Source organism: Bradyrhizobium canariense, assembly GCF_900105125.1.
Lineage (GTDB): Bacteria > Pseudomonadota > Alphaproteobacteria > Rhizobiales > Xanthobacteraceae > Bradyrhizobium > Bradyrhizobium canariense_A.
This window is the reverse complement of sequence record NZ_LT629750.1, coordinates 2,433,362-2,548,282: the sequence shown is the minus strand read 5'-3', so window position 1 is coordinate 2,548,282 and position 114,921 is coordinate 2,433,362. Positions and strand designations below refer to the sequence as shown.

105 protein-coding genes and 3 pseudogenes (1 of these 108 running past the window's edge) are annotated in these 114,921 nt (G+C 61.2%); 52 read left to right on the top strand and 56 right to left on the bottom strand.

What is annotated here, in order from left to right; translation table 11 throughout:
* Positions 1-26: 26 nt before the first annotated feature.
* From folK to BLV09_RS12255, 5 genes are all read right to left on the bottom strand, one after another.
* Entirely contained in the window at positions 27-533 is a 507-nt protein-coding gene (folK, locus tag BLV09_RS12275) for a 2-amino-4-hydroxy-6-hydroxymethyldihydropteridine diphosphokinase (protein WP_146687475.1), read from the bottom strand.
* A 1-nt stretch (position 534) separates the two neighbouring features.
* On the bottom strand, positions 535-906 hold the full coding sequence (folB, locus tag BLV09_RS12270) for a dihydroneopterin aldolase (RefSeq protein ID WP_100380799.1): 372 nt from the start codon (positions 904-906) through the stop codon (positions 535-537).
* Complete coding sequence (folP, locus tag BLV09_RS12265; RefSeq protein ID WP_146687474.1) at positions 903-1,760, bottom strand: dihydropteroate synthase; 858 nt, start codon at positions 1,758-1,760, stop codon at positions 903-905. The genes folB and folP overlap by 4 nt, the downstream gene beginning before the upstream one ends.
* A gap of 121 nt (positions 1,761-1,881) precedes the next feature.
* Positions 1,882-2,289, bottom strand: a complete 408-nt coding sequence (locus BLV09_RS12260; RefSeq protein ID WP_100380801.1) for a DUF4332 domain-containing protein — start codon at positions 2,287-2,289, stop codon at positions 1,882-1,884.
* 24 nt (positions 2,290-2,313) lie between these two features.
* Positions 2,314-2,679, bottom strand: a complete 366-nt coding sequence (locus tag BLV09_RS12255; RefSeq protein WP_146687473.1) for a DUF2267 domain-containing protein — start codon at positions 2,677-2,679, stop codon at positions 2,314-2,316.
* A 288-nt stretch (positions 2,680-2,967) separates the two neighbouring features.
* Here BLV09_RS12255 and BLV09_RS12250 point away from each other — a divergent pair, with 288 nt between their 5' ends.
* The 3 genes from BLV09_RS12250 to BLV09_RS12240 are packed head-to-tail and all read left to right on the top strand — an operon-like array spanning position 2,968 to position 7,367.
* Positions 2,968-4,572: a helicase HerA-like domain-containing protein gene (locus tag BLV09_RS12250; protein ID WP_146687472.1), complete on the top strand. Its 1,605-nt coding sequence runs from the start codon at positions 2,968-2,970 to the stop codon at positions 4,570-4,572.
* Between the two features lie 50 nt (positions 4,573-4,622).
* Positions 4,623-5,933 carry a glycosyltransferase family 87 protein gene (locus BLV09_RS12245; RefSeq protein ID WP_244549059.1) on the top strand — a complete coding sequence of 437 codons (1,311 nt, stop codon included), beginning with the start codon at positions 4,623-4,625 and terminating at the stop codon, positions 5,931-5,933.
* A gap of 27 nt (positions 5,934-5,960) precedes the next feature.
* Complete coding sequence (locus BLV09_RS12240) at positions 5,961-7,367, top strand: M20/M25/M40 family metallo-hydrolase (protein ID WP_146687471.1); 1,407 nt, start codon at positions 5,961-5,963, stop codon at positions 7,365-7,367.
* A 121-nt stretch (positions 7,368-7,488) separates the two neighbouring features.
* Here BLV09_RS12240 and BLV09_RS12235 read toward each other — a convergent pair whose 3' ends face one another.
* Both BLV09_RS12235 and BLV09_RS12230 read right to left on the bottom strand, forming a co-directional pair.
* Complete coding sequence (locus tag BLV09_RS12235) at positions 7,489-8,268, bottom strand: class II aldolase/adducin family protein (RefSeq protein ID WP_146687470.1); 780 nt, start codon at positions 8,266-8,268, stop codon at positions 7,489-7,491.
* Positions 8,269-8,383: 115 nt separating this feature from the next.
* A complete protein-coding gene (locus BLV09_RS12230; RefSeq protein WP_146687469.1) occupies positions 8,384-10,033 on the bottom strand; it encodes a glycosyltransferase family 39 protein in 1,650 nt (549 codons plus the stop codon).
* 334 nt (positions 10,034-10,367) lie between these two features.
* On the opposite strand from BLV09_RS12230, the gene BLV09_RS12225 reads away from it, so the two are divergent.
* Both BLV09_RS12225 and BLV09_RS12220 read left to right on the top strand, forming a co-directional pair.
* Entirely contained in the window at positions 10,368-11,264 is an 897-nt protein-coding gene (locus tag BLV09_RS12225; RefSeq protein ID WP_146687468.1) for a hypothetical protein, read from the top strand.
* A 179-nt stretch (positions 11,265-11,443) separates the two neighbouring features.
* Positions 11,444-11,857, top strand: coding sequence for a MucR family transcriptional regulator (locus BLV09_RS12220; protein WP_100380807.1), 414 nt, complete (start codon positions 11,444-11,446; stop codon positions 11,855-11,857).
* A gap of 22 nt (positions 11,858-11,879) precedes the next feature.
* On the opposite strand, the gene BLV09_RS12215 is transcribed toward BLV09_RS12220, so the two are convergent.
* Both BLV09_RS12215 and BLV09_RS12210 read right to left on the bottom strand, forming a co-directional pair.
* A complete protein-coding gene (locus BLV09_RS12215) occupies positions 11,880-12,308 on the bottom strand; it encodes a SufE family protein (RefSeq protein ID WP_146687467.1) in 429 nt (142 codons plus the stop codon).
* A gap of 100 nt (positions 12,309-12,408) precedes the next feature.
* On the bottom strand, positions 12,409-12,801 hold the full coding sequence (locus BLV09_RS12210) for a DUF5330 domain-containing protein (protein ID WP_146687466.1): 393 nt from the start codon (positions 12,799-12,801) through the stop codon (positions 12,409-12,411).
* A 460-nt stretch (positions 12,802-13,261) separates the two neighbouring features.
* On the opposite strand from BLV09_RS12210, the gene BLV09_RS12205 reads away from it, so the two are divergent.
* The 3 genes from BLV09_RS12205 to BLV09_RS12195 all read left to right on the top strand — a co-directional run bounded on the left by BLV09_RS12205 (position 13,262) and on the right by BLV09_RS12195 (position 16,346).
* Positions 13,262-15,085: an ATP-binding protein gene (locus BLV09_RS12205; RefSeq protein ID WP_146691086.1), complete on the top strand. Its 1,824-nt coding sequence runs from the start codon at positions 13,262-13,264 to the stop codon at positions 15,083-15,085.
* Positions 15,078-15,794, top strand: a complete 717-nt coding sequence (locus BLV09_RS12200) for a peptidoglycan-binding domain-containing protein (RefSeq protein WP_167558708.1) — start codon at positions 15,078-15,080, stop codon at positions 15,792-15,794. The genes BLV09_RS12205 and BLV09_RS12200 overlap by 8 nt, the downstream gene beginning before the upstream one ends.
* 207 nt (positions 15,795-16,001) lie before the next feature.
* The gene (locus tag BLV09_RS12195; protein WP_146687465.1) at positions 16,002-16,346 is read left to right on the top strand and encodes a DUF1491 family protein; all 345 of its coding nucleotides are present in this window, start codon (positions 16,002-16,004) and stop codon (positions 16,344-16,346) included.
* Between the two features lie 88 nt (positions 16,347-16,434).
* Here BLV09_RS12195 and BLV09_RS12190 read toward each other — a convergent pair whose 3' ends face one another.
* Entirely contained in the window at positions 16,435-17,415 is a 981-nt protein-coding gene (locus BLV09_RS12190; RefSeq protein WP_244549058.1) for a DUF2336 domain-containing protein, read from the bottom strand.
* A 245-nt stretch (positions 17,416-17,660) separates the two neighbouring features.
* On the opposite strand from BLV09_RS12190, the gene BLV09_RS12185 reads away from it, so the two are divergent.
* Positions 17,661-17,867, top strand: a complete 207-nt coding sequence (locus BLV09_RS12185; protein WP_100380812.1) for a hypothetical protein — start codon at positions 17,661-17,663, stop codon at positions 17,865-17,867.
* Positions 17,868-17,885: 18 nt separating this feature from the next.
* Complete coding sequence (locus BLV09_RS12180) at positions 17,886-18,668, top strand: hypothetical protein (protein WP_146687464.1); 783 nt, start codon at positions 17,886-17,888, stop codon at positions 18,666-18,668.
* Positions 18,669-18,783: 115 nt separating this feature from the next.
* Here the strand turns inward: BLV09_RS12180 and BLV09_RS12175 are convergent, their stop codons facing one another.
* The 3 genes from BLV09_RS12175 to BLV09_RS12165 are packed head-to-tail and all read right to left on the bottom strand — an operon-like array spanning position 18,784 to position 22,236.
* On the bottom strand, positions 18,784-19,374 hold the full coding sequence (locus BLV09_RS12175) for a DUF1254 domain-containing protein (RefSeq protein ID WP_100386743.1): 591 nt from the start codon (positions 19,372-19,374) through the stop codon (positions 18,784-18,786).
* Entirely contained in the window at positions 19,371-19,949 is a 579-nt protein-coding gene (locus BLV09_RS12170) for a DUF1214 domain-containing protein (protein ID WP_100380814.1), read from the bottom strand. The genes BLV09_RS12175 and BLV09_RS12170 overlap by 4 nt, the downstream gene beginning before the upstream one ends.
* A gap of 1 nt (position 19,950) precedes the next feature.
* Positions 19,951-22,236, bottom strand: a complete 2,286-nt coding sequence (locus BLV09_RS12165; RefSeq protein WP_100380815.1) for a transglycosylase domain-containing protein — start codon at positions 22,234-22,236, stop codon at positions 19,951-19,953.
* A 296-nt stretch (positions 22,237-22,532) separates the two neighbouring features.
* Between BLV09_RS12165 and BLV09_RS12160 the strand changes: the two genes are divergently transcribed.
* Together BLV09_RS12160 and BLV09_RS12155 are read left to right on the top strand one after the other, a co-directional pair.
* The gene (locus BLV09_RS12160; RefSeq protein ID WP_100380816.1) at positions 22,533-23,048 is read left to right on the top strand and encodes a YcgN family cysteine cluster protein; all 516 of its coding nucleotides are present in this window, start codon (positions 22,533-22,535) and stop codon (positions 23,046-23,048) included.
* A 160-nt stretch (positions 23,049-23,208) separates the two neighbouring features.
* Complete coding sequence (locus tag BLV09_RS12155; protein WP_146687463.1) at positions 23,209-24,789, top strand: MDR family MFS transporter; 1,581 nt, start codon at positions 23,209-23,211, stop codon at positions 24,787-24,789.
* A 49-nt stretch (positions 24,790-24,838) separates the two neighbouring features.
* Here BLV09_RS12155 and BLV09_RS12150 read toward each other — a convergent pair whose 3' ends face one another.
* Positions 24,839-26,473, bottom strand: a complete 1,635-nt coding sequence (locus tag BLV09_RS12150; protein ID WP_146687462.1) for a thiamine pyrophosphate-requiring protein — start codon at positions 26,471-26,473, stop codon at positions 24,839-24,841.
* A gap of 297 nt (positions 26,474-26,770) precedes the next feature.
* Here BLV09_RS12150 and BLV09_RS12145 point away from each other — a divergent pair, with 297 nt between their 5' ends.
* Positions 26,771-26,935 carry a Flp family type IVb pilin gene (locus BLV09_RS12145; protein ID WP_100386744.1) on the top strand — a complete coding sequence of 55 codons (165 nt, stop codon included), beginning with the start codon at positions 26,771-26,773 and terminating at the stop codon, positions 26,933-26,935.
* Between the two features lie 47 nt (positions 26,936-26,982).
* On the opposite strand, the gene BLV09_RS12140 is transcribed toward BLV09_RS12145, so the two are convergent.
* Complete coding sequence (locus BLV09_RS12140) at positions 26,983-27,213, bottom strand: hypothetical protein (protein ID WP_100380819.1); 231 nt, start codon at positions 27,211-27,213, stop codon at positions 26,983-26,985.
* Positions 27,214-27,646: 433 nt separating this feature from the next.
* Between BLV09_RS12140 and BLV09_RS12135 the strand changes: the two genes are divergently transcribed.
* Positions 27,647-29,407, top strand: coding sequence for an adenylate/guanylate cyclase domain-containing protein (locus BLV09_RS12135; protein WP_244549057.1), 1,761 nt, complete (start codon positions 27,647-27,649; stop codon positions 29,405-29,407).
* A 192-nt stretch (positions 29,408-29,599) separates the two neighbouring features.
* On the opposite strand, the gene BLV09_RS12130 is transcribed toward BLV09_RS12135, so the two are convergent.
* The gene (locus tag BLV09_RS12130; protein ID WP_146687461.1) at positions 29,600-30,559 is read right to left on the bottom strand and encodes a Ku protein; all 960 of its coding nucleotides are present in this window, start codon (positions 30,557-30,559) and stop codon (positions 29,600-29,602) included.
* A 263-nt stretch (positions 30,560-30,822) separates the two neighbouring features.
* Here BLV09_RS12130 and BLV09_RS37220 point away from each other — a divergent pair, with 263 nt between their 5' ends.
* From BLV09_RS37220 to BLV09_RS12070, 13 genes are all read left to right on the top strand, one after another.
* The gene (locus BLV09_RS37220; RefSeq protein ID WP_167558707.1) at positions 30,823-30,975 is read left to right on the top strand and encodes a hypothetical protein; all 153 of its coding nucleotides are present in this window, start codon (positions 30,823-30,825) and stop codon (positions 30,973-30,975) included.
* Positions 30,976-31,294: 319 nt separating this feature from the next.
* Entirely contained in the window at positions 31,295-31,966 is a 672-nt protein-coding gene (locus BLV09_RS12125) for a response regulator transcription factor (RefSeq protein ID WP_100380821.1), read from the top strand.
* A 116-nt stretch (positions 31,967-32,082) separates the two neighbouring features.
* Complete coding sequence (locus BLV09_RS12120; protein WP_146687460.1) at positions 32,083-33,459, top strand: sensor histidine kinase; 1,377 nt, start codon at positions 32,083-32,085, stop codon at positions 33,457-33,459.
* A 126-nt stretch (positions 33,460-33,585) separates the two neighbouring features.
* Positions 33,586-34,983, top strand: coding sequence for a hypothetical protein (locus BLV09_RS12115; RefSeq protein WP_146687459.1), 1,398 nt, complete (start codon positions 33,586-33,588; stop codon positions 34,981-34,983).
* Between the two features lie 68 nt (positions 34,984-35,051).
* Positions 35,052-35,321, top strand: coding sequence for a hypothetical protein (locus tag BLV09_RS12110; protein WP_100380824.1), 270 nt, complete (start codon positions 35,052-35,054; stop codon positions 35,319-35,321).
* A 160-nt stretch (positions 35,322-35,481) separates the two neighbouring features.
* Positions 35,482-36,585 (top strand): c-type cytochrome biogenesis protein CcmI, encoded by a 1,104-nt coding sequence (gene ccmI / locus BLV09_RS12105; RefSeq protein ID WP_146687458.1) that lies wholly within the window; start codon positions 35,482-35,484, stop codon positions 36,583-36,585.
* Between the two features lie 80 nt (positions 36,586-36,665).
* Positions 36,666-37,160 (top strand): cytochrome c maturation protein CcmE, encoded by a 495-nt coding sequence (gene ccmE / locus BLV09_RS12100; protein WP_146687457.1) that lies wholly within the window; start codon positions 36,666-36,668, stop codon positions 37,158-37,160.
* The gene (locus BLV09_RS12095; protein ID WP_146687456.1) at positions 37,157-39,139 is read left to right on the top strand and encodes a heme lyase CcmF/NrfE family subunit; all 1,983 of its coding nucleotides are present in this window, start codon (positions 37,157-37,159) and stop codon (positions 39,137-39,139) included. Before ccmE ends, BLV09_RS12095 begins: the two co-directional genes overlap by 4 nt.
* 43 nt (positions 39,140-39,182) lie before the next feature.
* Positions 39,183-39,644: a cytochrome c-type biogenesis protein gene (locus BLV09_RS12090; protein ID WP_433994418.1), complete on the top strand. Its 462-nt coding sequence runs from the start codon at positions 39,183-39,185 to the stop codon at positions 39,642-39,644.
* A gap of 170 nt (positions 39,645-39,814) precedes the next feature.
* Positions 39,815-41,401, top strand: a complete 1,587-nt coding sequence (locus BLV09_RS12085; protein WP_146687454.1) for a Do family serine endopeptidase — start codon at positions 39,815-39,817, stop codon at positions 41,399-41,401.
* A 267-nt stretch (positions 41,402-41,668) separates the two neighbouring features.
* Positions 41,669-42,349 (top strand): response regulator transcription factor, encoded by a 681-nt coding sequence (locus BLV09_RS12080; RefSeq protein ID WP_100380829.1) that lies wholly within the window; start codon positions 41,669-41,671, stop codon positions 42,347-42,349.
* Positions 42,333-43,799, top strand: coding sequence for a sensor histidine kinase (locus BLV09_RS12075; protein WP_100380830.1), 1,467 nt, complete (start codon positions 42,333-42,335; stop codon positions 43,797-43,799). The genes BLV09_RS12080 and BLV09_RS12075 overlap by 17 nt, the downstream gene beginning before the upstream one ends.
* Before the next feature lie 154 nt (positions 43,800-43,953).
* Entirely contained in the window at positions 43,954-46,926 is a 2,973-nt protein-coding gene (locus BLV09_RS12070; protein WP_146687453.1) for a bifunctional [glutamine synthetase] adenylyltransferase/[glutamine synthetase]-adenylyl-L-tyrosine phosphorylase, read from the top strand.
* A gap of 7 nt (positions 46,927-46,933) precedes the next feature.
* Here the strand turns inward: BLV09_RS12070 and BLV09_RS12065 are convergent, their stop codons facing one another.
* Genes BLV09_RS12065 through BLV09_RS12045 form a run of 5 tightly spaced genes read right to left on the bottom strand, consistent with a single transcriptional unit; the run spans position 46,934 to position 52,897 of the window.
* A complete protein-coding gene (locus tag BLV09_RS12065) occupies positions 46,934-47,155 on the bottom strand; it encodes a formate dehydrogenase subunit delta (RefSeq protein WP_146687452.1) in 222 nt (73 codons plus the stop codon).
* Positions 47,145-47,975 carry a formate dehydrogenase accessory sulfurtransferase FdhD gene (fdhD, locus tag BLV09_RS12060; protein ID WP_100380832.1) on the bottom strand — a complete coding sequence of 277 codons (831 nt, stop codon included), beginning with the start codon at positions 47,973-47,975 and terminating at the stop codon, positions 47,145-47,147. The genes BLV09_RS12065 and fdhD overlap by 11 nt, the downstream gene beginning before the upstream one ends.
* 2 nt (positions 47,976-47,977) lie before the next feature.
* Complete coding sequence (fdhF, locus tag BLV09_RS12055; RefSeq protein WP_146687451.1) at positions 47,978-50,854, bottom strand: formate dehydrogenase subunit alpha; 2,877 nt, start codon at positions 50,852-50,854, stop codon at positions 47,978-47,980.
* Between the two features lie 13 nt (positions 50,855-50,867).
* The gene (locus BLV09_RS12050) at positions 50,868-52,424 is read right to left on the bottom strand and encodes a formate dehydrogenase beta subunit (RefSeq protein ID WP_146687450.1); all 1,557 of its coding nucleotides are present in this window, start codon (positions 52,422-52,424) and stop codon (positions 50,868-50,870) included.
* Entirely contained in the window at positions 52,421-52,897 is a 477-nt protein-coding gene (locus BLV09_RS12045; protein WP_146687449.1) for a formate dehydrogenase subunit gamma, read from the bottom strand. Before BLV09_RS12045 ends, BLV09_RS12050 begins: the two co-directional genes overlap by 4 nt.
* Before the next feature lie 225 nt (positions 52,898-53,122).
* Between BLV09_RS12045 and BLV09_RS12040 the strand changes: the two genes are divergently transcribed.
* Positions 53,123-54,016 carry a LysR family transcriptional regulator gene (locus tag BLV09_RS12040; protein ID WP_100380836.1) on the top strand — a complete coding sequence of 298 codons (894 nt, stop codon included), beginning with the start codon at positions 53,123-53,125 and terminating at the stop codon, positions 54,014-54,016.
* A gap of 38 nt (positions 54,017-54,054) precedes the next feature.
* Here the strand turns inward: BLV09_RS12040 and BLV09_RS12035 are convergent, their stop codons facing one another.
* Both BLV09_RS12035 and BLV09_RS12030 read right to left on the bottom strand, forming a co-directional pair.
* A complete protein-coding gene (locus tag BLV09_RS12035; RefSeq protein ID WP_146687448.1) occupies positions 54,055-56,379 on the bottom strand; it encodes a PAS domain-containing sensor histidine kinase in 2,325 nt (774 codons plus the stop codon).
* Positions 56,380-56,580: 201 nt separating this feature from the next.
* Complete coding sequence (locus BLV09_RS12030; RefSeq protein WP_146687447.1) at positions 56,581-57,969, bottom strand: cation diffusion facilitator family transporter; 1,389 nt, start codon at positions 57,967-57,969, stop codon at positions 56,581-56,583.
* Positions 57,970-57,993: 24 nt separating this feature from the next.
* On the opposite strand from BLV09_RS12030, the gene BLV09_RS12025 reads away from it, so the two are divergent.
* The gene (locus BLV09_RS12025) at positions 57,994-58,206 is read left to right on the top strand and encodes a hypothetical protein (protein ID WP_146687446.1); all 213 of its coding nucleotides are present in this window, start codon (positions 57,994-57,996) and stop codon (positions 58,204-58,206) included.
* Between the two features lie 768 nt (positions 58,207-58,974).
* On the opposite strand, the gene BLV09_RS12020 is transcribed toward BLV09_RS12025, so the two are convergent.
* Complete coding sequence (locus BLV09_RS12020; RefSeq protein WP_146687445.1) at positions 58,975-59,874, bottom strand: S1 family peptidase; 900 nt, start codon at positions 59,872-59,874, stop codon at positions 58,975-58,977.
* Between the two features lie 62 nt (positions 59,875-59,936).
* On the opposite strand from BLV09_RS12020, the pseudogene BLV09_RS12015 reads away from it, so the two are divergent.
* From BLV09_RS12015 to BLV09_RS12005, 3 genes and pseudogenes are all read left to right on the top strand, one after another.
* A pseudogene (locus BLV09_RS12015) lies at positions 59,937-60,535 on the top strand (SOS response-associated peptidase family protein).
* A 33-nt stretch (positions 60,536-60,568) separates the two neighbouring features.
* Entirely contained in the window at positions 60,569-60,880 is a 312-nt protein-coding gene (locus tag BLV09_RS38760) for a PadR family transcriptional regulator (RefSeq protein WP_146687444.1), read from the top strand.
* Positions 60,871-61,800 (top strand): sugar transferase, encoded by a 930-nt coding sequence (locus BLV09_RS12005; RefSeq protein WP_146687443.1) that lies wholly within the window; start codon positions 60,871-60,873, stop codon positions 61,798-61,800. The genes BLV09_RS38760 and BLV09_RS12005 overlap by 10 nt, the downstream gene beginning before the upstream one ends.
* A gap of 161 nt (positions 61,801-61,961) precedes the next feature.
* On the opposite strand, the pseudogene BLV09_RS12000 reads toward BLV09_RS12005, so the two are convergent.
* The 4 genes and pseudogenes from BLV09_RS12000 to BLV09_RS11980 form a co-directional block, all read right to left on the bottom strand.
* Positions 61,962-62,225: pseudogene (locus BLV09_RS12000) on the bottom strand (zinc-binding dehydrogenase); the annotation flags it as partial.
* A gap of 100 nt (positions 62,226-62,325) precedes the next feature.
* Complete coding sequence (locus BLV09_RS11995) at positions 62,326-62,520, bottom strand: hypothetical protein (RefSeq protein WP_244549056.1); 195 nt, start codon at positions 62,518-62,520, stop codon at positions 62,326-62,328.
* A gap of 119 nt (positions 62,521-62,639) precedes the next feature.
* Positions 62,640-63,059, bottom strand: a complete 420-nt coding sequence (locus BLV09_RS11990; protein ID WP_146687441.1) for a hypothetical protein — start codon at positions 63,057-63,059, stop codon at positions 62,640-62,642.
* Between the two features lie 457 nt (positions 63,060-63,516).
* Entirely contained in the window at positions 63,517-63,732 is a 216-nt protein-coding gene (locus BLV09_RS11980) for a hypothetical protein (protein ID WP_244549055.1), read from the bottom strand.
* 164 nt (positions 63,733-63,896) lie between these two features.
* Here BLV09_RS11980 and BLV09_RS11975 point away from each other — a divergent pair, with 164 nt between their 5' ends.
* The gene (locus tag BLV09_RS11975; protein ID WP_146687440.1) at positions 63,897-64,838 is read left to right on the top strand and encodes an aldo/keto reductase; all 942 of its coding nucleotides are present in this window, start codon (positions 63,897-63,899) and stop codon (positions 64,836-64,838) included.
* 180 nt (positions 64,839-65,018) lie between these two features.
* Here the strand turns inward: BLV09_RS11975 and BLV09_RS11970 are convergent, their stop codons facing one another.
* The 9 genes and pseudogenes from BLV09_RS11970 to BLV09_RS37215 form a co-directional block, all read right to left on the bottom strand.
* Positions 65,019-65,615, bottom strand: coding sequence for a redoxin domain-containing protein (locus BLV09_RS11970; protein ID WP_174556537.1), 597 nt, complete (start codon positions 65,613-65,615; stop codon positions 65,019-65,021).
* Between the two features lie 47 nt (positions 65,616-65,662).
* A pseudogene (locus BLV09_RS38025) lies at positions 65,663-65,848 on the bottom strand (sulfurase); the annotation flags it as partial.
* A 186-nt stretch (positions 65,849-66,034) separates the two neighbouring features.
* The gene (locus BLV09_RS11960) at positions 66,035-66,307 is read right to left on the bottom strand and encodes a DUF3551 domain-containing protein (RefSeq protein WP_146687439.1); all 273 of its coding nucleotides are present in this window, start codon (positions 66,305-66,307) and stop codon (positions 66,035-66,037) included.
* Positions 66,308-66,499: 192 nt separating this feature from the next.
* Positions 66,500-67,474: a zinc-binding dehydrogenase gene (locus BLV09_RS11955; protein ID WP_146687438.1), complete on the bottom strand. Its 975-nt coding sequence runs from the start codon at positions 67,472-67,474 to the stop codon at positions 66,500-66,502.
* 36 nt (positions 67,475-67,510) lie between these two features.
* Positions 67,511-68,518: an NAD(P)H-dependent flavin oxidoreductase gene (locus tag BLV09_RS11950; RefSeq protein ID WP_146687437.1), complete on the bottom strand. Its 1,008-nt coding sequence runs from the start codon at positions 68,516-68,518 to the stop codon at positions 67,511-67,513.
* A gap of 125 nt (positions 68,519-68,643) precedes the next feature.
* Positions 68,644-69,660: a 2-dehydropantoate 2-reductase gene (locus tag BLV09_RS11945; protein ID WP_146687436.1), complete on the bottom strand. Its 1,017-nt coding sequence runs from the start codon at positions 69,658-69,660 to the stop codon at positions 68,644-68,646.
* Between the two features lie 108 nt (positions 69,661-69,768).
* Positions 69,769-70,200 (bottom strand): CBS domain-containing protein, encoded by a 432-nt coding sequence (locus tag BLV09_RS11940; RefSeq protein WP_100380846.1) that lies wholly within the window; start codon positions 70,198-70,200, stop codon positions 69,769-69,771.
* Between the two features lie 278 nt (positions 70,201-70,478).
* Complete coding sequence (oxlT, locus tag BLV09_RS11935; RefSeq protein WP_100386750.1) at positions 70,479-71,789, bottom strand: oxalate/formate MFS antiporter; 1,311 nt, start codon at positions 71,787-71,789, stop codon at positions 70,479-70,481.
* A 242-nt stretch (positions 71,790-72,031) separates the two neighbouring features.
* Positions 72,032-72,169, bottom strand: a complete 138-nt coding sequence (locus BLV09_RS37215; protein ID WP_167558706.1) for a hypothetical protein — start codon at positions 72,167-72,169, stop codon at positions 72,032-72,034.
* Between the two features lie 220 nt (positions 72,170-72,389).
* On the opposite strand from BLV09_RS37215, the gene BLV09_RS11930 reads away from it, so the two are divergent.
* Positions 72,390-74,231, top strand: a complete 1,842-nt coding sequence (locus BLV09_RS11930) for a CocE/NonD family hydrolase (protein ID WP_244549054.1) — start codon at positions 72,390-72,392, stop codon at positions 74,229-74,231.
* A 56-nt stretch (positions 74,232-74,287) separates the two neighbouring features.
* Positions 74,288-74,944: a TetR/AcrR family transcriptional regulator gene (locus BLV09_RS11925; protein WP_146687435.1), complete on the top strand. Its 657-nt coding sequence runs from the start codon at positions 74,288-74,290 to the stop codon at positions 74,942-74,944.
* Positions 74,945-75,015: 71 nt separating this feature from the next.
* Here BLV09_RS11925 and frc read toward each other — a convergent pair whose 3' ends face one another.
* From frc to BLV09_RS11910, 3 genes are all read right to left on the bottom strand, one after another.
* Complete coding sequence (gene frc / locus BLV09_RS11920) at positions 75,016-76,293, bottom strand: formyl-CoA transferase (RefSeq protein WP_146687434.1); 1,278 nt, start codon at positions 76,291-76,293, stop codon at positions 75,016-75,018.
* Positions 76,294-76,375: 82 nt separating this feature from the next.
* Positions 76,376-78,115 (bottom strand): oxalyl-CoA decarboxylase, encoded by a 1,740-nt coding sequence (gene oxc / locus BLV09_RS11915; protein WP_146687433.1) that lies wholly within the window; start codon positions 78,113-78,115, stop codon positions 76,376-76,378.
* A gap of 86 nt (positions 78,116-78,201) precedes the next feature.
* Positions 78,202-78,894 carry a GntR family transcriptional regulator gene (locus BLV09_RS11910; RefSeq protein WP_433994417.1) on the bottom strand — a complete coding sequence of 231 codons (693 nt, stop codon included), beginning with the start codon at positions 78,892-78,894 and terminating at the stop codon, positions 78,202-78,204.
* A 259-nt stretch (positions 78,895-79,153) separates the two neighbouring features.
* Here BLV09_RS11910 and BLV09_RS11905 point away from each other — a divergent pair, with 259 nt between their 5' ends.
* Complete coding sequence (locus BLV09_RS11905; protein WP_146687432.1) at positions 79,154-81,283, top strand: acetate--CoA ligase family protein; 2,130 nt, start codon at positions 79,154-79,156, stop codon at positions 81,281-81,283.
* A 232-nt stretch (positions 81,284-81,515) separates the two neighbouring features.
* Here BLV09_RS11905 and BLV09_RS11900 read toward each other — a convergent pair whose 3' ends face one another.
* Positions 81,516-82,856: a FlgO family outer membrane protein gene (locus BLV09_RS11900; RefSeq protein WP_146687431.1), complete on the bottom strand. Its 1,341-nt coding sequence runs from the start codon at positions 82,854-82,856 to the stop codon at positions 81,516-81,518.
* Between the two features lie 731 nt (positions 82,857-83,587).
* On the opposite strand from BLV09_RS11900, the gene BLV09_RS11895 reads away from it, so the two are divergent.
* On the top strand, positions 83,588-85,030 hold the full coding sequence (locus BLV09_RS11895; RefSeq protein WP_244549053.1) for an outer membrane protein: 1,443 nt from the start codon (positions 83,588-83,590) through the stop codon (positions 85,028-85,030).
* 175 nt (positions 85,031-85,205) lie between these two features.
* On the opposite strand, the gene BLV09_RS11890 is transcribed toward BLV09_RS11895, so the two are convergent.
* Genes BLV09_RS11890 through BLV09_RS11880 form a run of 3 tightly spaced genes read right to left on the bottom strand, consistent with a single transcriptional unit; the run spans position 85,206 to position 87,439 of the window.
* Positions 85,206-85,565 (bottom strand): hypothetical protein, encoded by a 360-nt coding sequence (locus tag BLV09_RS11890; protein WP_100380853.1) that lies wholly within the window; start codon positions 85,563-85,565, stop codon positions 85,206-85,208.
* Positions 85,565-85,990: a hypothetical protein gene (locus BLV09_RS11885; RefSeq protein WP_146687429.1), complete on the bottom strand. Its 426-nt coding sequence runs from the start codon at positions 85,988-85,990 to the stop codon at positions 85,565-85,567. The genes BLV09_RS11890 and BLV09_RS11885 overlap by 1 nt, the downstream gene beginning before the upstream one ends.
* Before the next feature lie 57 nt (positions 85,991-86,047).
* The gene (locus BLV09_RS11880) at positions 86,048-87,439 is read right to left on the bottom strand and encodes a metallophosphoesterase family protein (protein WP_244549052.1); all 1,392 of its coding nucleotides are present in this window, start codon (positions 87,437-87,439) and stop codon (positions 86,048-86,050) included.
* A 286-nt stretch (positions 87,440-87,725) separates the two neighbouring features.
* Between BLV09_RS11880 and BLV09_RS11875 the strand changes: the two genes are divergently transcribed.
* A complete protein-coding gene (locus BLV09_RS11875) occupies positions 87,726-88,370 on the top strand; it encodes a glutathione S-transferase family protein (RefSeq protein WP_100380855.1) in 645 nt (214 codons plus the stop codon).
* A 207-nt stretch (positions 88,371-88,577) separates the two neighbouring features.
* On the opposite strand, the gene BLV09_RS11870 is transcribed toward BLV09_RS11875, so the two are convergent.
* The 5 genes from BLV09_RS11870 to BLV09_RS11850 form a co-directional block, all read right to left on the bottom strand.
* The gene (locus BLV09_RS11870) at positions 88,578-90,185 is read right to left on the bottom strand and encodes a DHA2 family efflux MFS transporter permease subunit (RefSeq protein ID WP_146687428.1); all 1,608 of its coding nucleotides are present in this window, start codon (positions 90,183-90,185) and stop codon (positions 88,578-88,580) included.
* Positions 90,182-91,567 (bottom strand): HlyD family secretion protein, encoded by a 1,386-nt coding sequence (locus tag BLV09_RS11865; protein ID WP_146687427.1) that lies wholly within the window; start codon positions 91,565-91,567, stop codon positions 90,182-90,184. Before BLV09_RS11865 ends, BLV09_RS11870 begins: the two co-directional genes overlap by 4 nt.
* Positions 91,568-92,053: 486 nt before the next feature.
* Positions 92,054-92,416: a VanZ family protein gene (locus tag BLV09_RS11860; RefSeq protein ID WP_146691082.1), complete on the bottom strand. Its 363-nt coding sequence runs from the start codon at positions 92,414-92,416 to the stop codon at positions 92,054-92,056.
* A gap of 86 nt (positions 92,417-92,502) precedes the next feature.
* Entirely contained in the window at positions 92,503-93,117 is a 615-nt protein-coding gene (locus BLV09_RS11855; protein ID WP_146687426.1) for a thiamine pyrophosphate-dependent enzyme, read from the bottom strand.
* Positions 93,118-93,125: 8 nt separating this feature from the next.
* Positions 93,126-93,689: a thiamine pyrophosphate-binding protein gene (locus BLV09_RS11850; RefSeq protein ID WP_146687425.1), complete on the bottom strand. Its 564-nt coding sequence runs from the start codon at positions 93,687-93,689 to the stop codon at positions 93,126-93,128.
* Positions 93,690-93,885: 196 nt separating this feature from the next.
* Between BLV09_RS11850 and BLV09_RS11845 the strand changes: the two genes are divergently transcribed.
* From BLV09_RS11845 to BLV09_RS11835, 3 genes are read left to right on the top strand one after another with little or no spacing between them, the layout of a single operon-like run.
* Positions 93,886-94,854, top strand: a complete 969-nt coding sequence (locus tag BLV09_RS11845) for a Bug family tripartite tricarboxylate transporter substrate binding protein (RefSeq protein WP_146687424.1) — start codon at positions 93,886-93,888, stop codon at positions 94,852-94,854.
* The gene (locus tag BLV09_RS11840) at positions 94,854-95,744 is read left to right on the top strand and encodes an amidohydrolase family protein (RefSeq protein ID WP_197685043.1); all 891 of its coding nucleotides are present in this window, start codon (positions 94,854-94,856) and stop codon (positions 95,742-95,744) included. Before BLV09_RS11845 ends, BLV09_RS11840 begins: the two co-directional genes overlap by 1 nt.
* 14 nt (positions 95,745-95,758) lie before the next feature.
* A complete protein-coding gene (locus tag BLV09_RS11835) occupies positions 95,759-96,808 on the top strand; it encodes a hydroxyacid dehydrogenase (RefSeq protein WP_146687422.1) in 1,050 nt (349 codons plus the stop codon).
* A 34-nt stretch (positions 96,809-96,842) separates the two neighbouring features.
* Here BLV09_RS11835 and BLV09_RS11830 read toward each other — a convergent pair whose 3' ends face one another.
* On the bottom strand, positions 96,843-97,781 hold the full coding sequence (locus BLV09_RS11830; protein WP_100380863.1) for an acetamidase/formamidase family protein: 939 nt from the start codon (positions 97,779-97,781) through the stop codon (positions 96,843-96,845).
* Between the two features lie 188 nt (positions 97,782-97,969).
* Between BLV09_RS11830 and BLV09_RS11825 the strand changes: the two genes are divergently transcribed.
* The 5 genes from BLV09_RS11825 (at position 97,970) to BLV09_RS11805 (ending at position 102,389) form a co-directional block, all read left to right on the top strand.
* A complete protein-coding gene (locus tag BLV09_RS11825) occupies positions 97,970-98,365 on the top strand; it encodes a transposase (protein WP_146687421.1) in 396 nt (131 codons plus the stop codon).
* A 339-nt stretch (positions 98,366-98,704) separates the two neighbouring features.
* The gene (locus BLV09_RS11820) at positions 98,705-99,751 is read left to right on the top strand and encodes an ABC transporter substrate-binding protein (RefSeq protein ID WP_146687420.1); all 1,047 of its coding nucleotides are present in this window, start codon (positions 98,705-98,707) and stop codon (positions 99,749-99,751) included.
* Entirely contained in the window at positions 99,748-100,578 is an 831-nt protein-coding gene (locus BLV09_RS11815) for an ABC transporter ATP-binding protein (protein ID WP_146687419.1), read from the top strand. Before BLV09_RS11820 ends, BLV09_RS11815 begins: the two co-directional genes overlap by 4 nt.
* A gap of 20 nt (positions 100,579-100,598) precedes the next feature.
* The gene (locus BLV09_RS11810; protein WP_433994416.1) at positions 100,599-101,426 is read left to right on the top strand and encodes an ABC transporter permease; all 828 of its coding nucleotides are present in this window, start codon (positions 100,599-100,601) and stop codon (positions 101,424-101,426) included.
* Between the two features lie 39 nt (positions 101,427-101,465).
* Positions 101,466-102,389 carry an acetamidase/formamidase family protein gene (locus BLV09_RS11805; RefSeq protein WP_146687417.1) on the top strand — a complete coding sequence of 308 codons (924 nt, stop codon included), beginning with the start codon at positions 101,466-101,468 and terminating at the stop codon, positions 102,387-102,389.
* A 488-nt stretch (positions 102,390-102,877) separates the two neighbouring features.
* Here BLV09_RS11805 and gcvA read toward each other — a convergent pair whose 3' ends face one another.
* Positions 102,878-103,828, bottom strand: coding sequence for a transcriptional regulator GcvA (gene gcvA, locus BLV09_RS11800; RefSeq protein ID WP_167558705.1), 951 nt, complete (start codon positions 103,826-103,828; stop codon positions 102,878-102,880).
* A gap of 168 nt (positions 103,829-103,996) precedes the next feature.
* Between gcvA and BLV09_RS11795 the strand changes: the two genes are divergently transcribed.
* Together BLV09_RS11795 and BLV09_RS11790 are read left to right on the top strand one after the other, a co-directional pair.
* Complete coding sequence (locus BLV09_RS11795) at positions 103,997-105,382, top strand: MFS transporter (protein ID WP_146687415.1); 1,386 nt, start codon at positions 103,997-103,999, stop codon at positions 105,380-105,382.
* Between the two features lie 53 nt (positions 105,383-105,435).
* The gene (locus BLV09_RS11790) at positions 105,436-106,530 is read left to right on the top strand and encodes a CapA family protein (protein WP_146687414.1); all 1,095 of its coding nucleotides are present in this window, start codon (positions 105,436-105,438) and stop codon (positions 106,528-106,530) included.
* A 111-nt stretch (positions 106,531-106,641) separates the two neighbouring features.
* On the opposite strand, the gene BLV09_RS11785 is transcribed toward BLV09_RS11790, so the two are convergent.
* The 3 genes from BLV09_RS11785 to BLV09_RS11775 all read right to left on the bottom strand — a co-directional run bounded on the left by BLV09_RS11785 (position 106,642) and on the right by BLV09_RS11775 (position 109,648).
* Positions 106,642-107,628 (bottom strand): Bug family tripartite tricarboxylate transporter substrate binding protein, encoded by a 987-nt coding sequence (locus tag BLV09_RS11785; RefSeq protein WP_197685042.1) that lies wholly within the window; start codon positions 107,626-107,628, stop codon positions 106,642-106,644.
* Positions 107,621-108,535: an amidohydrolase family protein gene (locus BLV09_RS11780; RefSeq protein ID WP_167558704.1), complete on the bottom strand. Its 915-nt coding sequence runs from the start codon at positions 108,533-108,535 to the stop codon at positions 107,621-107,623. The genes BLV09_RS11785 and BLV09_RS11780 overlap by 8 nt, the downstream gene beginning before the upstream one ends.
* A gap of 180 nt (positions 108,536-108,715) precedes the next feature.
* Entirely contained in the window at positions 108,716-109,648 is a 933-nt protein-coding gene (locus BLV09_RS11775) for a LysR substrate-binding domain-containing protein (RefSeq protein WP_146687412.1), read from the bottom strand.
* A 185-nt stretch (positions 109,649-109,833) separates the two neighbouring features.
* On the opposite strand from BLV09_RS11775, the gene BLV09_RS11770 reads away from it, so the two are divergent.
* From BLV09_RS11770 to BLV09_RS11755, 4 genes are all read left to right on the top strand, one after another.
* Positions 109,834-110,508, top strand: coding sequence for an RraA family protein (locus BLV09_RS11770; protein WP_146687411.1), 675 nt, complete (start codon positions 109,834-109,836; stop codon positions 110,506-110,508).
* 37 nt (positions 110,509-110,545) lie between these two features.
* Complete coding sequence (locus BLV09_RS11765; RefSeq protein ID WP_244549051.1) at positions 110,546-111,733, top strand: amidohydrolase family protein; 1,188 nt, start codon at positions 110,546-110,548, stop codon at positions 111,731-111,733.
* A gap of 92 nt (positions 111,734-111,825) precedes the next feature.
* A complete protein-coding gene (locus BLV09_RS11760) occupies positions 111,826-113,136 on the top strand; it encodes an MFS transporter (protein ID WP_100380876.1) in 1,311 nt (436 codons plus the stop codon).
* 21 nt (positions 113,137-113,157) lie between these two features.
* The gene (locus BLV09_RS11755) at positions 113,158-114,009 is read left to right on the top strand and encodes an amidohydrolase family protein (RefSeq protein WP_146687410.1); all 852 of its coding nucleotides are present in this window, start codon (positions 113,158-113,160) and stop codon (positions 114,007-114,009) included.
* 35 nt (positions 114,010-114,044) lie between these two features.
* On the opposite strand, the gene BLV09_RS11750 is transcribed toward BLV09_RS11755, so the two are convergent.
* Positions 114,045-114,848 (bottom strand): enoyl-CoA hydratase/isomerase family protein, encoded by an 804-nt coding sequence (locus BLV09_RS11750; RefSeq protein ID WP_146687409.1) that lies wholly within the window; start codon positions 114,846-114,848, stop codon positions 114,045-114,047.
* A gap of 17 nt (positions 114,849-114,865) precedes the next feature.
* Positions 114,866-114,921, bottom strand: the 3' portion of a protein-coding gene (locus BLV09_RS11745) for a LacI family DNA-binding transcriptional regulator (protein ID WP_244549050.1). It continues 973 nt past the right edge of the window; 56 of the gene's 1,029 nt are visible here — the last part of the coding sequence; the start codon falls outside the window, past its right edge; the stop codon is at positions 114,866-114,868.

Sequence of the window (114,921 nt, the reverse complement as noted above, 5' to 3'; positions counted from 1 at the left end):
AAGCCAAACGGTTGTTTTGAGCCCGGTTAACCCGAGGCGTTGGTTGCAGGATCCGGCAATCGCTCGATGCCCTCGGTTGATAGCTCCGCCAGCGCCGCTCTCACATGACGGCCGCCGATCAGGCGATCGGGCACGATTTCTGCCAGCGGCACAAGCACGAAGGCGCGTTCGAATAGCCGAGGATGCGGCAGCGTCAGTTCCGGCTTCTCGAGCGAAATGTCGTCATAGGCGATCAGGTCGAGGTCGAGGGTGCGGGGGCCCCAGCGCGTCTCTTTGGCGCGGTCGCGGCCGAATTTCTGTTCGATCTTGTGCAGCGTAAACAGCAGCGCGTGGGGATCGAGGCTGGTTTCGATTTCGATGCAGGCATTGATGAAGCGGGCTTGCTGCTCATCGCCCCATGGCGGCGTGGCATAGTCGGACGAGCGAGCCAGCAGCGCGGCCTGAGCCATGCCGCAGATATTGGCAATTGCCTTTTGAAATGTCGCGCGGACGTCCCCGACATTGCCGCCAAGCGCGATCAGGACGTCCGCCATGTCAGGATGATTGCCGCGTGCGGGTCAGGATCACGCCGACATCGTCGAAAATCGCCGCGATCGGGGCGTGCGGCTTGTGAACGGTGACCTTGACCGTGTTGATGCGGGTAAAGGCGGCCAGGATCGCGTCGGCGACGGCGCCGGCGGCGCGTTCGAGCAGCTTGTAATTGGCGTCCTTGAAGGCTGCCGTCGCGGTTGCCACCACATTGGAATAGGAGACGGTGTCGGCGAGCCGATCGGTGCGCGAGGATTCCGACAGATCGGCCGAAAGTTCGAGATCGATCACGAAGCGCTGCCCAACCTCCGTCTCGTGCTCCATCACGCCATGGCGGGCATGGATGACAACGCCGGTGATGAAGATCGTATCGGTCATCGCTTGTCCTCGATCGCCGCGGTCACGCGCAGCGATTGCACTGTTTCGGCCACATCATGGGTCCGAATCATCCGCGCGCCGCCCTTGGCCGCGATCAGGTGCGCCGCAAGCGAGCCGCCGAGCCGTTGATGCGGCTCCGACGGGGTGATCTGATCGATGAAACGTTTGCGCGAAGCGCCGACCAGAAGCGGCAGGTTGAACACTTTGAGCTCGCTCAGCCGCGCCAGCGCAATCATGCTCTGCTCGTGGGTCTTGCCAAAGCCGATGCCGGGATCGAGCACGATGTGATCGGCCGAAATGCCGGCCTTCGCGGCGATGTCGAGCGAGCGTTCAAAGAACGAGGCGATGTCCTTCATGATGTCGAGGCCGGCGTCGGCGCTGTCGCGATTATGCATGATGATAACAGGTGAATTGCGCGAAGCCACCAGCCCGGCCATGCCTGGATCGCGCTGCAGTCCCCAGATGTCGTTGGCGATTACCGCTCCTGCATCGAGCGCCCAGGCGACCACCGACGATTTCATGCTGTCGATCGATACGGGAATTCCGAGCGTGACGACCTCAGCCAACACCGGTCGCAGGCGTTTCAGTTCTTCTTCGGCCGAGACCGGTTGCGAGCCGTAGGGCCGGGTGGATTCCGCGCCGATATCGATGATATCCGCGCCCTCGGCGACCATCCGCCGAGCCTGTGCCAGGGCGCGCTCTGGTGCGATGAATTGTCCGCCATCGGAAAATGAATCCGGGGTCACGTTCAACACACCCATGACCGCCGGATATGGCCGCGACAGCAGGGTCTGCAGCACCGGATGATCTGCCGGGCTGGCCGGAGGCACGGGTCTGGACGTGGTCGCGATCATATTGTCGCTTTGCGCGGTCCGTGCTTGGGAGTCAAGACGCCACGGCGCGGCTGTAACCGCGCCGGCCAAACCGTTTGAACCGGCCTGATCTACAGGCTGGTCCTGTCCAATAAGTAAACTTTTAATAGGTGATTTTGGGCTGAAGCTTGCGAGCCTGCGCGATCAGTTGCTCGACTGACCTTTCCGAAGGCAAAACGCGCACGAGTTTGCGCTTGGTATTCACTTCTCTCATGTTCTGCGCCAGCCGTGCCGGGTTGCGCAGCGCCAACTCACGAACCGTGGTGACGCCGGCGGCGCGCACCAGTCCGACCTTGGCCTTGCCCATGCCGGGAATCCGCATGTAGTCGGAGACGTTGGCCCATTCGAGCAATTGTTGTTCGCTGATGCCCGTCTTCGCGGCAAGCGCCTTGCGCCCTTTGACGGTACGGGTGGCCTCGAGCAGCGCGTCCGTGGTGCGGATGCCAAGCGATTTCAGCTTCGCAGCGGTAAAGGCGGTCAGGCCGTCAATCTCGGAAATGGAATATGTCATGGTACTCGATATGAAAAAGGTGCTTCAAGCGAATTGGCTAAGGCCCGGCGTCCCCGCGATGATCTTGCCCATCTCATCGGCCCCGATTTTGTCGCGGCCGAACCGGAAAAGTTCACGCGCGATGTTCTGAATGTCGCTCATGCCCAAGCCAAGCCCCATCAGCTTGGTGCCGACCGCCATCAGGCCACCGCCCATCAATCTGCCAAGCCCGCCGCCACTGATCGAGGCCGCGATGGCGGCTTCTGCGCCGGGAATGTTGTCGATCAAGGCCTGAACTTTGTCGGAAGGCCCCTCATTACGAAGGAAACCCAGGATGATGCCGACGGTTTTTTCGGCGACGACGCCATCAATGCCGGCTTTGACAGCCAGCTGTCCTACCAATTCGTCCATATGACCCCGCCCTCAACCGGTTGCTTGCCGGATCCTTGATTGTGTTTTTATCTTGATCTTCTGCACTGCGAATTACAAGCGATCAGCGCCGTCGGAAAGCCGATCGAGTGGCAAGTGTTGCAGCAATGCAAGAGTTGACGCGACGCTAGCGCTATGTTGTCGCACGGCGCACTTCGTTTTGGAGGCGAAGTCACGTTTATATCCGCCGAAAGTTTCAATCCATTTCCAAGTTGCAGTATAGTTATGCCGGCAGCGCGGAAATCGTGAAGCGCGCGTAGAGGCGATGCAATGGTGACGTCCGACAGCAAGATGACCGATACCGACGAGAAGATTTTCATTGGCAAGGGTGAACAGCCGGCCTGGTTGACGTTGGCGCTCGGCAATCGGCATGGCCTTGTCACTGGCGCGACCGGAACCGGCAAGACCGTGTCGTTACAGGTGATGGCTGAAGGATTTGCGCGTGCCGGTGTTCCGGTTTTCGCGGCAGATATAAAGGGTGACCTTTCGGGTATTTCAGAAGTCGGGGAGGCCAAGGATTTTCTGGTCAAGCGCGCCAGCGATATGGGCCTCACATTTCAGCCCGACCAGTTTTCGACGGTGTTTTGGGACGTGTTCGGCGAGCAGGGCCATCCGGTGCGTGCGACGGTGACGGAAATGGGACCGTTGTTGCTGTCGCGGATGCTGGATCTGAACGATGTTCAAGAGGGCGTTTTGAACGTTGCGTTCCGCGTTGCCGACGATAACGGTCTTGCACTGATCGATATGAAGGATCTTCGTGCTCTCCTGGATGCGATCGTTCCGGACGCCGGCAAAAAGGACAACGATCCGCTGGCCGCGATCCGCAAGGCCGCGCAGGGCTTCGGCAATGTTACGCGGGCGACAGTTGGAACCATCCAACGCCAGCTTCTGGTGTTGGAAAACCAGGGCGGAACGAAATTCTTCGGGGAACCGGCACTATCGTTGAAGGATTTCATGCGCACCGACCGCGATGGCCGCGGCATGGTGAACATCCTGGTCGCCGACAAGCTGATGCAGAGCCCGCGGCTATACGCGACCTTCCTGCTGTGGATGCTATCAGAGCTGTTTGAGGAATTGCCGGAGGTCGGCGATCCGCCGAAGCCCAAGCTGGTGTTCTTCTTCGACGAGGCTCATCTGTTGTTCAACGATGCGCCCAAGGCGCTGATGGACAAGATCGAGCAGGTGGTGCGGCTGATACGTTCCAAGGGTGTCGGCGTCTACTTCGTGACCCAGAATCCGGTCGACGTGCCCGACAAGGTGCTCGGCCAATTGGGCAACCGCGTGCAGCACGCGTTGAGGGCCTTTACGCCGCGCGACCAGAAGGCCGTCGCGGCGGCGGCGCAGACGTTCCGGCCCAATCCGAAGCTCAACACCGCCCAGGTCATCATGGAATTGGGCAAGGGCGAAGCGCTGGTATCGTTTCTCGAAGGCAACGGTACACCGGCGATGGTCGAGCGCGTCATGATCCGGCCACCCTCGGCGCGGATCGGGCCGATCACGCCGGAGGAGCGCAAGGCGATTATCGACAATAGCCCGGTGAAGGGTAAATACGACACGGCCATCGACGCCGAGTCCGCCTATGAGATATTGCAAAAGCGCGTCGCCGGAACCGCAACCACAGCGGACGGGTCGGCCGGCGGGGGCGGGATGCTTGGACATCTCGGCGCGATCGTCGGCTCGATCTTCGGCACCAACGTATCACGCGGCAGATTGTCGACCGGTCAGCTCATCGCGCGCAATGTTACGCGCTCTGTTACCAACCAGGTCGTTGGTGGGGCCGTCGCCGGTCTCGGCAAATCGGTCGGCGGTTCGATTGGCGGTTCGGTCGGCCGCGCGCTGGTGCGCGGCGCGCTCGGCGGCCTGCTGCGACGATAGTCATTGTTTTGCCGCAGCGTGATCATCCCCTGTTTTCCGGAAAGTCGAGTGTGCTGAGATATCCCTCGTTGCGAGCGCCGCTCGATATTCTGTTCCTGGTCTGCTGTATCGCGCTGACCGCCGACGTTCTCGCTCCTGAGATCTGGGGGCATGGCAAGACAAAGGATTACCCGCTCTGGTTCTGGGCCGGGCAGCAGGTGTTGCAGGGAAAGAACCTCTATCCCAGCGACCCCAAGGCCTATTTCGAATTCATCTATCCGCCGCTGCCTGCGGTCCTGCTCGCGATACCCAGTTATTTCGGCAAGCTCCCGCTCTACACCTGTCTCTCGTTCGTGAACGCAGTCGCATGGTGGATGACGTCCCAGCTCTCCAATGCGATGACGGGATCGGGGCGGATACCCAGTCCGTGGCTTTTTGCGTTGCCGGGCTTCGTTACGGTGTCCTTTGTCTTCGACATGTTTGATCTCGGCCAGCCCAACCTCATGCTGCTTGCGATGATGTTGTACGGGTTCTGGCTGCTGCAGCATGAGCGTCCCTGGATGGCGGGCGGCATGTTTGCGCTGGCGACCGCGATCAAGGTTTTCCCCGTGGCGGTGTTTCCCTATCTTGTTTGGCGAAGGCACTGGACCGCGGCGGCGAGCATGGTCGTCTTGACCGGAGCGTTTCTGTTCCTGGTTCCGGCTCCCGTACGCGGTTTCCAGCACAATATCTCCGAGCTGAAGACCTGGTATCAGGGCATGGTTGGAACGAGCTCGGAGAAGGGGTTCGGGCAGCGCGATGAGCAGAACTGGTCGTGGGTCAATCAGTCCATCATCGCAATGACGCATCGGCTGACGCGCCCGGTCAACTACAATCAGGATGATCCCGCCAAGCCGCCGCGCTTCATGAACTTCGTCGATCTTGATTTCAAGACCGCAAACTGGATTGTGGTCGCGATATCGCTCCTGATCGGGCTTGGATACATCGCAGTGATGCCGCCTCGGGCGCGCCGGACCGCTCGCTCGGATGCCGAAGAACTCGGGCTTCTGTTCTGCCTGATGACGGTGGCGTCGCCGCTGGCCAGGCAATATTATTTCATGTGGCTGTTCTTTCCGATGACCATCCTGATCCACCGTGCAGCCTACGACACACGGGTTGCGGTCCGGGCAGGGACCTGGGCGGCGCTGGCGGTCGCGGGATTGCTGCTATGCCTGTCGCTTCCCATTTTCCCGGATGACCTGCAGGCGTTCGGGAACAACCTCGCTGCAACTGCAGTGATTGCCGCAGGATTGGTCTGGCACATCCTGCATCCGCCCTCGGACGTCGTGCCGAGCTCTTTGTCTCCGGCATCAGGCGCGCTACAACCAGATATGAAAGCGTAGCTCCGGCTCACCAGGGGAACATCGGAAATGTCCAGCACCGCGCAACTGCAACCGGTCCTCGACCGCATCGATGCTGATTTTGATAACAGCCTGGAGCGGCTTTTCGCGCTGCTGCGGATCAAATCGATCTCGGCCGATCCCGCCTTTGCCGGCGACTGCAAGGCGGCGGCTGATCATCTCGCCAGGGATATCGCAACGCTCGGTTTTGCGACCGAGGTCAGGCCAACGGCCGGTCACCCCGCTATCGTCGCCAAAGCGAATGGCAGCAAGGATGGGCGGCCGCATGTGCTGTTTTATGGGCACTATGATGTGCAGCCGGTCGATCCGCTCAATCTCTGGCATCGTCCGCCGTTCGAGCCCGCCGTCACCACCCACGCCGACGGACGAAAGATCATCGTCGCGCGTGGCGCGGAGGATGACAAAGGGCAGTTGATGACATTCGTCGAGGCCTGCCGGGCCTGGAAGTCGGTTGCGGGTTCGCTGCCGGTCGACGTTACCATCGTGATCGAGGGCGAAGAGGAAGTCGGATCGAAGAACTTCGTGCCGTTTCTTGAGAGCAACAAGGAAGACCTCAAGGCGGACTTCGCATTGGTTTGCGATACCGGGATGTGGGATCCGAACACGCCGGCAATCACCACCTCGCTGCGCGGCCTCGTATACGAAGAGGTGCGGATCAAGGCCGCCAATCGCGATTTGCATTCCGGCATCTTCGGCGGCGGCGCGCAAAATCCGATCCGGGTGCTGACCCGCATTCTCGGCGGCCTGTTTGACGACGACGGCCACATCACCATCCCCGGGTTTTACGACGGGGTGAAGGATTTGCCGCCGGATATTCTGGCGCAATGGAAAAAACTGAATCTGACACCGGAGTCTTTTCTCAAGCCAATCGGTCTTTCGATTCCCGCCGGCGAGAAGGGGCGCTTGCTGATCGAGCAGATCTCCTCGCGCCCGACCTGCGACGTCAATGGCATCATCGGCGGCTATACCGGCGAGGGGTCAAAGACGGTGATTCCGGCAGAGGCTTCCGCGAAGGTCTCGTTCCGCCTGGTCGAAGGGCAAGACCCCGCTAAAATCCGCAAAGCGTTTCGCGACTACGTGACCGCGCGGCTGCCTGGAGATTGCAGCGCCGAATTCGGCGACCATTCCAGCGCACCTGCCATTGCGCTCGACTGGAATATGAAGCCGCTGGCAGCCGCCAGGCGCGCGCTGACCGATGAATGGGGCAAGGAGGCGCTTCTGATCGGCTCGGGCGCATCGATCCCGATCGTGGCGGACTTCAAGCGGACGCTCGGTCTCGACACCGTGCTAGTCGGCTTCGGCCTGGAAGACGACAACATTCATTCGCCGAATGAAAAATACGACCTCAAAAGCTTTCACAAAGGCATTCGTTCATGGGCGCGAATTCTCGCCGCCCTGGCCGAGATGAAGGGATAGTCGAGACCGACCGGTCGATGATCGTCTTCAGAAAGTAAAAACGCCGCCCTGAATTGGGCGGCGTTTGAATTCGAAGTGCAGAGGGTGTTGTAGCCGACACTACACTTGAAATGCGAAAGTTTCAATTCTTGTAGCTGGGGTCGAGGCGATCGAGCTTGCGCAGCAGCGGCGGCCAAACCAGCGTGGTCGAGCGCAGCTCCTGCCGATCGGGGTTCGAGAGCACGCTGGTATTCTTGTCGACGACGGCCTGGTCGACGGGATAGGCGGTCGGCCCCAGCATCCGGGTGCGCACCTGCATGGTGCAGGCCCGTTCCAGATGGAACATGCGCTCGAAGGCGGACGCGACCGAGCGGCCGACAGTCAGCGTGCCGTGATTGCGCAGCAGCATGTGGTTCTTGTTGCCGAGGTCTTTTTGCAGGCGCGGGCGCTCGTCGTGATCGAGCGCGATGCCTTCATAGTCGTGATAGGCGAGATCATACGTGACGAGCTGGGCGGTCTGGTTCAGCGGAAGCAGTCCTTCCATGCAGCTCGAAACCGCGGTGCCGTCGGGCGTGTGCAGATGAAGCACGCAGCCGGCATCCTCGCGCACTTCGTGGATCGCCGAATGGATTGTGAAGCCGGCCGGGTTGATGCTGTATTGGCTCTTGGTGAGCTGATTGCCGTCGAGGTCGACCTTCACCAGGCTCGATGCGGTGATTTCATCAAACATCAGGCCGTAGGGGTTGATCAGGAAGTGATGTTCCGGTCCCGGCACGCGCGCGGAGATGTGGGTGTCGACCAGATCGTCCCAGCCATAATGCGCAATGAGGCGATAGCAGGCTGCGAGATTGATCCGTTGGCCCCATTCGGCCTCCGTCATTTCAGACGGCACTTCCTTCAGGCGTGCTTCCGCTAGCGACATGACCGGTTCTCCCGTGAATGGTTAGCTTTCGCCACAAGACTAGTCCGGTGACGGGTTCCCAGCAAGGCGCAGGGCCGGCGTGGCAGTCATGCTGGTTAAGCGGCGGTGCCTGCGTCTAGGGCGCCGGAATCGCCAGCAGGCTGGAGATGCTGCGCCCGCGGATATCGTAGACGCGCGCGAACACCACGTCGTCGCGCTTGATCTCCACCATGACCGGTGCCGTCAGGCCCTTGCAGTAGAACTCGCCGAGCGTCATCGCGAAGTCGGCGGCGTGGCTGTCCCAGCCGATCGTGAAGTCGGGACCGAGCGCGACCTGGGCGGGCCGCTGCGGGCCGCATACCGCGACCTTCCACTTGCGTCCGCGCGGCGGCACTTCCTGCCGTTCCGCCAGTTCCTCGCGCAGGCTGTCAGAGGCCTGCTTGAACGCAAGGCCCCAGTAGTCGAGCATGAAGAGATCATCGGCAGCGCGAACCGTTCCTGCGATATGGTTGAAGTGGGTGTATTGGTAGGGGTGCAGCCGGATCATTTCGGTGAGCGGTAACATCAGGCCAAACACGAAGACAGCCAGGGCGGCAGGCTGCCAGCCGCGGCGGTTTTCCTTGAGCCAGTTCATTCCCCATGCGAATGCGACACCCGCGAGCGCCGCCATCGGCGGAATGACGAAAATAAAGTGGCGAATGCCGTTGTAGAGTGCGGGGCGCTTCACCATGGCAATCGTGATCGGCAGCGTCGCCGCGAGGGTCAACATCAGGAAAACGGACTTGCGGCGGCCCGTTACATCGTCGCGCGTCAGCGCGACAAATGTGCCGATGACACCGGCAATCGAAAGGCCGAGCAGTACTTCGGGCATCTGCAGCGCGAACAGGGTCGGCAGATACGACCAGGGCATATCCGGCACCGACACCAGCGCGCCGTCGAACATTTCCTTCCAAGGTTTCTCGAAGAAGGTTGAGAAATAGGTCAGCGCCCGGAACGGATTGGCCGGCTCGATCACCGACCACGGCCAGATCAGGCCCATGACCAGGTAGCCAAAGATCAGACTGGGCAGCAGCACATAGGCGACATGAGCAATCCGCCTGCCGGCTTCACGTGCACCTTGGGTGCGAATTTCCCCAGCGAATAGCGGGATGCAACCGATCACCGCATACAGCAACGCCAGTCCGCCCAGAACGCGTGAGCCAAGCGACAGGCCGGCGCCGAGACCGACGAGGAGGACGGTGCGCGGCGAGGGCGCCGGATATTCCTCGACGAGGCGGACAAGGCCCAGCATCAGGACGACCATCGCGACCGCGAATGGCGCATCCTTCGGGTTCATGAACATGTGCCCGTAGAAGGTTGGGCACAGCGCCAGCAGCAGCAAAGCAGCGAGCCCGGCGAGCGGACCGCCGACGCGCCGGCCCAGCCGCCACGTTACCGCCAATCCGATCATGCCGACGACGGCGCCGATCAGGCGGCGGGTTTCAAACAATTCGAGCGGGATGACCTTGTGCAGCAACGCAGCCGCCATGTCGAAGCCGCCGCCATACATATAGAGATTGGCAAAGGACAGTGCGCCGGTATCCCTGAACCCGGAACCGTACATGCGCAGCAGCAGATCGGCGTATTCGGCGTGGGTGTAATCGTCCCAGCCTAATCCGTAATCACGAAACGTAAGGCTCGCGATCAGGCCGACCGCGGCCAGCACAAGAATGGCGAGATCGTCACAAGTCCTCTCAACCGAGCGCCGTGAGGGCGTATCGATGACCGACGTCGTGATGGATGACATAGCTATTGGTGACCCGGCGTCCCTAATGGCCCTGCATTGGCGCTTTTGGGCCTCGTTCCCCGGCATCCATATAGCGCAGTTATCTTTCCAGGTAATTGAGAATTGTGGCGTAATTGCCCTTGTTGCACCGCAGCAATCCGAGGGATTAAGCTTCGTGTCTTCTTGCATTGGACGAAAATATGCGGCGAGAGCGTCACTTAGCCGCCACTTGGGTCGGGTGGATTGAGTTTAGACAGGAACTTCGGCAGCAATTGCCGGTTGGCGATGCACACAATATGACGGTATCGTGGCGTTGGCGGCGACACGCGTTTCGGACGCGGCAAGGGTGATTTCGATGATAATTGTGCTGTTGATCGCCGGGATTGCCTTCTTATTGGCTGGTCTAGCGGGGATCGCCCTCGGAATTCCGGTTAAGGAATTCAGTTTTGGCAATACGCTGATTCTCGCCGGTGTGATTTCGGCTTGCACCGGCATCGTCACGCTTTGCCTGTCGGTGGTCGTCCGGGAACTGCAGGCGATCGGGGTGCGGCTCGGATCCGACGTCACGGCGACACAGCGGGCCATGTTCCCGACGCCGTTACCGGCCGCAAACGCGCTGCGCGACAAGGCCCCCGAAAATGCCGGTTTTCCGTTCAGCCGCGACCAGGCGGGCGCGGCAAGGGCCGGCGATGCGGAACCGACTGCGGCATCGCCGCCTCCCTGGCACGAGGAAACCGCGGTGCGCGACCGTGTGCGCAACGAGGCGCCACCACTGCCGGAGCCGGCGACCGAGGCACTTTCCCTGAGGCAACGGCGTAATCTCTTGTTTTCGTCGACATCGCGAAAGGAACGCGAGCGCGTTGAAGGGCGAATAAACGATCCGGCAGAGGCCGATTCTCATCCTGCATCGGGTGCCGGACCTTCGAAATCGAGCGAGGTTTCGTCCGCCACATTCGAAGACGCCTGGCCGCAATCTGAACGCGGGCGGGCCGCTGATGCGCCACCCCAATGGCGTGGTGGCCGCACACCGTCCACGTTTACCGAGGCAGGCGGTGCACCCGGAACAGGTCGTCAGGCGCCGACCGCGGGAAACGAGGAACAGTCGGGCGTGGCCGTTCTCAAATCGGGCGTCGTCGATGGAATGGCTTATTCGCTGTATTCCGATGGATCGATCGAGGCGCAGATGCCCGAGGGCATGATGCGGTTCGCCTCAATCGACGAACTGCGCGCGCATCTCGACCAGCGTTCGTAAGCGGTTCTACTTCCGGCGACCTTGCCTTAAAAATAAAACATTGTTGTTCTTGTCAGTTGAGCAACAATTCGCTCATATTCGGCAAGTAGTCGACGATTCCACAAGCGTATTGGCGCTGCGGGATACTGTTCGATCCGCAGGTTTCGCCTCGTGCATCAGATCGTCGAAAGGTTCATGCCATGACCGACGCCGCCGGCAAAAGCTTCATCGACCTGACCGCGAATATCGTTTCTGCCTATCTGAGCAACAACCCGACGCCGGCGTCTGAGATTCCGGCGCTCATCAGCCAGATCCACGCAGCGTTGCAGCGGGTCTCGACCGGCCGGACCGAAACACCGCTGGAACCCGCCAAGCCTGCGGTTTCCGTGAAGAAGTCTATGACTCCGGATTATTTGGTGTGTCTGGAGGACGGCAAACGCTTCAAATCGCTGAAGCGCCATCTGCGCACGCAATACAACATGACGCCGGAGCAATACCGGGACAAATGGGGGCTTCCGGCCGATTACCCCATGGTCGCGCCGAATTATGCCGTGGCGCGTTCGCAGCTCGCCAAAAAGATGGGACTGGGCCAGCAGCGGCCGCGGCGGAAATAACCAGGGCTTTCTGCCGCCGTTTTCAGGAGACGGCGGCGAGCGCCTCGCGCGCATCGGAGCGAATGCGCTCGACCATGGCGCGCAGCCCATTGGAGCGCTGCGGCGTCAGGTGCTCGCGAAAACCGAATTCGTCGAACACCGCAATCGCGTCGGTGGCAAGAATCTGCTGCGGCGTGTGGCCGGAATAGAGCGTCAGCAGGATAGCGATCAGTCCACGCACGATATGCGCGTCGCTGTCGCCGAGGTAATTCAGCCTGGGCTTGCCGGTGTCGCTGCGGTCGAGCTGCTTGGAGAGCCAGACCTGGCTGGCGCAGCCCTGCACCTTGTTGGCCGAGGAATGCTCCGCGTCGGGCATTGGATCGAGCGTGCGGCCGAGCTCGATGACGTACCGATAGCGGTCGTCCCAGTCGTCCAGCAGTGCGAAATTGTCCCTGATTTCGTCGATCGTCATCGTGTTCCGCGTCCAATCCTGAAAGCCTTATATAGGATTGCAGGCGGTCGAAAGCGATATTGCGACACCAAAATGAAGGCAGTTCGGACCCGATTCACCCTCATGGGACGGTCGGGGCGCGCCATTCCGCCATCAGGTCGTCCGGCTTCAGTGTGTCGCGCGACGCTGTATTCATGAGCGAAGGATCCGCACCGTCGACGCCGCCGATCGAGCCGGTGCGGTCAGACGGACGCTTGTCGGTGATGATCCGGTACAGCTTGCGTGCGCCGTCCTCGGCGCGGTGGCCGATCACGGTCGCGGCCTGGCCGCCAACTTCGCAGGCCGCCGGTTGGCGCTTGCAAAATTGAGTCATATCCGACACGGCAGCGGTCGCAGCCTGCACGGCTTCCGACGCGCCGATCTGCGGCAGCTTTTCCGTTTCAGGTGTTTTCTCTCTTGGCAGCAGCACGAGCACCAGCCCGAGCCAGAACGCCATGCGGAGCAGAAAAAACATCTCGCGACCCTAGCCGTCTCTGTTTGATCTTGTTGCGATACCTCGCAACTGTTGCGGTTGATTTCGCGCAATCAGTCCCTGACTACCAGCCGTCGATAAATCGCAAGTGTTTGCATTGAACTTAATTCGCCGAAAATCTGCGAAAAACATCACTGATTTGATTCGGTGTAAATTTTCGATTGATGCCGGCTTTCGCGCGAAAAGCATCGCGCTTGGCGCATCCACCATTTCGAAACCATAAGTCACCCGTTCTGGAAACCTGACGTTCACCATCCGGATCGAATGAACGAACTGATGGTGCGCGAAAACGCCGCGAAAATAACCTCTTCGGCCGCCGGCCCGACGCGCCTTAGCGTTCGCTTAATGTCGCTCTGACACGGTGGGGCAACGATAAAGGGGGCGTTCCGGCGCGTCTTTTTGACGAACAAGCCGAAGCGCGAGAGCCGTGAACGTTTTGAATATGATCCGAGATTGTCTCGATGCGCTATTGCACCCCTCGGCGCGCTATGACGTGCTGACACGCGCGCGCCATCGCGCCTTTATCGCGCCGCGGCTGCTCGGAAGCCTTGTGGCCCTTGCGGCGTTTCCGATCTATCTTGCGATGCGCGGCGCGCCTTCCGCGCTCGAGGTCATCGCATTCGCATGGCTGATTGCCCCGATCCTGCTGTCGTGGTTCCTGTCGCGCACCGGCCATTACGAGGGCGCGAATCTGCTGTCCTCGGTGGCGCTGGCAGGTCTCATCATGACTGTCGCCACCAGCACCGGCGGCATTGAATCCTTTGCCGCGATCTGGCTTGTCGTCGTTCCCCTGGAGGCCGCCCTTTCGGCATCGCGCCGCGTGGTCGCGTTCGCATCCGCGCTGGCGCTCTCGTGCGTCGTGCTTCTGATCGTTCTCGGAAATCTCGACATGCTGCCGGCACCGCATTTGAGCGCGAGCCTGCGCGGCATTTGCACGGCGTTCGGAGCCGTGTCGGCGACGCTTTATGCCGCAGGTCTCGCGTTCGGCGCGGAGTCGCTGGCGCGCACCAGCGTGTCACTGCTTTATGTCGAAGAGGATCGATATCGGCTGCTGGCGCGCAACATGAGCGATGTGATTTCGCGCCACCATCGCAACGGTGCGGTGCAGTTCATCTCGCCCGTGGCGGAGACGATGCTGGGAGCACCGGTGCCGCGGCTGTTGGGGCATGGCCTGTTCGACCGCGTCCATGTTGCCGATCGGCCGGCCTATCTTACCGCGCTTTCGGACGCCGCGCGCGGCGGCGAAGAGCGCAGCGTTGAATTTCGTCTCAGGCGGGATGCGCCACGTGGCGGCGAACGGAGCCAGAATCATTCGGCCGATTTCATCTGGGTCGAAATGCGCTGCCGGCCGCTCGAGCGGACGTCTGAAACCACGTCGTCTGAATCCGAAGTTGTGGCCGTGATGCGCGACGTCACCGACCGCAAGATTCAGGAACAGGCGCTCGATCTGGCGCGCACCGCCGCCGAACAGGCTGACGCGTCCAAGAGCCGTTTTCTCGCCACCATGAGCCACGAGCTGCGCACGCCGCTCAATGCCATCATCGGCTTCTCCGAGATGATCGTTCAGGAAGACGCGCTGATGCTGGATGCGGCGCGCCGCAAGGAATATGCCCAGCTGATCAATGATTCCGGCCAGCATCTGCTATCGGTGGTCAACGGCATTCTCGACATGTCCAAGATGGAGTCGGGGAGTTTCGAGATCTCGCCGGAGCCGTTCGCGCCGCGCGCCCCGCTGCTTAATTGCTGCAATCTGCTGGCGCTCAAGGCGCGGGAAAACGGCATCGATCTCGTCACCCGCGCGCCCGAGGATCTGCCGGACATGATCGGCGATCCGCGCGCGTTCAAGCAGATCATTCTGAACCTCGTGTCCAACGCCATCAAGTTCACCGAGCGCGGCGGCAACGTGACCGTTTCCGCTGCCGTCGACGGATCGCGGCTGATGCTTCGCGTCAGCGATACCGGCGTCGGTATCGCCGACGACGACCTCAAGCGGGTTGGCAATCCCTTCTTCCAGGCGGGCAAAACCTACCAGCGGCGTCACGAAGGCACCGGCTTGGGACTTTCGATTGTCAAAAACCTGGTCGGACTGCATGCCGGCGAGATGACCGTGCAGAGCAAGCTCGACGAGGGGACGACCATAACCGTAGCGTTGCCGCTGGTGTTCACGCCACCGGAGCAGCTATTATCGAGCAATATCGCAACGCTCACGCCGGCGTTGCGATCGGTAAAGCCGGACCAACCCCTTCAGGTGAAGAAAAGTGCCTAGACGAATTGCCGATGATGACGAGACACCGCGTCGGCGCCGCCGCCGTAGCGCCGCCGCGATTGCGGCTGAAGCGGAAGCCGAACGCGGCCTCGCGATGCGGATATTGCTGCATAGCCCGAAAGACATGGTTGCTGGCGCGCTTGCTTTCGCCGCGGTCACCGCCATCATCTCCAACGCGCTGTTCCTTCAGGCAGGACCGCATCCGTCGCCGATGTTCGGCTCGGTCGTGGTGATGCCGGCGGCAGCGCCGTCTGTTAGCCCATTGCCACGCCCGCGGCCGGCGGAACTCGCTCCGCCAGAGCCAAAAGCCATTGAGCCCAAACCCTCGGACGTGAAGCCCCAGGACTTCAAGGCCCCGGACATGAAAGCCTCGGATCTGAAGCCTTCAGATCCGTTGGCGAGCCTGGTCAAAGCGACGACGGGTTCAACGCCTGTCTCGGCCCCAAATGTCTTGCGGCCGCCTGCACCGATTCCGGTGTCTCACAGCGAAAGCGGCCTCAGCCCGGGCGGCTCGCGCAAGGTGGCGGCGGTGCAGCGTGCGCTCACGGAATTCGGCTACGGCCAGCTGAAGCCGACTGGTACCATCGGATCGGAGACACAGGCGGCGATTGCGAAATTCGAACGCGAGCGCAAGATTCCGGTGAGCGGGCAGATGTCCGAGCGTCTCGTGCGCGAACTGTCCGCGATGATTGGCCACCCGATAGATTAGTGCCGGCCCAAGATTGGTATCGACCAAGGACTTTCGGGCCCGTCACACCAGAGCCTTTTCGGTTCTGATTGAATCAGGACCGAGGTCTGATCTTTGATTTGACGCGTTCACTCGATTTGGTGTCGACCCCCGCAACAAATGGGAGTGGCGGGCTTTCGCGCGAAAACGCTATAGCCCCGACTCCGGCGCTGGCCTATCGTCAATCCCATGCGTTTAAAATCAGCTATATGGGTGGCCGCCTATCTGCGCCGCTGCCAGATCGAGGGGATCTTCGGTGCCGTGCGCCGGCGCGGTGCGGAAGAGGCCGGTGCGGTGTTCGTCAAGGTCGCGCTGCTCGATGGCAATGCGATGCTGTATGCGCCAGCGCCGCAGACGGTCTATGATGAGAGCCGGCCGGTCGAGCGCATCTTCGCTCCGACATCGCCGCAGCCGGTGCCGGAGGCCTCGATAGAGGAGCGTCTCACCAAGGAAATCCGGTTCGATCCGGACGTCTGGATCGTTGAGACCGAGGATCGGGCAGGGCGGCATTTCCTTGATCTGGCACGGGCTTAAGCTGCAATGCTTGGGCTTTAGTTCGGTGCGTTGTCTTGGCACTTGTCTTGGCATGTTGTTTTGACGCGAACCGGGACCCATCGCGCTTTCAGCGCCCGGATCTTTTCCAGTTGCTGCCGACAATGACATCTGCGCCGGGCGGTTGCGTCACGACGCGCGCTTGGGCGGGCGCCGCGCGCACGCGATGGCGTTCGTCGTCGTAAAGCTGGGGCCGGTACTTGGCGCGGGTGACGGCCATCATCGAGCCGCGCCACGCCGCCAGCATGATCAGCGCCGCCCGCTCGCTCAACCGGTCGTACAGGCGCGACAGACGGTAGACGTCGGTCACTGACGAGCCGAACTCGGGCTTGAGAAACAGCAGCACGCGTTGAAATACCGCGCTCGGCATATCCAGCGCCTTGGCCGCGCAGGCCAGCGGTTCGCCGCCGGGATCGTCGATCACCTGGGCTGCGATCCGCGCCGGCAATATCAGGGCCTCGCCGAGCTCCAGCGTGAAGTTCTCGGTGTCGGCCGCGAATGCCGCCATTTCCAGCGTCTCGATGGCGCGCGCCGCGCGTGCGGCCGGTATCCGGGCCGAAGCCTTCAGCGGTGTCAGCGGAAGGTTGTGCAGGATCAAAGCGCGCTCGCTGGCGCTGGCACCGAAAAACATGTCGCTGATCTCTGCGGCGTCCTTTGGCTGCATCGACAAATTCGACGCTATCCGCAATTGCGCCTCGCTCGGTGGCTTGACGGCTACGGCTGCTGGCGGCTGCTCCGCAATCTCGGAGGCGGCCGGCACGCGCCGATCGGGACCGGCGGGTTTCAACCCCAGTTTCTTCATGACTTCGAGCGGCGTGCCCGGATAGATCGCAAGGCGCGCCCGGACGGCCGCGCGCGTCGCGTCGTCGACCTGATCGATCAGGCGCGAGGTGAGTTCGATGAACTGCCGCGCCTCTTCCTCGCTATGCGCGCGAGCTTGAACATAGAGATCAGTCAGCACCCGCAGCAAAGTCGGGCGAATATCGACGCCCTCCCGGCGCGAAAGCGTCATCAGTCCGTCAAAACCCGGAAACAATGGAGGTGTGGTCATGTCTGAGGTACGCGACTGAGTAATATTCACCTCAAATTATGCCGGTTGCTTTAACAGCTCGTTAAGGAAAACAACCCGTGAAAAGTTACCCAGTGTGCTTTTCATCACTTACGGCCAGTGCTGCGCGTGATCCGATGGTGCAGGCCGGCAACAGCGAATTAAGAAGCCGTTAACCACGTCCTGTTCTTAATGACGACCAGTCGCCGGCCAAATCATGTCACTGCGGCGATCAGAGAGAAATTGAGATGGGCACCATCATTGAATTTCCGGCGGATGCGGCTTTGCGGCGCCAGGGCTCAACCATGGATGGCATTCCACGCAAAGCCTCGGGCACCCTGGGTACCGTCTTGATCCTTCCTGTCATCCGCATCGAACGCGAGCCCGAAGAAACCAGCGGCGGTCGCGGACCCGAACAGGGGACGGCTCCCCGCCGCCGTCGACGTCGGCGCTGAAACAGCGGACATTTGGATATGCCGGAGACGCGTTTTCCGATCCGGACAGGTGGGCGGGCTCAGATCCCGTCGCCGCTGCTGATACTGGCCCTGTTGAGTCTGGCGCTCGGCGGCTGCAGCGGCGGTGATTTCGGCCGCACCCGCGAGGATTTCCGCAACGACGACATGCACCGGTGGATGGGCGGCGAGGTGACGGGAAGCGTCGGCCTGCAATCCTCTCAATTCCAGCTCACCGACGCCGAGCGGCAGCTTCGCGATCTGGCTTACCCGCTGATCGAGCCGCCGCATTCCCGGCCGGCCTGGAAGAGCGTGTTCGGTGACTACAAGCCGATTGCCTCGCCATGGCGGCAGGGCGTGCCGGCATTCGATCGCACCGCCTATGGGCGGGCGCTGATCGACGAGCCGCACCGCTCGGATTCTTCGCGTTATGCGCAACTGATCGACGATGTGCGCGACGACATCACACGCTTCGAGCCATTCTACGCGACCGCAATCCGCGTGCTCGATCTCGATAGGAAGCGTAACGCCAGCCTCGCGCATGTCTCCGAATTGTCACCTCGCGAGCGCGCCGACGCGGTCGCCCGCATGGAAGAGAACACCCTGATCGTGCAATGGGTGCAGCAATGCCTGGAGCGGAGAGTCTCGTCCTACCGCTGGGCACTGGAGCGACTGGTGATTCAGGCGCCCGACAACATAGCGGCCGACGCCGATCGATTGATCAACGAGCTTGCCGCGCAAACCGCAAATCCACCGGTCGCGGTGCAACCGGTGATCGGACATGTCGTGAGCGTGCGCGGTTAGAATCCGGTCCTACCGGGTTAAATCAGATTCCAACGTTATCTTTTTGTTGGAGCGTGATCTTTTCGGAAAACAGGTTGTTTTTTCCGGATCATTCAGAGGCCCGACGACGGATTGATCAGCGCCTGGCCCGGGGCGGATCGGCCTGCTTCGCCACCTGCGGTTCGGTTTGCACCTTGCAGCTCGAGGCGGCGAGGGCTGCCTGCGCCTGCGGCATCAGGCCTGGCTCCGGCGCCAGCGCCTTCAACACGATCAAGCCGGTGGCGCTCGGAGAATCGATGATCAGCCGGTCGGCGGCGGTCACGTCCTCATCTTCAGGTAAATCGGCGTGCTGGGCTTCGGTCATCAGGTCGAGCTCGATCACCTTACGTCCCGCCGACCGGTCGTTGATCGCGTAATAGGCGACATCGCTGCGGGTATAGAACGACACCGACGTATAGGCCTGACTGACGGGAACGGCGAGTTTGATCGGGCCGCCCGACAGATCGTAACGGCAAACCGCGGTCGCGAAGGCCGGATCCAGATATGGCATCAGGAGGTTGCCGGGATCGGCCACTGGCAGGGGAGTGACCGTATTGAGCTTCGTCAACGGCGCAAGACGCGAATAGGCATCCTCGCTGGCGATACGGGGCAATGCCAGCACGCTGACAAGATGGACGACGCCGCCCAGCAGCACGCCGGCAATAATCGTGAACAGCACGCGGATCACGGGCACCCCACGGTCGAAATCTGCGGCATCGGCGCATCGCGCGGCGTCCGTGTCGCTACGCCCACCGGTGTGTCGTAAAGTCGCAACATCAGCGCGTAGCGCTCGATGCCGCCGGTCGGCAGCCAATTTCCGGCACGCGACCTCGACGCTACCCGGATCTCGAAGGTGCCGTCGGCGCCGCGGATGATCTCCTCGCTGGTGAAGCCGTAGCGCTGCAGTGAGTTCGCGACCAGATGTCCTTTCAGGTCATAGATCGTCAGGGTCCAGAACCGCGCAGCCGGCGTCACGCCGCTGACGACCACGTCGCAGCGGCCATCGAGCGGCCGCTTGCGATCGTCCGTCGTCGCGGAAAATGCCACGCCGTCGCCGGTGCCGATCGGCAATTCGCCGCTGCGGGCGATGGTGGCGCGTGAATACGGATCGACGTCGGCGGTGCCGGTCTTGGGACGGGCCGTCCAGGCGCCGATCTTGAGCGTACCGAGATCGGTGCCCCGCGTCGCCGTCATCCAGGTTGCGCCCAGCCCGATGGCCGTGGCGAGGATCAGCGCCAGCAAGGTGATGAAGATCAGCCGCACGTCAGTTCTTACGCGGGAAGGGCGCAGGCCCGCCGTCTGGGGCCGCCGCCGCGAAGCTTTCCGGAACTGCGAGCGAGCTGGACGACACCGGCTTGGCGGATTGCGGTGGATCGCTGGACGTGGTTTTGCCGACAGTCTTGCCGGCATCGTCCAGCATCTTTTCCACCTGCACCAGGATATCCGCACCGCGCTTGGTCAGGACTGGCGGCGGTCCGGGCTTGATGTCCAGAACCTTCGGCGCGCCATTGGCCGCAACGGTCGCTTCGGAGGCAGGCGGAGTCGGCAGTTTCGTGCCCATTCCCACGCCCGCAAGTTCCTTGACCTCGACGCCCTGATGCGCCGCGACCATGATGTCGTGCCAGGTCTGCGCCGGCAGCGCGCCGCCGGTCATGCGGTTGGTGGGCGAATAATCGTCATTGCCGTACCAGACCGCGCAAGTGAAGTTGCCGGTATATCCGACGAACCATGCGTCACGGTAAGCGTTGGTGGTGCCGGTCTTGCCGGCGGTCGGAATGCCATCGAGCGCGGCGCGGCGCGCGGTGCCTTCACTGACAACATGGCTCATCATGCCCGCCATGTCGGCGGCGACCGATGCCGGAATGGCTTGCGTCGGCTTCGGTCCGTCGCGGTCGTAACGCCAGACCAGATCGCCGGAGCCGGTGCGGACTTCCAGCACCGCATGCGGCGTGACCGCTTTGCCCCTGTTGGGGAATGTCGCGTAGGCAACGGCATGTTCGATTACCGTGACCTCGTCGGCGCCGATCGGCAGCGACGGCGTATCCGGCAGCGGCGCCTTGATGCCGAAGCGGCGCGCGACTTCGACGATCTTGGCGCGACCGGCTTTCGGTCCGGCTTTGCCGCCAAGCGCGATCGACAGTTTTACGGGCACGACGTTGATAGAGTGGGTGATCGCCTGCGTCAGCGTCACCGCGCCAGAATAAGAGTGACCGTAATTCTGCGGGCACCAATTGCCGATGCAGACCGGGCCGTCGATTACGATCGAACTCGGTTTGAAGCCGTTCAATAGCGCGGTGGTGTAGACATATGGCTTGAACGACGAGCCTGGCTGGCGATAGGCATCGGTCGCACGATTAAACTGGCTGGCGCCATAGTCGCGTCCGCCGACCATCGCGCGGATGCCGCCGTCGAGGTCAGCCACCACGGTCGCGGCCTGCGTCGCGTGATAATCGCGCCCGAACTGGCGCAGCTCGTTTTCGATGGTCTCTTCCGCGGCGTGCTGCACGTTCATGTCGATCGCGGTGCGGACCACGAACACGCGCTCGTTGTAGGATTTCGGGAAAGTATCGACCAGCTTGCGCATCTCGTCGAACGCGTAGTCGAGATAATAGTTCGGCGAATTTTCTTCGCGGCGGTCGACTGCGGTCGCCGGATTGCGCCGTGCGCCGAACACCTGGCCTTCGGTCATGAAGCCGGCGTCGACCAGATTGTCCAGGACCTGGTTGGCGCGGGCGCGAGCGGCCGGCAGGTTGATGTGGGGGGCGTATTTGGTGGGCGCCTTGAACAGTCCGGCGAGCATCGCGGCTTCCGCCAGAGTGACGTCGCGCACCGACTTGTTGAAATAGAAATGCGCTGCGCCGTCGACCCCGAACGTGCCGCCGCCCATATAGGCGCGGTCGAGATAGAGCTTCAGGATTTCGTTCTTGGTGAGCCGCGTCTCCAGCCAGATCGCGAGAAAGGCCTCGTTGATCTTGCGCTCGATGGTGCGCTCGTTGCTCAGGAATAGGTTCTTGGCAAGCTGCTGGGTGATCGATGAACCGCCCTGACGGACGCCACCGGCCTGCGCATTGGTCACCAGCGCCCGAGCCGTGCCGGCGACGTCGATGCCGAAATGATCGTAAAAGCGGCGGTCTTCGGTCGCGAGCGTCGCCTTGATCAGATTGTCCGGAAAGTCCTCGAGCGGAATCGAGTCGTTGTGCTTGATGCCGCGGCTGCCGATCGGATTGCCGTAGCGATCGAGAAACGTCACCGCGAGATCGGATTTTTTCAGCCAGTCCTCATCGGCGGTCTCGCGAAAGGCCGGCACCGCCAGTGCCAGCAGCAGGATCAGGCCGGCAAGTCCGATGGTGGCCGCTTCCGACAGCGGTTCGATGAACACCCAGCGCTTCCAGCGGCCGACATAAAAGCGGTCCATGAACGTCGAATACCGTTCATAGAGTTCGCGTAAACCTTTGCCCGACGAGAACAGGGTCGAGTCGATGCGCGCATCGAGATCCAGCATCCAATGCTGGATCTTTCTCCTCCATTGCGATGGTACGATCTTGCGCACCGAGGCCCTTGGTCAGTTCGAAAGCGCTCGAGTACCCGGCTGGGCACGGTCGAAACGTCTTGCGTGAAGGTTGCGGCAAACCCAAGGCGCATTTGCACCCTTGGGGACTCAGTCGATTTTGTAGCCGAGCGGCGACCATAAACCAATGGCGCTGCTAGTATATTGATCGGCAGGGCTAACGTAGTGGTTAGCACGGCGCCTGGCCTGTTGCGGGGCGCCAGATCACCCTACTTGCCTGATTACCGCTGCAGCCCCTAGATGGGGACAACCCCTTACAGTCGGAACCTTTGCGCCGCATGACCGCAGCTTTCAAGCCACCCTCGGATCAAGAGGGATTCTTTTGGAAAACCAAGACGTTGGAAGAAATGTCCAACGCCGAATGGGAAAGCCTGTGCGACGGCTGCGCGCGCTGCTGTCTTGAAAAGCTAGAGGACGAGGATACCGGCAAAATCTATTTCACCCATGTTTCCTGCAAGCTTTTGGATGCGGGCCTATGTGCCTGCAAAGATTACACGAACCGGTCGGACCAGGTTCCCGATTGCGTGCGGCTCACCCCGGAAAACGTCCGCACCCTGAACTGGCTGCCGCCGAGCTGCGGCTACAAGCTGGTGGCGGAGGGCCGCGATCTCTATTGGTGGCATCCGCTGGTTTCGGGCGATCCCAATACCGTGCATGAGGCTGGTGTTTCGGTGCGCGGGCGGGTGCAGGGCACCGAGAACGAGATCGCGGACGCCGATCTCGAAGATCACATCGTGCAATGGCCGGCGCTGTTGCCGAAGCGGGCGCGGCTGAAAAAGCGGCCACGCTCCTGAACGGCCCGCGCTGTTCGATCACGCGATTGCGACTGGCTCTTCGCGGGACGCACCCATGCGCGTAACCCGCTGCCGCAGCTGCGTCTTGCAGATTAAATTGCCAGGAGACAGAGCGATTCCAACCGGCCCGCCGTTGCGCATCAGATAAACCCAAATCGATATGAACAAATACGAACGGCAGGGCCCTCAATCGGCCAGCCACCAGACATTGCCTGACGCCGTCGCGCTCGAATTGTCACAAATGCCGACGGAAGTTCTCGATCTCAGCGATGCGCCGCCGCTGGCGCCAAGAGCGCCGCTGACGCAGAGCGAAGTCCGCACCATCCTGATGAGCCTGCTGTTGTCGATGTTCCTGGCCGCTCTCGACCAGACCATCGTGGCAACCGCATTGCCGACCATCGGCCGCCAGTTCCAGGACGTCTCCAACCTGTCATGGGTGATTACGGCCTATCTGTTGGCTTCCACCGCGGTCGCGCCGGTATTCGGCACCCTCAGCGACATCTATGGCCGCCGCGGCATGATCATCGCTGCCCTTGGCCTGTTCGTCTCGGGCTCGATCCTGTGCGCGGTGGCGCCGAACATGACAGTCTTGATCCTGGCGCGCGGGCTGCAGGGGCTCGGTGGCGGCGGCATTATGCCGATCGTGCAGACGGTGATTTCGGACGTCGTGACGCCGCGCGAGCGCGGACAATACCAAGCTTATTTCAGCGGCGTCTGGATGGCCGCGGGAATCGGCGGCCCGGTCCTGGGCGGCTTCTTCGCCGAACATCTGCACTGGTCGATGATTTTCTGGATCAACGTGCCGCTGGGGCTGATCGCGCTGGCGACGCTGCTGCCGAAGATGGGGAAAATCCCCGTATTTCACCGCAAACGCAAGGTCGACTGGCTCGGCGGCGTGCTGTTGATGGCGTCCGCCGTCGTGATCATGCTGGTGCTGACCTGGGGCGGTAACCGTTATCTCTGGCTGTCGCCGACCATCATCGCCATGGTCGGTGCGTCCATTGCGCTGACGTTCGCCTTTGTCTGGCATGCCGGCACTGCCGAAGAGCCTTTTCTGCCGCTGTCGCTGATGGGCGGAACGGTCGCGCCTTACGCGATGGCGGCCGGCGGCTGCGGGTTCGGCGCGATGCTGGGGCTGACCGTGCATCTGCCGCTGTATTACGAGGTGGTCTACCATCTCAGCGCCAGCCAAGCCGGACTGGCGCTGATTCCGCTGGCCGCCGTGTCGACCGGGGGCGCTGCGATCGCCGGCCGGACGATGGCGCGCGCGAAGCATTATAAGCTGGTGGCCATCATCGGCACGTCATGCGCGGCGTTGCTGGGATTGGCGCTGGCGCTGACGACGCTGCAATTGTGGGCTCTGTTGCTGCTACTGTCCGTATTTGCACTTGGCCTCGGCACCGTGTTCCCGGTCAGTGTGGTTGCGTTGCAGAATGCGGTGGTGCGGTCCCAGGTCGGCACCGTGACAGGCGCGATGAATTTCTTCCGTGCGCTGATGGCTTCTTTCATGGTGGCGGCGTTCAGCGCCATCCTGCTGATGGCACTCGGCTCCGACATTTCGCTTGGCGGCGGCGAGCAGCACGGCCCAATCAATTCGATCGCCGCGGCCGACATGATCGCGGCATTCCGTTACGTGTTCGGCGCGGCCGCAGCGCTGCTGGCATGCGCCGCGCTGTGCATGATCGCGATGGAAGAGAAGCCGTTGGCCGGCCCCGTCAAGCCGACGGCGATGGTAGAGTAGGGCGCCGCTGCGGGCTGCGCCCTATTCCCTCACGATCCCGGATCGGGATTCAGGTCCCCGGCCTTGAAACCTCGGTCTCCTTGGATGTGATGAATTCGAGCAGCACCGGGATGCCTTCCTTCGTCTTTTGAATGCCGCGCTGGATCGCCGGGATGATGTCTTCCGGTTTTGTCACCCGTTCGCCGTAGCCGCCGAAGGCGCGCGCCATCGCGGCATAGTCGCCGGAAATGTCGGTCGAACGGTACTTCTCGGTCGATACCGGCATCACCTTCAGCTCGATCGCCATGCTGAAATTATTCAGCAGGATCGACATGATCGGAATCCGCTCGCGCACGGCAGTCTCGAAATCCATGCCGGTGAAGCCGATCGCGGCGTCACCCCAGACATTGATGCAGAGCTTGTCGGGCTTTGCGAGCTTGGCGCCCATCGCCAGGCCAAGTCCGTAACCGAGCTGGGTGGTCTTGCCCCAGCCGATATAGGACAGCGGTTCGACCGCCTTCCAGAATGGCGAGAGCTGGTCGCGGGGGCTGCCGGCGTCGTGGGTGATGATGGTGTTCTTGATGTCGACCGTGTGCTGCAAATCCCAGAGAACGCGATAGGGATTGAGCGGCGCGTCATTGTGGGTCAGCTTCGGCATCCATTTCGCCAGCCATTCCTTGTGCGACGTGGCAATCTCGGCGGCGACGGCGCTGGCATCGCGATCCGCTGTGACGGTCTTGCCGATTTCTTCCAATAGCGCGTCGAGCACCAGTCCGGCGTCGCCGACGAGTCCGATCTTGGCCTCGACATCCTTGTTGAGATGCGCGGGATCGACCGTCGAATGGATAATGGTCTTGCCCTTCGGCATGGCGATGCCGAACGAGGTTTCGGTGAAAGAGCAGCCGATACCGAAAATCACGTCGGCCTCGCCCAGGAATTTCGGCACCGCGCGCGGTACGGCGAGGCCGCCTGATCCAAGCGAAAGCGGATGCGTTTCAGGGAATGAAGATTTGCCGCCAAGGCTCGTCGTCACGGGGATGGCGAGCCGTTCGGCCAGCCGCTTCAGCTGCGGCCAGGCTTTGGCGTAGTGCACGCCCTGGCCGGCATAGATCACCGGCCGTTTGGCGTTGATCAGGAGTGCGGCGGCTTCTTTCACATGCACGGGATCGGCGCCATAGCGCGTGCGCAGCACCGGCGTGTAGTTCAGCGGCTCCGGCACTTCCTCGTTCCACATATCGGACGGGATTTCGACAATGACCGGGCCACCGCGGCCGTTTTTCAGCTTGGTGAAGGCGCGGCGGAAGATATTGCCGACTTCGGCGGCGAGGATGATCGGCTCGGACGACTTCGAAAAGGCCTTCATCGCCTGGCTGGAATTGAAGTTCGGCTCGATATTCGAAATCCGCCTCGCATAGCCCATCGGCAGCACCAGCACCGGCACGGATTCGCCGTAACATTGTGCGACGCCGCCCATCGCGTTTTCGGCACCGGGGCCATGCTGCATGCAGAAGGCGCCGATGGTGCGCCCGGACGTCACCCGGGAGATCGCGTCCGCCATGTGGAGACCGATACGCTCCTGCCGCACCATCACGGGCCGGATATCGGCGCTAGCGGCGTGCTCGATGATATGATTGACCGGATAGCCGCAGAGAATCTCGATCCCCTCGCGTTTCATGATTTCTGCGATGGCGGTGCCGAGTTTCATGCCGATTCCTCCCCTGAACTGGCCGATGTCGAGCCCGGCCTGTGATGGACAGTTGGAACAGGAATCGACCGATGGGTAAAGCGTGCGCGCCTGTCTGCAGGGAAGCTCTGCTATCTCGTTTTGCATCCAGACCCGCCGGATCCGACGTCGCCATCCGCCGTCCGGTCACAAAATTCGACGTCGGCCTTAACCGCCCATTCAGCGTGTTCGTCAACGGGCTGGCAACCAGTCCAACCTAAGTTCAACCCAAAGAAGTGGGAGTAGCGAAGTCCCGTGGAGCGTCAGCAGGAGTTTTGGATGCGCCAATTATTTTCGAGGTTCCTGAGCGATCAATCCGGCGCTACCGCCATCGAATATTGCCTGATCGCGTGCGGCATTGCTTTTGCGATCATCGCCACCGTTCAGGGCATCGGTCCTCAGCTCAACACCAAATTCACATCGATCAATAATTCCCTGAAGTAATTTGGGGCCGGCTATTCACCCCAGGTGGATATCGACCGCGGTCACATTTATTTCCCGTCGCCGTTCAACGCCCGCAGCATTGCAATCCGCGCGAACATCAGCCAGCCGCCGCCGATCTCGGCAGCGTTGATCAGATTCTCGACCGCGATCTGCCAACGCTCCTGCTGCTGAACCGCCTCCGGCAATTTCATGATGTAATCGGCGGCGTGCTGCAGCGTTACAAGCTTGCCGCCGCCGCGCGGGCGTATCGGATCATCGAACGGCGTCGACCACGGCATCTCAGGCCAGGTGCCCTGCCGGCTGCAATTTTGGCAAGTTGTGCTTTTCCGAGACGATCACGACTGTCGCGAGCACTGTTGCACTTATCCCGCCTCCTCATTGCAATTGCCGAAGTTTAGCACTCGCATTTCGTACCACCCCAGCGCTGCACCACCATTAGGGCGAGCGCCTCGTAGCCCGACGCAAGCCATAGCATGTCAGTACCTGCGGCCAAATAGCACGCCGTCGCGACTCTCGCGAGGTTTCAAAGGCAACACAACGCGACCTATCCGATCCTGCCGTGTGGAATGCCGGAAGCCGGGAGAGTAGCTGCGATCGGTGGCATTTGACGCTGAACGGCGCTACCATTTTTTCGCAGAGGTCCCGGAATCCCTCGACTGCGATCGGACCTGCCAAGGTTAAGCGACTTCACGCGTTAGCGGGAGGATACCTTTGACCGGCGAACACTTGGTGCGACGACTTACAGCCATATTCGCCGCCGATGTCGCCGGTTACAGCCGTTTGACGGGCGTGGACGAAGAGGGCACGCACGTCCGGCTGAAGGAACACCTCCGGGTCCTGGTTGATCCAAAGGTCGCCGCCTATCGCGGACGCATCGTCAAGAATACCGGCGATGGGTTTCTCGCCGAGTTCAATAGCGTTGTGGACGCGATGCGCTGTGCGGTCGATGTTCAGCGCGGCATGGCTGAACGCAATTCAGACCTCCGCCCGGATAATCGAATTGAGTTCAGGATAGGCATCAATGTCGGTGATATTATCGAAGATGGCGGGGACATATTCGGCGACGGGGTCAACGTAGCGGCACGCCTCGAAGCTATTGCGGAGCCCGGCGGCATTTGTGTCTCGGATGATGCCTACCGACAACTCCGCGATAAGCTCGATATTGTGTTTGATGATGGCGGCGAGCAGAACCTCAAGAACATCGGACGCGCGGTCCGCGTTTTCAGAGTGAGGGATCATGGTGTGGCCGCAAGCCCAAGACCTGCCTTGGCACTCCCGGACAAACCCTCGATTGCCGTGCTGCCTTTCCAGAACCTCAGCGCCGACCCGGAGCAGGAGTATTTCGCCGATGGCGTCGTGGAGGATATCACGATGGCGCTGTCGCTCTTTCGCTGGCTGTTTGTGATCGCACGTAATTCGAGTTTTACCTACAAAGGCCGGGCCGTGGACGTGAAGCAGGTCGGCCGCGAGCTTGGCGTGCGCTACGTACTCGAAGGCAGCGTGCGGAAGGCCGGAAGCCGTATTCGCATCTCGGGTCAGCTTATCGATGCCGAAACCGGAGCACATCTCTGGGCGGGCCGATTTGATGGTGCGCTCGAAGATATCTTCGATCTACAGGACCATGTAACTTCCAGCGTCGTGGGTGCCATCGCGCCGAAGCTGCAGCGTGAGGAAATCAAGCGGGCCAGGCGCAAACCAACCGAAAATCTGGATGCATATGACTATTACCTGCGTGGACTGGCGAGCGCGCGTCGGTGGACCAAGGATGCGAACGCCGAGGCGCTCCAGCTCTTTTGCAAGGCGATCGAACTCGACCCTGGTCTGGCCTGCGCATATGGCATGGCCGCGTGGTGCTGCGTGCGGAGCAAGGCGCTTGGCTGGACGAACGAGCGCGGTCAGGAAAGCGCGGAGGGTGTGCGGATGGCCCGGAAAGCGGTGCATCTGGGTGGCGAAGACCCTGTTGCGCTGTGTATGGGTGGATATGCACTCGCCTTTGTAGCCCAGGAGTTCGACGACGCCGTTGCTTTCATGGATCGGGGACTGGCGGTCAATCCCAACACAGCGCAAGCTTGGACGCTTAGTGCCTGGTTGAGGGTTTGGAGAGGTGAGCCAGACCTCGCACTTGAGCACGTTACACGTGCCATGCGCTTGAGCCCGCTCGATCCGAACATGTTCGGCATGCAGGGAGGCATGGCGTATGCTCATTTTCTCGCAGGTCGCTATGACATGGCGTCGTCGTGCGCCGAAAAGGCAACCCGCGACAATCCGGCTTTCCTGCTGGCAATATGCATTTCCGCAGCCAGCAATGCGCTCGCCGGGCGGCTAGAGCCAGCACAAAGAGCCATGTCACGGGCGCTCGAATGTGATCCCAATTTGCGCGCCTCCAATCTGAGAGATTTAGCACCATTTCGTCGGGCGGAGGACTTCACCACGTTCGCCGAGGGTCTCCGCAAAGCGGGTCTTCCTGAATGATTGCGAGTTCGCTGGTGTTGGGTTAGCGCAGCGAATCTGCGTAGCACGCCGATCCTCGGCTTGGGTTCATCCGTTCAGTTTAATGACGCCCGCGACTTCCCTAATCCCCTATGGAGGTGCGCGTTGACCGTCTTCTGCCAAGCGGTGCCTGAATGCCAAGCAATGCGCGCCGCACGTCGGTACGGAGCAAACTTAGCCGGCCTTTTTTGATCGGGCGGCCGGCGCGCGCACCGGCTTCTCGGCCTTCTTCGGCTCCGCCTTCGACGTTTCCTTGACGGCGCGTTTGCCGCCACCGCTGATCGGCAGCAGCATCTCGCGCTGGCCGGCGGCGGCCTTCTTCGGCTTCTTGCCCTTGGCCGCAGGAGGCGCCGGTTTCTCGCTGGTCAAGCTGCGCTTGAGCGCGTCCATCAGATTGATGACGTTACCGCCAGTTTTCGGAGCAGGCTTCGCGGTGGCCTTGATGCCGTTGCGCTTTTGGTTGATCAGGTCGATCAGTGCGGATTCGTAGCGATCCTCGAATTCCTCGGGCTCGAATGAGCCGGATTTCTGTTCGACGATATGCTTGGCCAGATCCAGCATATCCTTGGTGACCTTGACGTCCTGGATGTCGTCGAAATATTCCTTTTCGCCGCGCACCTCGTAGGGGTAGCGCAGCAGCGTACCCATCAGACCCTTGTCGAGCGGTTCCAGCGCGATGATGTGCTCGCGGTTGGTCAGCACCACACGGCCGATCGCGACCTTGTTCATGCTGCGAATGGTTTCGCGGATCACGGCAAAGGCGTCATGACCGACCTTGCCGTCGGGCACGAGATAATAGGGGCGGATCAGATAGCGGTTGTCGATATCGGATTTGGGAACGAATTCGTCGATCTCGATGGTGCGGGTCGATTCCAGGGCAATGTCGTCGAGCTCGTCCTTCGACACCTCGATATAGGTGTCGGTATCGATCTTATAGCCCTTCATGATGTCGTCGGCGGCGACTTCCTCGCCGGTGTCGGCATCGACCTTGGCATATTTGATGCGATGGCCGGTCTTGCGGTTGATCTGGTTGAAGCTGACCTTTTCGGTATCCGACGTCGCCGGGTAAAGGGCAACCGGGCAGGTCACAAGCGAAAGGCGCAGGAAGCCTTTCCAATTGGCGCGGGGGGCCATGGGATACTCCAAAACGCAACAGACGACCCTGCATCCTACCACCGGGGAACCCGGTTTTGAACATGCGGGGCAAGGGAATCTCTTAACGGCGTTAACCGCACCGGTGCCCGGTTGGTTGCAAGAGAGGCGTTAATTGACCTCAGCCCCGATCGCCCAGGCCTCCGAGATCGCCCGCCAACAGGGCGGAACATCGTCGGAGATCAGGCGTTGCTTCTACCTCTCGCCGGAAGGCATTCGCGACACTCAGGAAATCGAGGGCAACCATGGCACCCAGACGGCACGATCAGATGGTCGAAACTCCGACCGAAGCGCGTCAGGCCGAACCGGGCCCGTCGGTGCTCTCTCTCCTTGCGGTCTCGACCGGCCTGGCGGTGTTGATCCTCGGCGTGGTCTGGTTCGCGTTCTTTCGTACCTGAGCGGGATTGATGGCCGGCGGCGCACATGCTTCATGATCCGGTGATCGCGCGCGGACCAAAATCGCGCGTGTCATAACGCGTCAAAATTTCCAGGTCACGATTTCCAGGTCATGATGGCCATGCATGTTGGGTGTTTGCGCCGACGCTGAACCCGTGAAGCGATCCGCGCGACAACTGGCTGGAGCGCTGAAGCGGCCGTGCCGAAATTATGGTTGTGAAGAAAAAGTAACATTGCGATATGTATTTGTTCATTGCCTGTTCACGCCAGTGAGCCTTTTCTTGATGGCAGATACTGCTCAATTTACATTCGGAGACCAGCTTGCGCCTGCTCGTCGTTGAAGATGATCCCGATCTCAATCGTCAGCTGACCACGGCACTCAGCGACGCCGGCTACGTGGTCGATCGTGCCTTCGATGGCGAGGAGGGGCATTTTCTCGGCGACAGCGAACCCTACGATGCCGTCGTGCTCGATATCGGCCTGCCCAAGATGGACGGCATCTCGGTGCTGGAGTCCTGGCGCCGCAACGGCCGTGTGATGCCGGTCCTGATCCTCACCGCGCGCGATCGCTGGAGCGACAAGGTGCAGGGCTTTGACGCCGGCGCCGACGATTATGTCGCCAAGCCGTTTCATCTCGAAGAAATCCTGGCCCGGATTCGCGCGCTGCTGCGCCGCTCCACCGGCCACGCCCAGAGTGAATTGACCTGCGGACCGGTCTCGCTGGATACCCGCACCGGCCGGGTCAGCGTGTCCGGCAATCCGATCAAGATGACCTCGCACGAGTATCGGCTATTGGCCTACCTCATGCACCACACCGGGCGCGTGGTGTCGCGCACTGAACTAGTCGAGCACCTTTACGACCAGGACTTCGATCGCGACTCCAACACCATCGAGGTTTTTGTCGGCCGCATCCGTAAAAAGCTCGACGTCGATATCATCCAGACCGTGCGGGGGCTTGGCTATTTGCTGACGCCGCCATCGCCTGGTGTCTGATAAAGGTATTGATCAAGCGCCAAGCTTAAGCTCTTGTTCGAGCTTGATCTTGTCAAAAGCCGGCAGCCATCCAACGGGTCGTGGGCCGAGGACATGCCTTTCGGGATGATGCTCTGATGCGCGGCAGCTCGCTTGCCACCCGGCTGTTCCTGTCGGCAACCGCGTGGGTGGTGGTGATCCTGGTCATCACCGGCTTCATCCTGTCGTCGGTCTATCGCGACGCAACCGAGCGCGCTTTCGACCGCCGCCTCAACCTCTATCTCCGCAATCTGGTCGCCGAAGTCGCCACGCCGGACGAGCCGCCCGACCACCAATTCCAGTCGCTCGGCGAACCCTTGTTCGAGCTGCCGCTGTCCGGCTGGTATTGGCAGATCACCCGCACCGACACCGAAAAGGGCGAAACGCGGGTGTCGCGTTCGCTGTGGGACAAGAAACTGCCAAAGCTCGACGAGCACGGCGCCGATTTGACCGCGGCCGGCGTCCGCCTCGGTTATGTCGACGGTCCCGAGGGCCAGAACCTGCGCTTGGTGGAACGGCCGGTCGATTTAGGGGCTGACGGCAAGTATCTCGTCAGCGTGGCCGGCGACGCCACCGAGATTTTCGACGAGACGCGCAGTTTCGATTATTACCTCGGCGGTACGTTCGTGGCGCTGTCGATCGTGCTGCTGCTGACCACGATCTTCCAGGTCCGCTTCGGACTCGCGCCGCTGAAGCGCATTTCGGACTCGATCGCCGATATTCGCTCCGGCCGCGCCGAGCGGCTGGAGGGCGAATTTCCGGTCGAAATCGCCCCGCTGGCGCGTGAGACCAATGCGCTGATCGATGCCAACCGGGAAATCGTCGAGCGCTCGCGCACCCATGTCGGCAATCTCGCGCACGCCATCAAGACGCCGCTGTCGGTGATCGTCAACGAGGCTTCCGCCCATGGCGCCGATCCGTTCGCGACCAAGGTCCTCGAGCAGGCCGACGTGATGCGCGATCAGGTGGCGCATCATCTGGAGCGGGCGCGGATTGCTGCTCGTGTCACCATCATCGGCACGGTCACCGAGGTAGCGCCCACGATCGAGGCGCTGCGCCGGACCATGGAGAAGATCCATCGCGATCGCGGCGTCGTGATCGAGGTCGAGGGTGATGCGCAGGCGAAGTTTCGCGGCGAGCGGCAAGACCTCGAGGAGATGGTGGGCAACCTCGTCGACAATGCCTGCAAATGGGCGGCCTCGCGGGTGTTCATCGAGGTGCGGGTGGAGCGGCCGGTCGGGCCGGGCGCGGCCCCGATATTGCGGATCACGGTCGACGATGACGGGCGTGGGCTTTCGGCGCCCGAACGCGCGCAGGCCTCGCGTCGCGGCCAGCGGCTGGACGAGTCGAAGCCGGGTTCGGGGCTCGGACTGTCGATCGTCGTCGACCTCGCGGCGCTCTATGGCGGCGGTTTTTCGCTCGGCAACGCCCCGATCGGCGGATTGCGGGCCGAGCTGACGCTGCCGGGGGTATGAGCGCCATTCCGCGATCGCGGAAAGGCATCCGGGCACTGTTCCTAACGACTTCTTAACGCGGCCGCTTTTATGATGATCAGTGGACACGTTCGCCATTCGCGCGACTTTAGACGTACATCCGAGCGCATGAGCCAGACATCGAACGAGCGGCTGAGGGATTATCTCGCGCAGCTTCCGCCGCAGTCGCAGGCGCTGCTGATGCGCGAGTTCGAGCGCGCCATCGAGCGCGGCCAGGACACCGTTGTCGCCACTTTCGTGCTGGAAGAGCTGCGCAAGGTCGTGCGGGGAACCGATGAGGGCGCGCGGCCGCGCACCGACGATCCCGCCCGACTGATGTTTCGCCTGCTCGAGCCGTTTCTTGTCGAAGGCAATTTTCCAAGACGGCCGGGCCAGATCCGGCGCGCCTCCCTGCTGCCGGTTTGGCAATGGCTGATCCGTGACGGTGCGCCCGAGCAGGCGCGCGAATTCGAAGCATCGCTGAACGGGCTGCAGAACGCCGAAACGACGTCGGCGCTCGAAGCGGCGGTCCGTACGTTCCAGCGGGCCGCGGCGGATGCGATCGTCGCGATCGCGACGCCAGGGACCGGCGGCGACAGACGTGCGCTGGCCCGCGTCGGCGGCCCGGACGTACTCGAGGATCTGCTCCCGATCGGCCTGTTGCTGCAGGCCCGCGAGGCGATCGACACCCTCAGCGGCCGGCTCCCGATCCATTTCAGGCTTTTCGCTGAATCGCAGATTTCGACCGTCAGCACCGCGCTCAATGTTCCCCAGCTGCAGACGCCGCAGCTGCTGCCATTCGCGTTGTCCATGGTGATGCAGCGGCTGACGGCGCCGTGGCAGATCATCCGCCTCGCCATCAAGATGGCGGCATCCGACGATGAAATCCGCGTTGCAGCGACGCCCTACGGAGTCGCCGTCACCATTGCGCTGCACGATTTGTCGTTCCTCACCGCTGTGCTGCGAACCGATATCCGGCGCGGTCATTTCGACAACGTCGCCGAGCATCTCAAGACGCTCCATGAAGGAGTGCGCGGCCTGCGAACCGAGCTCGATCTGCGAAACGATTCGACATGGGGCAAACAGCTGACGTCGATCCGCGCGGAAATTTCCAACGCGCTGCAATCGGAAATCGACAGCGTGCCCGGCCGCGTCCGCCGTATTCTGCGTCAGCGCGCCGACAAGGACATTTCCATCGGCGCCAGGGTCGATTCCACCGAGGTCGACGAAGCCGTTGCATTGATCGATTTCGTCGCGGTGTGCCGGACCTATGCCAGCGAGCTCGCGATCAACGAAGTCACGCTGCGGACCTATTCCGATCTTCAGCAATATGTCGAACAGGCCACCGAGGCACTGGTGCAATCGCTGCGCAATGGCGACATCAAGACACGTGCCTATCGGCAGATGCAGGTTCAGGCCGCCATCCGCTTCTGCGAAGTCCTGTTCGGCCACGACTATGCGTCGCTGATGAGCCGCGCGGCCGAGAACGCCGTGACCGGGGAACGCAAGCCTTCGCGTGCCGGCTAAAAGATAGTATAAGTTTCATAATACAATTTCTAGTTGACTGACCTCGGCGAGGGTCGTACCTATTCGCCATGAAGTCGATCATCAACTTTGTCGAACTGGAGAACCGCGTCATCTCGGCGACATATCGCAACCTGATGATCAGGGCGAAGGTGGTGCTGGTCGACAAGGCCAGCGGCGAGCAATTAGCCGATCCCGTTATCACCATCGCTTCTCCCGTGCCCAACGGATCGCTCAGAATCAGGCTTCCGGATTCAATCAAGGCGGGCGTTTATTATTTGATGGCGCTGAACGGGCATGGCGAGGCAGCCGCGCAGAGCGTCGAATTTCAGGTCAGCTGATATCGGGTTTGGCGGCCCGGTTCTGGTATTGGGTTTTGTCGCCGCACGGACGGCTAAAACGCCAAATTCACAGCAATAATTGGCAATTGCCCGGCTTGCCGCCGGTGGTGTAAAGCGGCGCATCGGCGCCGTCGGCGTCGTTCCACCGGAACCCGCTCTGATGACGCTGTGGTTTGTGTTCGCGCTGATGACGGCTGCGGCGATTTTCGCCGTGCTTTGGCCGTTGGGTCGACACAGCCGGCCGCAAAACGACGCCAGTGAGGCGACGGTCTATAAGGATCAAATCGCCGAGATCGACCGCGACCTTGCCGCGGGGCTGATCGGGCCGCCCGAAGCCGAGGCTGCGCGCGTCGAAATCGGCCGCCGCTTGCTGGCCGCGACGGACCAGCAGCGCGAGCCACCGACCGCCTCGAGCCTTAAGCTGCGTCGCATGGCTGCGCTGATAGCCCTGGTGGGCCTGCCGGTCCTGTCGGTGGCTTTTTACCTTCCGCTGGGCTCGCCGCAGCTTGGCGATTTCCCGCTGGCCCAGCGCATGCGCGCGCCCGCTTCCAGCCAATCCCTCGATAATCTCGTCGAGCAGGTCGAAGCGCATCTAGAGAAAAATCCGACCGATGGCCGCGGCTGGAACGTGCTCGCGCCGGTGTTGACGCGACTGGGCCGCTATGACGACGCGGTGCGGGCCTATCACAATTCGATTACCTATAACGGCGACAGTGCCGAGCGCCGGGCCGATCTCGGCGAAGCACTCACCGGGGCTGCCGGCGGTGTTGTCACCGCCGAGGCCAAGGCCGAGTTCGAGCACGCCACGGCGCTCGATGCGGACGAAGTGAAGGCGCATTACTTCCTCGGCCTTGCGGCCGAGCAGGACGGCCGCAAGGCCGAAGCCGCCTCGATCTGGAGCGAGATGCTTGCAAAAGCGCCGCCGGATGCGCCCTGGCGTCCGTTGCTTCAGGCTGCGCTGGCGCGCGTTGGCGGTCCGACCGCGCCGGCACTCTCCGATAGTACGATGGCCGCGGCCAAGGACATGAGCGAGGCTGATCGCAGCGCCATGATCCACAGCATGGTGGATCGTCTCGCGACCCGATTGAAGCAAAATGGTGACGACGTCGAGGGATGGCTGCGGCTGGTGCGGGCCTATATGGTGATGGGCGATCGTGACAAGGCGAAGAGCGCGCTGACGGATGCCCGTCAAGCCGTCGCCAACGACGCGGAGCGGCTGCGGCAGTTGAACGAGGGCCTGAAAAATCTGGGCCTCGACGGATAGATTTCTCGATGGATGGGCTTGGTGCCGAAAAGTATGAAGCGAATTTCGGAAAATATGCCGCACAAGACTAGAGAGTTCGCATGACGCGCAAGCAACGGCGGTTGACCATGATCGGCGGCTCGCTCGCGGTGCTCTGCGTCGCGGCAGCGCTGGTGTTGAACGCCTTGCGCGATTCGATCGTGTTTTTCTCGACGCCGGCGATGGTTGCGGAAAAACATATTCCGCCGGGCAGGCGCTTCCGGCTGGGCGGATTGGTGGAACAGGGATCGCTGGTGCGCGGCGACAATCTTGCCGTCACTTTCAAGGTCGGTGACGGCAGTGTCACATTGCCGGTTTCCTACAAGGGAATTCTGCCCGATTTGTTTCGGGAAGGGCAGGGCGTGGTCGCCGAGGGTGCGCTCGATACGACAGGCGTGTTCAGGGCGGACACCGTGCTCGCCAAGCATGACGAGAATTATATGCCCAAGGACGTCGCGGATGCGCTGAAGAAACAAGGGCACTGGAAAGACGATTACGGCACGAAGGCGCAGGCCACCACGGGGGCTTCGCAAACCGCGCAAGGAGTGCCGCAGTGATCGCGGAAGCCGGACATTATGCGTTGGTGCTCGCGCTCGCCCTGGCGCTGATTCAGTCGACGGTGCCGATTTTGGGCGCGCGTTGGCGTGACCCGGCCCTGATGAATGTGTCGCGCTCGACGGCGCTGGCGCAACTCGTGTTTGTGCTGGGCTCGTTCGCTGCGCTGGTCACGCTGCATGTCACGTCCGATTTTTCGGTCGTCAACGTGTTCGAGAATTCGCATTCGCTGAAACCGATGATCTACAAGATCACCGGTGTCTGGGGCAATCATGAAGGCTCGATGCTGCTATGGGTGTCGATCCTGGCCTTGTTCGGCGGCCTCGTCGCCGCTTTCGGCAATAATCTGCCGCTGTCGCTGCGCGCCCATGTGCTGGCGGTGCAGGCCTGGATTGCCAGCGCGTTTTATCTGTTCATCCTGATTACATCGAATCCGTTTCTGCGCATCGCGAATCCGCCGATCGAGGGCCGCGACCTCAATCCAGTGCTGCAGGACATCGGCCTCGCCGTGCATCCGCCGATGCTCTATCTCGGTTATGTCGGCTTCTCGATCTCGTTTTCGTTCGCGGTCGCGGCCCTGATCGAAGGCCGGATCGACGCGGCGTGGGCGCGCTGGGTGCGGCCGTGGACGTTGCTGGCCTGGATATTCCTGACGCTCGGCATCGCGATGGGCTCGTATTGGGCCTATTACGAACTCGGCTGGGGCGGCTGGTGGTTCTGGGATCCGGTGGAGAACGCCTCGCTGATGCCGTGGCTGGCGGGAACCGCGCTGCTGCACTCCGCGGTGGTGATGGAGAAGCGCAACGCGCTCAAGGTCTGGACCATCCTGCTGTCGATCCTGACCTTCTCGTTGTCGTTGCTCGGCACCTTCCTGGTGCGGTCGGGTGTGCTGACGTCGGTACACGCGTTCGCGACCGATCCGGAGCGCGGCGTGTTCATCCTCTTGATCCTCTGCATCTTCATCGGCGGCAGCCTGTCGCTTTATGTGTGGCGGGCTTCCGCGCTGAAGCAGGGCGGGCTGTTCGCGCCGATCTCGCGCGAAGGCGCGCTGGTGCTCAACAATCTGTTCCTCACCACCGCCTGTGCAACGGTATTCATTGGAACGCTGTACCCGCTAGGGCTGGAAGTTCTGACCGGTGAAAAGATCTCGGTCGGCGCGCCGTTCTTCAATCTCACCTTTGCGCCGTTGTTCGTGCCGTTGATGATCGCGGTGCCGTTCGGTCCGCTGCTGGCGTGGAAACGCGGCGATCTGCTCGGGGCCGCGCAGCGTCTGTTCGCCGCCGGCGTCGCGGCGCTGATTGCGATCGCGGTGTTGTGGGCGTGGACGCGGGGTGGAAGCGCGCTCGCGCCGCTCGCGATCGGGCTGGCTGTCTTTGTCATCGTGGGCGCCTTGACCGATCTCGCCGAGCGCATTGGCTTGTTCCGCGTTCCCTTCGGGACCGCCGCACGGCGCGCCCGGGGATTGCCGCGTTCGACCTGGGGCACGGTGTTCGCCCATGCCGGCGTCGGCGTCGCCTTGATCGGAATTGTCTGCGAGACCACCTGGAATACTGAATATATCGGATCGATGAAGCCCGATGACGTTGCCCATGTTGCGGGCTATGCGTTGAAACTCGATGGCATCACGCAGCGGCAGGGGCCGAACTTCCGCGAAATGGTGGCGCGGTTCGACGTCAGCGTCGGCGGTCAGCAATTGAGCACGATGACGCCGTCGAAGCGCAGCTTCACCACGCGCGGATCGACCACCACGGAGGCGGCATTGCTGACGCGCGGTGTGAGCCAGCTTTATATCTCGCTCGGCGATACCGCTGCCGATGGTGCGATTGCGGTGCGAATCTACCACAAGCCGATGGTGCTGCTGATCTGGTTCGGCCCGGTGCTGATGGCATTCGGCGGCATGCTGTCGCTGTCGGACCGGCGGCTGCGCGTCGGCGCGCCGAAGCCCGCCCGGGTGCCGCGCGGACTGCAGCCTGCGGAGTGAACCCTTGAAGCGGATCCTAGCTTGCTTGTTCGCGGTCTCCGTCATGCTCGGCTCATCGGCGGCCTACGCGGTGCTGCCCGACGAGATCATGTCCGACCCTGTAAAGGAGGCGCGGGCGCGGGATCTGTCGCGCGAGCTGCGCTGCATGGTTTGCCAGAACCAGTCGATCGATGATTCCGAAGCGCCGCTGGCACGCGATCTGCGCCTGCTGGTGCGCGAGCGGATTGCGGCCGGTGACAGTGACGCGCAGGTGCTCGATTTTCTGGTGGCTCGCTATGGCGAGTTCGTGCTGCTCAAGCCAAGGCTGGAACCCCACACCCTGCTGCTATGGTTGTTGTCCCCCCTCGCGCTGGCAGGCGGCGGCTTTGCATTATGGATACACAACCGGCGTCGCGCCAAATCCGCAGGCACGGAGGATTTATCTACCGCCAAATTGACGGCGGAGGAGGAAGCGCGGCTCAAACAGTTGATGTCAGCGGAACCCGTGCCGGAACAGCCGGTTTAGGCCGCGATAAAGCGCTTTTCGCCCTGCGATAAACTGCCGCATCTATTTGGCCCTCCATTACAAAAGTTTAATTCCCTCGCCAGAGCGCGGTAAGGCGGCGGTCCCCATCTTCAGTCCTACATGATGATTGCCCCCTGGCACCGCCGACTCAGGCCCTGGAGACCTTCTAAATGACCGACCGTCCCACCGATCTTTCGTCGCTCCCATCTTTTCAGCCGCCCCGGCGCTCGCTGTTCTCGGCGCGCAAGTTTGCATTAATGGCCTCCGTCGTTGCGGGCCTTGGCGTCGCTGTTTATGGCTTTGGCACGGCGAATGGCCCCGTGGATCTCTTCAGCAGCCCGGCGCATGCGCAGGTCAATAACGAGATCAGCAAAGTTGCTCAGCCCGTCGGCTTTGCCGACATCGTCGAGCACGTGAAGCCCTCGGTGATCTCGGTCAAGGTCAACATCAACGAGAAGGTCGCCAAGGACGATAGCGACGACACGCCGTTCCAGCCGGGCTCGCCGATGGAGCGCTTCTTCCGCCGCTTCGGCGGACCGGACGGCATGCCGCCCGGCCTGCGCGGCATGCCGCGCGGCCGCGGCGTGGTGACCGGTCAAGGCTCCGGCTTCTTCATCTCCGCTGACGGTTATGCGGTCACCAACAATCACGTGGTCGACGGCGCCGACAAGGTCGAAGTGACGACGGATGACGGCAAGACCTACAAGGCAAAGGTCATCGGCACCGACGCGCGCACCGATCTTGCCCTGATCAAGGTCGAAGGCGGCTCCGACTTCCCGTTCGCCAAGCTCTCCGAAGGCAAGCCCCGGATCGGCGATTGGGTGCTCGCGGTGGGTAATCCTTTCGGCCTCGGCGGTACGGTGACGGCCGGCATCGTCTCGGCCAGCGGCCGCGACATCGGCAATGGCCCCTATGATGATTTCATCCAGATCGACGCGCCCGTGAACAAGGGCAACTCCGGTGGCCCGGCGTTCAACACCAATGGCGAAGTGATCGGCGTCAACACCGCGATCTATTCGCCGTCGGGCGGCAGCGTCGGCATCGCGTTCTCGATCCCGGCACCGACCGTGAAGAATGTAGTCGCACAGCTCAAGGACAAGGGTTCGGTCAGCCGCGGCTGGATCGGCGTCCAGATCCAGCCGGTCACGGCCGACATCGCCGACAGCCTCGGCCTGAAGAAAGCCGAAGGCGCGCTTGTCGCAGAACCCCAGGCCAATGGCCCAGCCGCCAAGGCCGGTATCGAATCCGGCGACGTGATCACGGCGGTCAATGGCGAGACGGTCAAGGATGCCCGCGAACTCGCCCGCACCATCGGCGGTCTCGCGCCCGGCAATGCCGTGAAGCTCAACGTGCTGCACAAGGGCCAGGACAAGGTCGTCAATCTGACTCTTGGCCAACTGCCGAATACGGTCGAAGCGAAAGCCGACAACGATAACGACAATGGTGACAATGGCAGCGCCACCCGTGGCACCGATGTACCGAAGCTCGGTATGACGGTTGCGCCGGCCAACAGCGTCGCCGGCGCCGGCAAGGAAGGCGTCGTCGTCACCGAGGTCGATCCGAAGAGCGCGGCGGCCGATCGCGGCTTCAAGGAAGGCGATGTGATTCTCGAAGTCGCGGGAAAGAGCGTCACCAATGCCGGAGACGTGCGCGAAGCGATCAATGCGGCGCGCTCCGACAACAAGAATAGCGTTCTGATGCGGGTCAAGACCGGCGGCATGTCGCGTTTCATCGCGGTGCCGCTCGCGAAGGGCTGACGTATCGACGAGATGGAGGGTGTCGCCGGCATTGTCGCCCCCGCCGACGGCTCTTTCCGGGGGGGCGGGTCACAAGCTCGCTCCCTTCAGCTACCTTTCGGCGGAATAACGCCCCCCTCCGTCGGAAGGGAAAAGGGCGGTGAGGTCCCCCCAGCTTCACCGCCCACTTTTTCGCTTAATCGAGAGGTGTCGGGTCGCCTTGCATGATGAAGCCGCCCGCGCCATGGTGACAGAAGGCTGGCCCACTTGACCGCAACCGACTCCCAAATGCGCCTCTTGATCATAGAAGACGACCGCGAATCCGCCGATTACCTGGTGAAGGCGTTTCGCGAAGTCGGCTACGTTGCCGATCTCGCCAGCGATGGCGAGGAGGGGTTGGCGCTGGCCGAAACCGGCGATTACGACGTGCTGGTGATCGACCGAATGCTGCCGAAGCGCGATGGTCTGTCGCTGATCGGAACGTTGCGCGAGAAGGGCGATCGCACCCCGGCCCTGATCCTCTCGGCGCTTGGACAGGTGGACGACCGCATCAAGGGCCTGCGCGCCGGCGGCGATGACTATCTCCCGAAACCTTACTCATTCGCTGAATTGCTGGCCCGGGTTGAGGTGCTGTCGCGGCGTCACGGCGGCCCCGCCGAGGAAACCACCTATCGCGTCGGCGATCTCGAACTGGACCGTCTTTCGCATCGGGTGGCGCGCGGCAAGGACGAATTGACGCTGCAGCCGCGCGAATTCCGGCTGCTGGAATATCTGATGAAGCATGCAGGCCAGGTGGTGACGCGCACCATGCTCCTGGAAAATGTCTGGGATTACCATTTCGATCCTCAGACCAACGTCATCGACGTGCATATCTCACGACTGCGCTCCAAGATCGACAAGGGTTTTGAACGGCCCTTGCTGCATACGATCCGCGGCGCCGGATACATGATCCGTGACGGCATTCGGTAAACTCATACGCACCACGGCGTTTCGCCTGACGCTGGTCTATCTGTTTTTGTTTGCGTTATTTGCCGCCTCGCTGCTCGGCTATTTCGCCTGGAATACGCGCCGGCTGATCACTGAACAGATCACCAGTACCGTGAATGCGGAAACCGGCGAGATCAGCGACATTTACGCGCGCCGTGGATTACGCGGGCTGGTTTTGACCATCGAGAACCGGGCGTTGCGCCCAGGGGCCAACCTTTATCTCGTGACCACGCCAACAGGGCAGGCGATTGCCGGCAATGTCGGCTCGCTGGCACCTGGCGTCATGGGCTCATCCGGCTGGTCCGAGACCGCCTATCGCCGGCTTGACGACCAGGACACCGCAGATCATCGCGCTCTGGTGCGCGTCACCGAACTGTCCAGCGGCTTTCGGCTGCTGATCGGCCGTGATCTCGAAGAGCGCAGGCGGCTGTTCGGCATCGTGGCGCAAGCTGCGCAGTGGTCGCTATTGATCGTCGTCGTGCTCGGCCTCGGCGGCGGCATCTTCGTGGCGCGACGCGTGTTGCATCGCATCGATGCCATGACCGGCACCACGCAGCGCATCATGGCAGGCGATCTGAGCGGGCGGCTGCCAGTCGGGCGCAGCGGCGACGAACTCGATCGGCTGGCGGAAAATCTCAACGCCATGCTGGAGCGGATCGAGGCCCTGATGATTGGGCTGAAGGAAGTTTCCGACAACATCGCCCACGATCTGAAGACTCCGCTGACGCGGCTGCGCAACCGCGCCGAAGAGGCGCTGGCACGGTCCGGGAATGAAGCCGAATACCGCACGGCGCTGGAACGAACCATCGAGGAGTCGGATGGATTGATCCGGACCTTCAACGCACTGCTGATGATCGCGCGTGCCGAGTCCGGGCAGGCGCGCGACAATATGGGCGACTTCGACGCCGCCGAAGTCGCCAATGGTATTCACGAGCTCTATGAGCCGCTTGCGGAGGACGACGGCATGACGTTGCACGTCAAGACGGCGCCCGCCCGCCTTCATGGCAACCGCGAGCTGATCAGCCAGGCGCTGGCCAATCTTGTCGAGAACGCGATCAAATACGGCAAGCCCGTTCCAGCCATGCAGCCGCTGGGTGCGGATGCGACTGCCGGCTCCAGGGAAATTTTGATCGAAGCGCGGCGCGAAGGCGACCAGGTGCTGTTCAGCGTCACCGATCATGGGCCCGGTATTCCGGAAGCCGACCGCGGGCACGCGGTGCAGCGGTTTGTCCGGCTTGAGGCGAGCCGCACGCAGCCCGGTTCCGGTCTCGGTCTCAGTCTGGCGTCGGCGGTGGCGACGCTGCATGGCGGGGACCTCAGGCTTGGCGACGCTCATCCCGGATTGCGCGCAACGCTTGCGATCCCGGCGCGGGCCAGCGTCAGTGACAGGGTTGCGGCTCAAACGCAGGATGTGCCACAGAAGGTGGCATGAATTTATCCGCGCGCCTGACAACGCGGACCACCATCGATTATTGTCCCGGTCCTGACATTCGTACCCCGTTGCAGCAAGCTCTCTTGCGGGAGTGGGACGCGCAGGGACGCCGGCAAAACATCATTCTCGTGCGGCTTTGGATTTGACATTCGCCATGACGATTCGCGGAAACACGGAAGCGAATGTCAAATCCACCGCACTGGCCGCGCGGTTGGTGGACGGACCGCGTCTGTCCGCTCCGCCTGAAGCCCAACGACGTCTTTCGGGCTGGCTCGCTGATCTCGAGCCCGGGCAGGCAACTGCGATCCGGGAGCTCGCCGGGCACTTTCCTCGCGTCGACGCCATTCTTCTCGGTGTCGCCGAGGCGTCGCCCCATCTGTTCGACCTGATGCGCGCCGACGCCGCGCGCCTGATCCGGCTGCTCAACTGCGATCCGGAGCCGCATCTGGCGCGGCTGATCGAAAACACCTGCCGCGATGTAACGGCCGCCGCCACCGAATCCGACGCCATGCAGGCGCTCCGCCGCATGAAAGCCGAAGCCGCGCTATTGATTGCGCTGTGCGACATCGGCGGAGTCTGGCCGGTGATGCAGGTGACGGCGGCGCTGACCGAGCTTGCGGTCCGTTCGGTGCAATCGGCGCTGCGCTATCTGCTGCGGCAGGAGGCCGTGAAAGCCAAATTATTGCCTGTAGATCCCGATCGCCCCGAGGAAAACAGCGGCCTGGTCGTGCTTGCGATGGGCAAGATGGGCGCGGGCGAATTGAACTACTCCAGCGACATCGATCTGATCGTCTTTTTCGACTCCACTGCGCCGACGCTCGCGCCTGATATCGAGCCACAGCCGTTTTTCGTGCGCGTCACCCAAGGTCTGTCGCGGATGCTGCAACAGCGCACCGGCGAGGGATACGTGTTCCGCGTCGATCTGCGGCTGCGGCCGGATCCCGCGTCGACGCAGGTCGCGATCTCAACCGATGCAGCGCTGCATTATTACGAACGGGAAGGGCGCACCTGGGAACGCGCCGCGATGATCAAGGCGAACCCATGCGCCGGAGATGCCAGAGCCGGCGAGGCGTTGCTTGCAGAAATAGCACCCTTCGTCTGGCGCAAGCATCTGGATTTCGCAGCCCTTGCCGATGTGCACGACATGAAGCGGCAGATGCAGACCTATCGCGGTCAAAGCGACATCGCGGTCGAAGGCCACAACGTCAAGATCGGCCGCGGCGGCATCCGCGAAATCGAATTCTTTGCGCAGACCCAGCAGTTGATCGCCGGTGGCCGGCATCCGGAGTTGCGGGTTCGGCCGACGCTGGAAGCGCTTGACGTGCTGGCGTCAAACAACTGGATCACCTTCGCGGCGCGTGACGAAATGTCGTCGGCGTACAGGTTCTTGCGGCGGGTCGAACACCGCCTGCAAATGGTCGCCGACGAGCAGACCCATACGTTGCCCGACACGGTTGAGGCGGTGGAGCGTTTCGCCCGTTTCCTGGGGTATGACGACCGCGCGACCTTCGCAAAGGAGCTGCTTGGCCACCTCAACGTCGTGCAGGGACATTATGGCAAGCTGTTCGAGGGCGATCCGACCGGCACGGTAAAACTGCCGGCAACCGATTACAGCACCGGTCCGGACGATCCGCGGCTGATCGAGCATCTGGCCGCACTTGGCTTCCGGAAGCCGGTCGCGGTGGCGAAGACCGTGCAGCAATGGATGATCGGCGATTATCGCGTGTTCCGGATGGAAGCGACCCGAAATGCGTTTGTCGAGTTCGTTCCGGCGCTGATCGCAGGGCTCGCGGACGCCGAGGAGGCCGACGACGCCGTCACCGCCTTCGATCGTTTTCTGCAGGCCTTGCAGCGCGGCGGAAGGCTGATTTCCCTGCTCAGTCAGAACCGTGATCTCGTCGCCCTGGTGGCGTTGATCCTTGGCGCCGCGCCGCGCCTCGGTGACATGCTGGCGCGGCAACCGCAGATCATGGATGGGTTGATCGATCCGCGCTTCTTCGGCGCGATGCCGGATCAGCGCGAGTTATCGACGCGTCTCGCGGCGACGTTGGAGGATGCCAATTCCTACGAGGAATTTCTCGACCGGTTGCGCCTGTTCGGCCAGGAAAGCCTGTTTCTGATCGGCGCGCGAATCCTGTCCGGCACGGTGTCGGCCTCGCAGGCGGGCGTGGCCTTCGCCGACGTCGCCGAAGGCATCGTCGATACCGTGCATGGCTTGGTGACCGAACAGTTCGCAACCCAGCACGGCCGCATCAAAGGGCAGGAAACCGCTATTCTTGCGATGGGCAGGCTAGGCAGCCGCGAGATGACCGCCTCGTCCGATCTCGATCTCATCCTGCTCTATGATTTCGACCATGAGCAGCCGGACTCGGACGGCGCGCGATCCCTGCATGGCGCACATTATTTCGCCCGCTTCACCCAGCGGTTGATCAGTGCATTCACGACACGCACCAATTACGGCGTGCTCTACGAGGTGGACATGCGGCTGCGTCCCTCTGGCCGCGCCGGCCCGGTGGCCTCGCGGCTGGATTCCTTCGCGGAGTATCAGGAGCGGGAGGCCTGGACTTGGGAGCATATGGCGCTGACCCGTGCCCGGGTGATTTCGTCCTCACCGGATTTCCGCACTGAAATCGAAAGGATCATCCGCGAGGTACTGACCCGGCCGCGTGACGCCTCGGTGGTCGCCACCGATGTGGCGGACATGCGGCGCGCCGTCGCGCTGGAAAAGGGCGAGGACGATATCTGGGATCTGAAGTACGCCGCCGGCGGAGTGGTGGATATTGATTTCATCGCGCAATATCTCCAGCTTGTTCATGCCGCCGGCAAGCCGGATATCCTCGATGTCGGCACGCTGCATGTGCTCGACAATGCCGCGCGGCTCGGCGTGCTGCCGCAATCATCGGCGGAAATCCTGCGTTCGGCGACGCGCCTCTATCACGACCTCACGCAAATCCTGCGGCTCTGCGTCACCGGCAAGTTCAAACCGGAAATCGCCGGAGAGGATTTGTTGCGGGTGATGGCGCGGGCGGGCGATGCGCCGGACTTTTCGTCGCTGCAGGCGCGGGTCAAGGAAACGCAGACCGAAGTGCGCCGGCTATTTCTGGCATTGATGGACAACGGCAGCTAAGTTTCCGCTACGCGTGTGCGGTCTTCTTCAGCGTCGCAAGGGCCTCGCGGACGTCAGGGTCCAGTCCCGCGCCGCCCGCGTCGAGATGGGCGAAGATTGCCTTGCGCATCCGCGGATCCCAGAATTTGTGGATGTGATCGGCGATACCCGGGATCGCCTTATCGTGGCCCTGGCTCTTGAAGAAGCTGCCAATCTGGTTGGCCATATAGATCAACCGGTCAGGCGACATCGACAACCCCTTGTCCGTGAATGCCCGGCGTAATTCGCCCGGCATGCGTAAACACCTCGAATCCATCGGCGCGCGCGATGGCGGCGAGCGTGATGCCAGCCGCATCCGCCATGCGAACCGCAAGCGCGGTCGGCGCTGATACCGCGACCATCAACGGCACGCCCATCGCCGCGGTTTTCTGCACCATCTCGACCGAGACCCGGCTGGTCAGCAGCACCATGCCCTCTGCGGCCGAAATCTCGTCCCGCGCCAACGCGCCGGCCAGCTTGTCGAGGGCGTTGTGACGCCCGACATCCTCGCGCAACGCGACAATGCCATGTGCCGGCGTCCAGAACGCTGCGGCATGCACGGCGCGGGTTTCGACATTGATCGGCTGCAACGGTGGAATGCTCTGCATCGCAGCCGTAACTTGCTGGGGCGAAAAAGAACGCCCCGGCGCGACGATCGCAGCCGGGCGCACCGCTTCCGTAATTGAATCGATGCCGCATAGTCCGCAGCCGGTAGGTCCGGCGATCTGCCGCCGTCGTTCGTTCAGCCGGTCCGCCCTTGACTGCGCCAGCCACATTCGCAGCTCGATGCCGTCTTCGAGATCCACGATATCAAGCGAATCGATATCGTCGGGGGACTGGACGATTCCCTCGTTGAGGCTGAATCCGACCGCGAAATCGCTCAGATCCTGCGGTGTGGCCATCATCACGGCATAAGTGCCGCCGTTATAGGTCAAGGCAATCGCGGTTTCTTCCGGAATACTGCGCATGCCTTCGCTGAGGCCGCTCTCGCGCCAGACCTTGCGATCGACTGTGCGAACCGGATCACGCACGGCTACTCTGCAGCCTCCACAACGGGCGCGATGCGCCGGGATTGACGGGCTTGCTCGTCATAGGCTTTTTGCCATTCGGACGGCCCGTTCGAGGGCGATATCTGCACCGCCGTAACCTTATACTCCGGACAGTTCGTCGCCCAGTCGGAATAATCCGTGGTGATGACGTTGGCCTGCGTGTCCGGATGGTGGAAGGTGGTGTAGACCACGCCCGGCGCGACCCGGTCGGTTATCAAGGCGCGCAGCGTGGTTTCGCCGGCGCGGCTTGCGAGCCGGACCCAATCGCCGTCACGCACGCCGCGTTGTTCGGCATCGTGCGGATGGATCTCGAGCCGGTCTTCGCTGTGCCAGACCACATTGTCAGTGCGGCGGGTCTGGGCGCCGACATTGTACTGGCTGAGGATGCGCCCGGTGGTCAGCAGCAGCGGGTAGCGGGGGCCCGTGCGCTCGTCGGTCGCGATATATTCGGTAATGACGAACTTGCCCTTGCCGCGCACGAAACCACCGATATGCATCACCGGCGTGCCTTCCGGTGCCTTCTCGTTGCAGGGCCATTGCACCGAGCCGAGTTCGTCGAGCCTGGCATAGGAAACGCCGGCGAAGGTCGGCGTCAGCGCCGCAATCTCGTCCATGATCTGGGACGGATGATCGTAGTGCATGTCGAGGCCCATCGCCTTGGCAAGGCGGATGGTGACTTCCCAGTCCGCCAACCCGTTTCGCGGGGTCATCACCTTGCGAACGCGCTGGATGCGGCGTTCCGCGTTGGTGAATGTGCCGTCCTTCTCGAGGAAGGTCGATCCCGGGAGGAACACGTGCGCGTAGTTCGCGGTCTCGTTAAGGAAGAGATCGTGGACAATGACGCATTCCATCGACGAGAGCGCCGACACCACGTGCTTGGTGTTGGGATCGGACTGCAGGATGTCTTCGCCCTGCACATAGAGGCCCATGAAGGTGCCCTCGATCGCGGCATCGAACATGTTGGGAATCCGCAGGCCTGGTTCGGGATTGAGCTTGACGTTCCACATCGCCTCGAACTGGTCGCGCACGGCATCGCCCGAGATGTGGCGATAGCCCGGGAGCTCATGTGGGAACGAGCCCATGTCGCAGGAGCCCTGCACGTTGTTCTGGCCGCGCAGCGGGTTCACGCCGACACCGGGACGGCCGATATTGCCGGTCGCCATCGCGAGGTTGGCGATCGCGATCACCGTGGTCGAGCCCTGGCTGTGTTCGGTGACGCCGAGGCCGTAATAGATCGCGCCGTTGCCGGCGGTGGCGAACAGCCGCGCGGCCTCGCGCAATTCCTTCGGATCGACGCCGGTCATGATGGCGGTCGCTTCGGGGCCGTTCTTCGGCAGCGCGACGAACGACGCCCAATCCTCGAACTCGCTCCAGTCGCAGCGTTCGCGCACGAAGGCTTCATCGACCAGGCCCTCGGTGACGATCACATGGGCAAGCGCGGTGAGCACCGCGACGTTGGTGCCCGGCATCAGCGGCAGATGCAGCGCCTTGACGTGAGGCGATTCCACCATTTCCGTGCGGCGCGGATCGATCACGATCAACTTGGCGCCCTGGCGCAGCCGCTTCTTGAGACGCGATGCGAACACCGGATGGGCGGACGCGGGGTTGGCGCCAATCACCATCACGACGTCGGTGTGCTCGACCGAGTCGAAGTCCTGCGTGCCGGCCGAGGTGCCGAAGGTGGTCGACAGGCCATAGCCGGTTGGCGAGTGGCAGACCCGGGCGCAGGTGTCGACGTTGTTGTTGCCGAAGCCGGCGCGGATCAATTTTTGCACCAGATAGGTTTCTTCATTGGTGCAGCGTGAGGAGGTGATGCCGCCGATGGAGTCGCGGCCATACTTGGCCTGGATCCTCTTGAACTCCGAAGCAGCGTAGTCGAAAGCTTCGTCCCACGACACTTCGCGCCAGGGATCGCTGATCTTCTCGCGGATCATCGGCTTGAGGATGCGCTCCTTGTGGGTGGTATAGCCCCAGGCGAAGCGGCCCTTGACGCAGGAATGGCCGCGATTGGCCTTGCCGTCCTTGTAGGGCACCATACGCACGACTTCCTCGCCGCGCATTTCCGCCTTGAAAGTGCAGCCGACGCCGCAATAGGCGCAGGTCGTCACCGCCGAGTGTTCGGGCTGGCCGATCTCAATCACGGATTTTTCGGTCAGCGTCGCGGTCGGGCAGGCCTGCACACAGGCGCCGCAGGACACGCATTCCGAGCCCAGGAAACTCTCGCTCATGCCGGGCGAGACGCGGCTGTCGAAACCGCGTCCGGAAATGGTCAGCGCAAAGGTGCCTTGCACTTCCTCGCAGGCGCGGACGCAACGCGAGCAGACGATGCATTTCGACGGATCATAGGTGAAATACGGGTTGGATTCGTCCTTCGGCATCCAGGCCGCATTGGGCGCGCCGTCGGATTTCGCGAAGACGTGGTTCTCGCCTTGATAACCATAGCGCACGTCGCGCAGGCCGACCGCGCCCGCCATGTCCTGCAATTCGCAGTCGCCATTCGCCGCACAGGTCAGGCAGTCCAGCGGGTGATCGGAGATATAAAGCTCCATTACGCCCTTGCGCAGCTTTTTGAGCCGTTCGCTCTGGGTGTGGACCACCAGACCCTGCATCGCGGGCGTGGTGCAGGAAGCCGGCGTGCCGGCCCGGCCTTCGATCTCGATCAGGCAAAGACGGCAGGAGCCAAAGGCGTCTACCATGTCGGTGGCGCAGAGTTTTGGAATCTGCGTACCGGCTTCCATCGCCGCGCGCATGATCGAGGTGCCCTCCGGCACCGTGACGCTTTGACCATCGATGGTCAGCGTGACGAGGTTCTCGGATTTGGAGCGCGGGGTACCGAAATCGGTTTCCTGGATCAGCGACATGGTGAAGTGTCCTTTATTCCGCGGCCTGAAGGCGTGTGGGCGCCGGGCCGAAATCTTCCCGGAAATGCTTCAGCGCGCTCATGACCGGGTAGGGCGTGAAGCCTCCCAATGCGCAGAGCGAACCGAACTTCATGGTGTTGCAGAGGTCTTCGACCACGGCGATATTCTCCGGGACACGCTCACCGCGGCGGATCTTGTCGATGGTCTCGACGCCACGGGTCGAACCAATCCGGCAGGGCGTGCATTTGCCGCAGGATTCGACGGCGCAGAATTCCATCGCAAAGCGCGCTTGCTTTGACATGTCGACGCTGTCGTCGAATACCACGATGCCGCCATGGCCGATCAGGCCGTCGCGTGCGGCAAAGGCTTCATAGTCGAACGGCGTGTCGAACAGTTCGCGCGGAAAATAGGCGCCAAGCGGCCCACCGACCTGCACGGCACGAACCGGACGTCCGGTCAAGGTGCCGCCGCCGATATCCTCGACCAGTTCACCGAGCGTGATACCGAAGGCGATCTCGAACAGGCCGCCATATCGGATGTTGCCGGCGAGCTGGATCGGCATCGTGCCGCGTGAGCGGCCCATGCCGAAATCCGCATAGGCTTTGGCGCCGCCGGCGAGGATGAAGGGGATCGCTGCGAACGACAGCACGTTGTTGATCACCGTGGGCTTCCCGAACAGGCCCTTATGCGCCGGTAGCGGCGGCTTGGCGCGGACGATGCCGCGGCGGCCTTCCAGGCTTTCAAGTAGCGACGTTTCCTCGCCGCAGACATAGGCGCCGGCGCCGACCCGGACTTCGAGATCGAAGCTGTGGGCAGAGCCACAGATGTGCTCGCCGAGATAGCCGGCACGCCTGGCGGTCATGACCGCCGCGTTCATCGCTTCGACCGCGTGGGGATATTCGGAACGGATGTAGATGTAGCCCTTCGTGGCGCCCACCGCGACGCCCGCAATGGTCATGCCCTCGATCACGACGAAGGGATCGCCTTCCATGATCATGCGGTCGGCGAAAGTGCCGCTGTCGCCCTCGTCCGCATTGCAAACGATGTATTTGCGGTCGGCGCTGGCCTGCGCGACGGTTTTCCATTTGATGCCGGTCGGAAATCCGGCGCCGCCGCGGCCGCGCAGTCCGGAGGCGGTGACATCGGCGAGGATGCCGTCGGTGCCCAGCGTCAGCGCGCGCTCGAGGCCCTTGTAGCCTTGATGGGCGCGATAATCTTCGACCGAACGCGGATCGACCACTCCGCAGCGCACGAAGGTCAGCCGGGTCTGTCGCTTCAGCCAGGGAATCTCGTCGGTGACGCCGAGCCGCAGCGCGTGCGGGCCGTCCGCGATCATGGCGTCGAGCACGGCGGCAACATCGGCATCGGTCACGGGGCCGAACGCGACACGCCCTTGCGCGGTTGCGACTTCGACCATCGGCTCCAGCCAGTACAGCCCGCGCGAACCCGTCCGGACGATCTCGATGGCAACACCGCGTTTCGCTGCGGTCTGCTCGAACGCAAGCGCGACTTCATCGGCTCCAACCGCGACCGCGCCGGCATCGCGCGAAATGAAAATGCGGAGCGTCATCGCTGCGCCTCCGCCACCAATGCATCGATGCGGGCTTCATCCAGCCTTCCGACAACGCGGCCATCCAGCATCGCCGAGGGCGCCGTGGCGCACAGGCCGAGGCAATAGATCGGCTCCAGCGTCACCCGATCATCGGCCGTGGTGTTGCCAATGGTGATGCCGAGCTTCGCTTCGGCGCGCGCGGCCAGCGCATCGCCGCCGGCCGCCTGGCACGCTTCGGCGCGACACAGCTTCAGGACATGCCGGCCCGCGGGTTCATGACGGAAGTCATGATAGAATGTGAAGACGCCATGGATCTCGGCGCGGGACAGATTGAGCGCATGCGCGACCATGGGTATCGCGGGCTCCGGGACGTAGCCAAATGCTTCTTGCAGCGCGTGCAGGATCACCAGTGTCGCGCCTTCAAGGCCCGCGTGCTCGGCGATGATTTCTGCGCCGCGCGCAACATCCCAGGGTTCGGAAATTGATTTCATATTTCCTGCTCTATCAGAGACTTATTACGATCTTGATCTGATTTGGAATTGCTCCAAAAATCAATAAAGCTGTCCTATGCTGCGATACGGAAACGCGATCAATGCAAATATCAAATCGTGCGATATCAAAACGTAATTGATCGAAATGAGGCGCGGCTTTTTGGCGTAGGGCGCTAACGGCGCCCGTGTTATTCGTTAGGCGGAATATCGCAAAGAGGGCTGTTTTTGATCGACAAGCTCGAACTCCTGCTGGCCCTCGCGAAGGAACGACACTTCGGACGCGCAGCCGAAGCCTGTGGCGTCACCCAGCCGACGATGTCGACCAGCCTTAAGCAGCTTGAGGAAATCCTCGGCGTCATGCTGGTGCAGCGCGGCTCACGGTTTCAGGGTTTTACGCCGGAAGGGGAGCGGACGCTGGACTGGGCGCGGCGTATCGTCGGCGACGCCCGCGCGATGCGCCAGGAGATCAATACGCTCAAGGACGGTCTGTCCGGGGAGATCGCCATCGCGGCGATCCCGACCGCGCTCGGCATGGTCGCTTCGCTCACCACGCCATTCCGCGCCCGTCACCCGAATGTGCGTTTTCGCATCGTGTCCTGCACCTCGATCGCGGTGCTCGGGTTATTGGAAAATCTCGAGGTCGATGCCGGCCTGACTTATCTCGAAAACGAGCCGCTCGGCAAAGTCCGCTCGATCCCACTTTACAACGAGAGTTATCGCTTGCTGACCGCGCCGGATGGAATGTTCGGCGATCGCGAACAGGTGACCTGGAAGGAAGTCGGGCAGGTGCCGTTGTGCCTGTTGACGCCCGACATGCAAAACCGCCGCATCATCGATCGCGCGCTCAAAACCGCCGGTGCCGAGGCGACGCCGACGCTGACGTCGAACTCGATCATCGTGCTTTATACCCATGTCAAAACCGGACGCTGGGCGAGCGTGATGCCGGCAAGGCTCGCGCAGACCCTGGGCCTGTCGGACGCCGTCCGGACCATTCCCATCGTCGATCCCACCGTCACCTACAGCGTCGGCCTGGTGGTTCCGCAGCGTGACCCCCTGACGCCGCTGATCGCAGCACTTGCGCAAACCGCGCGCGAGGTCGCGCCGACGCTGGAACCTTGAGCTGCTGTTGTAGCCGGGGATCAACCGATCGAATCGTATTAGGCGGCCACCGAGATTTCCGCTTTGGCCGTTCGTGCGTCGCGCGGCAATGACACACAGACAACCGTGCCGGTGCCGAGCTTGGAGCGCAGCCGCATCGTTCCACCGTGCAGATTGGTGAGCGATTTGGCAATGGCGAGCCCGAGCCCTGAGCCGTGATAGGTCTTGGTGAGCTGGCTCTCGACCTGCTCGAACGGGGTGCCCAGCCGCTGCAGCGACTGCGAGGCGATGCCGATGCCGGTGTCGGCAATCATCAGGTGGATCGTATTGTGACGCAGCCGGGTGCGGACCACCACCTTGCCGCCTTCAGGCGTGAATTTGACCGCGTTGGACAGCAGGTTGACGATGATCTGCTTGATCGCCCGGCGGTCTCCGACCACCGGAATGCTGCCTTCGATATCGGCGTCGAGCTGCAGGTTCTTGTCCTCGGCGCGCCCCGATACCACGCGCATGGATTCCTGCAGCGTCTTCGACAGATCGACCGATTCCAGATCGAGCTGCATCCGGCCGGCTTCGATTTTCGACATGTCCAGGATGTCGTTGATGACTTCGAGCAGATAGCGGCCGCTGGTCAGGATATCGTGGCAATATTCCTGATATTTTTCCGAGCCGAGCGTTCCGAACATGCCGCTGCCCATGATCTCGGAAAATCCGATGATGGCATTGAGCGGCGTGCGCAGCTCGTGGCTCATATTGGCGAGGAATTTGGATTTGCTCTGGTTGGCCTCTTCGGCGCGGGTCTTTTCCTGGGAGTATTTCTCGGCGAGGTCGGCGAGCTCAAGCGCCTGGCGTTCGAGCGCGGTCTGCGAACGCTTCAGATCGATCACGGAAGCGCGCAGGCGAATATCGTTGTCGACCAGCTTCTGTTCGTGCTCCTTGATGCGGGTGATGTCGGTGCCGACAGAGACGTAACCGCCGTCCTTGGTGCGCCGCTCGCTGATATGCAGCCAGCTGCCATCATCGATCTGCGCCTCGAAGGTGCGTGCGCCCGGCGCCTGCGCGGAGGTTTCCTGCAAGCGGGTGCGGACCTCCGGCATGCTGCCAACCTCGATCACGGTTTCATAGGATGTGCCCGGCGTCACCGCGGAATCCGGCAACTTGTGCAGGCGCTGGAAGTGCGAATTGCAGAGCACCAGACGATCTTCGGCGTCCCACAACACGAAGGCTTCCGGAATGGTCTCGATCGCATCGCGCAGCCGCAGGTCGGCTTCAACGGTCTTCTCGGCCAGGCTCTTCTGCTCGGTGATATCGACGGCGATGCCGATCAGATGCATGCTGCTATCTGCCGCGGCGTGGCTCATCTCGCAGCGGACGCGCAGCCAGATCCAGTGACCGTCGGTATGCTGCATGCGGAAGGTCTGGTCGATGTGCTTGATCTTTCCGGAAATCAGCTGATCGGCGATCTCGAACAAATCGATGTCGTCGGATTTCACCAACGCGTTGACTTCGCCGAAGGTTAGGAGGTCGCTGCGGCTGTCGAGGCCCAGCAAAGTGAACATCGACTGCGACCAGAAGATCCGGCCGCGCGACAGGTCCCAGTCCCACAATCCGCAGCGTCCGCGATTGAGTGCGGTATCGATGCGGCCGCGCACGGCATCGTTGATCAGATCGCCCTCGCGGGCGCGGGTCGATTGCCAGTGGAACGCAAAGCCGAGGATCAGCACCACGAAACCGGTGGTGGCGGAAAGCGTCACCGACAGCGCCGCATCCGATCCCCAGAGCGGGTCGACGTTTTCCTGGATGATGGTGATCTGGCCGGGCAGCGATTGGACCACGCGTTGAACGGCCAGTGCGCTGCTGCCGTTGGGCAGGGTGATGTCGGTCACCGCGGATGACCGGCTTGACGGGGCCAGCGGAAGGGCTGCGCTGATGGCGTCGAGAATGCCGGCGGTATCGCCGATCGCGCCGTCGACCGGCACGCGGGCGAGGATGCGGTGGTCTGCACCGGTGACGATGACGTGCCGGCCGGCGGCGAGGCCCCATGACGGAATGAGACCGGGCAGCAAAAGCTGCAGGCGGTTGAATGAGGGTGCGCCATCCTGGCGGAGCGATGCCATGCGGTCGATCCGCTCGGCGAGATAATCGGCGATCGCGGAAAGATCGCGCTTCATCGCCGCGCGCTTTTGCCGGTTCTGATCGACCACCTGCACGAAGGCGCCGAGACAGATGGTGATCAGAAACGCGATGATCAGCGTAGGCACGGCACGACGAAGCGCTGGCTCCGCCGTCAAGAGCCTATGATAGGCTGGTTTCGCGATCGATTGCGCCAATCCCTTGATCGAATCGGATTGGACGCACGCGTCCGCGGCGTGTCCGCGCGCCATGCCTAGACCCCCATTAAATCTTTTTTAGTAACCCCGTTCGGAAGAACCCCACACCCTTCCGAATCACAGCGATTTGAATCCAGTTTTCCCGGGCTGTCGAGAGTCAACGATTCGTTAAAACGAAATAAATCTTGTCCAACGAAGAATTTGAACGCTGAAAGGCGTGCGGGCTGAGTCCGAAACGGGAACGCGCGCGCCGTTTCAAATTCCGTGACGCTTTGGCGGCTCGGCGTGACTGATGACGCGCTTCACGGTTGGAAACGCGCGGCGCAACGCGCGCTCGATCTCGTCGACATTCTCGTGAACCTTGATCACGCTCATCGACGGCGCGGCCCGGCAGTGGAAGTTCACGATCTCGCCGGCATCGGTGTCGCGCACCCGCACATTATGGATGTCATGGATCGCGCCATCGGCCGCAAAGCGCGACAGGGCGCCCTTGATGATCTCGACGCGACCGGGCGCGGCGTCGATGCCAGCAGGCAATTCCGGCTCCAGCGGCTCGATATGGGTATCGACTTCGACATCGTCGCCGAACTGGTCGCGGATGTTGTGTTCCAGTCCATGGGCGATGTCGTGCGCGGCCGTCAGCGTCATCTCGCCGTCGACTTCAAGGTCGATGCTGACGGTCAGCTTGCCGCCGAGGTCGTGCACGGTGACGTGGTGAATGGCGAGACCCGAATTGCGCGCGATCACCATGATGCGTTCGCGTATGCTCTCGTTGTCGCGCGCCACCGGCACCGAGGTGAAGGTCAGGTCGGCATCGCCGAGCGCCTTGCTGACGGCATCCTGCGCCTTGCGCTTGATCTCCTCGACGCGGTCGATCGGATAGGTGCGCGGCACCTTGACGATGGCATCGATAAAATGGGTCGGGCCGACCATGCGCACCCGCAGCCGGTCGACATCGACGACGCCGGGGACGGCCTTGATGGCGGCGGTGGCTTTCTCGGATGCGCCTTCGGGGGCGCGGTCGAGCAGGGTTTCCACGGTGGAACGCGCCAGGCGCAACCCCAGCGCCGCGATCACCACGGCGACGCCGATCGCCGCGGCGGCGTCCCCCCAGGCGTAGCCGAGCCCGGAGAGCGCAAGCCCGATGATGACGGCGACGGCGCCAAACACGTCGGAGGCAAAATGCAGCGCGTCGGCGGCCAGCGCCTGGCTTTTGGTGTCGCGCGCGGTGCGTTGCAGCGCGTAGGCCCGCCAGAGGTTCACCGCGATGTCGATCAGCAGGACGACGAACGGGATCGCCGACAGTGTCGGCGGCGCCGCGCCTTCGCGCAAATGGCCATAGGCTGTGACGAGAATGCCGCCCGCCAGCACATACAGCATCGCGATCACGCCGAGCGCCGACAGGCTTTCGATCTTGCCGTGGCCGTAATGATGCTCCTCGTCGGCCGGAAGATCGGAAACCTTCACCACCATCCATGTGATGACGGTCGCGACCAGATCGACAGAACTGTGCAGCGCTTCGGAGATCAGCGCGAGACTGCCGATGGCGATGCCGACGACGAATTTGGTCGCGGCCATTCCGGCGCTGGCGAAAATCGAAATCGCGGCGACACGGGATTTTTGGTTGTGAACGGGATGACTCATGGGCGCATGCTTTAGCAGCCGATCATGCAAGCCGAAAGCGGCGATCAAGATACGCAATCGCCACTCATTCGCAGGAGCAAATTGTTGCGAATTGTTCCGATTCTATTTTCAAAAAGACCGACCATCGTCATTGCGAGCGCCAGCGAAGCAATCCAGGGCAACAGGAAAGACTGGATTGCTTCCGCCTTCGCTAAAAAGCTACGGCGGACAGGTCGTCGCAAGCCCTCCTCGCAATGACAGTGGACATGATCCCTCGATCTCACGGCGCCATGCGCCTGAGCTTTCAATGAATCGTTCGCCCAAAGCAGAGCAGGGCGCAGCGCGACCCCAAGAAGGGCGCAGGGAAATGCCGGGTGCCCGTTGCACCCGCAGCCCGTGTGCAAAAGGTAGAAAGCACACGGTAGTCACCACAGGTTCACCGGAACACCCAGCATTCCCTGCGCAATGGTTTTAACGGCTTATTCCGCGCTCTCCCCGGCGACGAATTCGTCTTGTCACCGTCGCAGGCGGATGAGGGCGCCTCGATCCCGGTTGGGCTCGCAACACCTCCGCCAACTTGACACCAGCAACGGGTGCCAGGACCACACGGCTTTGCCGTCCGCACCAAGCGCCGTTCGTCCGCACGCTGGGATCGCTCACGGGTCAATGACCCGCCCTGCGATTCCCCTCACGCGCCCGACGCTGCCGCGTCCACCGCATCCCATCCCGCGTTCGTGACGATGGCCAACGCCCCTCTAATGGGGACGGGACGGCGAGGGACGTAGATTTGATTTGGGCTGGCGGGGAAGGGGAATGTTTTTGGAAGAGGGGCTGGATAGGGCAAATCAGATTGAATCGCTTCAACAAATTAGGCGGTTCGTGCTCGTGGGCGCTACGGGTTTCGCGTGCCCGCGCGGGAGTGAATTTCACTATCCCGAGCGGCAAGGATTTGCCAACGATGAAGCTATTGAAGAACCGGCCGACGTTCGACCCACGAAAGGCGAGGGGTTGAGCAGGTGATCTTATTTATTCAACTTCATTGACCGGATCGGTCTTCCCAACGCCGATGTTATTAATCTCAATTTCGACCAATTGTCTGTCCTTCTCGATGAATGTCAGTTTCGCCTTCAAGATTGATCCCATTGAATGGCCTGAAATAGACCGATCCATGACCGGCTGCGGTTCAGGCGCGTGACTTATAAGTGCGAATGGCTTGATGTTGTCCGGCGGCGCAAATCTTGCGACGAGACCACCGCTCATGCCGCTGTATATCGCGATGCTGGTTTGAACGCTTGGCGACTTGAGAAGATAGGTCGCCTCTTCAAAAACCTCTTCCACGTATCCTATGCGGACGACGAGTCGACGTTCCATCCTTCCTTTTCTTGGATCTTCGATGTCACCGTGGACCTTCATTTCGCCGACCCCGATCATCGCTACCTGTTCGCCAGCGCTCGGAATTTTGTCGTCAATCCAGAAGAATGCGCGGAATAGCTCAGGTTGATCGGTAGGAGCCAAGACGGTCAGGACCGCGAGGTCGGTCTCGCTATCCCAAACTGCGATTTCTATAGAACACACGTGCACCTGCGCGTCCTTAATATAAACTGCCTTTACTTGCCTCAGATCGACCTCTGTCGGCGGAGGTAGAAATTCCAGAGGTGTCGTCGGATGATGAGGCTTGTTTGGATACAGAACGTTTTTGATATGCTCGAAGCAATGCGCGGCGGAGATTGCTGTCCCCTTATAACCGTCGGCAGATACGAAAAATGCTGTTCCGATCAGCACTGGTACTACGTCATTTCCAATTACCATCAGCGTGAGGACCCCCTCATTTAGCTGATCGTTGCTTTCAATTTCCGCCTCGTTCCATTGCCAGCCATCCGGGATCACTACTAACCCCCCGCTAAAAATACGCTTCTCATCGATCACATTCGTGCAATCTCTATAGCATAACCACCAACCAAGCCGCGATCGTCGCGCTATTCCGGGTGATGAACCGGTACGTCGGCAACTTGCCGCCGATGCCGTGCGTCTTCCCGGATTATCCGGCTCCGGTGGTGCGGAACGATCGAGGCGAGCGTGGGATGGTCATGATGCGCTGGGGTGTGCCGCCGCCACGTGCGGACGGATACCCGGTCGCTAACATCAGGAACTCGTCGTCTCCGCACCGGCATGCCTGGCTCAAGCCAGAGAACCGGTGCTTGGTGCCTTTCAACAGCTTTGCTGAATATGTGCCGGAAGCGAATCCTGAGACGAAAAAGAAGGACGTGGTCTGATTCGCGCTCGACAATGACCGGCCACTTGCGGCGTTCGGTCGCATCTGGACCGAGTTCAAAGGCGATCGAGGCACCAAGTCGAAGCCTATGCCCGGACCTCATCTGGTCTACGGCTTCCTGACGACGGCTCCTAACGCCGTGGTCGAGTCGATCCATCCCAGTGCTATGCCGGTGATCCTTACGACGGACGAGGAGCACGACGTCTGGATGCGCGCCCTCTGGGATGAGGCAAAGAGCTGCAACGACCGCTGTCGGATGACGCGCTCATGATTGTTGCGCGCGGGGCCGACAAGGAAGATCGAGCGGCAGCTTGACGAATAGTCAGACCCTATGTAGAGTTCGCAAACATGGGCATAACCGAACCAAGGCTTACGCAACAGACGCTCAAGGTGCTCGGAGCCATGATGGCTGGACGCACTTCTGAGCTTTCAGGAGCGGATATAGCCAAGGTTGTCCAACTTCCTTCAGGTACGCTGTACCCTATCCTTTATCGATTGGAGGAGTTCGGCTGGCTTGTTAGCCGTTGGGAAGTCGGCGACCCGGCATCGCTAGGTCGTCCGCGCCGTCGATATTACCGGATCAGCGCAGAGGGTGCGAAGAGGATTCGGGAGCTAGTCCGCGAACTAACGCCCGGCGACGGAAGAATTGCATGGGCTTGATCGTGGTTACCCTGCTTGGGATAATCGGCGTGCTTGGAGCAGTGTGCTCGAAGCTACTTGCTGACGAATGCAAGGCATGGTTTCCAACGATCGTTGCCAAATTAATCGGAATGGCAGTTAAAAAGCTTCCAATTGAAAAGCGTGAACGGTTTTTTGAAGAATGGCATGGTCACGTGCATGAAATTCCGGGCGATCTTGGCAAGATCGTCGCGGCATGTGGTTTTCTCATCGCCGCGTGGGATATTGCTGAGGGTCCGTTTGGGCTTCGTAAGCGAGCACTTGATTTGGCCGTTGCAGGTCTCCTGCTGTTGCTACTAGCACCATTGTTTTCACTTGTGACATTTTTAGTGGCGGTTACCTCACCCGGTCCAGTCTTTGTTCGACAAACCAGAATTGGACGCGACGGCAAAGCGTTTGGAGCCTTGAACTTCCGGACGATGCACGTGGATGCGGATGATCGCTTGCGCGCTTATCTCATATCGAACCATGACGCGATACGCGAATGGGAAACTACGGGCAGGCTGCGATTTGATCCGCGTGTAACTACGCTGGGCGTGATTCTCCGCAAGAGCAGTTTTGACCTATTTCCGCTACTGCTTAATATCCTCACGGGCGACATGAGCGTGGTTGGGCCTCAGGCGACCGCGGCCCAATCCGAGAAACTCAACTGGTCGATCGCATGCAAGCCCGGCATCACAGGGCCTTGGTTATTTGGTCGCCATTTCCAAGATGGATCTTACACCCGCAATTGGTCGATTATGCTGGACCTGAAAATCGTTCTAGCGTCACTGCCGGCTCTGCTCACAGTCGACGAAAACGGCGAGCACAACAGCGAAAGCGATCTCGAAGCAGATTGGAAAATTGGGCTACTGGTGATCATTTTACTTCTTGCCTTTACGGGAATGTTAGTAAGCGCATAGAATGGGTGGAGCGCAGCGATCCCGTCAATTGCAGTTATGATGCCGATGGGTCTCGCAAGGGCTTAACCCATCCTACATGTCTCTGCTGATGCGAGAGGCAACTCCTCCAGCGACAACGGCGAAGCCGTTACGCGGGAATGGGGTCCGATGCTGCCGCGGACCTACAGCCTCACCACAATCTTCCCAAGATGCTGGTTCGCTTCCATGCGCTTGAATGCCTTGCCGATATCGTCGAACGCAAACACCTTGTCGATCGGCAGTTGCAATTCGCGCGATTCCACTGCGGGCCAGATGTCCTGCTGCACCTCGTTGAAGATCTCGCGGATTTCGTCGATCGAGCGGGTGCGGAAGCTGACGCCGATATCGTTGATCCGGCGCGCGGCGTGCAGGTCGAAGTTGAAATAGCCACGGGTGCCGCCAACCCGGCGAGGCCTACTTGAAACAACGGCTGCCGCGGGGGTTTTCGGCCTAGCCGGTGTGATATCTGCGGGTCTGTCCGGCGATACACAGGCCGCCGTGGCCGATTCAGCCCGCATCCACCGGGCATCCACAGATCACACCCACCGCCTTCCGCGCCATCTCTCGCAGTTCGGCGCGGCGAGCGCCGGCACGGGCGCGGATGCCGATGCTGTGCATGGTGGCTGACGCGGGGACCGCAAGCGCCGCGGGATCGGCATCGGGCTTCAACGCGTAGGATGGGTGGAGCGAAGCGATACCCATCAATTGCGGTTTATGATGCTGATGGGTTTCGCAAAGGGTTCAACCCATCCTACGCGCTAATCACCCCACAGCTTGGGGCGCGGAACGGCCGAGCTACAGCGCTGCCATTGCGAAAGCAATTACATCGAGCAACGGTAAAAGGTAAGCTCCATTCCTGCGAAAGCCGGATCCGTGAAAATGCGGGATACGCTGTTGGCATCGAGGATTTTCAGGCGCAGGTTAGTGCTCGTCGCCATGATTTCCGAGGCGCATGCGGCCTGAAAATCGATGGTGTCACCAGTCTCTTTCCTCGACGTGATCGTGCATCGCTCGGTTTTGCCTCTGACGTCATTTCCATCTACGACAAATCCGCGACCGAACTCTTCGGAAAATTGAGCGAAGCTGATTTTATCGCCTTTTTTTACAAAGATTTTGCTGCACTGGTCAGCGCCTGTCGCCCAGGCTCCGTTCAAATCGAAAGCGTGTGCCTGCGAAGTTAGCAGGAGGCCGCCGCAAGACAGGAGAAAGTATAATCCGGTTGATCGGCTCATGTTAAACATTGCTCGACTCCCCAATGGAAAAAATCTTCTCATGGCCTTCGCCTGGAACAGTGTTTCGCATTGGGGATTTTGGCGCAAGGGGTCGCTGCGGTTTATGCGTTGCCGAGGCGGGCGCCCCGAAAGGGGATGGATTTTTAACGCAAATCAGGTGCCCGGTGGTCGCGGACCCTGGAACTGGATCCCGCAATTCTTGGCGATCGAGGCTCGACCGCGACCATCTGGCCTTTCATCTGGGCGAACTCAGCCGCATTCTGTTCGTCGCCTCCGACGAAGAATGCCGCCGGCCAGAAGATGACGATGGCGGCCGCGGTCGCGACGCCGTCCTTGGTGCGCTGGCTCTCCTGGGTGCCGGATAGAGCCGCTGCCCTCGTCGATATTGACTGAGCTTCTGGCGCGAGTTGTTGGCATGTGACCGATTGACAGGGTGTCCGGCGAGACACCGGCCGCCGTGGTCGATTTAGCCGGCAGCCACCGCGCATCCACAGATCACGCTCACCGCCTTGCGCGCCATCTCTCGCAGTTCGGCGCGGCGGGCGCCGGCACCGGCGCGGATGGCGATGCTGTGCATGGTGGCTGACGCGAGCACTGCAAGCGCTGCGGGATCGGCATCGGGCTTCAGTTCGCCTTTCTCTCGTGCCATGCGGAAGCGGGCTTCAAAATCGGCGTCGATCATATGGAGTCCGCTGGCTACACTGTGCCGGGTCGCAATGATGTTCGCTATGCTGATCGTGAGCCCGCTTGTGCTTTTTCTCCGTAAGCCGCGGCCGGCCAATTAACGCTACGTCGAAGCCAGCCGCCACTTAGGTGGCGGCTGGGCTCAAACCAGGGAGTATGAACATGACAACTTCCGATGCGCTTCGTTACACGAGGATTCCTCTCAACAACGGATCCGGTGCGATCCCCGCTGTCGGGTTTGGCACGCTGATTCCGGATCCGGTCGCGACCAAACAGGCGACCAAGGCTGCATTGGAAGTGGGATTTCGACATCTCGATTGCGCGGAACGCTACCGCAATGAAGCAGCGGTAGGCGAGGCGATGCAGGAAGCGTTCAAGGCGGGGACGCTTCGGCGGGAGGAGGTGTTCGTTACCACCAAGCTATGGAACACCAATCATCGTCCGGAGCGGGTCAAGCCTGCCTTCGATGCGAGTCTGCGGCGACTGCAACTCGACTATCTCGATTGCTATCTGATCCATACTCCCTTTGCCTTTCAACCCGGCGACGAGCAGGACCCGAGGAACCAGCAAGGTCGGGTGATCTATGATTCCGGCGTTACGTTGGTGGAGACATGGCACGCGCTGGAGCGCCTCGTCGACGACGGGCACTGCAAGTCGATCTGTCTATCGGACATTACCCTGGAGAAGCTGCGGGAGATCGTTGCGGCTGCGCGGATCAAGCCCGCCGTCGTGCAGGTCGAATCGCATCCGTATCTCCCGGAATGGGAGCTGCTCGATTTCTGCCGGGAGCACGGGATTGTACTGCTGGCGTTCGCCGCGTTGGGGCATGCCATGGAGCCAAGGTTGGTGGACGACCCGGTGATTACGGCCATCGCACAGCGCGTGCACAAGACACCGGCTCAAGTTGCGCTGGCCTGGGCCGTGCAGCGTGGCACCGCTTTCCTGACCACCTCGACCAAACCTCAGCGTATCCGGGAGAATTTTGAGATTTCGGCCATCCCTGAAGACGCCATGCGTGAGATTCGCAACCACATCACAACGAACGTCCGGTTCAACACGGTGGTGGAGACCGGCGTGCCCGGATTTATTCCGAGGGCCAAGTGAACTGAATCCAGCGGCGCGGAGCCGCAAGGATAAACCTCGCGACCTCCGCGTTCGGCCCGCGGGTGAGCAAGGCAAAGAGGTCAGGGGAGAGCTCGCTTTCCTTTGCCTCCCGCACGCTGTCCGTTCGTCCAGAGTCCGGCGGAAGCCCGCAGCAGATTGGGGCGGGTTTAGCGTGCGCTCCTAATCCCGTTCGCCAAGAGTTTGAAGATAGGTTTTGCCGTAGGGATAGAAGGACCCCTTGCGGCCCTGCTGCCAGGCAGCTTTAAGTTCGGGCGTTGTGATGTCCCAGTCCGGTCGGCATTTCTTGCTGACCGCACGCAGGTCCTGGCGGAGATCCTCGATCGTGGGTCGTCCGAAGAACCAGTAGCCATTGTAGATTTTATGAATGACGAGGCCGGGCTCCAGCACGATCACGTGCGGAATCATGGGATTGTTGACGGGATCGGTGTATTCGGCGATGTCGAGGTCCTTCTGAACGATGCGCCGTGGATCGGAGAGAAACGGCCAATGGGCGCCTATTCCGCTGCGATTTTCGTTCGTCTGGGTGATGTTGTCGGTGCTGATCGTGACCAGCCGACAATAGCCGACCTCCATCTCACGATGGAGTTGCAGCAGACCTTCCGCCTGGCGGCGATCTTTTGGGCAGAAGCTGCCGCGGCTAAGGACGAGCACCATTGGATCCTCTCCCTGCAACTCGGAGAGTTTTCGATGCTTCGCGGTATGGTCACTAAGTTCATAGTCGGGGAAAATAACTCCAGGCACCATATCGGATCGCATGTGGAGTCCTCCATGTGTGAGCGCGCAGGTGATCAGGCCTCATCCGCTCATAAATCGATCACGACATCGCCCTCGGGTCCTGAGCAGCAGATTAGCACATTACCGTCCGCCGGTGCATCGACCGGCTGCGGGCAGTATCGGATCTTGCCTGCTACGAGTCCGGTCTCGCTGATATGGCAGACCCCGGTTCGACACGCCCACCGCACAGCCACGTCACAAGCCTCGGCCAGCGCGTAGGATGGCTGGAGCCAACGGGTCCGGCCTTCGGGCCGGCCCGATGATAAACTCCGCGATACCCATCCATTGCAGTTACGATGCCGACGGGTTTCGCAGAGGGCTCAACCCATCCTACGCACTAAAGATCGCTGAAGCCCGCCGGTTCGCCGGCGGGCAGGTGTATCGCCTTGCGCTGGATTACCTCAGTAGACGCGGCGATGCCGATGGTCTCGCCGTGCCGGCGGCGCTGTCTTGCGCCCCGCGTAATACGGGTTGACGATGCACTGTGCGGCACGGCCCGATGCTGAGGCATTGCATTGTGGCAGCGAGGTATAGGCGCATTCAAAGTAATAGTCGTTCCAGCCTTGGTAGACTTGCAGGCAGACCGGATAGGCCGGGTCATAGGTCTGGGCCCGAGCCGGTGCCGCGGTCAAAACTGTCGCAATCATCAAAATCGCCAAAGTCGGAATGCGCATCCGAGCCTCTTCTAGGATATGCGGCCCACGACCGAAGACAAAAGGCCCTCTTGTTTCGTTTGCAGTCAATTCACGTTCTCGCGTTGGAGCGGCTCAGCGCGTTGCTGATCCGGGATAACCTGCGGTCGTGCGCCCCGGCTCTGCGGCGCAGCGTAGCATACCGGACGATGCACCGCATCCGGAACAACGCCGCTACAGCCTCACAACAATCTTGCCGAGATGCTGGTTGGCTTCCATGCGGTCGAACGCCTTGCCGATATCGTCGAACGCAAACACCTTGTCGATCGGCAATTGCAGCTGGCGCGATTCCACCGCCGGCCAGATGTCCTTCTGCACCTCGACAAAAATCTCGCGGATTTCCTCGATCGAGCGGGTGCGGAAGGTGACGCCGATGTAATTGATCCGGCGCGCGGCATGGAGGTCGAAGTTGAAATCGCCGTGGGTGCCGCCGAGGCGGCCGACATTGACGATGCGGCCCTTGACCTTGGTCGCCCTAAGGTTCTGATTTGCGACCGGGCCTGAGATCTGATCGACGATGAGGTCGACGCCTTCGCCGCCTGTCACTTTCAGCACCTGGTCGACCCAGCCGGGATCGCGGGAATCCACCGCGAGGTCGGCGCCGAATTCCTTCAGCCGCCCGCGTCGCGTCGCATCGGTCGATGAACCGATCACGGTTTTCGCGCCCTTGAATTTGGCGATCTGCATCGCCATCAGGCCGACGCCGGAGCTCGCGCCTTGAATCAGGACGGACTGGCCCGGCTGCAGCGCGCCGTTGGTGACGACCGCATTGTGCATGGTCGCGAGCGCAATGGGGAGGGTGGCCGCTTCCTCGAAGTTCATGTTGGCGTTGGCGGGAATGCGAAACAGCCGGCCATGATCGGCGAGGGTGTATTCGGCAAACGCGGCGCCGCCCGAACCCATCACGCGGTCGCCGGGCTTGACGCCTTTGGCCTCGGGACCGACTTCGGCGATCTCGCCCGCCCATTCCATGCCGAGCACGGTGCCGACGCCACCGGCGCTGCCGTGCACATGCCCTTTGGTCATGCCGAGATCGGCGCGGTTGAGGCCGCAGGCGCGCACCCGAACCAGCACCTGCGTTCCCTTTGGGGAAGGCTTGGCGACATCGGCGATTTCAGCGCCATTGGCGCCGTAGACATAGGCTTTCATGGGATCATTCTCGGTTGGTCGATGGGGACAAGCCGCTTATTCTGCGGCTTGTTCTGAGGCTTGGCGGCGGGTGCCGGACATCATGGCTTCGAGCCGGCTCTGGATGATGGCTTCTGCGTCCCGGATTATCCGCGACACCAGTTCGGCGCAAGTCGGGATATCGTGGATCAATCCCTGCACCTGGCCCGCCGACCAGATGCCTTCATCGGCATCGCCTGATGCGTAGACCATCTTGCCGCGCGCGCCGGCCACGAGTTCGCGCACCTGCTCGAACGTGGCGCCTTCCTTTTCCATGGCGACGACCTTGGCAGAGACCGCGTTCCTGGCAACGCGCGAGGTGTTGCGCATGGTGCGGAAGATCAGTTCGGTCTCGCGCTCGTCATTGGCGACGATCTTTTCCTTGATCAGCTGATGGATCGGGCTCTCCTTGGTGCACATGAAGCGCGTGCCCATGTTGATGCCTTCGGCGCCGAGCGCCAATGCTGCGACCAGCCCGCGGCCATCCCCAAAACCGCCGGAGGCGATCATCGGGATCTTCACCTTGTCGGCGGCCGTCGGGATCAGGATCAGGCCGGGGGTGTCGTCCTCGCCCGGATGGCCGGCGCATTCAAAGCCGTCGATCGAGATCGCATCGACCCCCATGCGTTCCGCCGACAGCGCATGGCGCACGCTGGTGCATTTGTGCACGACCTTGATGCCGTGCTTCTTGAATTCGGTGACGTGTTCCTGCGGCTTGTTGCCGGCGGTTTCGACCACCTTGATCCCGCTCTCGATGATGGCCTGACGGTATTCGGCGTAGGGCGGCGGCTTGATCGACGGCAGAATGGTGAGGTTGACGCCGAACGGCTTGTCGGTGAGGTCGCGGCAGCGTGCGATTTCTTTGGTCAGATCCTCAGGCGTCGGCTGCGTCAGCGCGGTAATGAAACCGAGCGCGCCGGCATTGGCCACGGCCGCCACCAGCTCCGCACGCCCGACCCATTGCATGCCGCCCTGCACGATCGGGTGCTCGACCCCGACGAGTTCGGTAAATCGCGTCTTGATCATCGTCCGCCCTCTGTTTCCCCGGCGCGGAATATCGCGCGCGTTTTGTTTTTTGGGATTTCAGAGGTCAGGATGACGTTATGGTCGGCAAAAGTCTACCGGGCGCGGAAGAGCTTAGAACAACGCAATCATGCAAAAGCGGGGGCTTTTGCCTCGATCGGCCGGTCCGAGCCGTAAAGCCCTGCGAGCTTGGCGCGCTGGCTGACCAGCGCCAGCACCGTGTCGAGCGCCGGCGTCGGAATGCCGGTCAGGCGTCCCATTTCCTGAACCACCGATACCAGCGGGTCGATCTCCATCGGGCGGCCGCGCTCGAGATCCTGAAGCATCGAGGTTTTGTGCGCGCCGACCTTGCGCGCGCCTTCAATGCGCCGTTCGACATCGACGCGGAATTTGACACCGAATGTTTCGGCGATCGACTGGGTTTCCAGCATGATCGCCTTGGACAATGCGCGCGTCGCCGGATCGGAGCAGATCACGTCGAGCGTGGCGCAGGTCAGCGCGCTGATCGGATTGAGGCAAACATTGCCCCACAGCTTGAGCCAGATTTCGTCACGGATGCGGTCCAGCACCGGCGCCTGCATGTCGGCTTCGACGAAGAGCCTGGAGAGTTGTTCGACATCTGAAGTGGTCTCGCCCGATGGCTCGCCGAGCGGAAAACGATCGCCATAGACATGGCGGATCACGCCAGGCGCTTCGATCTCGGTTGCGGGATAGACAATGCATCCGATCGCACGTTCCGGGCCGAGCTCGTTCCACTGCCGGCCGCCGGGATCGATGCTCTCGAGCGTCGAACCCTCGTAGCGGCCGCCGTGCTTGTGGAAATACCAGTAGGGGATTCCGTTGACCGCGGTGACGACGCGGGTGCGGGGCCCGAGCAGTGACTGCATTTGCTCCAGCACGCCGGTGATCGAATGGGCTTTCAGGCAGATGATGACAAAATCCTGCGCGCCGAGTTCGGCTGGATTGTCGGTGCAGCGCGGCCGCACCACGCGTTCTTCATCACCGATCAGCAATTTGAGGCCGTTGGCGCGCATCGCGGCAAGATGCGCACCGCGCGCGACCAGGCTGACATCGGCGCCGGCGCGCGCCAGCTGAACCCCGAGATAGCCGCCGATCGCGCCGGCGCCGTAGATACAGATTTTCATGAGTGGTCCCGCTCCAAGATGGCTGAAATTTCCGGCAAAAGGCTGCCCGCCGGCCTTGAGCGATCTCTCAAGGCCGGGAAGGAACGTGATGAAATCGAAAAGGATTCTTCAGGCTGGAACGGGTCGCGCTTCGGCTCTCGCCGCTTCATCGAACGCGGTCGAGATATCGCTGATGCTGACGACGCCGATCAGACTGTAATTGTCGATCACCGGAAGATGACGGATCTGGTTCCGGTTCATCAGGTGGCGGGCGTGCTCGAGCGTGTCGTTTGAACTGCAGGAGACCAGTTGCTGCACTGAAATCAGTTGCGACACTTTCAGGTTGGCGCCGGCCGCGCCATTCGCCGCGATGGCGCGCACGACGTCGCGTTCGGTGAACATGCCAACCGCGGTATTGCCTTCGGTTCGCACCACGTCCTTGACCACCAGCGCGCTGATATCGTTCGCGCGCATCAACTGGGCGGCAATGGCCACGGTTTCATTCATTCGAACCGTCGCAACACGTGCAGTCTTCTTGCGCAGGATGTCTCCGACTTTCATCGCAACCTCCTCAGGGTTAGCCGCAGGGCGTCTCCAATATCGGTAATCGTGGTATACATTATCCCAATTGTCAATCCAGTTTGTGAAAATCTCAGAGGTTGCCGCATTGAAAGAAAGCGGCATTAATATTGACGTTTTAACGTCGACGAGGAATGGCGACGGTTTGCAGCAGGCGATCAAACGGGGTCCGATAGCCGGTTTGGTATTTTGTATCTCAATCTGGATTGGGCAAAAAAGAGGCGCACCGTGGTGCGCCTCTTCCAATGAATGTGCTGTCGTCAGGCCGGCTTGACGTCGCGCGCGTGGGCATCTGCGGGAGCTTCGTGGCCCAGGATGAATGCGCGCCGCATCGGCTTGATCACAAATATCGCCATCAGCGCCGCGGTCGCGTTGAGCGCAACGGCAACAACGAACACGGCCTGCCAGCCGAAATTGCTCGCGAGGATGCTCGCAAGGGGCACAAGCAACGCGGCCGTGCCTTTCGCGGTGTAGAGCATGCCGTTGTTGGTGGTGGCGAACTTGACGCCGAACGTATCGCCTGATGTTGCGGGGAACAGGCTGTAGATCTCGCCGAACACGCCGAAATAGACCGCCGTCGCCAGCACGAAAACGATCGGGATGTGACCGTACACCGATAACGTCAGCAGCATCAGTGCGCCCGTGCCGAACGCAATGAACATGGTGTGCTCACGGCCGATCTGGTCTGACACCCATCCGAAGAAGGGGCGGCCGAAACCGTCGAAGATGCGGTCGAGCGAAATCGCAAAGGTCAGCGCCGCCATCTGGAAGCCCAGGAGACCCACGGGTTCGTTGGCGATCTTGTAGTCGTGTGCGATCGGTGCGATCTGGGCTGCCGCCATCAGGCCGCCCGCGGCGACCATCACGAACACCAGATACATCACCCAGAAAATCGGGCTTCGCAGCACCTGAGGCGGCGTGAAGTCGATCTTGGTCTGCGGCAAATTGAGTTGTTTCTTCTTCGCCGGCATTGCCTGTGACGGCTTGCGCAGGAAGAAGGCGAGGATGAAAACAATCACGCCCTGTCCGATGCCGAAGGTCAAAAAGGCGTGCTGGTAGCCGCTCGTGGCAATCATGTTCGCGATCGGCACCACGGTGATCGCAGCACCGGCGCCGAAGCCGGCAGCGGTAGCGCCGGCGGCGAGGCCGCGCCGGTCCGGAAACCATTTCAGCGCGTTGCCGACGCATGTTCCGTACACCGAGCCCGCACCGATTCCGCCGAAGATCGCGGCGATATAAAGCAACACCAGCGAGTTGGCTTGGGAGTTCAGAATCCACGCGATTGAGATCATCACGCCGCCGAACATGATGACGACCCGCGGGCCATATTTGTCGACGAACCAGGCTTCAACCGGGACCAGCCAGGTCTCCGTCACCACGAACAGCGTAAAGGCCAACTGGATCGCGGCGCGGCCCCAGTGGTATTTTGCATCGATCGGATCGACGAACAGCGTCCAGCCATATTGCAGATTTGCGATCATCGCCATGCAGACGATGCCCATCGCAAGTTGCATCCAGCGGAAATACGGCCCCTCAGATGTCGGCTGCGCTGACGGTTGTGTGGATGTCATGGTTCCTCCCGAGGTACGCTTCTGATTTGAGGCGAGCGTTACCGGCGCGAGCATATTGGTATGTGATATGCCAGAGCGCAAGCCCCTTCTTTTGCCCAATATGTCGCATCCCGGGGAGGGGGCGTTCCGGTCAGATCCTTAGGTCCTCTCACGAAAAAGGCCCCGGAAAACCGGGGCCGTCAGTCGGGGAGGAGGCTTAAGGGTGTCGCCGGCGACCCGGGCAAATGGCCCGGGAACGCCTTTTAGAGGCCAAAATACGGAAGGTCGCCGTTGCGGACAGCGATCTCGGCGTTCGCCATCAACAGACGATCGATCGAGGCCAGCAGGCGGCCGAACAGGGTGGTGGGCGGCGCAAGACGGAGGGAGGCAGTTTTGGACATGTTTGTCCCCTTATTCACATGGGCAGCGGCTTGCTGCGTTCGAGGGACAATCTAGGTATGCCAGATGCCAGAAACAACATCTTTGTTTGCATGGCAGCATTTTCCCTGTTGCAGTGCGCAATTAAAATGCAAACAAGATTTGCATTCACATTTTTCCTCTGCCGGGATAAGGACGGCGCGTGGAGCCGCGCAATCGACGCGGTCGTCGGGAGGAAACAAAATGAATTCAGCCGGAAGATTTCTTGTCGCCCTCGCCGTGGGCGTGAGTTTGGCCTGGGGCGCGAACGCAACTGCGCAACCCAACGATGCCGTTCCGCATGCTCATGAAGAGATCATGCTGAAGGGCGGCCGGACGATGATCTACGATCAGAACGTTGCCGTGACATTGCGCGATGGACATGTGGTTTATGCCAATGTGTTTCGCCCCAAGCAGCCCGGAACCTATCCGGTCGTCATGGCGCAGGGACCCTATGGCAAAGACGCGACCTTTCAGGAGGCTTATGCGTCCGGCTGGGCCCAGTTGCTGAAGGCCAATCCGGAAATTTGCGCGCAGTCATCCTGCCGTTTTATCCGCTGGGAGCACACCGATCCCGAACGCTGGGTCGGCGACGGCTATGTTGTCATTGCGCTGGACGTGCGCGGCTCGGGCTACTCGCCGGGCTATCTCGATCTGGTCTCGGCACGCGAGGCACGGGATTTCTACGATGCGATCGAGTGGGCAGGCAATCAGCCCTGGTCGAACGGCAAGGTCGGGTTGCTCGGCATTTCCTACATGGCCATCAATCAATGGCAGGTTGCCGCACTTCAGCCACCGCATCTTGCCGCGATGATTCCCTGGGAAGGCGCATCGGATTTGTACCGTGAAGCGCTCTTTCATGGCGGCATCGAGAGCAACCTCTTCCTCCAGCTCTGGTTCAAGGGCCAGATCCTCCCCAATCAGAACGGCAACGCCCATACCGCCTACAAGGACCCCGGAACCGGATTGCCACCGACCGGTCCCGCACTTAGCGATGATCTCCTGAAGGCCAACCGAGCAAGCCTGGTCGACAGCGCGCACGAGCATCCGTTGCTCGATGGCTACAACCAGGAACGCAATGCGGTTCTCAGCCGCATCCGCACGCCGTTTCTGTCGGCTGGAAACCTCTCGGCGGCGGGGTTGCACGGCCGCGGCAATTACGAAGGATTTGTCCGGGCGTCATCGAAGGAGAAGTGGCTGTTTCTGCACACCGGAACGCATGACGACAGTTTCTACAGCGACGAAGGCATTGCGCTTCAGCACAAGTTTTTCGATCATTATCTGAAGGGGACAGACAACAAGTGGGAGAAGACGCCCGCGGTTTCCCTGGTCGAACGCGATCCCGCTCGCGCCACCTGGACAACACGCACCGAGCAGGCCTGGCCGCTCGCCCGCACCCGGTATGTCAGCTATCATCTTGATGCGAAGGATCATCTGCTGAGCACCGAGCCGCCCAAGGCGGACGCGAGTGTGACGTTCGACGCCGGAAAAACCGCGGCCTTGTTCGACCTGTCGTTCGATCGGACCATGGAGTTTACCGGGCCGCTCGCCGCCCATCTTTGGGTCGGGTCATCGACGACGGATGCGGATTTGTTTGTGACCCTGCAATTGTTCGACGACAAAGGACGCGAAGTCACTTTCCTCGGCGCATCGGACGCGGCCTCGCCGCTCGCGCAAGGCTGGCTGCGCGCGTCGCGGCGCAAGCTCGTCGTCGAACGATCAAAGCCCTATCAGCCGTGGTACGCCTTCGACGAAATACAGAAGCTGACGCCTGGCCAACTCTATCCGGTCGATGTGGAGATCTGGCCGACGTCCATCATTGTCCATCCCGGATATAAATTGACGCTGCGGATCGAAGGCGCGGACTTTCAGCGTCCGGTATCCGATCCGGCCGCGAATGGGTTTGGAAAACGCGGGTCTGGCGTATTCCTGCATGACGATCCCGTCGATCGCCCGCAAGCTGAATTCGCAGGCGTGACCACCGTTGCGTCGGGGGCAGCGCACGACTCGTTCCTCGTGCTGCCGATGATCCCTCGCGGCGAGTGAGATACGGCGGGGGTCTTTCGTTGTTGGGTGGTCGACATGATGGTATCGTTACCGTCATGTCGACCTTCGAAACGTCGCCTCATGTCTTGAGGCCGCAACAGCAACGTAGCCGTGTCGCCCTTGCGAAGATCGTAACGGCCGCTGAACAGCTGCTGAGGACGAGAGGGATCGACGGTTTTTCGATGGCCGAGGTGGCGGAAGCCGCGCGCTTGCCGGTCGGAAACATTTATCGCCGCTTTCGCGGTAAGGATGAATTGCTCCAGGCGATCAAATACGACGTCACCGCCCGCATCGAGGACGCCGTGGCCAGGCGCCTGTCGTCGCGGGAGTTCAAGGACATTACCGACCTGATCCAGCGCTTTGCGGGTGCGACATGCGATACTTTCGCAGGCGACGAGAAGCTGTATCGCACACTTTTCGCTGCGCAAGTCGCCGGTTCGGCCATGGACCGGATCGGCGCCGATGGCCGGCGCCGCATTTTCGGCAGGTATCGCGAGGCGCTGCTTCCCTTTCTGCAAGGCGTCGCGCAAGACAAGGCCGAGCGTATGGCCCGTGTGTCGTTTCACATCATAACGGCAGCGATACTGGCGAAGGCACGTGGGTCGGACGAGACCCTTAACGATTTGTCGTGGAAATCGTTGGGCGACGAATTCGGATATGCGGCGTTCGCGTATCTGCAAGCGAATTTGGAATCCGTCCCGAAGCGACCTTGAGTGCATCAGACATAACGAAAAAGGCCGCCGGAAACCGGCGGCCTCTCGAACTCTTGAGAAAATGAAGTCGCTTATTCGGCGGCCTGCTTCCGCGGCGGGTCGAGCGCGCCGGAATCGTGGATTTCGGCGACCTGATGATCGCTGAAGCCGAGCACCTGCCGCAGGATTTCGTCGGTGTGCTCACCGAGCAGCGGCGAACGCTTGACGTCGGTCGGGCTGTCCGACAGCTTGATGGGATTGCCGACCGACAGATATTTGCCGCGGGTGGGATGATCCACCTCGACCACGGTGCCGGTGGCGCGCAGCGACTGATCCTCCGCCAGCTCCTTCATCGACAGGATCGGGCCGCAGGGAATGTCGTCCTTGTTGAGGATCTCCATCGCCTCGAACTTGGTCTTGGTCATGGTCCAGAGTTCGATGCGCGCGAAGATCTCGTTCAGGCGCGACAAACGGGCAGGGGGCTTGGCGTAATCGGGATGGGTCTTCCAGCCGGGCTCGCCGATCACGTCGCAGATCTTCTCCCACACCGGCGCCTGGGTGATGAAATAGATGTAGGCGTTGGGATCGGTCTCCCAGCCCTTGCACTTCAGGATGCGCCCCGGCTGACCGCCGCCGGAATCGTTGCCGGCACGCGGCACGGCTTCGCCGAACGGAATGCCTTCGCCGAACTGGCTGTATTCCCTAAGCGGACCGTGCGCGAGGCGCTGCTGGTCGCGCAGCTTGACGCGTGCAAGATTGAGCACGCCGTCCTGCATCGCGGCAGTGACCTTCTGGCCCTGTCCGGTCATGGTGCGCTGGTAAAGCGCGGTGACGATGCCGAGCGCCAGATGCAATCCGGTGCCGCTGTCGCCGATCTGCGCACCGGTGACGAGCGGAAGCCCATCACGGAAACCCGTGGTCGACGCCGCGCCGCCGGTGCATTGCGCGACGTTCTCATAGACCTTGCAATCCTCGTAGGGACCGGGGCCAAAGCCCTTGATCGACGCCACGATCATCTTGGGATTGATGCTGTGAATCTTCTCCCAGGGAAATCCCATGCGATCGAGTACGCCGGGGCCGAAATTTTCCACCAGCACGTCGCATTGCTTGATCAGCGCGGTGAGCACCTCCTTGCCCTTCGGATTCTTGGTGTCGAGCGTGATCGAGCGCTTGTTGTGGTTGAGCATGGTGAAATACAGGCTGTCGACATTCGGCACGTCCTGCAACTGACCGCGCGTGATATCGCCGACGCCGGGACGCTCGACCTTGATCACGTCGGCGCCGAACCACGCCAGCAATTGCGTGCAGGTCGGTCCCGACTGAACGTGGGTGAAATCAAGAATTCGAACGCCCTTCAGCGCTTTTGTCATCGTATTGCTCCGTCTTAAGTCTGCTCCTGCACGTGCAGGAATGAAAACAAGGGAAAGGCGACGCCCTTCCGGATCGGTCGGTCTACTTCTTCTTGCTGAGGACGCTCTGCGGATTGAGGTTGCCGATGCGGCCTGATTCGCTGCCGGCGGCCGGATCGAGCACCGCGTTGATCAGCGTCGGCTTGCCGGAATCCATCGCCGCGTTGACGGCGCGCTTCAGTTCGTCTGGCGAGGTCGCATTGACGCCGACGCCGCCGAAGGCCTCGATCATCTTGTCGTAGCGCGCGCCCTTCACGAACACGGTCGGCGCGGGATCGTCGCCAGCGCTGTTGACGTCGGTGCCGCGATAGATGCCGTCATTGTTGAAGATGACGATGCAGACCGGCAATCTGTAGCGGCAGATCGTCTCCACCTCCATGCCGGAGAAGCCGAACGCCGAGTCACCCTCGACGCACAGCACCGGCTTGCCGGTCTCGATCGCGGCGGCGATGGCGTAGCCCATGCCGATGCCCATGATGCCCCAGGTGCCGACGTCGATGCGCTTGCGCGGCTGGTAGATGTCGATGATGCCGCGTGCCAGATCGAGCGTGTTGGCGCCTTCGTTGACCAGCATCGCATCCGGCCGTTCCTTGACGATGGTGCGCAGGACGCCGAGCGCGCCGTGATAGTCCATCGGCGAATTGTTGTTCATCAGCCGGGGCGCCATCTTGGCGACGTTCTCTTCGCGCTTCTTGGCGACCGCGCTCATCCAGTCGGCCGGCGCCGCCGTCCAGTTGTTACCCATCGCGGCGAGCATGGCCGAAACGCAGGAGCCGATGTCGCCGACAACCGGCGCCACGATCTCGACGTTGGAGTCCATTTCCTTCGGCTCGATATCGATCTGGATGAACTTTTTCGGCGCATCGCCCCAGCTCTTGCCCTTGCCGTGCGACAACAGCCAGTTGAGGCGAGCGCCGATCAGCATCACGACATCGGAGTCCTTCAGCACCGTCGAGCGCGCCGCGCCCGCGCATTGCGGATGCGTATCAGGCAGCAGGCCCTTGCCCATGCTCATCGGCAGGAAGGGCACGCCGCTCTTCTCGACGAAGCTTCTGATGGCATCGTCGGCCTGCGCGTAGGCGGCGCCCTTGCCGAGGATGATCAGCGGCTTCTTGGCGGATTTCAGCACGTCGAGCGCGCGCTTGACGGCGTCGGGGGCAGGGATCTGCGCCGGTGCTGCATCGATCACCTTGACCAGCGATTTCCTGCCGGCCTCCGCGTTCATCACCTGGCCGAACAGCTTTGCGGGTAGATCGAGATAGACGCCACCCGGACGGCCCGACACCGCGGCACGGATCGCACGCGCCAGCCCAATGCCGATATCGGCGGCGTGCAGTACGCGGAACGCCGCCTTGCACAGCGGTTTTGCAATGGCGAGCTGATCCATCTCCTCATAGTCGCCCTGCTGCAGATCGACGATCTCACGCTCGGACGAGCCCGAGATCAGGATCATCGGGAAGCAGTTAGTGGTGGCGTGGGCCAATGCGGTGAGGCCATTGAGGAAGCCCGGCGCCGACACGGTGAGGCACACGCCCGGCTTCTTGGTCAGGAAGCCCGCGATCGAGGCGGCGTAGCCGGCGTTCTGTTCGTGGCGGAACGAGAGCACGCGGATGCCCGCCGCCTGCGCCATGCGACCGAAATCGGTGATCGGAATGCCGGGCACGCCATAGATGGTGTTGATGTCGTTGAGCTTGAGCGCATCGATGATGAGATGAAAGCCATCCGTGAGCTCCTGCTCTGCGTCGGCGGTTTTTGCATCGATGCTCTGTACTGCTGCGGACATTCCGCTTTCTCCCTGTCGTTTCTTGATATGGACGGCGGAGATGTCTTCGCCGTCCGGCGTTGAAGCTGTATTCGATTAAGAGCTCTTCAAAAAAGTTCCTGGCCGTGCGCCTCGACATAAGCGGCAAGGCCGAGCGTGTGGTCGCGGGCGCGCTTCTCGGCAAGCTCGGTGTCGCGCGCTTCGAGCGCCTCGATGATGGCCATATGTTCGGGCAGCGAGGTCGCGGTGCGGTCGGTGCGTCCGATCGTTAGTTGCCGGTAGCCACGAACGTGCAGCAGGATATCGTTGGTCATGTCGACCAGCACCGGCGACTCGCTGAGCGAGATCAGCGCCTGGTGAAAGGCGATGTTGGCCTTCGAATATTCCTCGACGTGATCCTGCGGCAACCGGTCCTTGCCGAAATCCTTGAAGAAGTCGCGCAATGCGGAAATGTCTTTCTTGCGCGCGGTGGTCGTGATCAGGCGCGCGGCCATGCTCTCGAGCGCTGCCCACGCCCGGATCATGTCGACGATTTCGCTCTTGGTGCGGCGTACCACCACGATGCCCCGGCGCGGCACGGTCTTGACGAACCCGTCCTGCTCCAGCATCGCGATCGCCTCGCGGATCGGGGTCCGGCTGACGCCGAGCCGCTCCGACAAAGCCCGTTCATCGAGCATCACCGGTTCAGGCGTTGTATAGATGTCCATCTTGAGGATGGCTTCCTTCAAGGCCTCATACGCCTTGTTCTTGAAGCTGGTCTCCGGCGCGATCCGGACAATTGCGATCTCTGCCTCAGCCATGATGGGCGGCGCCTTGGTTTGTTTCTGTTCGGGCACAATGGGTCTCCTCTGGGGAAACACCTTGTAGCAGACTAATGGTCGGCAAGTTTTTGGCATACCAGATGCCAGAATGTCAAGATGACCTTGTTTTAGGCATTTAGAAAGGGTGGCTTGCGTTGACACCCCTGTTTCTGGCATACCAAATGCCATATGGGCGAACGCACCGCAAGAAGGAAGCGCGGTGCCGGAAATCAAGAAATCGACTTCAAGGAGGAAGCCAATGTCGAGTTCCAAAGATGCGGTCCGCAAAATACTTGATCTGGTCAAGGCGGATAAACGCACGAGTCTGACGGCGCCGGAAGGCAAACTGGTGTGCGATGCCTATGGCGTCCCGGTTCCGAAGGAGGGGGTCGCGAAATCGGCGGCTGAAGCAGCCAAAATCGCCACCGACATGGGCTTTCCGGTGGTCATGAAGATTGTCTCGCCGGATATTCTTCACAAGACCGAAGCGGGCGGCGTGATGGTCGGCGTCAAGACCGCCGCCGACGTCGAAAAGAATTACGCGGCCATTCTGGCGAACGCCAAGAAATACAAATCCGATGCCAAGATCGAAGGCATTCAGGTCCAGCAGATGCTGGCCGGCGGCACCGAAGTCATCGTCGGCTCCATTACCGACGGCTCGTTCGGCAAGCTCGTGGCCTTTGGCCTCGGCGGTGTGCTGGTCGAAATCCTGAAAGACATCACCTTCCGCCTGGCGCCGACGACCAAGCAGGATGCGCTCTCGATGCTGGATGGCATCCAGGCCCATGACATGCTCAAGGGCGTGCGCGGCGGCGACCCGGTCAACCGCGAGGCGCTCGCCGACATCATCGTCAAGGTGTCGCAGCTGGTCAGCGACTTCCCCGAAATTATCGAACTCGATCTCAATCCGGTGTTCGCCACCAAGAAGGATGCGATCGCCGCCGACGTGCGCATCGTCGTCGACTTCGACTACAAGCCTCGCCCGGCACCGCGCCCGACCGAAGAAATCGTCACCGCGATGAACCGCATCATGCAGCCGAAAGCGGTGGCCGTGATCGGCGCCTCGGCGGAAGACGGCAAGATCGGCAACTCCGTGATGAAGAATCTGATCAACGGCGGCTACAAGGGTGAGATCTATCCGATCCATCCGAAGGCGGCTGAGATTCTCGGCTACAAGGCTTACAAGAGCGTCAAGGATGTGCCTGGTGTGATCGACACCGCGGTGTTCGCGATTCCTGCCAAGTTCGTTGCAGGGGCGCTCATCGAGTGCGGCGAGAAGAAGATCCCCGGGGCGGTTCTGATTCCATCGGGTTTTGCCGAGGCGGGCGCACCCGAACTGCAGGCCGAAATCGTTGAAATCGGCAAGAAGTACAATGTCCGCCTGATGGGGCCGAACATTTACGGCTTCTACTATACCCCGGCCAATCTCTGCGCCACGTTCTGTACCGCCTACGACGTCAAGGGTCACGCGGCGCTGTCGTCGCAGTCCGGCGGCATCGGCATGGCGATCATCGGTTTCTCGCGCTCGGCCAAGATGGGTGTTTCCGCGATCGTTGGTCTCGGCAACAAGTCTGACATCGACGAGGACGATCTGCTCGCCTTCTTCGAGCAGGATCCGAACACCAACCTCATCGCCCAGCACTGCGAGGACCTGAAGGATGGCCGCGCTTTCGCGGAAGCCGCCAAACGCGTTTCCAAGAAGAAGCCGGTGGTGGTGCTGAAGGCGGGCCGCACCTCGGCTGGTGCGAAGGCTGCTTCGTCGCATACAGGGGCGCTCGCCGGTAACGACAAGATTTACGAAGACGTCTTGAAGCAGTCGGGCGTGATCCGCGCCCGTTCGCTGCGGCAACTGCTCGAGTTCGCGCGCGGCATCCCCGTGCTGCCGACGCCGAAGGGCGAGAACGTGCTGATCATCACCGGCGCCGGTGGTTCAGGCGTGCTGTTGTCGGATTCGGTGGTCGACAACGGCCTGTCGCTGATGACGATGCCGCCGGACCTCGATGCGGCGTTCCGCAAGTTCATCCCGCCGTTCGGCGCCGCGGGCAATCCCGTCGACATCACCGGCGGCGAACCGCCGATCACCTACGTCAACACCGTGAAGCTCGGCCTGTCCGATGAGCGCATCCACTCGCTGATCCTGGGTTACTGGCACACCATCGTCACGCCGCCGATGGTGTTTGCCCGCAACATGGTCGAGGTGAAGAAGGAGATGGAGGCGAAGGGCTTTGTGAAGCCGATCGTCGCTTCGCTGGCCGGCGACATCGAGGTCGAGGAAGCCGCCGAATATCTCTATCAGAACGGCATCCCGGCCTATGCCTATTCGACCGAATTGCCGGTCGAGGTGCTGGGCGCCAAATACAAATGGGCGCGGGGGGCAGGGCTGCTGTAAGCCGCGCGCACAACGCACCCAATATGAAATGCCGCCCGGTGGTTCGGGCGGCATTTTTATTAGGGCGCGTAGATAAATCGAGCCTCGGTGGGTGCGGCTGGCTCGATGTCCGCTAAGCCCCGATAGCGATCAAATTTCGCGGCGTAACGAAATGGCGCGATGTGCCATGAGCGGGCACGGAGGAGTGGTTCAATTTCAACGAACAGGGCGTGCCGGGTTTGCTGCACACGACTCATTCTTCCAGCGTTCCGAGATTGCGGAAACCGTCGAGAACCGTCGCATCGTAAAGTTTTAGAAACTCTGGATCTGGCGACCATTCACGGCTGTTGTCCTTCAACCTCTTGATCGTCGGCGGCGTCCCATTCCGTGCGGTATACCACTCGCGAAAGATTTCATATTGGGCTTTCGCAGCTTCGCGGTTGCCAGCCTTTACCAATGCAACGGCAAGGCCCCCGCTGGTCTCAGGATCGGCAAGCAGTGCCAGGGCTTGCTGATACTTTGCGGCCGCTTCATTCCAGCGCCCTAACAGCAGGTAGGAACTGCCCCAATCGCGAAGAGGAACGCGATAGCCCGGGATTTTGCCCGCTGTTCGAATGAAATGTTCATCGAAAACAGGCAGTGCTTTCTCCGGCATACCCGACAGAATGTAATTCGCCGCCAGCAAGTAGAGCGCGTTGACGTTGTTTGGATTGATCGACAACGCTCGTTCGAGTTCCTGTCTCGCATCGTCAAACTTGCGATCGTAGACGTAGAGCGAAGCTCGGACTCGGTGTGCGTCTGACGAAGCGGCCGTGGTGCTGGATGCACTTTGAAGGAGTTCAAGAATTTCCGCTCTCGTCGCGGTCACCTGATCGGGACTGGGTCGCGAAGCGCCAGCGAGACTGCGGCTGTTCGACAGGTTTTCTGCGAGAACGCCGGCAAGGCCGATTTCTGCATCCGCATTGTCGGGCTCGAGCGCAAGCGCTTTTCGATAATAGTCCCGCGCTTGCCTGCGCGGGTTGATATTCAGCCGGCGTTCATCGATCAGGGCCGCCTGGGCGCGCAACATCATGTCGAACGCATCCGGATTGCTGTGCTTCTGGGCCTGTCGGACACCGACATTGACGAAAGCAAAGCGAAGCGACGTCGAGATGCGCGCGGTGATCTGATCCTGCAGGCTGAAGATATTGGCGTTGTCGCCGTCGAAGCGGTCGGCCCAAAGCTGCTCACCGGTCTCGGCGTCGATCAGCCGCGCATTGATCCGGACCTGATTGCCGGTGCGAAGCACTGAGCCAAGCAGCAGATAGCGGACATTCAATTCGCGTCCGACCTGTCTAGTGTCGATCTTCTGGCCTTTGTATGTGAGCGACGATCCGCTCGCGATCACGAGCAAATTCGCGATGTTGACAGAGAGGTCGGTGGTCAGGTTTTCGACGATGCCATTGCCGAAATAATCCTGGCTGGCGTCACCGCTGAGATTGTCAAACGGCATGACCGCGATCGACAGCCGCGGCGCAGAAGTCGATCCCGGTTTTGATTGTGATGTCACTGAAGGCCTATGCCCCAGCAACTCGCCGACAGTCTTGTAAGTCAACAAGTATCCGGTCAGTCCGCTCAGCACAGCGCCGACGGCGGCAACCGCTGCAATCGCACCCGCCGCTCGCTTTACAATTGGACGCCAGTCAGGAACGGATGGTCGCAAGTGCGCCAACAGCTTCTTTTGCCGCCCGCCTTTTGAAACAGCCGCGTCCTCCAGCGTGTTGGGCTCGTCGGCGCTCAAGTTTGTTCACCGCGAACTGAGTTTCAAAATGTGGGCTAAAGAATGCAGCTACGAGCCCCAGGTTGCAAGGCGAAAACGGTCGGTTTGCGCGACGTGGCCATCGCCCGGAACGCGCCTTGCCGCTTGAACATCATCACCGTCCGCACCCAGGAGCGCGACTCAAGTGCCTCCGCCAAACAGACAGGATCGGGAGCAGGTCCAAGGTTCGCATCGGATCATTAGCGCCCGGAACGAGTCAGCAGCAAGTCGGGCCATGTCCGCTAAGCCCCGCTAGCGACCAAATTTCGCGGCGTAACGAAACGGCGCGATGTGCCAATCGGCGACATCGCACGTTCGGTTTGAGACGATAGCAAACTGAGGCAGCAATGATGACGGAACTAAAAGCTTGATGCGGCGCGGCTAAAGAGATGCACCACCTCGTTGTTGCCGAAAGGTCACCGCATCGAAAATAGCACGCTTGGGTTTACCCGCATCAATCAAGTCGATTGAGCAGAAGTGCTCCTCGCAATATGTTTCGGATTGTGGCCTACCTTCAGGAGGCGACAGTGCAGAAAACTTTGCTTGCGGGCATCGCTGCCGCAGGATTGTTGAGCGCGTCTGCTCTTGCATCGGATCTGCCTACCAAAGCCGCGGTGTACAAAGCACCGATCGCAGCGCCACCCTATAATTGGTCAGGGCTTTATGTGGGTGCCAACTTCGGCGGGGGGTGGTCCAACGGCAGCCTGAACATTCCTGGCAACAATCTGTATGGCGGCCTCACCGAATTCATTGGCGGCGTGCAGGCGGGCTATAACTTCCAGGCCGGTCACTTTCTGTTTGGTGTCGAAGGTGACTTCGATGGCGCCAGCTTTAGCCATCCGGTTCTTTCTAATCCGACATTAGGCTTTGTGGACCAGCACTGGATCGGCACCGTGGCGGGCCGCGTCGGCCTCGTGAATGATCAATGGCTCGTATTCGCCAAGCTGGGCGGTGGCTGGGTGCACAGCGACGCTACTTTGAACCTCCCTGGCGCAGTTTGGAACGGGTCCGGCACCGGCAGCGGCTGGTTGGCTGGCGCTGGCATCGAATACGGCTTCAAGCCGCATTGGACAGTCAAACTCGAATACGATTATCTCGGGCTATCAAACTGGAATTCTCCCACGATCCCTTCGGTGGCCTTGAACCGCGACCTTCAAATGGTCAAAGCCGGGATCAACTACAAATTCGAAAGTGGCGTTTCCGCTACGGCCGAGCCGTCGGGCACGAGTGGGTCTGCTGAGCCTTCAGAAGATCTACAGAAGGCATCGCAAAACCCGATCGCGGACCTGGTCAGCGTGCCGTTCCAGAGCAACACCAATTTCAATACGGGGCCATTCGATCGTACCCAGGAAGTATTCAACATTCAGCCCGTCGTGCCGATGCACTTAAACGATGACTGGAATCTGATTTCACGTACCATCATTCCGTTGATCAGCCAGCCGAGCCCGCTGTTCGACAGCAATACCAATGGCGTCGGCGACATTACCCAATCGTTGTTCTTTTCCCCTGCGCACCCCGGTGCGCTGATCTGGGGCGCAGGTCCAGTCTTCACTGTTCCGTCCGCGAATGATCCTTTTCTCGGGACCGGCAAATTCCTGTTCGGCCCCACGGCCGTCTTCTTAGTGACACCAGGACATTGGGTGGTCGGCGTGCTGCTGAACAATCAGTGGTCGGTCGGTGGCAACCCACTGACACCAGCCGTGAACTCATTCCTCGCGCAGCCATTTCTCAACTACAACATGGCACACGGCTGGTACTTGACCACGTCACCGATCATCACTTCGAACTGGCTCGCCGCATCGGGTCAGCAATGGACCGTACCGATCGGAGGTGGCTTCGGTCGCGTGTTTAAAGTGGGTGACCAACCCGTCAACGCTCAGATTGCCGGCTATTACAACGCCATACGTCCGACCGGCACATCTGCCTGGCAATTGCGGGCTACTCTCGCTCTTCTGTTCCCAGTCAAATAATCGTGGCGGCCTAGCGCCCGCCGCCGAGACTTGTGCCTCGATGTCCGGAAAGGGGGGGCATTAGCGCCCGGAACGAGTCAGCAGCAAGTCGAGCCATGTCCGCTAAGCCCCGATAGCGATCAAATTTCGCGGCGTAACGAAATGGCGCGATGTGCCAGAGGCGGAAGGATCGCTACTAAAGCCGAAACCAGGGGATTGTGAGATAAGCGCATGCGATCATCGCCATTGGGGGAACGACCCCCACACACCATGCCCAGACCCAGGACAGGCGAGCCGGCAGAAGCGCGGCAACCAGGCCGACGACGAGCGCGCCGACCGCAGCGGAAGCAGTCCATCCGTACCAGTACATCTCGGGCGCAAGGAAATCCAAGACGGGATCGGCAACATCCCGAGAACGATGCAAGCCGAGAAGGACGATGCCTTGCGCGGGATAAACGGTAAACAGCGCGAGCCCGCGAGCGTGTGCAATTGTGTAGAAGAGCGCGAAAGCCGCCCCATAAGCAAAAACGAACCGGCGAAACGTCGAACGGGACATTACGATCCGAAGCCTCCGATATCGTTCATGACGTGACCAACGAGGAAGGCCCACCAGACGGTAAACGCAAGGAGTAAAGTCAGGGCAATGCGTATCTGATAGCTGCGACCATCAATTGGCTGATGCCAGCAGGACCAGTACGCGGGCAACACACCCAGGCCGATGGCGGTGAAATCCTCCTTGAGATCAAAGAAACCCAGCGCGTGCCAATGGTGATCGCGTTCCAAGTTTGGCTGAACATCGACCTTGAAATACAGGTAAACGGCCGCGCCGAGCAGCCAGGAGATCACATATAGAACGACGATGGCATTGGTGAAATCCGCACCTCGCACCGCGCGAAACCGGCCGAAGAACGAATACGGCTTGGCCTTGGGCGGCACGCATGTTGCCAATGTCTGATGCGTGATCGCACCAAGCAGGGCCACCGTGACCAAGCCGTGCAGAATGAGAAGTATTGTCGCCATCGGCCACCGACCGGCGCTCTATGAGAACAGTGCCTCGGATGCGAACGGCTCGGCCGAGCCGGGCCGGTAACGTGTCAGGTTGAATTTTGTCTTTTCGCCCGGTGCGACATCGACCAAGACGTAGTTGTATTCTTCCTGCGGCGGCTTGCCCTTCCAATAGAGGTCCGGTGGATAGTTGCTCGGCACCTTGATGCTGGTGCGGCCGGGAAGGATTGGGTCTTGCTCCGCCCCACCGCCACCGAGAACCAGGTATTTCACGCCATCGACGTCGTACATCTCGGTCGTATGCACATGTCCGTTGAAGACGACGAGCTCCAGGTCCTTGGCGTAGGCCGCGATAGTCTTGTGGGGATTGTCAGCCTCCGGGATGGGGCCAAGGCCGGCCCGGCAGAAGACCGGATAGTGGAACGTAATGAACGCTTTTTTAATTCCCTTGGCTTTGGCGTCGTCCAGCCACTCTTGCAATTGCACCATCTGCTGGGCGTATTTTGGACGGTCCGCGTCCCAGAGCGACGGTGAGCGATAGTCGTATTTCCCACTCCACAAGAAGACAAATCTTACGTCCCGGAAGTCGAATTTGTAGATCAACCGCTCCGGTGTCACGCCGAAGTTCGTTAGATAAGGCACCGCATTAAGCGTTCCTTCAATCTTTGGGTCACCCCACACTTCGTGATTGCCGACTGACATGAACCACCGTCCTTCGAGCCCTGCGGCGCGCATCTCGTCGTCCGGCGCCGGCAGTTGCTTGAGCATGGTGTCGTTGACGCGTTTCCAGTATGGGCTATCGCTGACTGAGCGACCCTGATTGCCCCACCAGACGACGTCGCCGCTGTTGATTACGAATTTGGCGCGGCCGGCCTGCACATGCTGCACGATTTCGCGAGAGACCCAATCGCCGCCCTGCAGTTGAAACATTTCCCGATGAACTCCGGGAAGCAGTTTGACGTCTTCGACGGTTGCGCGGGTTACCCAACCCTGATCCACCGACAACGTCATGACCTCGCTCCGCGACATGAACGGCATGACCACTTGCTTAAGCTCATTTGTGGCGGGGTCGAAGATCATTTTCACATCGCGCTTCACCACCGCCTCCGCGACCTTTTCCGGCATAACCAGGCCGAACATTTCAACGAATAGCCCGGCGAGGTCGGTACGGCCTTCCTTGACTGGCAGGTACATCATGGGTCGCGAGTCACCGCAGACCGCAAAAGAAAATCCGGAATTTGTCTGTTGCGCTGCCGCGTTCTTGACCGCCAGAAGCGAGGACAGCACGGGAAGCATCGCGAGGCCCGAGAGCACGGCTCTCCTATTCAATTCACCGCTTTGATGCGCCGATCGCAAGTTGCCAGAGACAGGGTACCCACTCATCTGACTCCTCCATCCTTTTCGCGAGAAAGTTCGCGCAATCAAGTATACGCGGACTGTGTTCGTGAGATATGCGATTTCGGCAGATTAAGGGTCTTTAGATGCTGTTGCCCCGGATCACTACTTGCACCCGCGATGTCCGAGTTGGAGTCATTGGCGCCCGGAACGAGTCAGCAGCAAGTCGGGTCATGTCCGCTAAGCCCTGATAGCGATCAAATTTCGCGGCGTAACGAAATGGCACGATGTGGCAAAAGGCGACCTTACGGCGTTGACCTCATTGATCTGGGCTTGAGACAGCATTAGCTTCAAAGGCTCGCTAAAGGGGCAGAACATGACGAAACCCGAAGTGATAGGTTCAAGTAAATCCACTTACACTCGCGTAGTACGGATGGTCTGCGAGGAAAAAGGCATTGAGTACACGCTAACGGAAACCGCGATATTCGCTCCAGAGCTATTTACGGTTCATCCGCTCGGTAAAATGCCCGCTCTGCGCCACGGTGATGTGTGTCTATTCGAATCCAAGGCAATCGCAACGTATCTCGACCGGGTATTCGTCGGGCCGGAGATATTTCCTTCGGCACCTCTTCCGGCGTCGCTAACGGAACAGTGGGTTTCGTTCACCAACACAGCTGTGGATCGTACCTTCATCCGTACGTACTTGTATGAGTACATCGCTGCACGGCGCGATAAGCGGAAACCAGATCGCAACGTGATCGACTCAGTTCTGCCAGACTTACATCGGCAGATCACGATTTTGGACACAGCCGTCAAAGCCACCGGCTTTCTCGTCGCTGACCGCTTCACTTTTGCAGATATCAACCTGATGCCAATATTGCACCGGCTAGCACAAGCACCGGAAGGTAACGACGCGTTAGCGCGCGCCGTACATCTTTCGAAGTATTATGAGCAGCATGCGCAACGAAATAGCTTTCAGCGCACAAGTCCTCCTGAAGGTCCGCCGAGCCGCACGAAGTGATAGGGCCCCGAACTCAGACCGTCGAGCTTGAGAAGGTTGGAGTCCGATTTGGGGTCATTGGCGCCCGGAACGAGTCAGCAGCAAGTCGGGTCATGTTCGCTAAGCCCGATAGCGATCAAATTTCGCGGCGTAGCGAAATGGCGCGATGTGCCAATAGGCGACATCGTTCCGTCACCTCGTCGGCGCGCGGGATCCGGCGTGCACACTTTATTCCTGACCGATGTGGGCGCCTTTCTCAGCCACTGAGCGTTTCATCAGCAGCACCGTGAGTACCGGCACCAGCGTCACCACGGCCAACAACCAAAAGACATCGAAATAAGCAAGTGACGACGCCTGCTGCTGCCGCAAGTTCTCGAGCGTCTGCCAGGCCAGTTGCTGCGATGCAGACGGATCGCCGGTCTGCTGCAGGAAAATTGCCCCGGCTTGATGGAGGAAGGAAACGACATTAGCGTTGAAGGAATCGAGGGACTCGCCTAGCCGCAGGATGTGAAATTGATCACGGCGCTCCTGAATGGTCTGCGCCATCGAGGTGCCCACACTGCCTCCCTCGTTGCGCAGCAGACTTAGCAGGCCAACGGCCGCTCCACGCAGCAACGGTGGGGTATAGAGATAGGCCGCTACATTCGCAGGCGCAAAGCACATCGAGAGTCCAACAACCAGCATCACCCGAGGCCAGACGACCTGGCCCGGGCTGATGTCGAGGTTCATTTGCGACATCCAATAGTTTGCGAACGCCATGACCAGCAGGCCGCCGGCGATCAACCACCGGGCATCAACCCCTCGGCCAAGTGCCAGGCCGACAAACGGCATTGCCACGAGCGCACCGAACCCAGCCGGCGACATGACAAAACCCGCGCTGAGAGCATCATAGCCGAACAGAGATTGAAGCAGGGCTGGCAACGATGTGCTGGCGGCGTAGAGGACGGCGAAAGCGCAAAAGATGATGACGCAGCATGCAGCGAAATTTCGCTCCCGCAGGGGGCGGAAATTGACCACGGGGCTGGGGTGGCGTAACTCCCAGACGATCAGCGCGATCAGACCCACAACGAAAAAAATCGCCAGCGTCTGCACACGCCAGAATGGATCGCTTAGCCAGTCCCACTCCTGTCCCTTACTCAGGATCACTTCCCAGGAGACCATGACGATCACCAGGAGTGACAGGCCGAGCGAGTCAAAGCGCAACGGCTGCTTCCTCAACTCGCTGCGCTGCTTCGTGAGATAGTCGGGATCCCGCAGCAGAGCATAACAGCCAGCAAGCGCCAGGAGACCAACGGGGACGTTGACGTAGAACACCCATCGCCACGAATAGCTGTCCGTGATCCAGCCGCCGAGGGTCGGACCGACGACCGGCGCCAAAAGAGCGGCCAGACCGAACAGCGTCATCGCAATGCCTTGCTTCTCCACCGGAAAGGCGTCCAGCAGCACGCTTTGACTGGAAGGCTGCAGGCCGCCGCCCGCCAGACCTTGCAAGACGCGAAACACAATCAGCTGACCGAGACTTGTGGCCATCCCGCAAAGTCCGGACGCGAGGGTAAAGACGGCTATCGACAGCAGGAAGTAGTTGCGGCGCCCGAGATGTGCCGACAGCCAGCCAGAGATCGGCAGGATGATCGCATTGGCGGCGAGGTAGCTGGTGATGACCCATTCCCCGTCGCTGACCGTGGCCGAAAGGCCGCCGGCAATGTATCGCAGCGCGACCAAAGCAATGGTGGTGTCGAGTACCTCCATGAAGGTCGGTATGATGACGATCGCGGCCACAAGCCACGGGTTGACGTCCGCCCGGGATCTGGAGGGCGAAAGTGTCAACTCGGTCATTTGTCGACACCCGGCGGGCTCGCAGCCGAACCGGCGGCCGGCGATTGCTGCTCGAAGCCTTGAAGAAACGTCCCGGCATTGGGCCCACTCAGCGGCTTATTGAGATAGACGTAGGGGACAACCGATGTGCCGATGAACAGCGGTTTCTTGTCCGGGTCGTAACCCTCAAGCTCGATCCGGACCGGCAGCCGCTGGACGATTTTGATGTAGTTGCCCGTGGCATTCTGCGGCGGCAGCAATGCGAGCGTCGATCCGGTCCCCATGGTAAAGCCGCTGATCCGGCCGCCGAATACCTGTTTGTCGCCGTACATGTCGACATACAGATCGACAGCCTGACCGATGCGCAAGTCGCGCAGCTGTGTCTCCTTGAAGTTGGCATCGACCCAGATCTCGCTGAGCGAGCGGATCGCCATCAAGCTCTGCCCGACCTGAACATCATTGCCGGGATTGACATTTCGGCGCGTGACGACGCCGTCGATCTCCGCGACAACGTCACAATAGCGAAGGTCGAGTTCAGCCACAGCGAGGTCGCGCTTGGTGGCTTCGAGTTTGGCCTCGGCTTGCTTGACCGTCGGCGCTTCCGCCGCCAGCCGATCGAACGTGCGGTCGACGGGACCGAGCTTTTCGAACTCTTCGAGCATCTGCTTCGGGGACTGGTTGTAGGAATGGACAACGCCCAGCTCAGCCGCGGCCTGAATCAGCTCCGCCTGCGCCTGCAGGATCGAAGAAAAGGTCTGATCGAGATCGGGCGGTACCTGGTCGAGATCCGCGCTGTCTTCGGGTTGCGTCTGCAGGCCCAACGAGACTCGGATCTGGTTCGCATCCGCCAATGCCTGGACGACACCGGCCCGGGCAATCGACAACGCCGCCTGACGTTGATCATAGAGCTCGCGGCTTGCCGTCTCCGACACGACCAGCTGCGACGTCCGGTCGAACTCCTGCTGCGCGAGTACAAGTGTGGCCTTTGCCTTCTTGAGCGCGGCGACCCGCGCATGCAGCAGGGCTGTCTGGTTTTCGACATTCTCCACGGCTTCTTGCAATTGCCAGCGGTGGCTCCAGGCCTGTGCTTCGGTGCCGCGCACCGCGGCCCTGGCTGCCTCTAGATCCGCCTGTGCGGTGTCGACGGCCGCCTTCTTCACGGCGACTGCGTCCCGAAATGGTTCTTTGTCCAATTCAACAAGAAGATCTCCCTTGTGGACGCGATTGTTGTCATCCACCAGAACCCGGGAGATCTGACCGTGGACGCGGGAGGCGACAAACGTCACATGGCCGTTCACGAAGGCGTCGTCGGTCGAAGCCGTGCTGAGCACGAACCGGATCCAGGGAATGCCGTACACCGCGGCCGCAATGCCCACAGCGCCGAGCACACCGATCAGCAACATGCGCCGCCGTGTGAACCGTTGACTCGGTGGTGGGACGGCCTTCGAAGCAGAATCTGGCGGCGGTAATTTGTCGTCACGATCGACCGCAGCATCCGCTTTGGCTATCGCGGGCGCGTCGACTGAACTTGACTCGCTTCTATGCTCGGACATCTCGGGAGGCATTGGATAGCGCTCCTAACGATTGTCTCTCAATGCAATCTGGTCGCCTTGGTCGCCGACACTGATCTCTCGCCATCGCTCGGGGTCAAAAGCGCGGCTTTGACCGGCGGCCGGTGCCCTCCGGTCTACCCAGCCTACCACGTATTCAACCTATCGGAATTGGCCACGCCCAATTTTTACTTGAGACACTCTTGGGACACTGGGGTCAAATGCGAACGGTATCCGTTCTGCACATGGGGGCAGATCGGGTAACGCCAGAAGCTCGCATCAATCCGCGTTTGGTTGCGCCGCTAACGGGTCGCCGCCCCAGTCAAAGCTCGGTATGACTCAGGTCACGCTGGTGCGGACCGCACGCAGCCGCTGCATCGCCCAATCCAGTCCCGCGACGATGGCAAAGCCGGCGCAGGCTGTGAGCGCATCGACGACGAAATCCTCAAACCTTGCGTGCCTTCCCGGCGCCCAGAGTTGCAGGAGTTCGAGCACGCCGATCATGACCACAGCAATAATCGACGTCAGCAGCCGGTTTTGCTTATAGGCCAGGCCAAACGCGAGACCGATCAGAATGAACGCGAGTGCGTGTTCGCCATCCTGGCCGAGATCGGAGTGCGGTCGCAGCCGCGCCGGCCCCAACGTGGCAAAGGTGACGGCGGCGGCGAGCAGCCAGGCGAATGTCCTGAGGATGATTGTCATCATGTCGGGATATCACGATTCAGTGGCCAACTGTCACCCTCACGTGAACTTGCGATCCCGTGTAGTTAACGGCTCCAGACTGCCGCTCACATCGGCTGCCGAACCCCGACGCCGAGCATGAAGCGTTCCCTGATCTGCACGGGATCGCGCCGGGTTGTTCCGGTTCCCGGCTTGTCGTCGATGCGCACCCCGATCAGGGTCGGTCCCGACGCCGACAAGGATTGATCGACCAGACGCTCGAAATCCTCTTCATCGGCCGCCCAGGTGCTGTTGGTGAGGCCGCAGCCGACAGCAATGGCAATAATGTCCGACACCGCGGCGGCAGGGGTCGGTTGCGCACCGGTGATTTGGTAAATGCCGTTATCCATAACGACCATGCAGAGGTTCCGTGGCGACAGCGTCGCGATCGTGGATAGACAACCCAGTTGCATCAGCAGCGAGCCGTCGCCTTCGAGCGCGAAGACGCGGCGCTGCGGCTGCGCCAGCGCGACGCCGAGTGCAATCGGGAAGGCAAGGCCCATGCTGCCCAGCATGTAGAAATTCTGCGGGCGATGGCCGGCGGCCCACAAGTCGAAATTGGTATTGCCGATGCCGCCGATCACGGCCTCCTCGTTCTTCAGCCTCGCGACCAGGCGCGAGGTGAGATCGAACCGGTTCATGATCTTGGTGTTGCGGGCAGGGGTGTTGGTTTGCTTGTTCATCGGATTGCTCACTTCTCGACTTTTCCGCCGGTCAGAAGCGGCGACAGGATCAATGCCACCGGCGCCTGCGTCGTGATGGCCTGCTTGATCGATCGATCGGCGATGAACTCGAGTTCATCGAGGCGCGTGATGGTGTGATGCTCCATGGCGAGCGAGTCGAGCACCGGCCGCATGGTACGGCAGACCAGCGACTGCCCGTAATTGAATTCGCCAAGCGTGCCGCGCTCGGACACGAACATGATCAGCGGAATTTGATAGGGGATCGCCAGCGAGGCCAGCACATTGGCAAGCGTCGCGAAGCCGGACGTCTGCATCAATACCGCGCTGCGCATGCCGCCCATCCACGCGCCGGAAACGATGCCGACCGCTTCTTCCTCGCGCGCGGTGGGGAACGTCGTGAAGAACGGATCGGCGTGAATATTCTTGATCAGGGCTGTCAAGACGCGATCGGGAACGTAGGGCACAAGCCTGATGTCGTTCCGCTTCAGCGTCTGCAACACCACCTCGTGCCAGGTCTTTCCGGTCTTTTCCTGCAAGGCCTGGACCGTTGTTTCTGCCTCGGCAGCCGCCATCGCATTCTCCCTGTACTTCGCGACGATGTTTGTTTCGCAACATTACCGCCAGCGGTCCTGTCGAGGCGCCGAACTTGACGCGATCTTCGGGATTGTCAACATGTCTCGATCGTTGCCGTGATCTGCGCCTCGGGACGATGCTCAGGCCGCGGCTGCGTGCCATAAGAGAAGTAACGAGAATATCGGGAGGGATGCCGTGGCCAGCTGGTTTCGGATATTAGTCGCGGCGGTGGCCCTGCTTGCCGCGGGCCCGGCTACATCAGCGGAGCCGGCGTTCCCGACCAGACCCGTGCATATTTTCGTGCCCTATCCCGCCGGTGGCGCCGTCGACATCCTGGCGCGCACCTTGGGTGACGCCGTTTCCCGAACCTGGGGCCAGTCCGTCGTCGTTGAAAACCGGCCGGGCGCGGGCGGCGTGATTGCTTCGCAGGCGCTGGCGACATCGCCGCCTGACGGCTACACGCTGATGGTGGTCGCCAGCGGCCACCCCACCAATGCGTTCCTGTACGCAAAACTTCCCTACGACACCTTCAAGGACTTCACGCCGATTTCGTTGTTGGCCTCGTCACCCAATATCCTGCTGGTGCGCAAGGACTCTCCGTTCAAGACGCTTGGTGATGTGATCGCGGAGGCGAAGGCGAAGCCGGGCTCGCTGTCGTTCGGACACGCGGGCAACGGGACCTCGACGCATCTCGCCGGCGAGTTGCTCAAGGGCCTCGCCAAGATCGACATCACCCCGATTCCCTACAAAGGCGGCGCGCCGGCGATCAACGATCTGCTCGCCGGGCAAATTCCGCTGTCCTTTAACAACGGACCGGAATCGGTGGGACAGTTGGAAGCCGGCACCGTCCGAGCGCTTGCCGTCACCAGCGCTTCGCGGGCGTCATTTCTGCCCAATGTGCCCAGCATGGCCGAGACCGTGCCGGGCTATGACACCGAGGTGTGGTGGGGGCTGCTCGCTCCGGGCAACATGCCCCCGGAACTGGTCGCAAAACTTTCGCACGACTTCGTTGCGGCTTTGAACACGGAACCTGTGAAGGAGCGGCTGTCCAAGCTCGGCGCCATGCCGATCGGCAGCACGCCGCAGCAGTTCGACGCCAGGATCCACGCCGACTACGAAAAATGGGGGCCGATCATCAAGGCCGCCGGCATAAAGGCCGAATGATGCCGACGATTCCAGCCTGCCTGCCGCCGCTTGACGTTACCAGTCCCAAAGTGCCGCCGTCGCCGAACGCGTGCGATACGCATGCCCATGTGTTTGGTCCGGCCGATCAATTCCCTTACGCCGCCGATCGCAGTTACACGCCGCCGGATGCGCCGCTCGCAAAATATCTCGGGATGCTCGACACGATCGGATTTGCGCGCGGGGTGCTGGTGCAGGGCAGTGCACACGGCCACGACAATTCCGCCATGCTCGATGCGCTCGAACGCCAGCCGGCGCGGCTGCGCGGTGTCGCGGTCGCCGACGCTGACGTCTCGCCGGCCGATCTGCGCAGCTGGAATCGTCTCGGCGTCAGGGGATTGCGCTTCAATCATTTCTTCCGTGACGGGCAATTGCATTATCGCGGCGGCGTGCCGTTGAGCGCGGCGCAGGTGCTGGCGCCTGTGATGGCGGAGCTCGGATGGCATCTTCAACTCTGGATCGATGTGAAGGATTTGCCCGAGACGATTCCGGTTTTGAAATCGCTCGGTCTGCCGGTCGTGATCGATCACATGGGCCGCACCGATGCCCGCGCTGGCACCGCGACCGCGGGTTTCCAAAGTCTGTTGCGCGCCGTCGGTGATGGCTGGTGCTGGGCCAAAGTATCGGGCGCCCATCGGCTCAGCCGCGCTGCGCCCGACTATCCCGATGCCCGGCCGTTCCATGAGGCGCTGGTCCGCGCCAATCCGGAGCGGCTGGTATGGGGAGGCGACTGGCCGCATCCCCGCGTCGAGGGCGAGATGCCGAACGCCACGCATCTGTTTGAACTGTTTCAGCAGTGGACGCCGGACACGGCGACGCAGCACCGCATTCTCGTCACCAATCCCGCCCGGCTCTATGGATTTCCGAACTGAAGGTCTGCTCGACAATGTCCGTCAACAACAAGCGCGTGTTCTACGTCAAATACCTCGCCCATCAAATCTATGCCGATATCCTGCGGGCGCGCCCCGACGTGCGCCTCGACCGGCTCGAGAATGAAAGCCCGGACGAGACAGCCGCGCCGATCCTGGCGTCCGCGCATGTCTATCAAATTGGTGCGGCACGCGACGAACTGGCGCCGCACTTTCACGCCGGCCGGGATTTGCTGCGGCGTGCGCCGAACCTCTTGATCGTGTCCAGCAATGGCGCCGGCTTTGATCCTGTCGATGTCGAGGCCTGCACGGAAGCCGGCGTGGTCGTCGTCAACCAGTCGGGCGGCAACGCCAATTCCGTGGCCGAACACGCGCTCGGAATGCTGCTCACACTGTCGAAGCGCATTCTCGAGGCCGATCGCGCGCTGCGGCGTGACCCGAATGTGAATCGTAATTCGTTGATGGGCACCGAGGCGCAAGGCAAGACCATCGGCATCGTCGGGCTCGGCAATGTCGGCCGCCGCGTTGCCGAACTCTGCAAGGGCCTGCTGCGGATGAACGTGCTGGCCTACGATCCCTATCTTTCGGCAACCGAGATGGCGGCCCGCGGCGGCGAGAAGGTCGAATTGGACGAGCTGCTGCGCCGTTCCGATTACGTGTCGATCTCCTGTCCGCTGACAAAGGATAATCGCAACATGATCGGCGCGCGCCAATTCGCGCTGATGCAAAAGCACGCCTATTTCATCACGACGGCGAGGGGCTTTATCCACGACGAGGCGGCACTGGCGGACGCCCTGCGCAACAAGCAGATCGCGGGCGCAGGCCTCGACGTCTGGGCCAAGGAACCGCCGCCGCCGGACCATCCGCTGCTGCAGTTCGACAATGTGCTGGCAAGCCCTCACACCGCCGGTGTGACCAAGGAGGCGCGGGAAAACATGGGCAGGATCGCAGCCGAACAGGTGCTCGATGCGCTCGACGGCAAGCGCCCGCCGCGCATCATCAACCCCGAAGTATGGCCGAGCTACGTCAAGCGTTTCGAGAAGGCTTTCGGATACGCGCCGGCCTAACGGGGAGAAAATTTCGGCTGTCGCCGGCCCGGGATCACAAACATGACTTTGGCAGAAGCATGTGGATTCCCTTGTTGCCATCCACGAGCTGAGTGACCCGCAAATTTCCCGCGAGTGAACACAGCATATAGGCTTCATTGCGGGTGAGATTGGTGCGCGCGCAAACGTGCTTCACCATCTCCCGGACGGCCTGCTTCGCGGCGTCGTCGAGATCTTCGTCGAGGCCGATCGACATCAGATGCGTGGCGCTTTCGGCAAATGGCCAATGCAGCTCCATGTCCTTGCGCACGGTGAGACGAAAGCTGCCGGTGACGCCGGTTTCCAGCGCCGTGATGCATACTTCGCCGTCGCCCTGCACCGCGTGGCCGTCCCCCGCAAAGAACAACGCGCCTTCATTGAACACCGGCAGATAGAGCGTGGTCCCGGCACGCAATTCCTTGTTGTCCATGTTGCCGCCGAAGGCGCGCGGAACCGGTGAGCCGCAGCGGCCCCAACTCGGCGGCGGAGCGGTTGCGATGATGCCAAAGAAAGGATCGAGCGGGATTTCCGTACCCCACGGCATCGTGCAGACGTTGCGTTGACGATCAATGGCCGGGTGAATGGTTTCGTAGTCGGTGAACTCGTCGGGCAGGGTGCCGAGCAAAGGCAGAATGGATACGAAACCCCAGTCCTGCCGCACCTTCACGTCGAGAATGTCGATTTGCAACGCGTCTCCGACACGCGCGCCCCTCACATAGACCGGTCCGGTGATGAAATGCGGGCCCGGTCCGGGCGGAAGTGTCTCGAGCGCAGTCATGTAATCCGCGGGCACGATGCTGAGGTCGTCGGGCAGCGTTTCCTTTCCACCGGCCGGGAAGCTGTGAAGGGTGACGATGTCGCCCGAACTCACTTCAAGGACGGGCGGGGTCGAACTATCGAGGTATCCCCATACCATAACCTCAGGGGTGCTCGGGATTTCATAACGGCGTGGCATGGCAGTGCTCCAGAATTGAACGAAGCAAATCAGCTCCCGATATCGCGGGCAAGATGCATGGTCCGCCGCGGTGAGGCGGCAGCTTCCTGAATTTCTAGAGGGCCGGTCATATTCGGGCTATGATCGCGCCAAGGCGGCTCGGTCTTCAGCCGATCACCTGGTCTCGGACGTTTTAAAAGGGGCATCCGATGCGGCGTTCCCGATTCACCGAAAACGAGATTCTGCATCTGCTTTACGAAGCCAGCGCCGGCGTATCCGTCGCCGAGATTTGCAGCACCGCCGGGGTATCGCTTCGAACATTTTACCGCTGGCGCCGTCGTTTTGGCGGTCTCAACGCGCCCGCTGTCGTGAAGATGAAGGAACTGGCGGCGGAGAACATGCGACTGCGCGGTTTGGTCAGCAACCTGTTCGAACGTTTGCGGGATCCTGGCCGGAGCGACTCTCCGCCGCCGCCGGTGACGCCAACGGTCACGTCGCCCGGCCGCGACGAGGAGCGCAAGCAAAAGCAGGCAAGCCGGATCGCGGCCGAAAAATGCGGTGGTGCTCTCACCGGCCGCTTCGCGTCGCTGCGGGTCAATCCCTGATGACACCATCGACGGTGCAACCCGATCGCTTCAATCAAGGTGTGCAAACGTCGGGCGTCTTTCGCGTGATATGACGACGCTTCTTTGGGCGGCCATAATGTCAAAAACGACATAACGCCATTTGGCGTGGCGATAGATTGTTCATCGCGACGCTTCTTGAAGCACGCAAATTGCAAATCGCATTCACCGGCTTGGAATTTTGTCACAGCTTGTGACGCAATGACGCGCGCTGCCTTGCGCCGGGCAATTGCTGTCGCTTCTTTTAACTTGCTGCTCGTTCGATTGGCGGACTAATCTTTGCGCATCCATTGCCGGATATTTCGCGAGGAGTTCAGAATCATGACCGATCGTCTCCGCCATTCCTTCACCCCGACGAACAATTCATTCAGTCGCCGCCGCTTCCTGACAACGTCGGCGGCTGTCGCAGGCGGCGTCGGTGCTTCATCGCTGATCGGCTGGAGTGGCGCAGGCGCGGCGACCTTGAAGACCGTTCGTTTTAGCGAAGCGGTCCATAACCTTGGCTACATCAATCTGTATGTCGGCATGCATGGCGGCATCTTCAAAAAGAACGGGCTCGACATGCAGGTGAGCGCCGCCGGCGGCGACACCCAGACATTCGCGGCCGTGCTTGGCGGATCGGCGGATTTCGCGATCGGTGATGCAACGATGGCGCAAATCTCGCGCGAGAATGGCGGCCCCGGTGTCGTCGTCGGAACCGTGGTGCAGCGCGCTCACTATTTTGGCGTCTCGAAGACGCTTCAGCCGATTACCGATCCCAAAGACTTCAAGGGGCTGAAGATCGTCACTTCGCCCGAGCCGAACACCAATTATAGCGTCGCGAAGCGGCTGCTCGAAAAGGCCGGCCTTAAAGTGGGCGTCGATGCCACCATTGTCCCGGTGAATCCCGGCACGGAGATCGCCGCCATGCTCGCGGGCCAGGCGGATATCGCCATTGCCTATCAGCCGAGCGTCGCCGCGGCCGAAGCGCAGGGCGCCAAGGTTGTGTTCGATTTCTCAAGCTATATCGGCCCGTTCTGCAACACCGGCATTATGGTGCTGCCCTCCACGATTCAGAAAGATCCCGAGATGGTGCAGGCGCTCGTCACTTCGTTCGAAGAGGCGTCGCGCAAGACCTATGCCGATCCCGCTTTCTCCAAGGAAGTCGCGCGCCAGGAGTTTCCGGATTTGCCGGGTGAGGTGGTCGACAAAGCCATCGATGCGGAGCTCAAATATCTCATTCCGGCGCAGTCCGTCGTCACCAAGCAGGATCAGTGGAAGAACCTGATGGACATGCAGGTCTATCTTGGCAATGCCAAAGGCACCGTTCCGTTCGATCAGATCATTGACAACTCGTTCGCCGAAAAGGCGGTCGCTAGCCTCAAATGACCGGAGTTGACGTCAGTCAAAACGCTGGGAATGCCGAGACCGCGATCAGTGTCGCTCCAGTGCCGCCGCTGGTCGTGGAGCACGTTGCCAAGAGCTATGAGGTCGGCGGGCGTATCGTTCCGGTTATTGGAAACCTCAGCCTGACGCTCCGGGAGGGGGAGATCGTCAGCATTGTCGGCCCATCGGGCTGCGGAAAGACGACACTGCTCAACACCCTGTGCGGGCTGCTGACGCCGGATTCCGGGCGAATCCGCTGGCATGGCCGCGAGGTATCCGGCCAGCCGCAGAATGTCGGCTATATGCTTCAGAAGGATCTGCTGCTGCCATGGCGGACGGCCCTCGGCAACGCCATGCTGGGGCTTGAAATTCGCGGTGTCGCCGCGGGCGAAGCTGAGGATCGCGGTCGCGCCATGCTGGACCAGCTTGGACTCCATGGCTTCGCCGACCACTATCCTTCGACACTCTCGGGTGGAATGCGTCAGCGGGTAGCGCTGGCTCGCACCCTGGTCAACGAGCCCGACGTTTTGCTGCTGGATGAGCCCTTTGCCTCACTGGACTTCCAAAGCAAGCTCCTGATCGAGAACGATACGGCGGCGCTGGTGCGGCGAAGCAAGCGGTCGCTGCTGCTGATCACCCACGATATCGAAGAGGCCGTGTCGCTTGCCGATCGCGTCATCGTGCTGTCGAAGCGGCCGACCTACGTCAAGGCCGCCTATGATATCGAACTGGGCGAAGAGCGGACCGATATGATGGCCATGCGCCAAAGCCAGGGATTCAGTCAGTATGTTCGGCGCATCTGGGCCGATCTCGACGTGGTCTTGCAATGACATCGGATGTAGACGCCGGAATGGCGCGTTCAACGGATTCGTCCGAGCCGATTGCCGTCCAGATCCCGGGACGACGATGGAAAAAGTTTCGTTCGACCGCCATCGTGCTCGCCACGCAGATCGTTATCCTCGCCATATTCCTCGGCTTTTGGGACTACGCGACGTCGCAGAACCGCGCGGCTGCATTCATGTTCGGCTCGCCATCGGCGATTGCTGGATTTTTGGGGCAGATGGCGCGCGACGGCAGCTTGTGGCGCGATACCTATGTGACCGGTCTCGAGACCTTGCTCGGATTCTTCGTCGGCAACTTCGTCGGCACCGTGATCGGCCTGTCGCTCTGGTATTCGCGGTTCGTGTCTCGCGTTGTCGAGCCTTTTGTGATCGCGGTCGGCTCCATTCCCATTATTGCGCTGGCTCCGATCATCATCATCTGGTTCGGCACCGGATTGATTTCGAAGGTGGCGATGTCCACGCTGTCGGTAGTCATCGTTGCCTTGGTCACATCCTATAAAGGCGCAGTCGGCGTCGATCCCGACCAGATCAATCTGATGCGCACGTTGGGGGCATCGAAGTTTCAGATTTTCCGCAAGCTCGTGGTGCCCGCCTCGCTGACCGATATCTTTGCCGGACTGAAGCTGACGGTTGGCTTCGCGTTGATCGGCGCGATCGTCGGCGAATTCATGTCGTCCTCCGAAGGGCTCGGGCACGCCATCTTCAAGGCGGGTTCTCTCTACGTGATTCCGAAAGTATTCGCGGCGCTGGTTGCCACGATCGCGCTCGCGCTGATTTTGACCTTCATTGTCGGCAAGGTCGAACGGCTGCTGATGCCGTGGCGCCGTCAGCTCTGAATCTTCAATCGGTCGTTCAATAGCTCGGGAGGAGTGAACATGTCCAAGCGCATCAGCAAAATCAATAATATCAAATACGCGCTGTCGGGGAACGATGACTATATTGCCAGCGTCGATCCAGGCGAGACCTTCGTGGTGGAATGCGCGATTAACGCCAATGACGGCACGATCCGCCATCTCGGACAGCAACTGACGGCGGCCGACGTCACCTTTCCGTTCGTCAACGGCGCGACCGGACCGATCGAGGTCCGTGGGTCGAAAGCCGGTGACATGTTGAAGGTGGAGATCGTCAACATGGAGCTCGACAAGCTTGGCTTCACCGCGTTGTGGCCCGGCATCGGCATGTTCCCCGATTGGGTCCGGCGCAAGGAATTCGGCATGCAGACCCGGGTGGTCGAGGTCAAGGACGGCCGCGTGCACTGGAACGATCATCTCAAGCTGCCGGTGAAGCCGATGATCGGAGTGCTCGGCGTGGCGCCGGTTCATGGCGCCGTGCTGACCGTCGATAATGGTCCGCATGGCGGCAATCTCGACGTACAGGAAATCACCACCGGCAATACGGTGATGTTCCGGGTCAACAAGGACGGCACGCATCTGTTCATGGGCGATTGCCATGCCATTCAGGGCGACGGCGAGTGCAACGGGATGGGCGCGATCGAGATAGCGGCGACCCTTACGGTGAGAGTATCGCTTGAGAAGGCTCCGCCGCGCCTAAATCACCCGCGCATCGAGACGTCGACGCACATCTGTACGCTCGGATGCGCTCGCCCGCTTGAGGACGCCATGCGCATCGCATTCGAGGAGATGGTGTACTGGATGGAAGACGGGTGGAAGATTCCAGCGCCTGAAGGATACATGCTGCTCGGTCAAATTGCCGAGGCACGCTGCACCCAGGTGGTCAACCCAAAGTATACCTATATCTGCAAGGTCGATAAGAGCGTGCTCGCCAAGTACTTCGGCTGATGAAGCGGGGAGTTTGACGGAGGGCAGGAGGCCGGGCAGGTGCTTGACGCGCCGGCCGGCAAGCGCCAGCCGCGCATCATTAACCCTGAAGCACGGCCGAACTGCGTCAAGCGTTTCGAGACGGCTTTCGGATAGGCGCCGGCTCAAGGCCAAAGGCCCGATTTTCGGGAGAAAATTTCGTCCCTTGCCGGCCGCGCCACGGCAATAAAACCACTGCCATCGGCAGGCCCGGCGATGCTGGTGTTGCTATTTTCTCCGCGGTCTCGACACCCCTGATTTCACAGCCCATTTTCCTGAAAAGCGCTGGTTTGCGGACAGTTTTCCGCCGGCGCGGAAGGAAGTTGGGTCATGCAACAGGTAGCTACATTACTGCGCAGGGCGCCGTCCCGGATCGGACACCGTCTGGCCCAGCTCATTGCGATTGCGGCTGCCAGCCTGCCGGATGTGGGCGCGTAAGTTGTCGACGAGCCGGCGGCGATGACGCAGGCTTAGTGCCGAAGGTTTGGATTCGGGCCTCGCGGGGCCGGGACGACATCAGGCATCTGCGACCGGTCGATTTCGACCTCTGTCAACAGCCAGTCACGGAATGCGGCGACTTCGGCGCGGCCGCTCTCGGCTTCGCGGCCGACCAGATGGTAGCTTTCTGACGTCCGCACCACGAGCGGATGGACCGCCACGAGGCGGCCCGCATTGAGATCATCCTGCACCAGTTCGACATGGGCCATGGCGACGCCGAGGCCGTCGATTGCGGCTTGATAGGCCAGCGACGAATTGCCGAACGTCAATCCTTCGCGAAGCTTGCCGGGCGTGATGTTGGCGGCGTCAAACCAGGTCAGCCAGTCGTGGGGCCGCTTCATCGAATGAAGCAGCGTGCGATCGAGCAGGTCACGCGGCTCCCGCAGCGCCGGAGTTCCGGCAAGCTGCGCGGGACTGCACACCGGAAGCAGTTCGATCGGAAACAATGTGTCGTAGCGGATGCCGGGCTTCGGTAGGGCCGGGATCTGGATCGTGAAGTCGATTTCCTCGGCGCCCATATCGACAAGATCGTTGGCGATCGTGACCTGGACGTTGATGGCGGGGTGAAGGGCATGAAACCGGCTAAGCCGTCCGATCAGCCATTTCATTGCTACCGTTGGAAATAACCGGATGCGCACGACACGGTTTTGCGTTTCCTGGCGTCTGGCCTGCGTTGCGAACTCGATACGATCGAACGCGTCGCGGATGACCTGGGCATACTCCACGCCCTGCGGCGTCAGCCGGACATCGCGTTGACCGCGGACGAACAGGCGCAGACCCAGGAAAGCCTCAAGCTGCGCAATGTGCCGGCTCACGGCGCCTTGCGAGACGTTCAGGCTTTTGGCTGCCTTGGTGAAGTTCCCGGTGCGGGCGGCGACTTCGAACGCGCGAAGGGCGTTGAGCGGCGGAAGTTTCCGTCCCATCAATGCCTCCGGCATTCATCTGCAGGTCTGCGCGGCAGGTTCACGGTCTGCTCTCAGGATAAGTCATCGTTGCAATGATCAAATTAGCATACCCCGCCGGTGCTGTTCTGCGTATTTTACTCCCAATACCGGCCGTTGACGCCGGAATTCCCGGGAGAAACGTCTGTAATGGCTGGTTCAGTGAATGCTGCGGGTCGGCTCGACCGGCTGCCGATGGGATCGTTTCAGTGGCGGATCCTGACTCTGGTCGGGCTCGGGATGTTCTTCGACGGGTTCGACAACCAGATGGCGGCCGGCGTTCTCGGAGCCCTGGTCAAGGAGGGCTGGTCGACCATCGAGATGAACGCCCACTACATCTCCATCACTTTTGCCGGTCTCGCTGTCGGCGCGCTGATGACGGGATTGCTCGGCGACCGCTACGGCAGGCGATTTGCCTATCAGTTTAATCTGATGATTTTCGGCACCATGTGCCTGTTCTCGATGTTCGCACCGTCGATGACGTGGCTGACGGCGCTGCGTTTCGTCATGGGTATCGGGATCGGCGCGGAATATGTGGTCGGCTACGGCATGGTCAGCGAGTTCGTGCCGCCGCAGCGGCGCGGCTGGGCGCTCGGCCTGATCAGCGTGGTGTCGATGGCCTCGACATTCTGCGTCAATTTCATCGGCCTGTTCGTCATTCCGGCATTTGGGTGGCGGCCGATGTATCTGATCGGCGGGCTCGGCGCGTTGTGGGTCTGGTTCCTGCGCCGCAAGCTGCCGGAATCTCCGCGCTGGCTGGAATCGCGTGGCCGCAACGAAGAAGCCGAGCGGGTGATGCTGGAAATCGAGGCCGAGGCTTCGAAGGGAGGACCGCTTCCTCCGGTGACGGCGCTGGCGGCATCCGCACCGGTCTGGGTACCGATCTCCGTGCTGTTCTCGCGTGGGGTCATCTCGCGCACCTTGCTTGCGATGGCAGTTTGCATCACGTGCCTGGTCGGCTCCTACAGCTTCTCCTATTGGGTGCCGACGTTTTTCGTCAAACAGGGCATGAGCGTCACCAAGTCGCTGGGCTTCGCGACCGTGATGGCGCTGGGAAGTTCGCTCGGACCTCTCGTCGGCATGCTGACCTCCGACTGGATCGGCCGCCGGCGCGGCACGCTGTTGGCGGCCATATGGTGCGGCGTGTTTGCGCTGGCCTATTCGCAGCAAACCGATCCGACCTGGGTGCTGGTGTTCGGCTTCTTCCTGCAAGGCGGCATGAGCCTGATGATCGGTTTCGGTCTCGGCGGCTATACGCCGGAACTGTTTCCGACCGAGTATCGCTTCCGCGGCTCTGGCATCGCGCAGATGACGGGGCGGATTGCGGTCATCGCATCGCCTTATCTCGTCGTATCGCTTTACGAATCCTACGGCCTTCCTTCGGTGCTTTACGCCATTTCGTCACTCTATTTCCTGTTGGCGCTCGGCGTTTTCTTCTTCGGCATCGAAACCAATCAGCGTTCGCTGGAGTCGATCGCGCCTGAACGGGCGAGTGAAGCGGCGCCTGCTTCTCGTTCGGCCGAGAGCGCGGCCTGACATTCCATCATCCCAAGCAACTCTCCTTATTCCCAATCTCCGAGGCAACAACGATGAAACAAGATAAACACGCCGACCAAACCCTTCTGATCCTGGGCGACACCAACATCCAGAACAGGCCGGATCCCGACAGCGCATTCGTCAATGTGCGCGACATGCTGTCATCGGCAGACGTCGTGTTCGGTCAATTGGAAGGGCCGCTCGCGGAGCCGTCAGCCAGTCCCGCGCAGCCGGACATTCCGCACAAGGCCGGCTGGCGCCACTCCGGGGCCAAGGTCGGGCCGGCGCTGAAGAAAGCCGGCTATGCCGGCGTCAGCTGTGCGAGCAACGTGGCCTATCCCGCGAGTGCGGCGGTCGCCAGCGTCAAGGTGCTGGATCAAATCGGAATCCTTCATTGCGGTGTCGGCGAGACCCTTGCCGAGGCAAGGAAACCCGTCATCATCGAAAAGAACGGAATCCGCCTGGGGTTCCTGAGCTACACCTCGGTGTTCTGGCCGAGCAATCACGCGGCCTCCGCCAATAGTCCCGGCTGCGCCACCATCAAGGCGCACGCCGCCTATGAACCGGGCCACCGGGCATTGGAGATGCCGGGCGCCGAGCCGATCACGCACACCTTTGCGGACCCGGCCGAGCTCGAAGCGATGCGCGATGACGTCCGCGCGCTGCGAACCAAAGTCGATCTCGTGATTCTGTCCTGCCATTGGGGCGTGTCATCGCGGGATGAACCGGTCGCGTATCAGCGGGAAATCGCCCGCGCCGCGATCGATGCGGGAGCGGATATGGTGTTCGGCCATCATCCGCACGTGGTTCAGGCCGCCGAAATCTATCAGGGCAGGCCGGTGTTCTACAGCCTTGGCAATTTTGTGTTCGACTGGGACGTCATGCGCGGCCGTCACCTCGATGGACTGGCGCTGCGCTGCGCGATTTCGAACAAGAAGATCACCGCGATCGAGCTGTTGCCGGTGCGACGCAATGAGCACAACGACATCTGTGTCCATGGCGCGGAGACCGGTGCGGGCAAGGAAATCCTGGGTCGCTTTGAGCAACTGAGCAAGAAGCTTGGAAATACGATCGTGCTGTCGGCAGGCAATCACCTGGAGCTTGCAGCCGGGAACGCGGCTTCGGGCAAGGTGCTTGCGACCGCATAGCGTGCCGGCCTGAGGCCGTCATTGCACGGGATGGGGCCGGGAGGACGCATTAAACGCGCCTCCCGGCCTTTGCCTGCGCCGATGCAGGCGAACGGACGGCCTGGATTAAGATCAGTCGGCCTTGATGTTGGCGGTTCGGATAATGGTCGCCCATTTGTCCGTTTCCGATTTGAGAAAGGCTTTGAAATCGTCCGGTGAACCGCCCTTGATGACGACGCCCATCGCGAGCAGGGTGTCTTTCACCTTCTGATCTCCCAGCGCGATATTAATTTCCTTGTTCAGTCGCATCACGATGTCACCGGGCGTATGGGCTGGAACAAGAAAGCCCCACCACACGGTTGCTTCGACACCGGGATAACCCGCTTCCGTGATCGTCGGGACGTCGGGCAACAATGCGAGACGCTCAGCCGAACTGACGGCGATGGCGCGGAGCTGGTTTGCCTTGATCTGCGGCATGACCTGAACGGGATCGACAAACATGAATGAGATGCGGCCGGCGATGATGTCGACGAGGGCCTGCGCGCCGCCCTTGTAGGGAACGTGCAGTGCATCGATCCCTAGCACCTGTTTGAAGATTTCGGCCGCGAGGTGGCCCGACGTGCCGTTGCCGGCGGACGCATAAGTGAGCTTGCCCGGCGCAGCCTTCGCCATGTCGACAAGGTCCTTCACCGTCTTGGCTTCGAACGACGGCTGGACGACAAGGATAAGCGGCGAGTACCCCACCAGCACGATGGGCTCGAAATCCTGCATCGCCTTGAAGGACAGGTTGTCGAACAACGACTCGTTGGTGGCGAGCCCGTTGGCGCCGATCAACACCGTGTAGCCATCAGGCGCGGCCCTCGCGACGAAGGCCGGTGCGATGTTGCCGTTGGCGCCGGGGCGGTCCTCGATGACGACGGGTTGGCCGAGTTGCGGGCTGACCTGATCCATCACGGTGCGCGCGACGATGTCGACCGCGCCGCCGGCCGAGAACGGCACCGCGACGCGGATCGGATGATCCGGATAGGTTGCGGCGAGACCAGCGCTCGGTCGAGCCGCCATCACGCCCACGCCTGCCAGAAGCGATAGAATTGCGCGTCGATCCATTTGATCAGTCATGGCGAGCCTCATTCGTCGTCTTGATTTTGGTCATTGCCGGAGTGCGGTTCTCCGGCCAGCGCAACAATGCCTGGGCCGTGCCTCCCAAAACAAGCGCGCGATCGTCGTCGGTGAGGAAATCCAGCTCGCGTCGCATATGATCGAGACATTCCGCATATGAGCAGGGCAATCGGGTGAGATCGGATCCCCACATGATGCGATGCGCACTGAACGCTTCGAATGTTCGTTTCAGGTACGGCGTGAGGTTGGCGAAGGGATAGGATTCATTGGTGTAGCAAGGCAACGCCGTGGCCTTCACCGCGATATTCGGGAGCCGCGCGAGCGCAAGCAGATCGTCGAGATCGGCGAAACATTCCGCGTCGCGAAGGTCGCTGCGCCGGGCCATGTGATCGAGAATGATCGTGAGGCCGGGATAGCGCTCGGCGAGAACAGCGATCTCGCTGAGCAGTCCCGGCGCGAGCGCCATGATCGGGATGCCGAGCCGCTCGCAGCCGCTCCAGAACCAATCGATGATCCCGGGAGCGAGCCAGCGCGCCCACACTGGTTTGAAAAATGTCATGCGAATGCCGAGCATGCCGGGCTGTTGCAGCCAGGTTTCCAGGCTTTCGCGCGCATGATCGGCCTCGGGATTGAAGCGGCCCATGACGGCGAACCGCTGCGGAAATCGCCGGGCCGCCTCAAGCGCGGTGTCATTGCTGTCGCCAACCGGGGATGGCGGCACGATCACGGCGCGATCGATCCCGGTGCGGTCCATCATTCCGATCAGCTCGTCCGCGCCAAGCGGCTCCGGCCGATGCGGCCGTGCGCCGGGAACTGCGACGAAAGAAGGTTTTCCGATCTGGTCGGCAGGCCACGGACGATCGGGGCGATGGGCTTCCCAGAGGTGCACCTGGGTATCTGTGATCAACACTGAAAGCTAAATCCAAGTTGTAAGAGGGCGGGCGAAATCGGCGCCACCATTCATGACATCTTCAGTCGGTGCAATGGGTCGCCGCAGTTGCGCGGACAAAGTCCCGCAGCCCACAGTTCAAAATTTCGAGATGGATATGTTTGTGCTTAAGGCCTGTGATGGCCGCTGCGCCGAGAGCTAGACGAGTTCGTGGTCGATCTCCGGGCGTGCGCCCCTGGGAAAGAGCTCAGTTATTACGTCGAGAAATCGCTGTAATAGCGGCGAGCTATCATTGGCTCTTGAGGCAAGCATCATCCAACTTTCGGCGTCGTCGGCTGCGATCGGCCGGCTGAAGACGCCGGGCATTGCGATGCAGGTGTAACAGGCCGGCAGGACCGCGACGCCGATGCCGGCGGCGACCAGTCCAAGCACGGTGCTCAGCTCACGCGCTTCCTGCTCGATGCGCGGCGTAAAGCCTGCCGCGCCACAGAGCGACATCAGGTGTTCATGCATGCCGCAATGGACCTGCGGATCCACCCCGACGAAGGGCTCGTTGAGCACTTCTGTCATCGCGATGGGGGCGTGGGTATGCGCCTGGGCGTGGTCCGCGGGGATGAACAGGCGGAGCTGGTCATACCAGATGGGGGTCAGATCGATGTTTCGCGTTTCCCGCAACGCCGCCGGCGGGCGCAAAATCCCAAGGTCGATCTGATCGTCGGTCAGGGCTTCAAACTGGCGGCCGGTCGTCATGTGCTGAAGCTCGATCCGTATGTCCGGATAACGGCCCCGAAACGTGCGCAGCAGCCGCGCGAACGACTCCCGCATCGGAACGGAGCCGGTAAATGCGAGCCGTATGATACCGGCTTCGCCGCGTCCGGCGCGGCGAACGATGTCGGCGGTGTGCTCCAGATGCGCCACGGTACGCCGCGCATGCTCCAGAAGCAGCTCACCGGCAGGCGTCAGTTCCACCTTGCGGCGGTTGCGGGTGAACAGGGATACGCCGACCTCAGTCTCCAACGCCCGGATCTGCACGCTGAGGGGAGGCTGGCTCACGTTCAGCCGCTTGGCCGCCCGGCTGAAGCTTAGCTCTTCGGCGACCGCGATGAAGTAGCGGAGATGACGGATTTCCATGCTGTTATACTCAAAACGAATTTCCCCATTGTCAATATCGTATTGGACGGGCCCTGTGATCGGGGATACCAGCTATGGGTTTAGGACACCCAGTGCAGGGCGCAACGTGATCCCGGTCAAAACTCGTTGAGACAACGAGGGATCGGGAACCGTCCGCGTCCGGCAATATCGTCGCAGGAGTTGCTATGATTGGCTTTCAGATCTGCAAGCGAACCCGCAAGGTCGATGCTGAAACCATCGCCCGTTTCCGCGAGCTGCCGGTCGCCAATATCAGCGATTCCATGTCGCGGATGTTCGCGGGTGGCGCACGGCTTCGGCCGATTCATGCCAGCGGCGTGCTTGCCGGACCCGCATTTACCGTCAAAACCCGCCCGGGCGACAATCTGATGGTGCACAAGGCGCTCGATCTCGCAGAGCCCGGTGATGTCATCGTCGTCGATGGCGGCGGCGATCTGACGAATTCGCTGATCGGCGAAATCATGACCTCCTACGCGCAGCAGCGCGGGGTCGTGGGCATGGTCATCTACGGGGCGATCCGGGACTACGACACGCTGCATGCCGGCACCTTTCCGGTGTTCGCGGCCGGCGTGACGCATCGCGGCCCCTATAAGGACGGTCCCGGCGAAATCAATGTGCCGATCGCGATCGACGGCATGGTGATCGCGCCCGGCGATCTGATCGTCGGCGATGGTGATGGCATCGTTTGCGTCCCGTTCGATCTGACGGCGGATGTCCTCAAGGCGACGCAGGCCAAGCATCGCGCCGAGCTCAAACAGCTCGAGGAGATCAAGCAGGGAAAGAACGACCGCACCTGGGTTGACGCCACCCTGAAACGGCTTGGCGTTGAGATCGACGACTAGAACCGCGTCATCGGTTGGAATCGGGAGGGATCACCAGGTGTTTGGATTGAGCAGCGGTCACGCGTTTCCGGGTTGCAGTTGTTGTCGTCCACTGTTCTCCGGCCTCGATGCGGTCGCCGGCTCGCCGCGATCGATGACGCCGACGAATATCGAAGCGCTCGGTGAATCCAGGCGCGCGGGCGTCCCGAAATCCGACGGCCCGGTGATCGACTGCCACGGCCATTACACGACTGAGCCGCAGGAACTGCTTGACTGGCGGAAGCGTCAAATCGCTGGGATCAACGATCCCTCGCAGATGCCTTCAGTCGACTCGCTTCGTATCAGCGACGATCAGCTTCGTGCCTCGGTCGAAGGCGCGCAGTTGCGGCTGCAACGCGAGCGCGGCACGTCGGTGACGATATTCTCGCCGCGGGCCTCCGGCATGAGCCATCATATCGGCGACGCCTCTGTCAGCGCCGCCTGGTCGCGGGTGTCGAACGATCTGATCTATCGATTAACGCAGCTTTATCCCAAGAACTTCGCCGGCGTCTGCCAGTTGCCGCAATCGCCGGGCACCGCTCCGGACAATTGCATCGGCGAACTGGTTCGTTGCGTCACCGAACTCGGCTTCGTCGGCTGCAACCTCAACCCGGACCCGACCGGCGGTTACTGGACCGAGCCGCCGCTGACCGACCGCTGGTGGTATCCGCTGTATGAAAAGATGGTCGAGCTCGATGTCCCCGCGATGATCCATGTCAGCGCGGCAGCCAACCGTGCCTTTCACACCACGGGAAGCCATTACATCAACGGCGATACCACCGCCTTCATGCAGTTTCTGATGTCGGACCTGTTCAAGGATTTCCCGACGCTCCGATTCATCATCCCGCATGGCGGCGGCGCGATTCCCTATCACTGGGGCCGCTACCGCGGCATTGCGCAGGACCAGAAGAAGCCGCCTTTGTCGGAACTGGTTTTGAAGAATATCTTCTTCGATACCTGCGTCTATCATCAGCCGGGTATCGATCTGCTGACGCGGGTGATCCCGGCCGAGAACATCCTGTTTGCATCGGAAATGCTCGGTGCGGTCAAGGGGATCGACCCCGAGACCGGGCACAATTACGACGACACGCGTCGTTACATCGAGGGATCGACGATCCTCACCCCCGACGAGAAGCGCGCCGTCTTCGCCGGCAATGCGCGACGCGTTTACAGCCGCATGGCAACACTTCCATTCGGAAATCCATGAGCCGCATGTTGTTGGATGGTGCCGGCGTTGCGATCGATGACGCCTTTGAAAACGGATTCGAAGTAAAACGATAAAAAAGATGAGGGAGAAACATGTCAGCCGAGTCGGCAGCAAGCGCTGCTGCTTTACCCACTGAGACCTCGACGCCGCCGACGCGGGCGGTCATCGCCAGCATGTTTGGCACGGTGGTCGAATGGTATGATTTCTCCGTTTACGGCGCTGCGTCCGCCCTTGTGTTCGGCCGTATCTTCTTCCCGAATGTCGACGCGATGGCCGGGCTCCTTGCGGCCTATGGCGCCTTTGCGGTTGGATTCCTGATCCGTCCGATCGGCGGCATCTTTTTCAGCTATTTCGGCGATCGTTATGGCCGCAAGCCGGTTCTGATCGCAACGCTGCTGACGATGGGCATATCGACCACGGCGATCGGATTCCTGCCGACCTATGCCTCGATCGGTGTCTGGGCGCCGATCCTGCTGGTGGCGCTCAGGGTCGTGCAGGGATTTGGCGCGGGCGGAGAATTCGCCGGCGCCATCCTGTTCGCGTCCGAATATGCGCCTCCAGGCCGCAGGGGCCTGTTTGGCTCTTTCGCGCCCGCGTCGGTCATGATCTCGCTGCTGCTTTCGGCGCTGATTTTCCGGGTGTTTTCGTCTCTGCCAACCGATCAATTCCTTAGCTGGGGCTGGAGGGTCCCGTTTCTGCTCAGCATCGTTGCTGTCATCACCGGGTATTTTATCCGTCAGCGGGTTGGCGAGACGCCCGAATTTCTTGCCATTCGTTCCCAGGCGGCCAAGCTTCGAATACCGATCGTGGAGATCGTGCGCGGCTATCCCAAACTTGTCCTGCTTGCGATGGGTGTAAACGTCATTCAGGTGATGGGTTACGTGCACGTCGTGTTCGCGACTTCCTACATGAATACAAATCTCGGTATCCCCGCGATTACGACGCTGGTGATCCAGATGCTGACCTTCGTGGCGTGCGGAGTTGCGTGCATCGCGGGCGGGGCGCTTTCCGACGTTGTCGGACGCAAGCCGGTGCTGATTGGCGCGACAGTCGCATCGGCGCTTTACGCGTTCCCGATGTTCTGGCTGCTCGATACCAAAAGTCCGATCTTGATGGCCATCGGCATGGTGCTGGGCGCATTCACGTTATTTCCGTTTTTTGGAACGCAATCCGCTTTCTACACCGAGACCTTTGATACGCGGTTTCGCTATAGTGGCATCACCCTGGCGCGCGAGCTGACCTATGCCATCTTTGGCGGACCGCTGCCGTTCATGGCGACGACCTTTGTCATCCAGGCCGGAGGCAAGGGCTGGCCGGTCTCCGTGATCATGGTCGTGATGTCGGCGATTTCCTTCGTCTCGCTACTGTTCATCCAAAAGCAAAGCCCAACACCGTCGCGATAGATCGCGCGAAAAGGAGCGGATATGATCATCGACACGCATGTGCACTATTGGCAGAAAAGCACGCCTGATCGCCCGCACGCTCCGGACGGAATCATCTGGGGCGACGAATTGCTGGCCGAGGATTTGTTTGCAGAGGCAAGCGCTGCCGGAGTGGACAAGATCGTTCAGGTCACCGCTTCGCTGATGGGGTACGACAACCGCTATTCGATCGAGGCCGCAAGGAAATACCCGGACAAGGTGGTCGGCGTCTTCGCCCGGTTCGACCCGCTGGCGCCTGACGTAGCCGGACGCCTCAAGGAGCTGATGGCGCAGGACCGCATGATGGGGATCCGCTTGACCCTTCATCAGCCGCCCTATGATCGCTGGTTCCGCGACGAGATGGTGCATGACTTCCTCAGAGCCGCCCAGGATCAGCGGGTTCCCGTGGAGATCTTTGCTCCGTTCCAGACCGAAGAGATTCGAAAAGTTGCGACAGCCTATCCCGGCATTCAGTTTCTGATCGATCACATGACGATCAGGATCATGAAAGAATATCCGGATCGGTTTTTCAAATGGCCGGAAGTGCTTCGTCTCGGCGAGCTGCCGAATATATGGATGAAGGTTTCGTATTTTCCCGAGGCCGCGGTGGGCAAGGAGACCTATCCGTTCGTGAACTCACAGCAGCGCTTCAAGGAGCTCTACGAGCATATCGGGGCCAGCAAGATGGTCTGGGGCTCCAATTTCCCGCCGGTCAAGCGCGCGTGCTCCTACAAGCAGTCGGTCGACTTCATCAAGGACGAGTGTAATTTTCTGACCCCGGCTGAAAAGACGGCGATCTTCGGCGCAAACTTTCTCAACTATGTCAAAGTCGCCACCGGAGCGGAGTGGCGCTAGATCGGGTGATCGGGCAAGGGGTCGTTGAGCGGCCGTTATCGCCCCTTGAAGGCCGGAGAACGCTTCTCGTTGAAGGCTGCGATGCCTTCGCGGCGATCCTCGGTGCCTACAAGCTGATTGTAGGCATCGATTTCAAAGAACAGGGCTGATCGGAGATCCATTCGCCCTCCGAGCGTCATGGCGCGCTTGGCCTGACGGATCGACAGCGGCGCATTTCGCGCGATCTTGGCCCCGGTCGCCAGAACCTCCTCCATGAGGGTTTCGGGCGAGCACAACCGATTGACCATGCCCCAGGCAAGCGCCTGCTCGGCGCTCACGGGCTCTCCGGTCATGATCACTTCGGCGGCGCGCGCATATCCGATGCGGCGCGGCAGCGTCTGGGTTCCGCCACCGCCGGGCATGATACCGATGGTGACTTCGGTGAGCGCGAACCGCGCCGTCGGAACGGCATAGGCGAAATCGCAGAGCAGCATGAATTCGCATCCGCCGGCATAGGCGGCGCCGTTTACCGCCGCGATGATCGGCAGCGGACAATCCAGAAGCCCCAGCATCATGCGTTCGAACAACGCGTGTTGCTTGTTCCAGGTCTCGTCCGACATGCCGCGCCGTTCTTTCAAATCGACTCCGGCACAGAACGCCCGGTCTCCGCTGCCGGTGAGGACGACGCAACGCCAGCCTGACGGATCGGCGTTAAGGCCGGTGAACAGATCGACCATTTCGTGGCCCATCTTGGTGCTGATGGCGTTACGAACTTCGGGACGGTTGAAGCGCACGACGAGAACGCCAGGCGAGGGGCTCTCGAGGCGAAGGGTTTCGTAGCGATCGAGCTTCTCTGTCATGTCGATGTTTCCTTAACTCAGAGCGAGGAGCGTTGACGTGGAGCGCTCGTTGAGTCCCGTTCGATCAGTTCGC

Bases quoted from the DNA above. Each gene is read 5' to 3' on its own strand.
- ccmE (WP_146687457.1), top strand. From the start codon at position 36,666: ATGACGCGCAAGCAACGGCGGTTGACCATGATCGGCGGCTCGCTCGCG.
- BLV09_RS12180 (WP_146687464.1), top strand. From the start codon at position 17,886: ATGCCGGAGACGCGTTTTCCGATCCGGACAGGTGGGCGGGCTCAGATC.
- BLV09_RS11810 (WP_433994416.1), top strand. From the start codon at position 100,599: ATGGCGCGTTCAACGGATTCGTCCGAGCCGATTGCCGTCCAGATCCCG.
- BLV09_RS12065 (WP_146687452.1), bottom strand. From the start codon at position 47,155: ATGTCGCCTGACCGGTTGATCTATATGGCCAACCAGATTGGCAGCTTC.
- BLV09_RS12220 (WP_100380807.1), top strand. From the start codon at position 11,444: ATGACCGACGCCGCCGGCAAAAGCTTCATCGACCTGACCGCGAATATC.
- BLV09_RS11795 (WP_146687415.1), top strand. From the start codon at position 103,997: ATGGCTGGTTCAGTGAATGCTGCGGGTCGGCTCGACCGGCTGCCGATG.
- BLV09_RS12120 (WP_146687460.1), top strand. From the start codon at position 32,083: ATGCGCGGCAGCTCGCTTGCCACCCGGCTGTTCCTGTCGGCAACCGCG.
- BLV09_RS11820 (WP_146687420.1), top strand. From the start codon at position 98,705: ATGACCGATCGTCTCCGCCATTCCTTCACCCCGACGAACAATTCATTC.
- BLV09_RS11870 (WP_146687428.1), bottom strand. From the start codon at position 90,185: ATGACCGAGTTGACACTTTCGCCCTCCAGATCCCGGGCGGACGTCAAC.
- BLV09_RS12145 (WP_100386744.1), top strand. From the start codon at position 26,771: ATGCGCCAATTATTTTCGAGGTTCCTGAGCGATCAATCCGGCGCTACC.
- BLV09_RS12155 (WP_146687463.1), top strand. From the start codon at position 23,209: ATGAACAAATACGAACGGCAGGGCCCTCAATCGGCCAGCCACCAGACA.
- BLV09_RS37215 (WP_167558706.1), bottom strand. From the start codon at position 72,169: ATGTCCAAAACTGCCTCCCTCCGTCTTGCGCCGCCCACCACCCTGTTC.
- BLV09_RS11835 (WP_146687422.1), top strand. From the start codon at position 95,759: ATGTCCGTCAACAACAAGCGCGTGTTCTACGTCAAATACCTCGCCCAT.
- BLV09_RS12035 (WP_146687448.1), bottom strand. From the start codon at position 56,379: ATGGCGCGCGGACACGCCGCGGACGCGTGCGTCCAATCCGATTCGATC.
- BLV09_RS11785 (WP_197685042.1), bottom strand. From the start codon at position 107,628: ATGACTGATCAAATGGATCGACGCGCAATTCTATCGCTTCTGGCAGGC.
- gcvA (WP_167558705.1), bottom strand. From the start codon at position 103,828: ATGGGACGGAAACTTCCGCCGCTCAACGCCCTTCGCGCGTTCGAAGTC.
- BLV09_RS12240 (WP_146687471.1), top strand. From the start codon at position 5,961: ATGTCCAGCACCGCGCAACTGCAACCGGTCCTCGACCGCATCGATGCT.
- fdhF (WP_146687451.1), bottom strand. From the start codon at position 50,854: ATGTCGCTGATCCAGGAAACCGATTTCGGTACCCCGCGCTCCAAATCC.
- BLV09_RS12115 (WP_146687459.1), top strand. From the start codon at position 33,586: ATGAGCCAGACATCGAACGAGCGGCTGAGGGATTATCTCGCGCAGCTT.
- BLV09_RS12045 (WP_146687449.1), bottom strand. From the start codon at position 52,897: ATGAAATCAATTTCCGAACCCTGGGATGTTGCGCGCGGCGCAGAAATC.
- BLV09_RS12110 (WP_100380824.1), top strand. From the start codon at position 35,052: ATGAAGTCGATCATCAACTTTGTCGAACTGGAGAACCGCGTCATCTCG.
- BLV09_RS12090 (WP_433994418.1), top strand. From the start codon at position 39,183: ATGCTCGGCTCATCGGCGGCCTACGCGGTGCTGCCCGACGAGATCATG.
- BLV09_RS12185 (WP_100380812.1), top strand. From the start codon at position 17,661: ATGGGCACCATCATTGAATTTCCGGCGGATGCGGCTTTGCGGCGCCAG.
- ccmI (WP_146687458.1), top strand. From the start codon at position 35,482: ATGACGCTGTGGTTTGTGTTCGCGCTGATGACGGCTGCGGCGATTTTC.
- BLV09_RS12250 (WP_146687472.1), top strand. From the start codon at position 2,968: ATGGTGACGTCCGACAGCAAGATGACCGATACCGACGAGAAGATTTTC.
- BLV09_RS11840 (WP_197685043.1), top strand. From the start codon at position 94,854: ATGCCGACGATTCCAGCCTGCCTGCCGCCGCTTGACGTTACCAGTCCC.
- folB (WP_100380799.1), bottom strand. From the start codon at position 906: ATGACCGATACGATCTTCATCACCGGCGTTGTCATCCATGCCCGCCAT.
- BLV09_RS11750 (WP_146687409.1), bottom strand. From the start codon at position 114,848: ATGACAGAGAAGCTCGATCGCTACGAAACCCTTCGCCTCGAGAGCCCC.
- BLV09_RS11760 (WP_100380876.1), top strand. From the start codon at position 111,826: ATGTCAGCCGAGTCGGCAGCAAGCGCTGCTGCTTTACCCACTGAGACC.
- BLV09_RS12150 (WP_146687462.1), bottom strand. From the start codon at position 26,473: ATGAAACTCGGCACCGCCATCGCAGAAATCATGAAACGCGAGGGGATC.
- BLV09_RS11930 (WP_244549054.1), top strand. From the start codon at position 72,390: ATGAATTCAGCCGGAAGATTTCTTGTCGCCCTCGCCGTGGGCGTGAGT.
- BLV09_RS11755 (WP_146687410.1), top strand. From the start codon at position 113,158: ATGATCATCGACACGCATGTGCACTATTGGCAGAAAAGCACGCCTGAT.
- BLV09_RS12130 (WP_146687461.1), bottom strand. From the start codon at position 30,559: ATGGCCCCCCGCGCCAATTGGAAAGGCTTCCTGCGCCTTTCGCTTGTG.
- BLV09_RS12215 (WP_146687467.1), bottom strand. From the start codon at position 12,308: ATGACGATCGACGAAATCAGGGACAATTTCGCACTGCTGGACGACTGG.
- BLV09_RS12230 (WP_146687469.1), bottom strand. From the start codon at position 10,033: ATGTCATCCATCACGACGTCGGTCATCGATACGCCCTCACGGCGCTCG.
- BLV09_RS11970 (WP_174556537.1), bottom strand. From the start codon at position 65,615: ATGCGATCCGATATGGTGCCTGGAGTTATTTTCCCCGACTATGAACTT.
- BLV09_RS12005 (WP_146687443.1), top strand. From the start codon at position 60,871: ATGGGCTTGATCGTGGTTACCCTGCTTGGGATAATCGGCGTGCTTGGA.
- frc (WP_146687434.1), bottom strand. From the start codon at position 76,293: ATGACAAAAGCGCTGAAGGGCGTTCGAATTCTTGATTTCACCCACGTT.
- BLV09_RS37220 (WP_167558707.1), top strand. From the start codon at position 30,823: ATGGCACCCAGACGGCACGATCAGATGGTCGAAACTCCGACCGAAGCG.
- BLV09_RS11875 (WP_100380855.1), top strand. From the start codon at position 87,726: ATGACGAAACCCGAAGTGATAGGTTCAAGTAAATCCACTTACACTCGC.
- BLV09_RS11865 (WP_146687427.1), bottom strand. From the start codon at position 91,567: ATGTTGCTGATCGGTGTGCTCGGCGCTGTGGGCATTGCGGCCGCGGTG.
- BLV09_RS11790 (WP_146687414.1), top strand. From the start codon at position 105,436: ATGAAACAAGATAAACACGCCGACCAAACCCTTCTGATCCTGGGCGAC.
- BLV09_RS11860 (WP_146691082.1), bottom strand. From the start codon at position 92,416: ATGACAATCATCCTCAGGACATTCGCCTGGCTGCTCGCCGCCGCCGTC.
- oxc (WP_146687433.1), bottom strand. From the start codon at position 78,115: ATGTCCGCAGCAGTACAGAGCATCGATGCAAAAACCGCCGACGCAGAG.
- BLV09_RS12050 (WP_146687450.1), bottom strand. From the start codon at position 52,424: ATGACGCTCCGCATTTTCATTTCGCGCGATGCCGGCGCGGTCGCGGTT.
- BLV09_RS12025 (WP_146687446.1), top strand. From the start codon at position 57,994: ATGCAAGCCGAAAGCGGCGATCAAGATACGCAATCGCCACTCATTCGC.
- BLV09_RS12080 (WP_100380829.1), top strand. From the start codon at position 41,669: ATGCGCCTCTTGATCATAGAAGACGACCGCGAATCCGCCGATTACCTG.
- BLV09_RS11830 (WP_100380863.1), bottom strand. From the start codon at position 97,781: ATGCCACGCCGTTATGAAATCCCGAGCACCCCTGAGGTTATGGTATGG.
- BLV09_RS11945 (WP_146687436.1), bottom strand. From the start codon at position 69,660: ATGAAAATCTGTATCTACGGCGCCGGCGCGATCGGCGGCTATCTCGGG.
- BLV09_RS12085 (WP_146687454.1), top strand. From the start codon at position 39,815: ATGACCGACCGTCCCACCGATCTTTCGTCGCTCCCATCTTTTCAGCCG.
- BLV09_RS11910 (WP_433994417.1), bottom strand. From the start codon at position 78,894: ATGGCTGAGGCAGAGATCGCAATTGTCCGGATCGCGCCGGAGACCAGC.
- BLV09_RS12225 (WP_146687468.1), top strand. From the start codon at position 10,368: ATGATAATTGTGCTGTTGATCGCCGGGATTGCCTTCTTATTGGCTGGT.
- BLV09_RS11960 (WP_146687439.1), bottom strand. From the start codon at position 66,307: ATGCGCATTCCGACTTTGGCGATTTTGATGATTGCGACAGTTTTGACC.
- BLV09_RS38760 (WP_146687444.1), top strand. From the start codon at position 60,569: ATGGGCATAACCGAACCAAGGCTTACGCAACAGACGCTCAAGGTGCTC.
- BLV09_RS11980 (WP_244549055.1), bottom strand. From the start codon at position 63,732: ATGATCGACGCCGATTTTGAAGCCCGCTTCCGCATGGCACGAGAGAAA.
- BLV09_RS11855 (WP_146687426.1), bottom strand. From the start codon at position 93,117: ATGAACAAGCAAACCAACACCCCTGCCCGCAACACCAAGATCATGAAC.
- BLV09_RS11940 (WP_100380846.1), bottom strand. From the start codon at position 70,200: ATGAAAGTCGGAGACATCCTGCGCAAGAAGACTGCACGTGTTGCGACG.
- BLV09_RS12195 (WP_146687465.1), top strand. From the start codon at position 16,002: ATGCGTTTAAAATCAGCTATATGGGTGGCCGCCTATCTGCGCCGCTGC.
- BLV09_RS12235 (WP_146687470.1), bottom strand. From the start codon at position 8,268: ATGTCGCTAGCGGAAGCACGCCTGAAGGAAGTGCCGTCTGAAATGACG.
- BLV09_RS12160 (WP_100380816.1), top strand. From the start codon at position 22,533: ATGACCGCAGCTTTCAAGCCACCCTCGGATCAAGAGGGATTCTTTTGG.
- BLV09_RS11995 (WP_244549056.1), bottom strand. From the start codon at position 62,520: ATGGGTATCGCTTCGCTCCACCCATCCTACGCGTTGAAGCCCGATGCC.
- oxlT (WP_100386750.1), bottom strand. From the start codon at position 71,789: ATGACATCCACACAACCGTCAGCGCAGCCGACATCTGAGGGGCCGTAT.
- BLV09_RS11905 (WP_146687432.1), top strand. From the start codon at position 79,154: ATGTCGAGTTCCAAAGATGCGGTCCGCAAAATACTTGATCTGGTCAAG.
- BLV09_RS11925 (WP_146687435.1), top strand. From the start codon at position 74,288: ATGTCGACCTTCGAAACGTCGCCTCATGTCTTGAGGCCGCAACAGCAA.
- BLV09_RS12070 (WP_146687453.1), top strand. From the start codon at position 43,954: ATGACGATTCGCGGAAACACGGAAGCGAATGTCAAATCCACCGCACTG.
- folP (WP_146687474.1), bottom strand. From the start codon at position 1,760: ATGATCGCGACCACGTCCAGACCCGTGCCTCCGGCCAGCCCGGCAGAT.
- BLV09_RS11890 (WP_100380853.1), bottom strand. From the start codon at position 85,565: ATGTCCCGTTCGACGTTTCGCCGGTTCGTTTTTGCTTATGGGGCGGCT.
- BLV09_RS11990 (WP_146687441.1), bottom strand. From the start codon at position 63,059: ATGTTTAACATGAGCCGATCAACCGGATTATACTTTCTCCTGTCTTGC.
- BLV09_RS11955 (WP_146687438.1), bottom strand. From the start codon at position 67,474: ATGAAAGCCTATGTCTACGGCGCCAATGGCGCTGAAATCGCCGATGTC.
- BLV09_RS12210 (WP_146687466.1), bottom strand. From the start codon at position 12,801: ATGTTTTTTCTGCTCCGCATGGCGTTCTGGCTCGGGCTGGTGCTCGTG.
- folK (WP_146687475.1), bottom strand. From the start codon at position 533: ATGGCGGACGTCCTGATCGCGCTTGGCGGCAATGTCGGGGACGTCCGC.
- BLV09_RS12140 (WP_100380819.1), bottom strand. From the start codon at position 27,213: ATGCCGTGGTCGACGCCGTTCGATGATCCGATACGCCCGCGCGGCGGC.
- BLV09_RS12260 (WP_100380801.1), bottom strand. From the start codon at position 2,289: ATGACATATTCCATTTCCGAGATTGACGGCCTGACCGCCTTTACCGCT.
- BLV09_RS11975 (WP_146687440.1), top strand. From the start codon at position 63,897: ATGACAACTTCCGATGCGCTTCGTTACACGAGGATTCCTCTCAACAAC.
- BLV09_RS11770 (WP_146687411.1), top strand. From the start codon at position 109,834: ATGATTGGCTTTCAGATCTGCAAGCGAACCCGCAAGGTCGATGCTGAA.
- BLV09_RS11775 (WP_146687412.1), bottom strand. From the start codon at position 109,648: ATGGAAATCCGTCATCTCCGCTACTTCATCGCGGTCGCCGAAGAGCTA.
- BLV09_RS11850 (WP_146687425.1), bottom strand. From the start codon at position 93,689: ATGGCGGCTGCCGAGGCAGAAACAACGGTCCAGGCCTTGCAGGAAAAG.
- BLV09_RS12190 (WP_244549058.1), bottom strand. From the start codon at position 17,415: ATGACCACACCTCCATTGTTTCCGGGTTTTGACGGACTGATGACGCTT.
- BLV09_RS12255 (WP_146687473.1), bottom strand. From the start codon at position 2,679: ATGGACGAATTGGTAGGACAGCTGGCTGTCAAAGCCGGCATTGATGGC.
- BLV09_RS11805 (WP_146687417.1), top strand. From the start codon at position 101,466: ATGTCCAAGCGCATCAGCAAAATCAATAATATCAAATACGCGCTGTCG.
- BLV09_RS11825 (WP_146687421.1), top strand. From the start codon at position 97,970: ATGCGGCGTTCCCGATTCACCGAAAACGAGATTCTGCATCTGCTTTAC.
- BLV09_RS11815 (WP_146687419.1), top strand. From the start codon at position 99,748: ATGACCGGAGTTGACGTCAGTCAAAACGCTGGGAATGCCGAGACCGCG.
- BLV09_RS12205 (WP_146691086.1), top strand. From the start codon at position 13,262: ATGATCCGAGATTGTCTCGATGCGCTATTGCACCCCTCGGCGCGCTAT.
- BLV09_RS11950 (WP_146687437.1), bottom strand. From the start codon at position 68,518: ATGATCAAGACGCGATTTACCGAACTCGTCGGGGTCGAGCACCCGATC.
- BLV09_RS12030 (WP_146687447.1), bottom strand. From the start codon at position 57,969: ATGAGTCATCCCGTTCACAACCAAAAATCCCGTGTCGCCGCGATTTCG.